The organism is Candidatus Eisenbacteria bacterium, assembly GCA_020847735.1.
Lineage (GTDB): Bacteria > Eisenbacteria > RBG-16-71-46 > RBG-16-71-46 > RBG-16-71-46 > CAIXRL01.
The window spans coordinates 346,028-461,370 of record JADLBL010000020.1; the positions used below are offsets into that span (position 1 = coordinate 346,028).

91 protein-coding genes (2 of these 91 running past the window's edge) are annotated in these 115,343 nt (G+C 71.7%); 58 read left to right on the forward strand and 33 right to left on the reverse strand.

The window, feature by feature from the left end:
- Window positions 1-2,105: the 5' portion of a hypothetical protein gene (locus IT347_10110; protein MCC6349926.1), read on the reverse strand. 34 nt of this gene lie to the left of the window's left edge; 2,105 of the gene's 2,139 nt are visible here — the first part of the coding sequence; it begins with the start codon at window positions 2,103-2,105; its stop codon lies off the left edge, out of view.
- 412 nt (window positions 2,106-2,517) lie between these two features.
- On the opposite strand from IT347_10110, the gene IT347_10115 reads away from it, so the two are divergent.
- The 14 genes from IT347_10115 (at window position 2,518) to IT347_10180 (ending at window position 17,774) form a co-directional block, all read left to right on the forward strand.
- Window positions 2,518-3,555 (forward strand): rod shape-determining protein, encoded by a 1,038-nt coding sequence (locus tag IT347_10115; GenBank protein MCC6349927.1) that lies wholly within the window; start codon window positions 2,518-2,520, stop codon window positions 3,553-3,555.
- A gap of 53 nt (window positions 3,556-3,608) precedes the next feature.
- On the forward strand, window positions 3,609-4,613 hold the full coding sequence (locus IT347_10120) for a rod shape-determining protein MreC (GenBank protein ID MCC6349928.1): 1,005 nt from the start codon (window positions 3,609-3,611) through the stop codon (window positions 4,611-4,613).
- A complete protein-coding gene (gene mreD / locus IT347_10125) occupies window positions 4,610-5,113 on the forward strand; it encodes a rod shape-determining protein MreD (protein ID MCC6349929.1) in 504 nt (167 codons plus the stop codon). Before IT347_10120 ends, mreD begins: the two co-directional genes overlap by 4 nt.
- Window positions 5,094-6,947 (forward strand): penicillin-binding protein 2, encoded by a 1,854-nt coding sequence (mrdA, locus tag IT347_10130; GenBank protein MCC6349930.1) that lies wholly within the window; start codon window positions 5,094-5,096, stop codon window positions 6,945-6,947. Before mreD ends, mrdA begins: the two co-directional genes overlap by 20 nt.
- Window positions 6,940-8,157: a rod shape-determining protein RodA gene (gene rodA / locus IT347_10135; protein ID MCC6349931.1), complete on the forward strand. Its 1,218-nt coding sequence runs from the start codon at window positions 6,940-6,942 to the stop codon at window positions 8,155-8,157. Before mrdA ends, rodA begins: the two co-directional genes overlap by 8 nt.
- Window positions 8,157-8,951 (forward strand): prolipoprotein diacylglyceryl transferase, encoded by a 795-nt coding sequence (gene lgt, locus IT347_10140; protein ID MCC6349932.1) that lies wholly within the window; start codon window positions 8,157-8,159, stop codon window positions 8,949-8,951. Before rodA ends, lgt begins: the two co-directional genes overlap by 1 nt.
- Complete coding sequence (locus IT347_10145; protein MCC6349933.1) at window positions 8,948-9,763, forward strand: shikimate dehydrogenase; 816 nt, start codon at window positions 8,948-8,950, stop codon at window positions 9,761-9,763. Before lgt ends, IT347_10145 begins: the two co-directional genes overlap by 4 nt.
- Entirely contained in the window at window positions 9,760-10,443 is a 684-nt protein-coding gene (locus tag IT347_10150) for a ComF family protein (protein MCC6349934.1), read from the forward strand. The genes IT347_10145 and IT347_10150 overlap by 4 nt, the downstream gene beginning before the upstream one ends.
- 35 nt (window positions 10,444-10,478) lie before the next feature.
- Window positions 10,479-11,183 (forward strand): energy-coupling factor ABC transporter permease, encoded by a 705-nt coding sequence (locus IT347_10155; GenBank protein ID MCC6349935.1) that lies wholly within the window; start codon window positions 10,479-10,481, stop codon window positions 11,181-11,183.
- Complete coding sequence (locus IT347_10160) at window positions 11,180-11,905, forward strand: hypothetical protein (protein ID MCC6349936.1); 726 nt, start codon at window positions 11,180-11,182, stop codon at window positions 11,903-11,905. The genes IT347_10155 and IT347_10160 overlap by 4 nt, the downstream gene beginning before the upstream one ends.
- Window positions 11,902-12,816 carry an ABC transporter ATP-binding protein gene (locus IT347_10165; protein ID MCC6349937.1) on the forward strand — a complete coding sequence of 305 codons (915 nt, stop codon included), beginning with the start codon at window positions 11,902-11,904 and terminating at the stop codon, window positions 12,814-12,816. The genes IT347_10160 and IT347_10165 overlap by 4 nt, the downstream gene beginning before the upstream one ends.
- 92 nt (window positions 12,817-12,908) lie before the next feature.
- Entirely contained in the window at window positions 12,909-14,111 is a 1,203-nt protein-coding gene (locus IT347_10170) for a replication-associated recombination protein A (GenBank protein MCC6349938.1), read from the forward strand.
- A 98-nt stretch (window positions 14,112-14,209) separates the two neighbouring features.
- Complete coding sequence (locus IT347_10175; protein ID MCC6349939.1) at window positions 14,210-17,515, forward strand: lamin tail domain-containing protein; 3,306 nt, start codon at window positions 14,210-14,212, stop codon at window positions 17,513-17,515.
- 97 nt (window positions 17,516-17,612) lie between these two features.
- Window positions 17,613-17,774 (forward strand): hypothetical protein, encoded by a 162-nt coding sequence (locus tag IT347_10180; protein ID MCC6349940.1) that lies wholly within the window; start codon window positions 17,613-17,615, stop codon window positions 17,772-17,774.
- Window positions 17,775-17,838: 64 nt separating this feature from the next.
- On the opposite strand, the gene IT347_10185 is transcribed toward IT347_10180, so the two are convergent.
- Window positions 17,839-21,240 carry a PD40 domain-containing protein gene (locus IT347_10185; protein MCC6349941.1) on the reverse strand — a complete coding sequence of 1,134 codons (3,402 nt, stop codon included), beginning with the start codon at window positions 21,238-21,240 and terminating at the stop codon, window positions 17,839-17,841.
- A gap of 208 nt (window positions 21,241-21,448) precedes the next feature.
- Here IT347_10185 and IT347_10190 point away from each other — a divergent pair, with 208 nt between their 5' ends.
- The gene (locus tag IT347_10190) at window positions 21,449-23,287 is read left to right on the forward strand and encodes a TRAP transporter large permease subunit (GenBank protein MCC6349942.1); all 1,839 of its coding nucleotides are present in this window, start codon (window positions 21,449-21,451) and stop codon (window positions 23,285-23,287) included.
- Between the two features lie 18 nt (window positions 23,288-23,305).
- Here IT347_10190 and IT347_10195 read toward each other — a convergent pair whose 3' ends face one another.
- From IT347_10195 to IT347_10210, 4 genes are read right to left on the reverse strand one after another with little or no spacing between them, the layout of a single operon-like run.
- Window positions 23,306-24,376: an ABC transporter ATP-binding protein gene (locus IT347_10195; GenBank protein ID MCC6349943.1), complete on the reverse strand. Its 1,071-nt coding sequence runs from the start codon at window positions 24,374-24,376 to the stop codon at window positions 23,306-23,308.
- Window positions 24,363-25,154: a molybdate ABC transporter permease subunit gene (gene modB, locus IT347_10200; GenBank protein MCC6349944.1), complete on the reverse strand. Its 792-nt coding sequence runs from the start codon at window positions 25,152-25,154 to the stop codon at window positions 24,363-24,365. The genes IT347_10195 and modB overlap by 14 nt, the downstream gene beginning before the upstream one ends.
- A gap of 44 nt (window positions 25,155-25,198) precedes the next feature.
- A complete protein-coding gene (gene modA, locus IT347_10205; protein ID MCC6349945.1) occupies window positions 25,199-25,966 on the reverse strand; it encodes a molybdate ABC transporter substrate-binding protein in 768 nt (255 codons plus the stop codon).
- 44 nt (window positions 25,967-26,010) lie between these two features.
- Entirely contained in the window at window positions 26,011-26,406 is a 396-nt protein-coding gene (locus tag IT347_10210) for a TOBE domain-containing protein (GenBank protein ID MCC6349946.1), read from the reverse strand.
- 230 nt (window positions 26,407-26,636) lie between these two features.
- Between IT347_10210 and IT347_10215 the strand changes: the two genes are divergently transcribed.
- The 18 genes from IT347_10215 (at window position 26,637) to IT347_10300 (ending at window position 44,189) form a co-directional block, all read left to right on the forward strand.
- Window positions 26,637-27,632, forward strand: a complete 996-nt coding sequence (locus IT347_10215; protein MCC6349947.1) for a hypothetical protein — start codon at window positions 26,637-26,639, stop codon at window positions 27,630-27,632.
- Between the two features lie 284 nt (window positions 27,633-27,916).
- Window positions 27,917-28,141 carry a NifU family protein gene (locus IT347_10220; protein ID MCC6349948.1) on the forward strand — a complete coding sequence of 75 codons (225 nt, stop codon included), beginning with the start codon at window positions 27,917-27,919 and terminating at the stop codon, window positions 28,139-28,141.
- A 155-nt stretch (window positions 28,142-28,296) separates the two neighbouring features.
- Entirely contained in the window at window positions 28,297-29,367 is a 1,071-nt protein-coding gene (locus tag IT347_10225; protein ID MCC6349949.1) for an Mrp/NBP35 family ATP-binding protein, read from the forward strand.
- Window positions 29,364-30,539: a cysteine desulfurase gene (locus IT347_10230; GenBank protein ID MCC6349950.1), complete on the forward strand. Its 1,176-nt coding sequence runs from the start codon at window positions 29,364-29,366 to the stop codon at window positions 30,537-30,539. Before IT347_10225 ends, IT347_10230 begins: the two co-directional genes overlap by 4 nt.
- 148 nt (window positions 30,540-30,687) lie before the next feature.
- A complete protein-coding gene (gene pdxS / locus IT347_10235; protein MCC6349951.1) occupies window positions 30,688-31,557 on the forward strand; it encodes a pyridoxal 5'-phosphate synthase lyase subunit PdxS in 870 nt (289 codons plus the stop codon).
- Between the two features lie 10 nt (window positions 31,558-31,567).
- The gene (pdxT, locus tag IT347_10240) at window positions 31,568-32,191 is read left to right on the forward strand and encodes a pyridoxal 5'-phosphate synthase glutaminase subunit PdxT (GenBank protein MCC6349952.1); all 624 of its coding nucleotides are present in this window, start codon (window positions 31,568-31,570) and stop codon (window positions 32,189-32,191) included.
- Complete coding sequence (locus IT347_10245) at window positions 32,188-33,219, forward strand: bifunctional oligoribonuclease/PAP phosphatase NrnA (protein MCC6349953.1); 1,032 nt, start codon at window positions 32,188-32,190, stop codon at window positions 33,217-33,219. The genes pdxT and IT347_10245 overlap by 4 nt, the downstream gene beginning before the upstream one ends.
- Window positions 33,216-33,893, forward strand: a complete 678-nt coding sequence (locus tag IT347_10250) for an ABC transporter ATP-binding protein (protein MCC6349954.1) — start codon at window positions 33,216-33,218, stop codon at window positions 33,891-33,893. Before IT347_10245 ends, IT347_10250 begins: the two co-directional genes overlap by 4 nt.
- Complete coding sequence (locus tag IT347_10255; protein MCC6349955.1) at window positions 33,841-34,515, forward strand: heme exporter protein CcmB; 675 nt, start codon at window positions 33,841-33,843, stop codon at window positions 34,513-34,515. Before IT347_10250 ends, IT347_10255 begins: the two co-directional genes overlap by 53 nt.
- Window positions 34,516-34,523: 8 nt before the next feature.
- Entirely contained in the window at window positions 34,524-35,216 is a 693-nt protein-coding gene (gene ccsA, locus IT347_10260; GenBank protein ID MCC6349956.1) for a cytochrome c biogenesis protein CcsA, read from the forward strand.
- Window positions 35,217-35,332: 116 nt separating this feature from the next.
- A complete protein-coding gene (locus IT347_10265) occupies window positions 35,333-35,725 on the forward strand; it encodes a cytochrome c maturation protein CcmE (protein ID MCC6349957.1) in 393 nt (130 codons plus the stop codon).
- Window positions 35,722-38,172, forward strand: a complete 2,451-nt coding sequence (ccsA, locus tag IT347_10270) for a cytochrome c biogenesis protein CcsA (GenBank protein ID MCC6349958.1) — start codon at window positions 35,722-35,724, stop codon at window positions 38,170-38,172. The genes IT347_10265 and ccsA (IT347_10270) overlap by 4 nt, the downstream gene beginning before the upstream one ends.
- A gap of 136 nt (window positions 38,173-38,308) precedes the next feature.
- A complete protein-coding gene (locus IT347_10275) occupies window positions 38,309-38,581 on the forward strand; it encodes a hypothetical protein (GenBank protein MCC6349959.1) in 273 nt (90 codons plus the stop codon).
- On the forward strand, window positions 38,578-39,906 hold the full coding sequence (gene dinB, locus IT347_10280) for a DNA polymerase IV (GenBank protein MCC6349960.1): 1,329 nt from the start codon (window positions 38,578-38,580) through the stop codon (window positions 39,904-39,906). The genes IT347_10275 and dinB overlap by 4 nt, the downstream gene beginning before the upstream one ends.
- Window positions 39,903-40,700, forward strand: coding sequence for a DUF72 domain-containing protein (locus IT347_10285; protein MCC6349961.1), 798 nt, complete (start codon window positions 39,903-39,905; stop codon window positions 40,698-40,700). Before dinB ends, IT347_10285 begins: the two co-directional genes overlap by 4 nt.
- 119 nt (window positions 40,701-40,819) lie before the next feature.
- Window positions 40,820-41,494: an aquaporin gene (locus tag IT347_10290; protein MCC6349962.1), complete on the forward strand. Its 675-nt coding sequence runs from the start codon at window positions 40,820-40,822 to the stop codon at window positions 41,492-41,494.
- 175 nt (window positions 41,495-41,669) lie between these two features.
- Complete coding sequence (locus IT347_10295) at window positions 41,670-42,350, forward strand: hypothetical protein (protein ID MCC6349963.1); 681 nt, start codon at window positions 41,670-41,672, stop codon at window positions 42,348-42,350.
- A 12-nt stretch (window positions 42,351-42,362) separates the two neighbouring features.
- Window positions 42,363-44,189 (forward strand): HAMP domain-containing protein, encoded by a 1,827-nt coding sequence (locus IT347_10300; GenBank protein MCC6349964.1) that lies wholly within the window; start codon window positions 42,363-42,365, stop codon window positions 44,187-44,189.
- Between the two features lie 59 nt (window positions 44,190-44,248).
- Here the strand turns inward: IT347_10300 and fbp are convergent, their stop codons facing one another.
- From fbp to IT347_10315, 3 genes are all read right to left on the reverse strand, one after another.
- Window positions 44,249-45,280, reverse strand: a complete 1,032-nt coding sequence (gene fbp / locus IT347_10305; protein MCC6349965.1) for a class 1 fructose-bisphosphatase — start codon at window positions 45,278-45,280, stop codon at window positions 44,249-44,251.
- Window positions 45,281-45,291: 11 nt separating this feature from the next.
- Window positions 45,292-46,692, reverse strand: coding sequence for a class II fructose-bisphosphate aldolase (locus IT347_10310; GenBank protein ID MCC6349966.1), 1,401 nt, complete (start codon window positions 46,690-46,692; stop codon window positions 45,292-45,294).
- Window positions 46,693-46,840: 148 nt separating this feature from the next.
- Window positions 46,841-48,133 (reverse strand): FAD-binding oxidoreductase, encoded by a 1,293-nt coding sequence (locus IT347_10315; protein MCC6349967.1) that lies wholly within the window; start codon window positions 48,131-48,133, stop codon window positions 46,841-46,843.
- Window positions 48,134-48,259: 126 nt separating this feature from the next.
- Between IT347_10315 and IT347_10320 the strand changes: the two genes are divergently transcribed.
- The 6 genes from IT347_10320 (at window position 48,260) to IT347_10345 (ending at window position 54,271) form a co-directional block, all read left to right on the forward strand.
- Window positions 48,260-48,718, forward strand: coding sequence for a (2Fe-2S)-binding protein (locus IT347_10320; GenBank protein MCC6349968.1), 459 nt, complete (start codon window positions 48,260-48,262; stop codon window positions 48,716-48,718).
- Window positions 48,715-51,198 (forward strand): molybdopterin-dependent oxidoreductase, encoded by a 2,484-nt coding sequence (locus IT347_10325; GenBank protein MCC6349969.1) that lies wholly within the window; start codon window positions 48,715-48,717, stop codon window positions 51,196-51,198. Before IT347_10320 ends, IT347_10325 begins: the two co-directional genes overlap by 4 nt.
- Window positions 51,192-52,184, forward strand: a complete 993-nt coding sequence (locus tag IT347_10330) for an FAD binding domain-containing protein (GenBank protein MCC6349970.1) — start codon at window positions 51,192-51,194, stop codon at window positions 52,182-52,184. Before IT347_10325 ends, IT347_10330 begins: the two co-directional genes overlap by 7 nt.
- 176 nt (window positions 52,185-52,360) lie before the next feature.
- Window positions 52,361-53,164 carry an XdhC family protein gene (locus tag IT347_10335; GenBank protein MCC6349971.1) on the forward strand — a complete coding sequence of 268 codons (804 nt, stop codon included), beginning with the start codon at window positions 52,361-52,363 and terminating at the stop codon, window positions 53,162-53,164.
- Window positions 53,161-53,829: an NTP transferase domain-containing protein gene (locus tag IT347_10340; GenBank protein ID MCC6349972.1), complete on the forward strand. Its 669-nt coding sequence runs from the start codon at window positions 53,161-53,163 to the stop codon at window positions 53,827-53,829. Before IT347_10335 ends, IT347_10340 begins: the two co-directional genes overlap by 4 nt.
- A 10-nt stretch (window positions 53,830-53,839) precedes the next feature.
- A complete protein-coding gene (locus IT347_10345; protein MCC6349973.1) occupies window positions 53,840-54,271 on the forward strand; it encodes a hypothetical protein in 432 nt (143 codons plus the stop codon).
- 21 nt (window positions 54,272-54,292) lie between these two features.
- Here IT347_10345 and IT347_10350 read toward each other — a convergent pair whose 3' ends face one another.
- Together IT347_10350 and IT347_10355 are read right to left on the reverse strand one after the other, a co-directional pair.
- Window positions 54,293-54,640, reverse strand: coding sequence for a Rieske 2Fe-2S domain-containing protein (locus tag IT347_10350; protein ID MCC6349974.1), 348 nt, complete (start codon window positions 54,638-54,640; stop codon window positions 54,293-54,295).
- The gene (locus IT347_10355) at window positions 54,637-56,169 is read right to left on the reverse strand and encodes a PLP-dependent aminotransferase family protein (protein MCC6349975.1); all 1,533 of its coding nucleotides are present in this window, start codon (window positions 56,167-56,169) and stop codon (window positions 54,637-54,639) included. The genes IT347_10350 and IT347_10355 overlap by 4 nt, the downstream gene beginning before the upstream one ends.
- Before the next feature lie 139 nt (window positions 56,170-56,308).
- Here IT347_10355 and IT347_10360 point away from each other — a divergent pair, with 139 nt between their 5' ends.
- From IT347_10360 to IT347_10375, 4 genes are all read left to right on the forward strand, one after another.
- Window positions 56,309-56,890 carry an LOG family protein gene (locus IT347_10360; protein MCC6349976.1) on the forward strand — a complete coding sequence of 194 codons (582 nt, stop codon included), beginning with the start codon at window positions 56,309-56,311 and terminating at the stop codon, window positions 56,888-56,890.
- Window positions 56,891-57,133: 243 nt separating this feature from the next.
- Complete coding sequence (gene thyX, locus IT347_10365; GenBank protein ID MCC6349977.1) at window positions 57,134-57,931, forward strand: FAD-dependent thymidylate synthase; 798 nt, start codon at window positions 57,134-57,136, stop codon at window positions 57,929-57,931.
- Between the two features lie 59 nt (window positions 57,932-57,990).
- A complete protein-coding gene (gene fdhD, locus IT347_10370) occupies window positions 57,991-58,788 on the forward strand; it encodes a formate dehydrogenase accessory sulfurtransferase FdhD (protein MCC6349978.1) in 798 nt (265 codons plus the stop codon).
- A gap of 188 nt (window positions 58,789-58,976) precedes the next feature.
- On the forward strand, window positions 58,977-59,618 hold the full coding sequence (locus IT347_10375; protein MCC6349979.1) for a hypothetical protein: 642 nt from the start codon (window positions 58,977-58,979) through the stop codon (window positions 59,616-59,618).
- 37 nt (window positions 59,619-59,655) lie between these two features.
- Here the strand turns inward: IT347_10375 and IT347_10380 are convergent, their stop codons facing one another.
- Both IT347_10380 and IT347_10385 read right to left on the reverse strand, forming a co-directional pair.
- The gene (locus IT347_10380; GenBank protein MCC6349980.1) at window positions 59,656-62,439 is read right to left on the reverse strand and encodes a pyruvate, phosphate dikinase; all 2,784 of its coding nucleotides are present in this window, start codon (window positions 62,437-62,439) and stop codon (window positions 59,656-59,658) included.
- 5 nt (window positions 62,440-62,444) lie between these two features.
- Complete coding sequence (locus IT347_10385; GenBank protein MCC6349981.1) at window positions 62,445-63,749, reverse strand: Glu/Leu/Phe/Val dehydrogenase; 1,305 nt, start codon at window positions 63,747-63,749, stop codon at window positions 62,445-62,447.
- 405 nt (window positions 63,750-64,154) lie between these two features.
- On the opposite strand from IT347_10385, the gene IT347_10390 reads away from it, so the two are divergent.
- Both IT347_10390 and IT347_10395 read left to right on the forward strand, forming a co-directional pair.
- The gene (locus IT347_10390; GenBank protein ID MCC6349982.1) at window positions 64,155-67,433 is read left to right on the forward strand and encodes a glycosyl hydrolase; all 3,279 of its coding nucleotides are present in this window, start codon (window positions 64,155-64,157) and stop codon (window positions 67,431-67,433) included.
- 127 nt (window positions 67,434-67,560) lie between these two features.
- Complete coding sequence (locus IT347_10395; GenBank protein ID MCC6349983.1) at window positions 67,561-68,526, forward strand: hypothetical protein; 966 nt, start codon at window positions 67,561-67,563, stop codon at window positions 68,524-68,526.
- 34 nt (window positions 68,527-68,560) lie between these two features.
- On the opposite strand, the gene IT347_10400 is transcribed toward IT347_10395, so the two are convergent.
- Window positions 68,561-70,207, reverse strand: a complete 1,647-nt coding sequence (locus IT347_10400) for an ABC-F family ATP-binding cassette domain-containing protein (GenBank protein ID MCC6349984.1) — start codon at window positions 70,205-70,207, stop codon at window positions 68,561-68,563.
- 86 nt (window positions 70,208-70,293) lie between these two features.
- Window positions 70,294-71,559: an MFS transporter gene (locus IT347_10405; protein ID MCC6349985.1), complete on the reverse strand. Its 1,266-nt coding sequence runs from the start codon at window positions 71,557-71,559 to the stop codon at window positions 70,294-70,296.
- 276 nt (window positions 71,560-71,835) lie between these two features.
- Here IT347_10405 and IT347_10410 point away from each other — a divergent pair, with 276 nt between their 5' ends.
- From IT347_10410 to IT347_10425, 4 genes are all read left to right on the forward strand, one after another.
- Entirely contained in the window at window positions 71,836-72,114 is a 279-nt protein-coding gene (locus IT347_10410) for a MoaD/ThiS family protein (GenBank protein MCC6349986.1), read from the forward strand.
- A 3-nt stretch (window positions 72,115-72,117) separates the two neighbouring features.
- Window positions 72,118-73,230: an exo-alpha-sialidase gene (locus tag IT347_10415; GenBank protein ID MCC6349987.1), complete on the forward strand. Its 1,113-nt coding sequence runs from the start codon at window positions 72,118-72,120 to the stop codon at window positions 73,228-73,230.
- Between the two features lie 131 nt (window positions 73,231-73,361).
- A complete protein-coding gene (locus IT347_10420) occupies window positions 73,362-74,021 on the forward strand; it encodes a HupE/UreJ family protein (GenBank protein ID MCC6349988.1) in 660 nt (219 codons plus the stop codon).
- A 36-nt stretch (window positions 74,022-74,057) separates the two neighbouring features.
- Complete coding sequence (locus IT347_10425) at window positions 74,058-74,387, forward strand: DUF4404 family protein (GenBank protein ID MCC6349989.1); 330 nt, start codon at window positions 74,058-74,060, stop codon at window positions 74,385-74,387.
- Between the two features lie 45 nt (window positions 74,388-74,432).
- Here IT347_10425 and IT347_10430 read toward each other — a convergent pair whose 3' ends face one another.
- The 8 genes from IT347_10430 to pdxH all read right to left on the reverse strand — a co-directional run bounded on the left by IT347_10430 (window position 74,433) and on the right by pdxH (window position 83,824).
- Window positions 74,433-75,368 carry a pirin family protein gene (locus tag IT347_10430; GenBank protein MCC6349990.1) on the reverse strand — a complete coding sequence of 312 codons (936 nt, stop codon included), beginning with the start codon at window positions 75,366-75,368 and terminating at the stop codon, window positions 74,433-74,435.
- 95 nt (window positions 75,369-75,463) lie between these two features.
- A complete protein-coding gene (locus IT347_10435) occupies window positions 75,464-76,771 on the reverse strand; it encodes an MFS transporter (protein ID MCC6349991.1) in 1,308 nt (435 codons plus the stop codon).
- Window positions 76,772-76,924: 153 nt separating this feature from the next.
- A complete protein-coding gene (locus IT347_10440) occupies window positions 76,925-77,698 on the reverse strand; it encodes a response regulator transcription factor (protein ID MCC6349992.1) in 774 nt (257 codons plus the stop codon).
- A 10-nt stretch (window positions 77,699-77,708) separates the two neighbouring features.
- The gene (locus tag IT347_10445) at window positions 77,709-79,928 is read right to left on the reverse strand and encodes a TonB-dependent receptor (GenBank protein MCC6349993.1); all 2,220 of its coding nucleotides are present in this window, start codon (window positions 79,926-79,928) and stop codon (window positions 77,709-77,711) included.
- Window positions 79,925-80,746, reverse strand: a complete 822-nt coding sequence (locus tag IT347_10450) for a hypothetical protein (GenBank protein MCC6349994.1) — start codon at window positions 80,744-80,746, stop codon at window positions 79,925-79,927. The genes IT347_10445 and IT347_10450 overlap by 4 nt, the downstream gene beginning before the upstream one ends.
- Window positions 80,737-81,876, reverse strand: a complete 1,140-nt coding sequence (locus IT347_10455) for a histidine kinase (GenBank protein MCC6349995.1) — start codon at window positions 81,874-81,876, stop codon at window positions 80,737-80,739. Before IT347_10455 ends, IT347_10450 begins: the two co-directional genes overlap by 10 nt.
- A gap of 91 nt (window positions 81,877-81,967) precedes the next feature.
- Window positions 81,968-83,176: a serine/threonine-protein phosphatase gene (locus IT347_10460; GenBank protein ID MCC6349996.1), complete on the reverse strand. Its 1,209-nt coding sequence runs from the start codon at window positions 83,174-83,176 to the stop codon at window positions 81,968-81,970.
- 12 nt (window positions 83,177-83,188) lie between these two features.
- Window positions 83,189-83,824, reverse strand: coding sequence for a pyridoxamine 5'-phosphate oxidase (gene pdxH / locus IT347_10465; protein MCC6349997.1), 636 nt, complete (start codon window positions 83,822-83,824; stop codon window positions 83,189-83,191).
- A 250-nt stretch (window positions 83,825-84,074) separates the two neighbouring features.
- On the opposite strand from pdxH, the gene IT347_10470 reads away from it, so the two are divergent.
- Window positions 84,075-85,148, forward strand: a complete 1,074-nt coding sequence (locus tag IT347_10470; GenBank protein MCC6349998.1) for a hypothetical protein — start codon at window positions 84,075-84,077, stop codon at window positions 85,146-85,148.
- Window positions 85,149-85,166: 18 nt separating this feature from the next.
- On the opposite strand, the gene IT347_10475 is transcribed toward IT347_10470, so the two are convergent.
- From IT347_10475 to IT347_10495, 5 genes are all read right to left on the reverse strand, one after another.
- The gene (locus IT347_10475) at window positions 85,167-86,348 is read right to left on the reverse strand and encodes a hypothetical protein (GenBank protein ID MCC6349999.1); all 1,182 of its coding nucleotides are present in this window, start codon (window positions 86,346-86,348) and stop codon (window positions 85,167-85,169) included.
- 15 nt (window positions 86,349-86,363) lie between these two features.
- Complete coding sequence (locus tag IT347_10480; GenBank protein MCC6350000.1) at window positions 86,364-88,178, reverse strand: HAMP domain-containing protein; 1,815 nt, start codon at window positions 88,176-88,178, stop codon at window positions 86,364-86,366.
- A 1-nt stretch (window position 88,179) separates the two neighbouring features.
- Window positions 88,180-88,854, reverse strand: a complete 675-nt coding sequence (locus IT347_10485; GenBank protein MCC6350001.1) for a hypothetical protein — start codon at window positions 88,852-88,854, stop codon at window positions 88,180-88,182.
- Window positions 88,855-89,071: 217 nt separating this feature from the next.
- Window positions 89,072-90,259, reverse strand: a complete 1,188-nt coding sequence (locus IT347_10490) for an acyl-CoA dehydrogenase family protein (GenBank protein ID MCC6350002.1) — start codon at window positions 90,257-90,259, stop codon at window positions 89,072-89,074.
- A 26-nt stretch (window positions 90,260-90,285) separates the two neighbouring features.
- Window positions 90,286-91,914 carry a glycosyltransferase family 39 protein gene (locus IT347_10495; GenBank protein ID MCC6350003.1) on the reverse strand — a complete coding sequence of 543 codons (1,629 nt, stop codon included), beginning with the start codon at window positions 91,912-91,914 and terminating at the stop codon, window positions 90,286-90,288.
- A gap of 121 nt (window positions 91,915-92,035) precedes the next feature.
- Here IT347_10495 and ggt point away from each other — a divergent pair, with 121 nt between their 5' ends.
- Window positions 92,036-93,697 carry a gamma-glutamyltransferase gene (gene ggt, locus IT347_10500; GenBank protein ID MCC6350004.1) on the forward strand — a complete coding sequence of 554 codons (1,662 nt, stop codon included), beginning with the start codon at window positions 92,036-92,038 and terminating at the stop codon, window positions 93,695-93,697.
- A gap of 54 nt (window positions 93,698-93,751) precedes the next feature.
- Here the strand turns inward: ggt and rnk are convergent, their stop codons facing one another.
- Together rnk and IT347_10510 are read right to left on the reverse strand one after the other, a co-directional pair.
- Complete coding sequence (gene rnk, locus IT347_10505) at window positions 93,752-94,213, reverse strand: nucleoside diphosphate kinase regulator (protein ID MCC6350005.1); 462 nt, start codon at window positions 94,211-94,213, stop codon at window positions 93,752-93,754.
- 463 nt (window positions 94,214-94,676) lie between these two features.
- Window positions 94,677-95,180, reverse strand: a complete 504-nt coding sequence (locus IT347_10510; protein ID MCC6350006.1) for a GreA/GreB family elongation factor — start codon at window positions 95,178-95,180, stop codon at window positions 94,677-94,679.
- Between the two features lie 261 nt (window positions 95,181-95,441).
- Here IT347_10510 and IT347_10515 point away from each other — a divergent pair, with 261 nt between their 5' ends.
- The 3 genes from IT347_10515 (at window position 95,442) to IT347_10525 (ending at window position 101,949) form a co-directional block, all read left to right on the forward strand.
- Window positions 95,442-96,377 (forward strand): LysR family transcriptional regulator, encoded by a 936-nt coding sequence (locus IT347_10515; GenBank protein ID MCC6350007.1) that lies wholly within the window; start codon window positions 95,442-95,444, stop codon window positions 96,375-96,377.
- Window positions 96,378-96,527: 150 nt separating this feature from the next.
- The gene (locus IT347_10520) at window positions 96,528-98,660 is read left to right on the forward strand and encodes a dehydrogenase E1 component subunit alpha/beta (protein ID MCC6350008.1); all 2,133 of its coding nucleotides are present in this window, start codon (window positions 96,528-96,530) and stop codon (window positions 98,658-98,660) included.
- Window positions 98,661-98,907: 247 nt separating this feature from the next.
- Window positions 98,908-101,949, forward strand: a complete 3,042-nt coding sequence (locus IT347_10525) for a S8 family serine peptidase (GenBank protein ID MCC6350009.1) — start codon at window positions 98,908-98,910, stop codon at window positions 101,947-101,949.
- A 151-nt stretch (window positions 101,950-102,100) separates the two neighbouring features.
- Here IT347_10525 and IT347_10530 read toward each other — a convergent pair whose 3' ends face one another.
- The gene (locus tag IT347_10530) at window positions 102,101-102,634 is read right to left on the reverse strand and encodes a hypothetical protein (GenBank protein MCC6350010.1); all 534 of its coding nucleotides are present in this window, start codon (window positions 102,632-102,634) and stop codon (window positions 102,101-102,103) included.
- A 284-nt stretch (window positions 102,635-102,918) separates the two neighbouring features.
- Window positions 102,919-105,336, reverse strand: coding sequence for a penicillin acylase family protein (locus IT347_10535; protein MCC6350011.1), 2,418 nt, complete (start codon window positions 105,334-105,336; stop codon window positions 102,919-102,921).
- Window positions 105,337-105,516: 180 nt separating this feature from the next.
- Here IT347_10535 and IT347_10540 point away from each other — a divergent pair, with 180 nt between their 5' ends.
- On the forward strand, window positions 105,517-106,443 hold the full coding sequence (locus tag IT347_10540; GenBank protein ID MCC6350012.1) for an ROK family protein: 927 nt from the start codon (window positions 105,517-105,519) through the stop codon (window positions 106,441-106,443).
- Between the two features lie 27 nt (window positions 106,444-106,470).
- Here the strand turns inward: IT347_10540 and miaB are convergent, their stop codons facing one another.
- Window positions 106,471-107,805 (reverse strand): tRNA (N6-isopentenyl adenosine(37)-C2)-methylthiotransferase MiaB, encoded by a 1,335-nt coding sequence (miaB, locus tag IT347_10545; GenBank protein MCC6350013.1) that lies wholly within the window; start codon window positions 107,803-107,805, stop codon window positions 106,471-106,473.
- 125 nt (window positions 107,806-107,930) lie between these two features.
- Between miaB and queF the strand changes: the two genes are divergently transcribed.
- The 3 genes in view from queF to IT347_10560 are tightly spaced (at most 43 nt apart) and all read left to right on the forward strand, a layout consistent with a single transcriptional unit that may run on beyond the window.
- Window positions 107,931-108,293, forward strand: a complete 363-nt coding sequence (queF, locus tag IT347_10550) for an NADPH-dependent 7-cyano-7-deazaguanine reductase QueF (protein ID MCC6350014.1) — start codon at window positions 107,931-107,933, stop codon at window positions 108,291-108,293.
- Window positions 108,294-108,336: 43 nt separating this feature from the next.
- Window positions 108,337-113,241, forward strand: coding sequence for a S8 family serine peptidase (locus IT347_10555; protein ID MCC6350015.1), 4,905 nt, complete (start codon window positions 108,337-108,339; stop codon window positions 113,239-113,241).
- A gap of 42 nt (window positions 113,242-113,283) precedes the next feature.
- A protein-coding gene (locus IT347_10560) for a PP2C family protein-serine/threonine phosphatase (GenBank protein MCC6350016.1) crosses the window boundary here: on the forward strand, window positions 113,284-115,343 show its 5' portion. Its footprint extends 214 nt past the window's final position; only the first 2,060 of its 2,274 coding nucleotides appear in the window; the start codon lies at window positions 113,284-113,286; its stop codon lies beyond the right edge, outside the window.

Sequence of the window (115,343 nt, forward strand, 5' to 3'; positions counted from 1 at the left end):
CAGTAGTCGGTGACCGCCCGGGGGGAGACCGTCGGGACGCCGTTGGTGAACGAGGTCGAGCGCGAGTCGTCGAACGAGCGCGAGATGTTGCCCGCCAGCGTGCCCTTGCGCCCCAGCTGGAGGTTCAGATCCACGTTGCCCCCCATGCTCAGGCGGCGGTCGTCGCGCTGCTTCGCCGAGATGCCGTTGTTCGTGCCCGAGCGCACGTCGGCGCGGTAATCCGGTTCGAGCGAGAACGAGATGGAGGGCGTCGGTGCGTAACGGATCGAGGCGTGCAGGCCGAGGTTCTCCGACTCGTCCGAAAGCTTGAGGTACTCGAGCCCGTCGGGGTCGCGTGTGTAGCTTCCACGGGGTTGCTGTTGCGCCGTGTGCATGACCATGACCGTCAGCCGGGGCGTCAGCACCGTGTTGAGGGTGGTGAGCGTCCGGTAGTTGAGCCCCAGGGTGTTGCGGTCGTCGGCGAACGGATAGAACCGGTAGTCGGCGGTGACCTGGTTGTTCTGCGACACGGTGAGGCCCGTCATCATCTGGTAGCTCCACGTCCACTCGGCCCGGTAGCTGCGCGTGTCGTTGTTCGACGAGGTCGAGGAGCGTGGCAGGTTGATCGTGCGGTTGAGTGTCACCTCCAGCGCGGTGCTGGAAGTCAACCGGACGTTAGGATTGTATCGCGCCTCGAACCGGTAGGACTGACGGTAGGTGTCCCGCGGCGTCGGCGGGGTGGTCGAGTCGTGCGTCGCCTCGTAACGATAGCGTGACAGGTTCACGGCGAGATTCAGCTTGGCCTGCACCCGGGGTCCCAGCCCGCGAACGAACTGCGCGTCCGCGGAGCGGTTGACCGACCGCTCGATGTAGCCGTACGCGCCGCGCAGACGCGGGTAGTCCGAGCTCGCGCGGGCGTCCGCGTAGTTGCCGTCCACCGCCCAGCCCATCAGCGACCAGCGTAACGTCGCCTTGCCGCCGTAATCGTGACGGCGCCCGTTCTGGTTCTTGCTGTTGCCCGCGTTGCCGATCAGGTTGAGCGTCCGGTCGTTGTCCCGCCGCAGCCGCAGGGTGCCGTTGACGCTCTCGTTCGCCTGCCGGATCGAGTTCACCAGGTTCTGGTCGGTGGGCGTGTCCACGCGCGTGCGCCGCAGGGCGTAGCTGAGGTTCAGCCCGACGGGCTTCGCCGCGAACATCGTCGTGGTTCCGGCCAGGTTCGTCGCCAGGTCGATCGCGCGCAGTTCCTCGACCGCCTCCGGACGGCGGGTGCGGGCGAGGTTGGTGCTCGTCGCGCCCGAGAGGTCGTTCGTGAACCAGTTTCCGATCTGGGTGCGGATGCGTCCGTCGGCGCGGCCCGAAAGTCCGCGCTTGATCTCGATGGACGGCTTATCGTCGTAGAGATATCCGCCCAGCAGGTTGAGATCCGTCGAGGAGCCCCGCTTCCCGCGCCGCTGGTTGCGGGCGGTCAGCTTGAATTCGTTCAGCGTCTCCTTCTGGTTCGAAGTCGAGTTGGGGTCGTAGCTGTCGTAAAGCATCGTGTGGGCCCACAGGCCGAAGGACTGCTGCTCGCTCAGGCGCGTTCCGGCCTCGCTGGTCATGTCGCGGGTCTGCCGCAGGGTCGTGGCCGCGACGCTCTTGTAGCGTTCGAGGTTCACGTCGGTGCGGTTGTTGGCGTACCACGGGCCCCGCCGGACGCGGTACTCGGAGTTGTTCGACCACGCGCTCGTCGTGCGCGTGGAGGTCCAGCCGCTGGTGAAACGGAAGACGTTCTCGTCGCGCAGGCGGTTGCGCCCGCCGGCGAGGGGATTGAACCGTTCGCGGTCCACCACGACGCCGACGCTGTCCACAGGCACGCCGAGACTGTCGGAGAGCACCAGGAGCCGGGCGAGCGGAAAGCGATAGCGGATCATCAGCGCCCGGAGCGTGTCGGGCGCGAGCCCGAGCGAATCGGCGGCGGGGAAGATCCCCGCGAACACGAGTCCGAGCGTGTCGCGCAGCAGCGTGGTGTCCGCGAACGCGTATCGCCCCGAGGCGGGCTGCTGCGCCCTGCCCGGGAGCGGGGTCGAGCCGAGCACGACCGCGAGCGGCACGGTGAGCAGCGTGAGGCGGCGTAGAAGACGGTCCATGCCGATGCGGTGACGAGTCTCCGGAGCGATCGGGGCGAGGAGCGCATTCCGGGCCGGAGCCCGGCGAAGGCGCCGCACTATGCCATACCCCGCGGGGGTGCGTTTGTGCCGGGGCATTTCCCCAAAACGGCGGTGGGTGAAGGAGGTATCGGCCGCCGGACCGGTCCACCCGCGGCCCGTCGGCCGCCGGTTCCGATGGAGGTTTCGGGCCACCCCGAGGTCGCATCCGTGCCGCTCGTCGCCGGCTTCCACGCGGCGCGTCCAATGGCTTGCCGCGCTGGGGCTTCGGATGCTAGCTTGCGGCGGTTTCCGTGGGGCAGGGAGGCCCGACCGGAGAACTGCACCCCGCGCTGCAGCCCGCCGCTTCCTGTCGGCCACCCGAAGCGACTCACCCCAGCACGATGAGGCAGGGATGTTTCTCGACAGCCTGATGGGGTTCTTCTCCACCGACGTCGCCATGGACCTCGGCACGGCCAACACACTGGTCTGGGTCAAGGGCCGCGGCATCGTGCTCAACGAGCCCTCCGTGGTCGCCATGGAGAAGGCCACGAACAAGGTCGCCGCGGTCGGGAACGAGGCCAAGCTCATGCTCGGCCGCACGCCCGACGAGATCAACGCGATCCGCCCCCTCAAGGACGGCGTGATCGCCGACTTCCAGGTGACCGAGCACCTGCTGCGCGTGTTCGTGCAGCGCGTGCAGAAGCACAAGTTCCTCGTGCGGCCCCGGATCATCATCTGCGTACCCTCGGGCATCACCGAGGTCGAGAAGCGCGCGGTGATCGACTCCGCGGTGCGTGCGGGATGCCGCGAGGTGCTGCTGGTGCCCGAGCCCATCGCGGCGGCGATCGGCGTCGAGCTGCCGGTGGACACGCCGACCGGCAACATGGTGGTGGACATCGGCGGCGGCACGACCGAGATCGCGGTCATCGCGCTGAACGGCATCGTCACCAAGAGCAGCATCCGCACCGGCGGCGACGAGCTCGACGAGGCCATCTCGAACTATTCCAAGAAGGCGTACAACATGCTCATCGGCGAGCAGACCGCCGAGCGCATCAAGATCGAGATCGGCTCGGCGTTCCCGCTGCCCGAGGAGATGGACATGGAGATCAAGGGGCGCGACCTGGTGCGCGGCATTCCGCGCACGTTGCGCGTCTCCTCGGTCGAGATCCGCGAGGCGCTGCAGGAGCCGGTCGGGCAGATCGTGAACGCCCTGCGCGAGTGCCTCGAGCGCACGCCACCCGAGCTGGCGGCCGACATCGTGGACCGCGGCATCTATCTGACGGGCGGCGGCGCGCTGCTGCGCGGGCTCGACCTGCTGATGCGGGAGGTCACGAACCTCAACATCCGCGTCGCCGAGGACCCGCTGACCTGCGTGGTGCGCGGCGCCGGCAAGATTCTCGAGAACCTCGAGATCTACGAGAAGGTCATCCTGAGCGGGCACCGGGACTAGCCCGGGACGGCCCGGGCAGGGGACTCGATGAACCGCGAATCGCGAGGCTGACGTTGGCTTCGATCCTGCCTCCGGCCGAGCGCCGCAGCGTCGTCCTCGTGGCGACGTACACGGCGCTCTCGCTGCTTCTGCTGGTGATCGGCGATCACCTGCCGGTGGCCTGGACGCGCGGGGTGGGGGCGTACCTGTTCGAACCGTTCGACCGCGTCGTGCTGACCGGCGACCGCCTGTTCGCCGCCTGGCGGGAAAGCAACGAGCTGCACCGGCGCATCACCCAGCTCGAGCTCGACAATCAGCGCCTGCGGTCCGAAGGCGCCGAGAACCGGCGCCTGCGGGCGCTGCTCGAACTGCCCGAGTGGCACGGTCTGCCGCTGCGACCGGTCGAGGTGCTGGCGCTGGGAGGCGACCCGATGCCGACCTCCGCGACCCTCAGCGCCGGCGCGCGGGCGGGAGTGCGGCCCGGAGACGCGCTGGTCACGGCCGACGGGCTGGTCGGAAGGGTCACCGAGGTGTGGCCCCGGCTGTCTCGCGCGGCGCTGCTCACCGATCCGAACCTCGCCATCGCCTGCGAGGTCGAGAGCACCGGAGTCAACGGAATCCTGCGCTTCACCCTCGCGCCCTCGCCGCGGCTGCTCATGACCGCGGTGCCGCTCTCGGACACGGTGACGATCGGCCAGCGGATCGTCACCAGCGAGCTGTCGCTGCGCTTTCCGCGCGGCATCCCGGTCGGGCGCGTCGTGCGCCTGCACCGTGACGCGAGCGGACTCGTGCAGGAGGTCGAGGTGGCGCCGTCGGCGCAGCTGTCCCGGCTGCGGCACGCGTTCGTCGCCCCCGGCCCCGAGCCGCTCGCGCCGGGCGAGCCGCTGCGCCCGCGCCTGGCGCCCGAGCCCGGCCGCATCACGCCGCTGCCCGCGGCCCGCGCGGCGGCGGCCGGCCGGCAGGCGCGGCTCGCCACCGAAGCGGCCGCCCGGCGGGTCGCGGCACGCGATTCCGCGCTCGCGGCACAACGCGCGGCGGCCGCGGCGCGTGCCGACAGCCTGCGGAGGGCGGGTCGTTGAGGCACGTCGGCGCCTTCCTGGTCGTGGCGCTCGCCGCGATGCTCCTGCGGTCCACCGCGCTCTCGAGCCTCGCCGCCCGGGGACTGGTCGTGGACGTGATCGCGTTCGCGACCGTCGCGTGGGCGCTCCGGCACGGCGACGCGTACGGTGCGACGATGGGCTTCGTGCTCGGCCTGATGGCCGACCTCGACGCCGCGCACTGGCTCGGCCGCCACGCGCTGCTGCTCACGCTGCTCGGCTACGCTTCCGGGCGGCTCGCCGGCACGCTGGTTCGCGACAGCGCCCGCACCCAGTTCGTGCTGATCGGCGCCGGCGTGCTGATCCACCAGCTGTGGAGCGCGGCCTTCGAGCTGGGTCGCGACACCGCGGGGTTGCCATTCCTGCTCGGACGTGCGTTCCTCGCCACGATCCTGACGGCGACGTTCGGGGTCGTGCTTCTCTGGTTCCTGCGCCGCGCCATCGGCCGATCGGTGTTCGCCCGTGCCCCCCGGACCTCCTAGACAGGTCAAGGACCAGCGTTTCGGCGCCTTCGTGGCCGCCGTGCTGGCCGGCTTCGGACTCGTCGTGCTCGGGCTGCTGCGTCTGCAGGTGGTGCAGCACGACGAGCTGACGCGCCTCGCCGAGCAGAACCGCGTCCGGCTCGACGTGCTGCGCGCCCCCCGCGGAGCGATCCGCGATCGCTTCGGCCGGCTGCTGGCCGACAACCGGCCGTCGTTCGACGTCGTCTTCCGGCCCATGCCGGCCGAGAGCGCCGCCCGGGCGCGCGCCGTGCTGGACGGGAACTGGTACGCCCAGGTCGCGGCGCTGATCGTGGACGACACGAGCGCCGTGCGGCGCCGCGTGGCCGAGGCGAATCGCACGGGGCAGACGGCGGTGCTGCGGCGCAACGCGCCCTTCGCGGTCATGGCGGGCGTCGAGGAACTGCGCGCCGACCTGCCCGGGCTCGACATCCAGGTCGTGCCGCTGCGCAGTTATCCCGAGGGTGCCGCCGCCGCGCAGATGCTCGGCTACGCCGGCCAGATCAACGATCAGGAGCTGCAGGCCCGCGAGGACGCCGGCTATCGGCTCGGCGATCTCATCGGCAAGACCGGCATCGAACGCCGCTACGAGGAAATGCTGCGCGGCGAGGACGGCGCCGAGTTCGTGGTCGTGAACGCGATGGGCAAGCGCGTCTCGGGACTCGAAGGCAGCCCGCCCCGGCCGCCGGTGCCGGGCCACGACGTCACGCTGACCGTGGACCTCGACGTGCAGCGGGCGATGGAGGAGGCGATGAGCGGCATCGCGCGCGGCGCCGCGGTCGCCATGGATCCGCGCGACGGCTCGATCCTCGGCATGGTGAGCCGGCCGCAGTTCGACCCCAACGAATTCTCGAGCGGCATCTCGTTCGCGCGCTGGCGTGAGCTGAGCGCCGATGGCGGGAATCCGCTGCTGAACCGCGCGATCCAGAGCGCCTACCCGCCGGGCTCCACGTTCAAGATCGTGACCATGCTCGCCGGCCTGCACGCCGGGCTCGCGGGCCGCAACACGCACGAACCCGCGGCCTGCAACGGCGGCTACACGTTCGGCGGCAGGCGGTTCAAGTGCTGGGACGCGCGTGGCCACGGCTCGCTCGACATCGTCGGGGCGCTGCAGTTCTCCTGCGACGTGTACTTCTATCAGCTGGGTCTGCAACTGGGTCTCGACCGCCTGGGCGAGATCGCGCGCGACCTCGGGCTCGGGGCGAGGACGGGCATCGACCTGCCCGCGGAGGCGCGCGGGCTCGTCCCCGACGACGCCTACTACAACCGCAACTTCAAGGCCGGGCACTGGCCGCGGGGCGTGCTGCTCAACCTGAGCATCGGACAGGGCGAGCTGCTCACCACCCCCCTGCAACTCGCGACCATGACCTCGGTGGTCGCCAACGGCGGCCGCGCCGTACGGCCGCACGTCGTCAAGGCGGTGGACGGCGTGCCGACGTTCCGCATCGACCGGCCGCTCGAGGCCGGGCTCGCCTCGACGCCCGAGCAGTGGGCGGTGGTGCACGACGCGATGAAGAAGGTGGTGGACGCGGGCACCGCCACGGCCGTGCGGATTCCGGGCATCGGCGTGGCGGGCAAGACGGGCACCGCGCAGAATCCCCACGGCAACGACCACGCGCTGTTCGTCTGCTACGCGCCGACGGATCATCCGACCATCGCGCTGGCGATCGTCGCCGAGAACAGCGGTCACGGCGGCTCGGTTTGCGCTCCCATCGCCGCCCACGTCCTGCGCCGCGTGCTGCTGCGCGATTCCCTCGCCACCGCGCCGCCGGCGCCGCGCGTGCCGGCGGACTCGACCGGAGCCGCCGGTGACTAGGGCGCGCCTGCCCGAGCTGGACTGGCCGCTGCTGCTGGCGGCGCTCGGCCTCGTGCTCATGGGGCTGCTCACCGTCTACAGCGCGACCTCGATTCCCGGCGCCCACCAGGGCCTGTGGATGAAGCAGCTGGTCTGGTTCGGCCTCGCGACCGCGATCGCGATGGTCGTCGCGGGCATCCATTTCCGGATCTACGACTCGCTGGCCTGGCCGCTGTACTCGATTTCACTCGTGCTGCTCGTCGCGGTTCTGCTGGTCGGCTCGAGCAAGATGGGAGCGAGGCGATGGCTGGACTTCGGTCCCGTGCAGTTCCAGCCGAGCGAACTCGCGAAGCTCGCCACGACGTTCGTGCTCGCGCGCTTCTTCGACCACTCGAAGATCGACCTGCGGCGCATGCGCTGGTGGCTGCCGCCGCTGTTCATCACCCTCGTCCCGTTCGCGCTGGTCGCCAAGGAGCCGGACCTCGGCACGGCGATGTCGTTTCCCGCGATGCTGGTGGCGATGTACTTCTGGGCCGGAATGTCGCCGGGCCGCCTGCTGCTCGGGCTCTCGCCGGTCTTCAACGTCGCGTTGTTCTTCCTGACCGGCTCGGTCGCCTGGTTCGCGGGCCTGTTCGCGACCCTGCTCGTGTTCGTGCGGCCGCGCCTGGCGGTCCTGCTGCTCTTCGTCGCGATCAACGGCGTCGTCGCCTACGAGACGCCGCACCTGTGGGGGCGGCTGCACGACTATCAGAAGCGCCGCATCGAGACGTTCGTGAACCCCGAGAACGACCCGTACGGGGCCGGCTACCAGATCATCCAGTCCAAGATCGCCATCGGCTCGGGAGGCCTCCTGGGCAAGGGTTACCTCAAGGGTTCGCAAAAAGCGCTCGCGTTCCTGCCCATGCGTCACACGGACTTCATCTATTCGGTGGTGGGCGAGGAGTTCGGGCTGCTCGGGGCGCTGACCGCGGTGCTACTGTACGCGGTCGTCATCATCCGCGGTTACCGCCTCGCGGTGGTGGCGCGGGACGGGTTCGCGAGCCTGCTCGCCGTCGGGATCGTCACCGCCCTGTTCTTCCACGTCATGGTCAACATCCTGATGACGGTCGGCTGGGCGCCCGTGACCGGCGTGCCGCTGCCGTTCCTCTCGTACGGCGGCACCGCGCTGATCGTGAACTGCGTCCAGATCGGCCTGTTGCAGAACGTGGCGCTGCGGCGCCGGGAGTCCTGATGCATCCCGAGTTGTTCCAGATCGGCCCCCTGCACCTGCGCTCGTTCGGGGCGCTGATGGCCGCCGCGTTCCTCGTCGGCACCTGGCTCGGCCTGCGCGAGGCGCGCCGTCTCGGGCTGGACGAGGACCGCTTCGTGAACGTGATCCTCGTCACGCTGGTCGCGGCGGTGATCGGGGCGCGCGGCCTGTACGTCATCGAGCACCTCGCGGAGTTTCGCAGCCAGTGGGGGAGCGTCCTGGCGCTGTGGCAGGGCGGACTGACCCTGTACGGCGGGATCGTCGCGGGCACGTTCGCGGGACTGGTGGCCGCGCGCCGACTGGGCCTGCCGCGCTGGCTCGTGGCCGACGCGCTGACGCCGTCGCTGGCGCTCGGGCTGATGTTCGGCCGTCTCGGCTGCTGGTTCAACGGCTGCTGCTACGGGCGCCCGACGTCCCTGCCCTGGGGGGTCCGCTTCCCGCACGATTCGTTCGCCTACCTCGAGTTCGGCGACACGCCCGTGCACCCTTCGCAGCTCTACAACGCCGGAGTCGGGCTGCTGCTGTTCGTGGTGGCGTGGGCGGTGCGCAAGCGCCTCCGCACCCCGGGAATGCTCTTCTGGGGCTTCCTGCTCGTCTTCTCGCTGGCGCGCATCCCGATCGACATGACCCGTGCGTACGAAGCCGACGCGGTGCTGCTGCGCACCGCCGCCTTCTCGATGACCGAGAGCCAGCTGACCAGCGCGGCGCTCGCGTTGTTCGCGATCCTCATGCTGGTGCGGTTGCGCCGCGAAGCCCCCGCCGCGACGCGGCCGTGAGCGCGCCGGTCCGCCTCGCGGTGCTGGGCGATCCGCTCCACTACACCCTGTCGCCCGTGCTGCACCGCGCGGGCTGCGCGGCCGTCGGCGTCGTCTGCGAGTCCGAAGCGCTGCGCACCCGCGTGGACGAGCTGCCCGGGCGACTCGCGGACCTCGCGGCCCGCGGCTGGCTCGGCTGCAATCTCACGCACCCGCTCAAGGAATCGGCGCTCGACTGCGCGGCCCGGGCCTCGGTGGCCGCCGAACGCGCCCGTTCCGCCAACACCCTTGTCTTCCGGGAGCCCGGCGGCTACGCCGACAGCACCGACGGTCCCGGATTCGTGGACCTGCTCAGGGAGCTGCGGCACGACCCGGTCCGCGAACGGGTGGTGCTGCTCGGCGCCGGCGGCGCCGCACGCAGCCTCGCGCTGGCCCTGCACTGGGCGGGTTGCCGCGAGGTCACGGTGAGCGCCCGTCGGCCCCGGGACGCGCGCTTCGCGTGGGGGGAAGGGCTCGATGAGCGCTTCCTGGGCTGGCGCTCGGACGAGGAGCGCGACGCGCTCGCCGAGAGCACGGTGATCGTCAACTGCACCCCGTTGTCGGCGGAGGAGCCGCCCGCCCCGCTCGAGCGGCTCGCGCGAACCGCGCTGGTCGTGGACCTGACCTACGGGCCGGAGCTGACGCCGTGGGTGAAGGCGGCGCGGGCCCAGCACCTGCGGGCGGTGGACGGGCTCGGGCTGCTCGTCCACCAGGCGCGCCGCTCGCTTTCGCTGTGGCTCGGCCGCGAGGTTCCGCTCGAACCGCTCTCCGCAGCGGTGGGCTGGCCGCGATGACCGGCGCGCTGTTGCGGGCCGTCGCGGACGCGGTCCTGCCGCAACGCTGTCCGGGATGCGGCGTCGCCGCCGACCCGGATCGGCTGCTGTGCGGCGCATGCCTCGCCCGCATTCCGCGCCTGCGCACGATCCTGTGCGTGCGCTGCCTGTCCGATGGGCGGGAAGGCGCCGGCTGTCGCCGTCATCGTGCCTTCGCGGTGCACGCGCCCTGGCTGTTCGACGAGCGTGCCGCCGCGCTCGTGCACGCGCTCAAGTATCACGGCCGACCGGCCCTTGCCGTCCCGCTCGGAGCGGAGATGGCGGCCGCCCTGCCGGCGGCGGGGCGCCCTGCCGACCTCGTGCTCGAGGTGCCCCTGCATCCCGCCCGCCTGCGCGAGCGCGGCTATAACCAGTCGGCGGCGCTGGCCGACGCGCTCGCCGAAGCGATCGGCGTGCCGCACCTGCCGGACGCGCTGCGCCGGGTGCGGGCGACCGCGCCCCAGGCCCGGCTCGGCCCGGCCGCACGGCGGGCGAACCTCGCGGGGGCGTTCGCCATCGAACGGCCGTCGTGGCTGCGGGGAAGGCGGGTGCTGCTGGTGGACGACGTCGTCACCACCGGCGCGACGCTCGACGCCGCGCTCTCGGCCCTGCATGATGCCGGCGCCATCGCCGCCGCCGTGGCGCTCGCCTGGGCCCAGTAGGTCCGGCGCGCGCACCTGATTCCCGAGGGCGTCCCTTGTCCCACCTGCACATTCCCGATGGCGTGTTGCCCGTTCCCGTCTGGCTCGGCGGCCTGCTCCTCGCCGCCTTCCTCCTGCTGCTCGGGGTCCGCGGCGGCCGTGGCGCGGGCGCCCGGCCGGTGGCGCTGCAGAGCACGCTCGCCGGCGTGATGCTCGTGATCATGGCGCTGCCGGTGCCGATCACCGCGTTCGACTACTGCATGACGCTCGCCGGACCCGTCGGCGTGCTGCTCGGCGCGGCGGGCGCGATGCAGGTGAGCTTCGTCGTCACGCTCATCCTGGCGCTGATGGGGCAGGGCGGCTTCACGGTCGTCGGACTGAACACCCTGGTCCTGGGGCTCGGAGCAGCGACCGCCCGCCCCGTCTACCTCGCGCTCGTACGGCCCCTGCGGCCCGCCGGGGCGATGGCGGCGGCGACCGCGGTCTCGCAACTCCTGTCGAGCGCGCTGTGGATCGCGCTGCTGTGGCTGAGCGTGCGCCTCTCGCCGGCGCTCGGGAGCGAACACGAGGTCGGCCACGCGCTCCGCTGGGTGCGGGGCGGAGTGCTGGCCGCGGTCCTCCTGCCGCTTCTCGCGGTCGCGGTCGGGGTCGAGTCGTTGCTGGGTTACGGGCTGGCGCGGTTCCTCGACCGCGTGCGCCCGGACCTGCTGCCGCGCCCCGCGGGAGCGCGGACGATCGCCCACGAGGCTCCGCGGTCGTGATCAACACCTTCGCACAGGTGGACTACCTGGCCAGCGCCGGCGGCACCGTCTGGCACCGGGCGAGCGCGGCCTCGAAGCTCGTGCTCGCGGCGGCGCTCGTGGCGGTCGCGGTGTTCTCGCCCTCGTGGCTGGTGCTGGCGCTGATGCTGGCGACGGCGCTCGCCCTGAGCGCGGCCGCCCGCCTGCCGGCGGGCCTCGTCGCCGCCGCGGCGGGCACGCCGCTGCTCTTCTCGTTCGTGTTCGTCGTCGCGCGGTTCCGCGGCGACCTGCCCGCGGCGCTGGTGCTCGGCATGCGGCCGATGGTCGCGAGCCTCGCGGCGCTCTGGCTCGTGGGCACGACGCCCTACCCGGACCTGTTCGCTCCGCTCGCCCGCGTCCTGCCGAAGACCCTCGGCGACGCGTTGTTCCTGACCTACCGCGCCGTCTTCATGCTGCTCGCGCGGGTCGAACGGTTGTGGCGGGCGCTGTACCTGCGGGGCGGCATGAGCGGGTCGCCGCGCAGGCGCCTGGACCTGCTGGGGGAGGCGCTCGGGACGGTCCTGCTGTCCGGCTTCGAGCGCAGCCAGCGGCTCCACCAGGTCATGTCGCTGCGCGGGCATTCGGGGCGCATCTGCGGCTGCCGGCACTGGCACGACTTCCGGGTCGAGGACGCGTGGGCGCTCGTGTGCCTGGCGTGGGTGCTCGCGGTTGCGATTCTCCTGCGCGGGACGGGGGGCGCATGAGCGGGCCCATCGTTCACGTTTCCTGCGTCCGGCACACCTACCCCGATCGCACGACCGTGCACCTGTGCGGGCTCGACTTTGTCGTCGAGAAGGGCGAGCGCGTCGTCATCCTCGGCCCCAACGGCTGCGGCAAGAGCACGCTGCTGTACCACCTGCTCGGCCTGCTGCAGTCGCAGGAGGGGGAAGTCCGCGTGTTCGGCGAGGACCCGGGCCGGAACTTCCGCTCGATTCGCGAGCGGATCGGAGTGCTGCTGCAGAACGCCGACGAGCAGATCATCGCGCCGACGGTCTTCGACGACGTCTCCTTCAGCCCGCGGAACTACGGTTACAGCGAAGCCGAGGTCGGGGAGAAGACGACCCGGGCGCTGCGCCGGATGGGGATCGAGCACCTGCGGCACAAGGTCTGCCACTACCTGTCGGGCGGCGAGAAGCGCAAGGTGGCGCTCGCGGGCGCGCTGGTGCTCGATCCCGAGTTGCTCGTGCTGGACGAACCGTTCGAGGGACTCGACCCGGCCTCGCGCAACGAAATGGTCGGCCTTCTGAACGCCCTGAACGCCGAACAGGGCGTCTCGCTGGTGGTGGCGACGCACGACGTGCAGCTCGTCGCGCCGCTCGCGGACCGGGTCTACGTGCTCAAGAAGGGCGGAGAAATCGTCGCTCAGGGACCCCCGGCGCGAATCTTCCGCGATCTCGACGTGCTCGCCGCCTCGAACATCGAGCCGCCGGTCCTGGCCGAGCTGTTCCAGAAGCTCGAGGCGCACGGCGGCCCGCAGGGCCGGCCCGCGACCGCGGACGAAGCCGTGCAGCTGCTGCTCGAGTGGGCGCGGCGCGCCGGCGGGCCCGGGCGCGCGCCGGCGGACGGCGGAGGGTTCGCCGGGTCGCGACCGGCCGAAGGGTCGGCGAAGCCGTGACGGGCGACCTGTTCGGCGATCCACCCGTCACGGGCGGCGGAGCCGGCGGTCCGCCCGCCGAGCCCGGGCCGGACGCGCCGCTCGCCGATCGCATGCGCCCGCGCGCGTTCGAGGAACTGGTCGGCCAGCGGCACCTGCTGGACCCCGGCAGCCCGCTCGCGCTGATGCGCGAGGGCCGGCACCTTTCGAGCATCGTTCTGTGGGGTCCGCCCGGCACGGGAAAGACGACCCTCGCGCGGCTGATCGCGCGCACCGCCGGTGTGCCGTTCGTGCAGCTCTCGGCCGTGCTCTCGGGCGTCAAGGAAGTGAAGGAGATCATGGAGCGCGCGGCTCGGCACCGCCGTCAGACCGGGCAGCCGACGATCCTGTTCGTGGACGAGATCCACCGCTTCAACAAGGCGCAGCAGGACGCGTTCCTCGCCCACGTCGAACGCGGCGACATCGTGTTCATCGGCGCGACCACCGAGAACCCGAGCTTCGAGGTGAACTCGGCGTTGCTGAGCCGAGCGCGGGTGCTCGTCCTGCGGCCGCTGGAGCCCGCCGACGTCCGCGAAGTGCTCTCGCGCGCGCTCGCCTCCGGGCACGGTTACGGTGGCCGCGTCGCGGCGAGCGGGGAGGCGCTCGAGCTGCTCGCCGCGGCGGCGGACGGCGACGCGCGCCGGGCGCTCACGACGCTCGAGATCGCCGCGGCGAGCGCCGCGGCGCGCGGCCGCGGAATCGAGGCCGACGACGTGCGCGCGGCGCTGGCCCGCCGGCACCTGCGCTACGACCGCGCGGGCGAGGAGCACTACAACCTGATCAGCGCGCTCCACAAGAGCCTGCCGGACTCGGACGTGGACGCCTCGCTCTACTGGTTCGGGCGCATGATCGCGGCCGGCGAGGACCCGCTCTACGTCGCGCGCCGGCTGGTCCGTTTCGCGAGCGAGGACGTCGGGGAGGCCGACCCGCAGTCCCTGGTGCTCGCGACCGCGGCCTTCCAGGCCTACCACCAGCTCGGAAGCCCCGAAGGCGAGCTGGCGCTGGCGCAGGTCGTCGTCCACCTCGCGCACGCGCCCAAGTCGAACGCGACCTACGTGGCCTACGGCGCGGTGATGCGCGAGATCGAGCAGAGCGGCTCCCTGCCGCCACCGCTGGTCATTCGCAACGCTCCGACCCGGCTCATGAAGGATCTGGGCTACGGCCGGGGCTACGCCTACGCGCACGACGATCCGCAGGCGGCGAAGGACCAGCAGCACCTGCCCGACGAACTCGTGGGCCGCAAGTTCTACCCGCGAAAGCCCGCGGAGGAGCGCTGACGAGCCCGGGCCCCGGCCCGCCATGGAGCCGTCCCGGGCGGCGGTGCTAGGCTTGCGGCACACCCACGGGCCCACCACCGTCCAGCCTCGGAGCGACCATGCCCTCGCGCAGCCGCCTCGCCCTCCGCGTCCTCCTGCTCGCGTTCTCCGCCCTTGCCGTCGGCTCCCCGCCGTCGTTCGCCGCCGCCACCCACGTGGTCATCAGCGAGTTCGCGACACGCGGTCCCGCTTCGGCCTTCGACGAGTTCTTCGAGCTCTACAATCCGACCGAAAACCCGATCTCGATCGGTGGCTGGCGCCTGCAGTACAAGTCCTCCGCCGGCTCGACGTGGGGAGACCGGGCGATCCTGCCGGGGGGCGCGCAGATCGCGGCGCACGGCTACTACCTGATCGCCAGCCAGGGCTACGTGGGCGCGGTCACGCCGGACTGGTCGTCGAGCCTGTGGCCCGGCAGTTCGGGCATCGCCGACAACGGCAACATGCAGCTCGTGGACGGCGCGCTGGCCACCGTGGACAAGGTGGGCTGGGGGGCCACGAACGACCCCGAGGGCGGCGTCGCGGCTCCGAACCACGGCACCTCGGCCAACAACAACAGCGTCGAGCGCAAGGCCAACGCGTCCTCGACCTCGACGTCGCTCGCCGGTGGCGGCACGGACCAGTTCGCCGGAAATGGCCAGGACACCGACGTCAACGGCAGCGACTTCGTGTTCCAGGGTAACGGCCGCAATCCGCAGAACGCGGCCAGCGCGCCCGAACCCGGCTTCGCGAGCGGCGGCAGCGGCACCGGCCACGCCGTGATCCTGCCCGCGACCGTCTTCACCGCCCGCAGCCTCGACTCTCTGTACGTTTCGTTCACCCAGGACTCGGCCTACACGCTCGCGAGTTTTTCGGTCGTGGTGCCGGCGAGCTGGACGTGGTCCCACTCCGCGGGTTCGGTGCTGCTCTCGGGAACGGGGTTCGCGGCCGCGACGGCTTCGGTCGTGGGTGACACCGTGTTCGTGAACGGCGCGGCGGTGACCGCGACCGACCCCGGGCTCCTGACGCTGCTCGGCGTGACGACGCCGGGAACGAAGGGCGTCTCTTCATTCGCGGTTCGCAGCGCGGTGGCCTCGGGCACGCGGCTTCCGGTGACGCCCCAGCCCGCGGTGCGCGTGCTCGAACTGGTGCCCATCGTGACGATCCACGTCAACGACGCCGGCGGCGTGGCGGCGGCGCCGTACGCCGTCGGGGCGGAGGCGACCGTTTCCGGCATCGTGACCGCGGACCTCAATCCGACGCGCACCGACGTGTACGTGCAGGACGGCACCGGCGGCGTGGACCTGTTCAGCGCCTCGCTGCCGCCCTTCGCGCTGTCGCCCGGCGACAGCATCACCGTGACCGGAACGGTCCTGCAGTTCCGCGGGCTCACCGAGCTGCAGCCGGATTTCGCGCTGCTCGTGCGGCACGCGACCGGCCGGCCGGTGCCCGACCCCAGGATCATGACCTGCTCGGAGGTCAACGCGACCTTTCAGCCGGACTTCAGCGAGCCCGACGAGGGCCGTCTCGTGCGCATCAACGGGGTGACCTACAACTCCACCCTGTCCACGATCTCGGACGCCACCGGAACGACCAACATCTTCATTCCGGCCAGCTGGCCGCCGGCGCCGACGGTGTTCGACGTCGTCGGCATCCTCAAGCAGTACAAGCCGGGCACGCCGGCTCCGGGGCCGCCCTACACGGCGGACTACGAGATTTCGCCGCGCACCTCGGACGACATCATCCCGCACCCGGGGCCGATCGTGCTGACCACCCCTTACGAGGACCAGATCCAGCCGGGCTCGGTGCGGATCAACTGGACCACCGACGTGTCCTCGAGCAGCATCGTCCGCTATGGCCTGACGCCCGCGCTGGGGGACAGTGTCCTGAACGCGGCCTCCGGGACGTCGCACGCGGTGACGCTTCCCGGGCTGCAGCCGGCGACGGCCTACTGGTACAGCGCCGGCTCGACCGACGCCAACGGCACCAACTTCGCCTCGCCGGCGATCTTCAGCACGGCTTCCCCGCCCGCCACGACCGGCGCCATTCACGCCTACTTCAACAAGAGCGTGAACGCGTCGCTCGCGTACCTGACGCCCGCCAACGGAAACGCCAACCTGCCGGCGTTGCTGTCGGCGCGCATCAACGCCGCGCAGCGCTCGGTGGACGCGGCGATCTACAGCCTGAGCGGCACGCCGGGAACGACCCTCGTGAACGCGCTCATCGCCGCCCGGAACCGCGGCGTGCGGGTCCGGGTCATCACCGAGTACGACAATCTCGGCACCGCCGCCCTCAACTCCCTCGTCTCGGCCGGCATCCCGCTCATCAACGACCGCTTCGACCCGGTCAACTTCGGAGCGGGCCTGATGCACAACAAGTTCTTCGTCATCGACGCGCGGGGTGGGGCCCCCGAGAGCGCGTGGGTGTGGACGGGCTCGTGGAACCCGACCGACCCGGGCACGAACAACGACTACCAGAACGCGATCGAGGTGCAGGACCTCGCGCTGGCGAACGCCTACACGCTCGAGTTCCAGGAGATGTGGGGGAGCACGACCGAGACGCCCAACGCCGCCGTCTCACGCTTCGGCGCGCACAAGCTGGACGACACGCCGCATCGGTTCGTGATCGGCGGCCGGGACGTGCGCTGCTATTTCAGCCCCTCCGACGGGACCAACTTCCAGATCCTGCAGACCCTTCAGGCGGCGCAGCACTCCCTCGGATTCGAGCTGCTGACCCTGACGCGCTCGGACCTCGCCTCCGCGCTGATCGCCCAGAAGAACGCCGGCCGCAAGGTGCGCGGGGATCTCGACAACAACACGGACTCCGGCTCCGAGTACGCGGAGCTCGTCGGGGCCGGGGTGGATGTGGGGCTCAACAACGGCGGCGGCCTGCTCCACCACAAATACCTGATCGTGGACGCCGACAATCCGCAGTGGGACGGCGTCGTGCTCACCGGCTCGCACAACTGGTCGGCGTCGGCGGAGAACTCGAACAACGAGAACACGCTCATCGTCCACGACGACGATCTCGCCAATCAGTACCTGCAGGAGTTCTCGGCCCGCTACTACCAGTTCGGCGGCACGGATTCGATCCGCGTGACCGACGCCGGGCCGGCGGGTCCGCCGGCGGCGGTGACGATGTCGCCGGGCTTTCCGAACCCGTTCCGCGGCGAGACCCGGTTGCTCTACACGCTGCCGGTCGCCTCGCCGGTGACGCTGCGCCTGTACGACGTGCAGGGGCGCGAGGTGAGGACCCTCGTGAACGAGCGCAAGGCGCCCGGCCGTTACAGCGTCGCGCTTCGCGGGCAGGGCCTGGCGGCGGGCGTCTATCTGGCGCGCCTGGAAGCGGGCGGGGTGTCCGTGCAGCGCAAGCTGCTGTTCCTGAAGTGAGCGGGCGGCGGCGCACGACGGCGCACCTTCGCGCGGAGAGCGCGGCCCCTGGCCGGAGGCGGGCCGGCCCGGACTCCCGGCACCCCGGAGTTCCGCGGTGAAGCGGCTCTTCATCATGGTCGGCATGACCGTGGGCGGGTGGGCCGGCTGGGCGGTCGCGGCGCGCTTCGGCCCGATGACGGCGTTCCTCGTCAGCTCGCTCGGCAGCCTCGCGGGCGTCCTCATCGCCTGGCGCATCGCGCGCGACTGGCTGGGCTGAGCGCCGGCGAACACACGCGTGGGGCGGCCGCCCGTGCCGCGGCCGCCCTGCGCGCGTTCCGACCCTACTTCCGCTGGCCCCAGGTGGGCGGGGGCGGTTCGCTCATGAGCCGCTTCGGCGGGTTCTTCGCGAGCTGCTCGAGCGCGATCTCGACCGCCTTCTCGAGCTGCGGGTCGCGGCCGGCGGCCACGTCCTTCGGCCAGTTCTCGACGTCCACGTCGGGCGGCGTGCCCTCGTTCTCGACGGCCCACTTCCCGTCGGCGGAGAAGAACCCGCCGCGCGGAGCGATCGCCGAACCACCGTCCACGAACGTCGGGGTGTCGGCGGTGTGCACGAGGCCGCCCCAGGTGCGTTTGCCGACCAGCGTGCCGATGCCGAAGGTGCGAAACATGTACGGAAGGTAGTCGCCGCCCGAGCCCGCCATTTCGTTGATGACCATGACCTTCGGACCCCAGATTCCGGCTTCGGGGCTCGTGAACGGCACGCGCGTTCCGGCGACGTTGTTGAAGTAGCCGTCGATCCGGCGCCGCATGACCTCGATCATGTAGTCCGCCGCGGAGCCGCCGCCGTTCCAGCGTTCGTCGATCACCACGCCCGGCCGGTCCTGCTGCGAGAAGTAGTAGCGGTTGAAGCTGGCGTAGCCCGGTTGGCCGGTGTTGGGCAGATAGACGTAGGCCAGCTTGCCGCCCGAGAGCCGGTCCACGAGGCGGCGGTTGGACTCGACCCAGGCGCGGGTGCGCAGGCCCTGGTCGCTGGTCACCGGCACGACCGTGACCTGTCGGGCCCCCTCCATCAGCGGACGCGAGTTCACGGTCAGCACGGTCTGCCGGTTCGCGGTCCCGTCCAGCAGGCGGTGCAGGTTGTCCGGCGCGCGCAGCTCCTCGCCGTTGACGGCCAGCAGGTAGTCGCCGACCGAGACGTTCACGCCCGGCACGGCCAACGGCGCCCTGAGCTCGGGGTTCCAGCTCTCGTTGTCGTAGATCCGCGCGATCCGGTAGCGCCCCTGCTCGAGCGAGAAATCGGCTCCGAGCAGCCCGCCGTACACGGGCGGAAGCTCCGGCATGTCGCCGCCGCGAACGTACGAGTGGCCGATCGCGATCTCGGCGCCCATCATGTCGAGCAGGTAATTGAGGTCGGCGCGGTGCACGACGTAGGGCAGGAACTGACCGTATTTCCCGCGCATCTTCGGCCAGTCGGCGCCGTGCAGGTTCGGCACGTAGAGGTAGTCGCGCTGGTTCCGCCAGGCCTCGGCGAAGATCTGCGCGAACTCGGCCCGCGGGTCCAGCCACATGCGCAGCGCGTACGGGAGCTTCGTGGCGTCCTTGCCCGCGGGCGCCTTGTCGGCGTCCGCGACGTACAGGGCCGGTGCGGCGGAGCGCGCGGGCGGGCCTCCCGCCGGTCCGCCGGGCGCGGCGGCGCGGTACACGAGCTTGCGGCCGTCGGCGCTCACCGCGAAATCGGCGACGTCGCCGGCGAACGTCTGCGCCTTGCGATCGGCGAGCTTGTAACGCATGAGCGTGCCGCGGCCGCCGCCGAAGGTGCCGCCGGCGGGCTCGCTTTCGAGCCAGAACACCGTTCCGGCGACTCCCGCGCGCAACTGGCTGGAGGGTTTCTCGACGACGCCGGGCACCGCCACGATCCTCGACTGCAGGCCCTCGAAGTCGATCGTGACCGGTGCGGCGCTCTTCGAGAGTCCGGACTCTCCCGGCCTGGCCGTGTCCCCGCCCGGAGCGGACCGCCGGCCGGAAACGCCGCCCGGGGCCTTCGCGCCGCCGGCCTCCTCCGGCGCGACGGAGGTGGCGCCGGCGTCCTCGTCGCTCTCGGGTAGGAACGGGCTCGCTCCGTCCCGCTTCAGCACGGCGAGGTAAAGGCCCGAGGTCTCCTCGTGGTCGTACGAGGTCATGTCGAGCCACTGGGAGGCGAGCCCGAGGTTCGTCGAAGCGAGGAACCACAGGTACTTGCCGCTGGCGTCGAACACCGGGTAGCTGGCGTCGGCGAGACCGTCGGTCACCTGCCTCGACTCGCCGGTCTCGGCGTCGGCGACGAACACGGCGCGGAACAGCGTCGACAGGTGCGCGGTGTAGGCGAGCCAGCGCGAGTCCGGGCTCCACGCCGGCTGCAGCGTGCGCCGCGGCCACATCCACGGGTCGTTGCCGACGACCTTCGCCTTCCCGCTCGCGACGTCGAGCACCCAGACCCGCAGGTTGGTGTCGTGGTAGGCGAGCTTCTTCGAATCCGGGGACCAGACGGGCGTGTAGAAATGGGCCGGGTGTTCGAGGGTGACGACGCGCACCGGCTTCACCCCGCCCTGGTCCTCGATCACGAGCTGGTACTCGCCGGAGCGGTCGCTGAAGTACGAGACGTATCGGCCGTCGGGCGACCAGGCCGGGTCGCGCTCCGCCGAACCGCCCGATCGCGTCAGGTTGCGCACGTCGCCCTTGTCCACGGGAATCGTGAAGATCTCGCCGCGCGCCTCGACGAGGACGCGCTTGCCCGTCGGCGAGATCTCGAGGTTCGAGATCCGCGCCGAGACGTCCTCCCAGTGCGGCTGCATCCACGGGAAGTCGGCGGCGACGGAGATGTCCAGGGCGTGCTCGCGGCCCGACTGCGGATCCAGCTCGTGGATCAGGCCAGCCTGCTCGAAGACCACCACGCCCGCGCCGGCATCGAGCGTCTTGACGTCGAAGTCCGTGAACCGGGTGAGTTGCGCGAGCGACTTCGACCGCGTGTCGAAGGACCAGACGTTGGCGACGCCGTCGCGGTCGGAGATGAAGTAGACGGTCGAGCCGAGCCACGCGGGGTCCATGTCCTTCGAGCCGTCCCACGGCGGGGTGACGGTTTCGAGCGTCTGCAGGTTCGTGATCCAGATGGGGCGGTTCTGTCCGCCGCGGTAGTTGCGGCGCTCCTCGTCCCACGAGTTGTTCAGGCGGAACGCCACCTGCGCGCCGTCGGGCGAGATTCGGCCCTGGTAGGCACGCGGCAGCACCATGGGCTCCTCGGGCCCGCCGGCGGCCGGCACCGTCCAGAACCTTGGCGAGGGCGAGGGCGCGTTGGTGGCGCGGCCGGAGGCGAACATCACGGCCCTGCCGTCCGGCGTCCAGCCCTGGACCAGGTCGGCGCCCGGGTGCCAGGTCAGCCGCCGCGGCTCGCCGCCGGCGGCGGGCACCACGTACACGTCCAGATTGCCGGCGTACTCGCCGCTGAAGGCGATCCACTGGCCATCGGGCGAGAATCTCGGGTTCGAAGCCTGTCCGGGAAAGCTCGTGAGCCGGCGGGCGACTCCGCCCGCGCGCTCGACCGTCCAGATATTCTGGCCGTATGCGAACGCGATCCGCGTGGCGCTGACCGCCGGCGATCGGAGCATCCGGGTGGGCCCGTCCTCGGCGGCCCGGACCGGAGCGCAGGGCAGGGCGAAACAGGCGAGCGCCGCGAGGGCGCCGGCCGCGAAACGACTCGGACAGGTCATGGGGGAGCTTCTCCTCTCGGCGGTCCTCGCGACGGCCGCCGGCGGACTCCGGCGCCGGTCGCGCGCGGGGCGCTGCGACGAGCGCAGCCTACTCCCGAACTTCGCGGCCCTCCCGTGAGGACGGCGGGCCGGAGCCGCCGGCGTGACGAACGCGAGACTCCGCTGCACGAGCGCGGGCGAAGCCGGCGTGGTAGCGTGCCCGCCGATCATGGATCACGACACGGCCGCGCAAGAACCGCCCGCCAACCGGTTCGTCGCGTTCCTCCACCGCCTGGAAGGAGGGGCGCTGGTTGTCGCGTTCCTGCTCACCATGGTGCTGCCGCTCATCGAGGCGGTCGGCCGCCCGATCAACGGGTTCTTCCTGCCCGGGGGCGAGGCGTATCGGGCCCAGCTGACGCTCTGGCTGGCGTTCCTCGGCGGCCTGCTCGCGACGCGCGAGGGCAAGCACCTGACCCTCTCCACCGCCGAAGCGCTCGGGCACGCCCGGCTGCGCGATGTCGCGCGGCTGATTTCGTCGGCGGTCGCGGCCGGCATCTGCGCGGTGCTCGCCTACTCGGCGTGGGGCGTGGTGATGGTGGATCGCGAGCAGGGCGTGAAGCTCGCCTTCGGCCTGCCCGTGTGGATCAGCGAAGCGATCATGCCCGCCGCGCTGGCGCTGATCTCGCTGCGCTTCGCGCTGGGCGCGTCGCGGCACGCGTGGGGCCGCGCGATCGCGTTCGCGGCCATCGGGCTCGCCTTCGGCCTCGGGCTCGTGCCCGCGGTCGCGCAGGCGGGCTGGCTGCCGATCCTCGCGCTCATCGTGCTCGCGACGCTGCTCGGATCGCCCGTCTTTCTCGCCATGGGCGGCATCGCGCTGCTGCTCTTCTTCCGCGACGGCGTGCCGGTTTCGGCGGTGACCGCCGACATCTACCGCCTCATGGTCTCGCCGACACTGCCGGCGATTCCGCTGCTCACCGCCTGCGGCTACGTGCTCGCCGAATCCGACGCGGCGAGCCGCCTCGTGCGCTTCTTCCGGGCGATGTTCGGCTGGATGCCGGGTGGCATCGCCATCCTGGTCGCGGCCGTCTGCGCGTTGTTCACGACCTTCACCGGCGGCTCGGGCGTGACGATCATCGCGCTCGGGGGCCTGCTCTACCCGATCCTGCGCGAGGAGAAGTACTCCGAAGGCTTCTCGCTCGGGCTGGTCACCGCCTCGGGCAGTCTCGGACTGCTGCTTCCTCCCAGTCTGCCGGTGATCCTGTACGCCGTCGTCGCCAACGTGCCGGCCGACTCGCTGTTCATCGCCGGCCTCGTGCCGGGCGTGCTGCTCATCCTGCTCGTCGCGCTCTGGGGAGTCCGGGTGGGCGGCCGGTCGAGGGCGCCCCGGTACCCCTTCTCGTCGAAGGAGGCGCTCGCCGCGCTGTGGGGTGCCCGCTGGGAGCTGTCGGTGCCGGTGCTGGTCGTGGCGCTGTTCGCGACCGGGCGCGCGACGATCGTCGAGGCGTCGGCGTTCGCCTTCGCGTACTCGATCCTGATCGAATGCTTCATCACGCGCGACATCCACCCGATCCGGGCGCTGCCCGGCGTGCTGGTCAAGGCGGCCGGCTTGTGCGGCGCGGTGCTGATCCTGCTCGCCAGCGCGCTGGGGCTGACCGGCTGGCTCGTGGACGCGCAGATCCCGCTCGCGCTGCTCGACCTCGTCCGCACGCACATTCATTCGCCGCACGTCTTCCTGCTCGTGCTGAACGTCGTGCTGCTCGTGCTCGGAAGCGTGCTCGAAATCTATTCCGCGATCGTCATCCTCGCCCCGCTCGTGGCGCCGATCGGCGCGGCGTTCGGCGTGGACCCGGTGCACCTCGGCGTCGTGTTCCTCGCCAACCTCGAGCTCGGCTTCCTGTTCCCGCCCGTCGGACTCAACCTGCTGCTCTCCTCGTCGCGATTCGACAAACCGCTGCCGGCGCTGTACCGGCACGTCGTGCCGTTCCTCGTCATCCTGGGCATCGGCGTGATCCTGATCACCTACCTGCCCCAGATGACGACCGGCGTGCTCCACCTGCTGCGGCGTTGAACCCGCCCGGAACGGCGCTCACGACACCAGCGTGACGCCGGCCGCCTTGAACGAGGCGTGGACGAGCAGGCCCGGTCGCAGGCCGAGCGCGTCGCTCGCCGCGCGGGTCACCTCGGCGATGAGCGGTGGCCGCGTCGCGAGCGAGACGCGCACCAGTTCGCCGTCGGGCGGCTCGGGGGCGAGTTCCTCGATGCGGCCGCTGAAGACGTTGCGGGCGCTGCCCTCGGGAGGGTTCAGGCCGAGCGTGATGTCGCGCGGGTGAACGACGGCGACGACGTCGCCGCCGTCGCCGAGCAGCAGCTCGCCGTGCGGCAGCGCGAGACGGACCGCGGACGTCGCGGCGCCCGCGGAGGCGAGGTGCGTGCCGCGGAAGAAGTTCACGCCGAGGAACGCGGCCACGTACGGCGAACGCGGGCGGCGCATGAGCTCCTGGCGCGTGCCGCTCTGGCTCACCCGCCCCGCTTCGAGCACGGTGATGCGATCGCCGAAGGCGAGCGCTTCCGCGGGGCTGTGCGTCACGTACACCGTGCTGCACGGCAGGTCGGCGAGCATCCGGCGCAGCTCGCCGCGCACCGACCGGCGTGTCCGCACGTCGAGCGCCGCCAGCGGCTCGTCGAGCAGCAGCAGGGACGGCTCGAGCACGATCGCCCGCGCCATGGCGACACGCTGCTGCTGGCCGCCCGAGAGCTCGTGCGGCCTGCGCTTCGCCAGCGCACCCACGCCGAGCCGTTCCAGCGCGGCGCCGACCCGCGGGGCGGCGTAGCGCGCCGACCAGCCCTGCGCGCGCAGGCCGAAGGCGACATTGTCGGCGGCGCTCAGGTGGGGAAAGAGCGCGTAATCCTGCGCGACGTGGCCGAGCGCGCGCTCCCTCGCGGGAAGGTCCACGCCGCGCGCGGCGTCGAACCACACCTCGCCGTTCACCTCGATTCTTCCCGCGTCGGGACGTTCGAGGCCGGCGAGCGAACGCAGCAGCGTGGTCTTGCCCGAGCCGCTCTCGCCGACGAGGACGGTGACGGAGCGCTCGCCGGCCTCGAGCGCCGCCGACAGCTCGAAAGCGGCGAAGCGCCGCCGGACTTCAGCGCGCAGCACGCGGGCGGCTCCACCATCCGCCGGCGGGCGCCGAATGAAGCCCGAGCAGCAGGCCGACGGCCATCGCCAGCAGCAGCACCGACAGGACCACCGCCGCGTCCAGGTCCGATTGCAGCGCCACGTAGACCGCGAGCGGCATGGTCTGGGTCGTGCCCGGGAAGTTTCCGGCGAACGTGATCGTGGCGCCGAACTCGCCGAGCGCGCGCGCGCCGGCCATGGACACCCCCGCGAGCAGCGAGGGCGCCGCGAGCGGCAGGACGACGCGGACGAACGTGAAGCTCTCGCGGGCGCGCAGCGTCGCGGCGGCATCGAGCAGCCGCCGGTCCACGCCCGCGAAGGCCGCGCGCGCCGGACCGATGAAGAAGGGCGCGGCCATGAACACCTGGGCGAGCACCACCCCGGCCGTCGTGAACGGCAGCGAGACGCCGAACGCCTTCAGCGCCGATCCGGCGAGCCCGGCGCGGCCGAAGGCCATGAGCATCGCGAACCCGGCGACCGTGGGGGGAAGGACCATCGGCAGGTCGATCAGCACCTCGACGATCCGCTTGCCCGGGAACCGGCGCGTCGCGAGCACCCAGGCGGCCGGCAGCCCGAGCAGCACCGCGATCGCGGTCGCGGACCCGCTCGCGAGCAGGCTCAGCCTGAGGGCGTCGAGCACCACCGGGTCACCGAGCCGGGAGAGGATCTGCTCCGGGCGCGCGCGCAGCAGCAACGCGACGAACGGCAGCGCCAGCAGGGCCACCAGGACGGCGGTCGCGAAGGCGGCGAGCGCGCGCACGAAGGAATCGGGGAGGCGCCGGCGGGCGGCGGTGGCGGGCACGCTCAGCGACCCGTCGCGGCCCGCATCAGGCCACGCTGCTCGAGCACCTGCTGGCCCCGGGGGGAGAGCGCGAGTTCCACGAACGCCCGGGCCACCGCGCCCCCGTGGCCGCCACGCAGCAGCGCGATCGGATAGAGGGCGACGACGTTGGCGTCCGGCGGGATCGGGATCCGGGTGACGACGCGCGCGACGGCGGGGCTCACGTCGGATCGGTAGACGATTCCGGCGTCCGCCTCGCCGAGTTGCACCTTGCCGACGACCGCCTTCACGTTCTCCTCCTCGGAGACCGCGTTGCGAAGCACGCGTGTCGCGAACTCGGGGCCGAGCGCCGGCTCGCGGGACAGCTTCGCGAGCGCGGCTCGCGCGTAACGTCCCGCGGGCACCGTCTCCGCGGCGAGGACGAGCTTGACCCCGCGACGCGCGAGATCGGCCAGGCTCGCGATCTGGCCCGGGTTCCTGCGCGGGACGATCACGACCAGCTCGTTGCGCGCGAAGATCACGGGTTCCGAAGCGAGCAGCCCCTGTTCGCGAACGGCCTCCATCCAGCGCTCGTCCGCCGAAGCGAAGACGTCCGCGGCGGCGCCTTCGCCGAGCTGCGTCGCGAGCTGCTGGGAGCCGGCGAAGTTGAAGCGGACTTCGAGGCCCGGATGGCCGGCCTCGAGAAGGCGGCCGAGCTCGGAGAACGCATCCGCGAGCGATGCGGCCGCGAACACCTGCAGGGTGTGTTGGGCGCGAGCCGCGGCGGCGGGGGGCGGCGGGGACGCCAGCATGGGCATCAACCACGCACAGGCGAGGACCCATCGGCCGGCGAGCTTCAATCCTCGACCCCTTCCTTGCCGACCATGACTTCCGTGGACTTGATGACGGCGAACACCTCGTCGCCGGCCCGAAGGCCCAGCCGTTCCGCGCTCGCGCGCGTGATGATCGAAACCAGGTGCTGATCGCCGATCGCGAGCACCACTTCGGCCATCAGCCCGTCCACCGTCAGGCGCGCGACCCGGCCCCGCAGGCGATTGCGGGCGCTGATCGAAAGGGTCCGTCCGGGCGCGTCCGCGCGCCGCCCGAGCAGCGCCTCGAGTTCGTCCCTGCGAAAGAGCCACTTCCTGCCGACGCGCGCCGCCGGCAGCCTGCCCTGACGCGCCAGGATCTGAACCCTTTTCACGTTCAGCTTCAGAAGCGTCGCCGCTTCGGTGGCGTTCAGCGTGTTCATGGCGTCCCCCTGTGTGCGTCGGAAAGCGCTGGGATGCATCGGGAGGTTCGTTTATGTTCCCTGTAGTCATCAATGGAAGGAATCTTGAGATAGTTAGACACCGTTGACAACCAAAATCATGGATGGAACCGACGATGATTCGTCCTCGACTGACGCGGGGCACCGCGTTCCGCGGCCCCGGCCCTTCCCGGCCCACGGAACCACGCGCCCTTCCGGCCTCCCGGACGATCGTGCGGCGCCGGTGGGGCGCCGCGCGATGGGCGCTGGCCATCGCGGCCGTCGCGGCCTGCGCGCCGCCGTCGCGGGCCTCGGCGCCCGACAGCGCGGCGAGCGCTCCGCCCGCGGCTCCGAAGCTTTCCGCGCCGCGGCTCGCGGGCTACCTGCAGGTGCGCGAGTCCTGGCAGGAACAGGCCGGGCTGACGCTGCTGCTCAATCGCGTCCGCCTTTCGGTGGACGGCCCGCTGCCCTCGCGCTTCTCGTACCGGATGCTCACCGAATGGCAGGCGCCCACCGGAGCGCGCAGTGCGGCCGCGGTCAGTCTCCGCGAGGCGTTCCTCCGCTGGTCACCCGCGTCCTTCACGCTCACGGCGGGCGAGTTCAAGACGCCCTTCACGCGCGAGTACCTGATCTCGACCCCCGATCTCGAACTGGCGGGCCTCGCGGTCGCGGTGGATTCGCTGGCGCCGAAGTACGACATGGGCGTGACGGCCGAGTGGGCCCCAGGCCCCGTGGCCACGTTCGCCGTCGGCGTGTTCAACGGCGAAGGCGCGAACACGACCGCCAACCGCGACTCCGCCGTGCTGCTCGTGGGCCGCGTGACGGCGAACCCGCTGCCGCGGCTCTCGCTGGGCGCGAGCGTGGCGCGCGATGGCCCGGACAGCCTGCGCTGGGGCGTGGACGCCAGCGTGGAGCACCGCGGCGCGCTCCTGCGCGCGGAGTACCTCACGCGACACCGGCGCGGTCGTGAGCAGGCGAAGGACGACTTCGGCTGGTACGTGCTCGAAGCCTTCCGGCTCACGCCCCGTGTGCAGGCCGTCGCGCGGCAGGAGGACTTCCGGCGGCCCGGGCTGGGCGACGCGCGGCGCGTGCGGGGCCTCGCGTGGGGCGCGAACGTGGACCTCGTGCCCGGTCGCGTGCGCCTGCTGCTCGAGTTTTCGAGACGCCTCTCGGGCGCGCCTCCGACCCGCGCCGACGTGCTGCTCGCGCAGCTCCAGGCGAGATTCTGACCCCCGGCTCACGGACGCCCCGGGCGGCGTGAAGCGAGGGCCACCCGCTCCACGGGCAATCCCTGCGAACAGCCTTCGGATCACGCGGCATCAAACGTCACGCGCAGGCCAAATCCGGCGCCGCGAGACGGAGCCGCGGCTTTGACGCGGCGGCGTGCGCTTCATAATGTAGCCCGTTCGGCAGCATGGGAGCGGAGTGCCGGCCTCGAATGTCGCGGTCCGGCCTCCTCGAGCCGGGGAACCCACGGCCCGGCATCCCTGCGCGCCGGATCCCGGAGGCGGCCATGCGGGAGCAGGTGGAAAAAGTCATCGAGCAGCTGCGGGTCCACGTCGTCCAGCCGGACGGCGGGGACCTCGAGCTGGTGGACGTCGGCGACGACGGCGTCGTCCGCATCCGGCTTCACGGGGCGTGCGCGGGCTGCGCCAGCTCGACCACGACGCTTCGCAACGGCATCGAGCGTTACCTGCGCGCCAAGCTGCCGCAGGTCACCCGGGTCGTGGCGGAGTAGCGGTGTACTTCTACGGGCTCATCAACGCCATCACGTTCATCGTGCTCGCGGTGCTGACGGCGATGGGCATCAATCGTCTGCGTGAATGGTGGGAGGCGCGCGAGCGCCGTCGCACCCGGAAATAGGCGCGGGAGCGCGCCCAAAGCAGGAGCGTCATGTCCTCGATCACGAAGGAACAGGTTCTCGCCGCGCTCGGCACCGTCCAGGATCCCGATCTGCACCGCGACCTGGTGTCGCTGGGCATGATCGAGGACGTCTCGATCGACGGCGGGAAGGTTTCGTTCACGCTGGTGCTGACCACTTCGGCCTGCCCGCTCAAGGGGCAGATCGAGGACGACTGCCGCCGGGCCGTCGGCGCGATCCCCGGCGTCGCCGACATCGTGCTGAACACGACCAGCCGCGTGCGCAAGCCCAGGGACCCGAGCGCCGACCGCAAGGCGCTCGCCGGCGTGGCGCACGTCATCGCCGTCGGCTCGGGCAAGGGCGGGGTCGGCAAGAGCACGGTCGCGGCCAACCTGGCGATCGCGCTGGCGCAGACGGGGGCGAAGGTCGGCCTGCTCGACGGCGACATCTACGGCCCCAACCTGCCGCGCATGATGGGCGTGAACCGCCAGCCGCAGCATCACGAGGGCCGCATCGTGCCGCTCGAAGCGCACGGCGTGCGCTTCATGTCCATGGGCCTGCTCGTGGACGCGGGCGAGGCGGTCGTGTGGCGCGGACCCATGCTGCACGGCGCGATCAAGACGTTCCTGCACGACGTGTCGTGGGACGGCTGCGACTACCTGCTCGTGGACCTGCCCCCGGGCACGGGCGACGTGCAGCTGTCGCTCATCCAGCAGACGGTCGTGACCGGCGCGGTCGTGGTGACGACGCCCTCCACGGTCGCGATCGAGGACGCCGTCAAGGCGATCGCGATGTTCGACAAGCTGCACGTGCCGGTGCTCGGCGTGATCGAGAACATGAGCTATTTCGTGTGCCCCGGGTGCCACGAGCGCCACGACATCTTCTCGAGCGGCGCGGGACAGGAGCGGGCGCTGGCGATGGGCCTGCCGTTCCTGGGCTCGATTCCGCTTCAGCCCGAGGTGCGCGAGGGCGGCGACACGGGGCGTCCGGTCGTGGCGTCGCGGCCCGACAGTCCCTACGCCCTCGAGCTGCGCAAGATCGCGGGGGTGCTCGCGCAGCGCGTCAGCATCCACACGCTGTCGGCGGAGGAGGTGCGCGCGTGACGCGCGTGTACGCCGACCACGCCGCGACCACGCGGCCCGCGCCCGAGGTGCTCGATGCGATGGCGCCGTGGAGCGGCGAGCGGTTCGGCAACGCCTCGAGCGTGCACGCGCGCGGCGAGGCGGCGCGCGAGGCGGTCGAGGGCGCGCGCGTCGAGGTGGCGCGCCTGCTCGGCGCCCAGCCCGAGGAGATCGTCTTCACCGCGAGCGGTTCCGAGGCCAACAACCTGGCGCTCAAGGGCGCGCTCGCGGCGCTGGCGGGCCCCGAACGCAGGCGCATCGTCACCGGCGCGACCGAACACAACTCCGTGCTCGAGACGGCCCGGTTTCTCGAAACGCGCGGGTTCGCCCTCACGGTCCTGCCGGTGCGCCCGAACGGCCAGGTGGATCCCGAGACCCTCGCCGCCGCGCTGGGCCCCGACGTGGCGCTGGTCTCGCTGATGGCGGTCAACAACGAGACGGGCGTCGTGCATCCCGTCGCCGAGCTCGGCCTGCACGCGAAGCAGGCCGGCGCGCTCTTCCACGTGGACGCGGTGCAGGCGGCCGGCAAGCTGCCGATCGCCGTGGACGCCTGGCAGGCGGACCTGCTCACGATCGCGGGCCACAAGTTCCACGGGCCCGTCGGTGCGGCGGCGTTGTTCGTGCGCCGGCGCACCCGGTTGGTGCCGCAGGTGCACGGCGGCCATCAGGAACGCGGTCGCCGGGCCGGAACCGAAAACGTCGCGGCGATCGCGGGTCTGGGCGCCGCGGCGCTCCGGGCCCGGGAGGCCCTGGCCGCGGGCGCGGCGCAGCGTGTGGCCGCGCTGGCGGAACGACTGCTCGCCGGACTGCTGGCGGCGATGCCCGAGACGCGGCTCAACGGCGACCTGAACCAGCGCGTCGGCGGAATCCTCAATGTCTGCTTCGCCGGCGTGGATGGCGAGGCGGTGCTGCACGAACTCGACCGCGCCGGCGTCGAGGTTTCGACCGGCTCGGCGTGCAGCGCGGCGGACCCGGGGCCGAGCCCCGTGCTGGTGGCGATGGGGTTGCGCCCGGAGGACGCGCACGCGAGCGTGCGCTTCTCGCTCGGGGAGTCGAACACGCAGGAAGAGATCGAACACGTCTGCAAGGTGACGCCGCCCATCGTCGAGCGCCTGCGCGCGCTCGGCGGCGCGGCGATGGAGCGGAGCGCCTGACGGCGCCCGGGGGAGGAGGACTTTCGTGAAGCGTCCGAACTCGCGCCACGGCGCAGGAGCGAAGCGCAACGGCCAGCGGGCCGCCACCCGCAACGGCAAGCCGACGTCGCAGGCCGATCTGTTCCGCCTCAAGGTCGGGCTCGCCGAGATGCTCAAGGGCGGCGTCATCATGGATGTCATGAACGCCGAGCAGGCCGGGATCGCGCAGGAGTCGGGCGCGGCGGCCGTCATGGCGCTCGAGCGCATCCCGTCGAGGATCCGCAAGGACGGCGGCGTCGCGCGCATGAGCGACCCGACGATGATCCAGAAGATCCAGTCGGTCGTGGACATCCCGGTGATGGCGAAGTGCCGCATCGGCCACATCGTCGAGGCGCAGATCCTGGAGGCGCTGGAAATCGACTTCATCGACGAGAGCGAAGTGCTGACGCCCGCCGACGAGGCGAACCACGTCTGGAAGCACGATTTCAAGGCGCCGTTCGTGTGCGGCTGCCGCGATCTCGGCGAAGCGCTGCGCCGGATCGGCGAGGGCGCGGCGATGATCCGCACCAAGGGCGAGGCCGGAACCGGCAACGTCGTCGAGGCGGTGCGCCACATGCGCGCGGTCGTCTCGCACCTGCGGAGGCTGACGACCCTGTCCGCCGACGAGCTGATGGCCGAGGCCAAGGGCCTCGCCGCGCCCTTCGAGCTGGTGCAGCAGGTCGCGAAGACCGGCCGCCTGCCGGTGCCCAACTTCGCCGCCGGCGGCGTCGCGACACCTGCCGACGCGGCGCTCATGATGAAGCTCGGCGCCGAGGCGGTGTTCGTCGGCTCGGGCATCTTCGAGGTCGGGGACGCGTCGAAGCCGCGCGAGGCGCGCCGGGACCAGCTGCGCACCGCGCGGGCCATCGTGCAGGCGGTCGCGAACTGGAATCGTCCCGACGTGCTGCTCGAGGTGAGCCGGGGCCTGCCGCAGCCGATGCGCGGAATCTCGCTCGAGACGCTCTCCGAGGACGAACGGCTTGCCCGGCGCGGCTGGTGAGCTCGCCGAAATGAGCGCGGCGCGCACGGCGCGCACCGGTGCGGCGCCCCGCGTCGGCCTGCTGTCGCTGCAGGGCGATTTCGAGCGCCACCGCGCGTCCCTGCTCGCGCTCGGCGCCGGGGCTGTCCGCGTTTCGCTGCCGGCGCACCTGGAGGGGCTCGATGCGCTGATCGTTCCGGGCGGAGAGTCCTCCACGATGCTGCGGCTGCTCGCGGCGACCGGACTGCGCCCCGGCATCGAGCGCTTCGTGCGGGAGAAGCCGGTGCTGGGCACCTGCGCGGGACTCATCCTGCTCGCGCGCTCCGCCGACCGGCTGCCGGCTCCGACGCTCGGTGCGATCGACGTGACCGTCGAGCGCAACGCCTGGGGGCGGCAGGTGCACTCCTTCCACGCTCCGGTGCGCGTCGCTCCGCTGGGGAGGGATTTCGACGGCGTGTTCATTCGCGCGCCGCGCATCACCCGCGTCGGGCGCGCGGTCGAGGTGGTGGCGACGCTCGCCGGCGAACCGGTGGGTGTTCGACAGGGCCGGGTCGCCGCGCTCACGTTTCATCCCGAGCTGACGGCGGACACGCGCCTGCACGCGTGGTTCCTGAAGGACGTCGCCGGGCTCGCCGTTCGCGGGAACCGCGAGTGACCACGGCCGCCTCGCCCGAACGCACGGCGCTGCACGCCTTCCTCGACCGCCACGGCTCGTTCCTGCTCACCACGCACGTCAACCCGGACGGCGACGCGATCGGCAGCGAGATCGCCATGGCGGGCTGGCTGCGCGGGCGCGGCAAGCAGGTGCGGATCCTGAACGATTCCCCCACGCCTCCGGCGTTCGCCTGGCTGGTCGCGGAGGAGCCGGTCGAGACCTACGACGAGGCGCTCTGCGAGCGGCGGTTCGGCGAGTCCGACGCGCTGATCGTGCTCGACACCGGCAACCGCCAGCGGATCGGACGGCTCGCGCAGCACCTCGACCGCCACGCGATCGCGATCGCGATCGTGGACCACCACGCGACGCACGACGGCTTCGGCCAGGTGAACGTCATCGAGCCGGAACTGGCCTCGACGGCGAGCCTGGTCTTCGAACTGATGCGCGAGGCTGGCGCCACGCCCGGCCTGCTGGCGGCGGAGGCGCTGTACGTGGGGCTGTTCACCGACACCGGGAACTTCCGCTACTCCAACACCGACGCCCGGGCGCATCGCATGGCCGCGGCGCTCGTCGAGGCGGGAGTGGATCCCTCCGACGTGACGAGCCGGGTGCACGCGACCGCCCCGGCGGGCCGCCTGCGATTCTTCGGTGAGGCGCTCGCGGCCCTGCAGATGCTCGAGGGCGGACGGCTGGCGGTGCTCGAAGTCTCGCCCGAGCAGTTCGTGCGGCACGGCCTCGCCGGCGCCGACACCGAGGGACTCGTGGACATGCCGCGCGCGATCGCGGGCGTCGAGGTGGTCGCGCTCTTTTCCGAAGTGGACGCCGGCAAGGTCAAGGTGTCGCTGCGCTCGACCGGCAACGTGACCATTGACCAGGTCTGCGCGCGCTGGGGCGGCGGCGGCCATCCGCACGCGGCCGGGGTGCAGATGCGGGGCTCGCGCGAGGACGCGAAGGCGAAGATCCTTCCCGACCTCGTCCGCCTGCTCGACCGGCACGCGGAGACGGCCGCGAGGGACCGCGCTTCGTGAGCGGATCCGCAGCGCCCGCGTCGGGCGGCGCTCGCGCCGTTCGCCTGTCGGTGTCTGCGGTCGCGCACCGCTTCGGCGCGCGAGTCGCCGTGCGGCCCGTCACGTTCGAGCAACCGGGGCCGGGCGTCGTCGCGGTCACGGGCGAGAACGGCTCGGGCAAGAGCACGCTGCTGCGCGTGCTGGCCGGAATGCTGCGTCCGAGCGAGGGCACGACGCGGCTCGAGGTGGAAGGCGCGGACGTGCCCCCGAGGGAGCGACGCCGCCACGTGGGGCTGGCGTGCCCCGACCTGGAGTTTTACGAGGAATTCACCGCGGCGGAGAACCTGACTTTCGCGACCGAGGCGCGCGGACTGCCCGACGCGCGCGCGAGTGTTCAGAACGCACTCTCGAAGACGGGCCTCGCGCCGCGGGGCGACGACCGCGTCGGGACGTTCTCCTCGGGGATGAAGCAGCGTCTGCGCCTTGCGTTTGCGATACTCCACCGACCCGCGTTGCTGCTGCTCGACGAGCCCGGCGCCCACCTCGACGAGGAGGGGAGGGCGCTCGTGGAACGGCTCGTGCTTGAGCACGCGCCATCGGGCCTCGTCGTCCTCGCCACCAACGATCCCCGGGAGGTGCAGCTTGCCGCAAACCGGATCCCGCTCAGCGGCCGCGGTCTGGACGCTCCTTCGTAAGGAATGCCGCAGCGAATGGCGGACCCGCTACGGGCTCAACGCCGCGCTGTTGTTCGCGGTCGCGAGCCTGACCGCGGTGAGCTTCGCGGCCGGCAGGATGGCGAACCGTCCCGACGTGCTCGCGGCGCTGTTCTGGATCGTGCTGCTGTTCGCGACGCTCGCCTCGCTGGGCCACGCGTTCGTGCGCGAGGTCGAGGGCCGCACGATGCTCCTGCTGCGCCTCGTCGCCTCGCCCACCGAGATCGCGACCGGCAAACTGCTGTTCAACCTGCTCTTCCTGCTGGTCGTCGAAGGGGTGACCGTGCCGCTGTTCCTGCTCCTGACGGGGGCGCCGCCGGTGCGCTGGGGACCGTTCGCCGCCGTGCTCGCGCTGGGCACGGTCTCGCTCGCCGCGTCCTCGACGCTGGTCGGAGCGGTGATCGCGCAGACGCGGGGTCGCGGGGCGCTGTTCGCCGGCGTGTCGCTGCCCTTGCTGCTGCCGGTGCTGGCCGCGGCGGTGGCCGGAACTCGTGACATGTGGGCGTCAAGCCCGACCGGCGGATCCGTGCGCCTGCTCGCGGCCTACGCCGTGGCGCTGATCGCGGCGGGCCTGTTACTGTACGAACATCTGTGGGAGGACTGAGCGATCTGATGATGCTGCGCGTCGTGCTGTTCCTGTGGATCTCCGTGGCGATGACCGCGTCGCTGCTGTTCGCGCCGCTGGTTCCCGTGCTGGAGGAGACGACGCGGGTGCTGTACTTCCACATTCCGGCCGCCTGGCTGACCGTGCTCGCGCTCGGCTGGTCCATGCTCAACAGCATCCGCTACCTGGTGAAGCGCGACCTGCGCGCCGACGATCACGCCGCCGCCGCCGCCGAGCTGGGGCTGCTGTTCTGCATCGGCGCCACCGTCAGCGGAGCGTTGTGGGCGAAGGCGATGTGGGGAGCCTACTGGAACTGGGATCCCCGCGAGACCTCGATCTTCTTCCTGCTGCTCATTTATACCGCCTACCTCGCGCTGCGCGGGAGCATCGAAGACGAGGAGAAGCGGGCGCGGCTCTCGGCCGTGTATTCGGCGGTCGCGTTCGTGGCCGTGCCGTTCCTGGTGTTCGTCGTGCCGCGCATGTACCAGACGCTGCACCCGGACCCGATCCTCAACACGCGGGGCAAGGTGGACATGGACCCGATGATCCGCTGGTGCTTCACGGCCATGCTGGTCGGATTCACCGGGTTGTTCGTGTGGATGCAGTCGCTTCGGGTGCGCGTCGCGCGTCTCGAACGTCGCAGGGACCGAGAAACGATCGCTCCGGCGCTCCGGGTTTCCACCGGCGGCGGCCGGGCGTAGGGTGGCTCACGGATGAATCACAACTACGTCGTGCTGGGAGTCTCGCTGCTGGTGTGGGGCCTGCTGTTCGTGTGGCTGCTGCGCGTCGAGCGGCGCGTGCGGGAACTGGAGAAGCGATGAACACGAAGGTGATGCTCGCGGTGGCGCTGCTGGTCGCGGCGATGGTGATCGGCGTGACGAGTTTCAAGCAGACCATGACGCCGTACATCGGCTTCGCCGAGGCCCGCACGGCGAGCGGTCAGGTGCAGGTGAACGGCAAGCTGGCTTCCCGGGACTACGTCCTGCGCAAGGAGGAGCAGTACCTGCGCTTTTCCCTCAAGGACGACAAGGGGGACGTCCTGCCGGTCGAGTACCGCGGCGTGATCCCCGGGAACTTCGACCAGGCCGTGAGCATCGTCGCGATCGGGCAGTACCAGGGCGATCACTTCGAGGCGAGCCAGCTGCTCGTCAAGTGCCCCTCGAAGTACCAGGCGATGGAGGGCAAGCACCCCGAAGGCGTGGCCTCGTGAGCGGCCGCCGCACCTCGCTGCTGACCGCGGCCGCGCTGCTGCTGCCGGCGCTCGCGGTCGGCGGCTCCCTGCTCCGCGCCGGCGTGCTGAACCTCGGACAGCTGTTCGCCTGGGTGGCGTTCCTCGCCTCGCTCGTCTCCGGCCTCTCCTGGCTGCTGGTGACCAGCGGACGCGCCGGCGCGGAACCGGCCGCGCGCACCTCGTACGTCGTCCAGTGGGTCGCGTTCCTGGCGGGCACCGTGTTCCTGTGGTGGATCCTGTTCAGCCACCAGTACCAGTACCAGTACGTCCACGATTACACGTCGCGCGCGATGCCGAGCCGCTTCGTGTACGCGGCGTTCTGGGGAGGACAGGAGGGCACGTTCCTGCTCTGGGCGTTCCTCAGCACGACGCTCGGCCTGTTCGTGCTGCGCTGGCGCCACCCGCTGCAGGCCCCGACCATGATGTTCCTGAACCTGCCGAACATCATGCTCGGACTGGTGACGGTGATGCGCGGTCCGTTCCTGCGCGCGACGCAGGCCTTCACCGACGGCGTGGGCCTCAACCCGCTGCTGCAGGACTACTGGATGACGATCCATCCGCCGGTGCTGTTCATCGGCTTCTCGTCGTTCGTCGTGCCCTTCGCGATCGCGTGCGCCGCGCTGGTGCGCCGCGACTTCGACGGCTGGCTCAAGCCGGTGATGCCGTGGGTGGTGTTCTCGACCGCCATCCAGGCGACCGGCTTCATCATGGGCGGCGTGTGGGCGTACAAGGTGCTCGGCTGGGGCGGCTACTGGGGTTGGGATCCGGTCGAGAACGGCTCGCTGATCCCATGGTTGAGCAACACGGCGCTGCTGCACGGGCTGCTCGTCCAGCGCGTGACCGGCTCGCTGCGGCGCACGAACTTCTTCCTCGCGATCACCTCGTACGTGCTGGTGCTGTACGCGTCGTTCCTCACGCGCAGCGGCGTTCTGGCCGACTTCTCGGTCCACTCGTTCGCCAACCTCGGCCTCTCGGGCTTCCTGCTGTCGTTCATCGGCGTCGTCGGGATCGGCGGATACGGCCTGCTGCTGAGCCGCCTGCGCGACATCCCGAAGGCGCCGACGCCCCTGGGTTCGTTCTCGCGCGAGTCGTTCCTGTGGCTCGGTCAGCTCGTCTTCATGCTCATGTGCCTGCTGGTGGCGCTCGGCATGAGCGCGCCGCTCATCACCCGGCTCTTCGGGCCGCCGGCGAACGTGCAGACGTCCTACTACAACCTCGTCAACGCCCCGCTGGCGATCGCCCTGGGGCTGCTCCTCGGGTTGTCGCCGCTCATGCGCTGGCGCAAGCAGGAACCTCCGCCCGGCGCGCACCGGCTCGGCCGCGTGCTGCAGATCTCGGTGCTGGTGATCGCGGTCGGCCTGATCGCCTGCTTCGTCAACGCGAACGGCCACCCGCTCGCGAAGACGCTGTTCCCGTGGTTCGGCTTCGCGCTGCTCGGCTGGCTCGTGACCGCGATGCTGATCTTCGCGCCGGTGACCGGCACGGCGGTCGCGCTCGCGGTCGTCTTCACCGCGGCGGCGGTCGCGTGGGGCGTCCGCGATCCGATGCCGGTGGCCATCGTCTTCGCGATGTCGTTCGCGCTGGCCGCGAACTGGGGCGTCACCGTGCGGGGATTCCGCTCGGGCTGGCGGCACGGCGTCGCGTACCTGGGCCACATGGGGGTCGCGATCCTGCTCATCGGCGTGATCGCCTCGTCCGGCTACGGCCGCTCGGCGCAGGTGCAGCTGCCCCGGGGTGAGGCGCGCAGCGCGCTCGGTTACCAGCTCACCTACGAGGGCATGAAGCGTGGCGGCGACGGCAAGGACGTGGCGGTCATCGCCGTGAACGCGCCGGAGGGCCGGTACACGGCCAACGCGCATTTCTACTGGAGCGACTACAACCAGAGCTACATGAAGAACCCGCACATCGAGCGGTTCCTCACCCACGACATCTACATCTCGCCGCTCGACATCGTCGGAGGCGGGGCGGGCGGACCGGGGGCGGGCGAGTTCTTCCGTGCCGGAGAATCGAAGAAGCTGGGAGAGGTCACCTACACGTTCGTCGGCTTCACCCCGATCCCGGGTCCGCAGTCCATGAAGCTGATCGCCAACGTCACGGCCGAGACCGGCGGGCGCACGGTGCCCCTCAAGCCGACCTTCGAGGTCAGCATGACCTCGGGCCAGCCGACGCGCACGCCGGACTACCTGCCGGGTGGCGGGCAGGTGAACATCCTGAACGCCCGGCCCGGCGCCGACGGTGGCGTCGAGCTGTCACTGCCCGGCATGCAGCAGGGCGCCGCCTCGAACGGCGAGGTGCTGGCCGTCGAGGTCAGCACCAAGCCGTTCATCAGCCTGGTGTGGGCGGGTGCGATCATCGCGCTGGTCGCGACCTTCCTGGTCGTGATCCGGCGCGCGCTCGACCTGCGCCGCGAGAAGCTGGCCGCCTGACGTCCGGCGCGCTCGCGGCGGCGGACCTCTCGTCCGTCGGCGAGCGGCGCGCGCGGGCGGCGACGCCGGAGGAGTCCCGCGCCGGAGCGCACGCCGCCCTTGCGGGCTGCCCATGCGTGCAGTAGCGTTGCCGCCGGTGCCCGCCTGCAAGACCATGTTCGAATCGCTCGACGATCCCGTGGACGTGCTGACCGCATTCCTGGACGGCGTCATGCGCCCGATCCGATTCCGCTGGCAGGGCCGTGTCGTGCGGGTCCGCAGGGTGACGGGGCAGTGGAACCGACGTGAGGGCCAGGCCGTGCTGCGCTACTTCGCCGTCCAGGGATCGCGCGACGAGAGCTACGAGCTCTGCTACGACGCGCGCGGCCCGCGCTGGACGCTGAAGCGCGCCTGGCGGGAGGGCGCGTGATCCTGCTCGTGGACATGGACGCGTTCTTCGCGTCGGTCGAGCAGGCCCATCACCCGCACCTGCGCGGCCGGGCGGTCATCGTCTGCGGCGATCCCGACCGGCGGGGCGTGGTGACCGCGGCGTCGTACGAGGCACGCCCGTTCGGCGTGCGCGCCGGCATGCCGCTCGCCGAAGCGAAGCGCCTGTGCCCGAACGCCGAGTACGTCGAGGGCAGCCCGCGCAAGTACGTCGAGAAGTCGCTCGAGCTGCTCGAGTGCTTCCTGTCCTACACGCCCGATGTCGAGCCGTTCAGCGTGGACGAGGCGTTTCTCGACCTCGGCCGGCTCGGCGCGCGGGGCGCGACGATGGACGCGGCGATCGCGCTCGGGCGCGAGATCCAGGAGCGCATCGCCCGCGAGCACTCGCTCGGCGCCTCGATCGGCATCGGACCGAACAAGTTGATCGCGAAGATGGCCTCCGGCGTACGCAAGCCACGCGGGCTGACGGCGTTCGACGAGGAGGGCTTCCGCCGGCACTTCTGGCCCCGGCCCGTGCAGGAACTGTGGGGGGTCGGGCCGAAGATGTCGGTGCACCTCGGAGCTCTGGGCATCCGCACGGTCGGCGATCTCGGCGAAACGAGCGCCGCGGCGCTCGAGCAGGCGTTCGGCGTGGTCGGGCCGCACCTGCGGGACGCGGCCTGGGGCATGGACCGCTCGCCGGTGATTCCCTACCACGAGGGCGTGGACCCCAAGTCCATGGGGCACGAGGTGACGCTGCCGGAGGATTCGCGCGATCCCGCGTTCCTCGAGGGCACGCTGCTGAGGCTCGCCGACCAGGTGGCGCGCCGCCTGCGCGGCGATGGTTTCGCCGCCCGCACGGTGACGCTCAAGCTGCGGGATTTCCGCTTTCGCACCGTGACGCGCCAGCGCGCGCTCGACGTGGCGGTGGACGACCACCTGAGCCTGTTCGAGGTCGCCCGGAACCTGTGGCGCACGAATTGGCGGGGCGAGCCGCTGCGGCTGCTGGGAGTGAGCGCCAGCGCGCTCGAGAAGCGCGGCGAAGCGGCGCAGACCGAGCTCTTCGAGCGCGACGAGAGGGCCAGGACGCTGCAGCAGGCGCTCGACCGTGTGCGCGACCGGCTCGGCGAGGCTTCGGTCGTGCCGGCGGGCTCGCTCACCCAGCGGGGCGAACCCGGCCACGTGCCCTTCGGCGCCGCCCAGCGTCAGAATCGCGGAACGCTGAGCCGCAGGAGCGCCGGAGCGGAGTTGAACCGGCGGATCCGCCGCGAAGCCGGGCGGGACGAGGGACCGGCAGGCGGCTCCTCTCCGCCGGGCGCTCAGCCATGAGCGCAGCGGGCCGAATCCACGTCGGAACTTCCGGCTATTCGTTCGCCGACTGGGTGGGCCCCTTCTATCCGCCGGGCACGCCGGGCGGCGAGTTCCTGCCCTACTACGCCCGTCACTTCGGCAGCGTCGAGGTGAACTCGACCTACTACCGGATCCCTTCGCCACGGGTGCTGGAGCGGATGGAACAGAAGACTCCCGAGGGCTTCCGCTTCGTGGTGAAGCTCAACCAGGCGATGACGCACGAGGGCTCGACCGAAGCCGGGCTCTACCGCGAGTTTCTCGCCGCGATCCAGCCGCTCAAGGACGCGGGCAAGTACCACGGCCTTCTGGCCCAGTTCCCGTGGGGCTTCAAGAAGAGCGAAGGCTCCAAGACCCACCTCGAGGCGCTGCGCGCCCTGCTGCCGGGGGAACCCCTGTGGATCGAGTTCCGCCACGACTCTTGGATGCACCCGCGCCTGCCGGACTGGCTGCGCGAACGCTCGCTCGGCTACTGCGCGGTGGACGAGCCGCGCCTGCCGGGGCTGGTTCCGCCGGCCCTGCACCTGACGACGGACACCGGCTACGTGCGCTTTCACGGCCGCAACGAGAAGACCTGGTGGGGCCGCTCGGGGGGCGATCGCTACGACTACGACTACGCCGAGCGCGAGCTGCAGGAGTGGGTGGAACGCATCCGCACCCTGGCCGCGCAGGCGAAACAGACCTACCTGTTCTTCAACAACTGCCACGCCGGCCAGGCCGCCCGAAACGCGAAGCTCATGGAGGAGCTGCTTCGCCGCCAGCAGCTGCCGGTCTGACCCGCGGGCGCGCGGCCGATCGGCCGCCGACGTCGCGGCGCGCGTTGACGCGCCGCCCCGCCCGCACCTAGTTTCCGCGGCGGTTCGCTCACGCGGCGCGTCCGGTTCGGGAGATCCCCATGGATCAGGGTCCCAAGTCCTACTGGGCCGAGTTCCTCGGCACGTTCACGCTGTGCTTCGTCGGCCAGGGCGCGATCGTCGTCCAGCACCTCGTCGGCGCCGGACCGACGGCGCTGCTGTCCATCGCGGTCGCGCATGGCCTGGCGCTGGCGCTGATGATCTCGGCGCTCGGGGCGACCTCCGGCGGGCACTTCAATCCGGCGGTGACTTTCGGCTTCGTGGTCACGGGCCGGCAGTCGTGGACGTCGGCCATCACCTACTGGTTCTCGCAGCTGATCGGGGCGATCGCGGCCAGCTTCCTGCTGCGCTCGGTGCTGCCCGGCGAATCCGGCCAGGCCACGCACTGGGGCGTGCCGATGCCCGGCGCGGGCGTCTCGGTCTCCATGGGCCTGATGCTGGAGTTCGTGCTCACCTTCCTGCTCGTGACCTCCGTGTGGGGCACGCTCGTGGACGAGCGCGCGCCGCGACTCGGCGGCTTCGGCGTGGGCCTCACCTGGCTCATGGCCATGCTGGTCGCCGGCCCTCTCACCGGCGCCGCCCTGAATCCGGCACGGGCCTTCGGCTCGGCCTGCGCCTCGGGCGTATGGACGGCGCACTGGATCTACTGGCTCGGCCCCCTGCTCGGCGGCGCGGCCGCCGCGCGCGTCTACAAGCAGGTCGTCCTGCGCCCCTGAGGGACCGTGCAGGCCGCCCGCTCCGCCCGCGGGCCGGCGCGAAGCGGGCGGAACCGCGCCGGGCGGGCTTTCCGTCCTCAACTCCCGGGACCTGCCGTCCGAAAACCTCCGTGGATCACGGCCGGTATCGCGGAGGATTGGCAGGATGTCCCGTGCGCTGAGGAACACACCCCGAATGCCGAAGCTCGCCGCAGCGCTCGCTCTCGCCGGCTGCCTGGCGGGCTCCTCCGCCTTCGGCGGCACCAACGTGAAGGGCACCCTGTGGCTGTCGGCGGGCGCCCGCGAGGCGTCCCGGCACGCGGAAGGGACCGCCGCGCGGCAGCAGAAAAGCGCCGGCGAAGGAGTCGTCTGGGTCGAGAAGATTCCCGCCGAACTCGAACGCGCGCTCGCCGATCCGCCGCGCGGCTGGTTCGTCTTCTGGAAGCCGAAGGCCGATCCGCCGTTGCCCCGGGTCGGGGAGCGCGACGACCGCTTCTCGCCGAGGGTGCTCGCGGTGCCCGCGGGCACGAGCGTCGAGTTCGCGAACCGTGACCGCCTCTATCACAGCGCCTTCAGCGTCTCGGGTGCGAAACGATTCGACCTCGGCAAGGCGCCGCCCGGACGGCGCGACACGCTCGAGTTCGGACGCGCCGGCGTCGTCAACCTGCACTGCGAGATCCACCCGAAGGCCGTCGGCTACGTCGTGGTGACACCGAACCGCGCCTACGCCACGCCGGACGCCTCCGGGCGCTTCCGCCTGCCGAGGCTGCCGGCGGGACGCTACGTACTGCATGCCTGGCACCCGCGCCTGGGCGAGCTCAGCCTGCCGTTCAACGTTCCCCGGCGCGGCACGGTCGAACTCAACCCCACCTTCTAGGACGAACCGCACGTGCGCCTCGGACTCCGCTGGAAGATCCTGCTGCTGACGGTGCTCACGCCGGTCTCGCTCGCCGTCGCGACGCTCGTGATGGTGGACCGCGACGTGGCCGAGCACGTGGATGCCTCGAGCCTGCACGAAAACCTCGGCCACTCGGCCGCGGTCTTCGAGGGCATGCTCGCCACCCGCATGCGGGCGCTCGAGGGTGGCGCGCTCGTGGTCGCGCAGGACCCGCGCTTCTTCTCGCTGCTCATGCTCGGCTTGGACCAGCGCGACGCGCGCTTCGACGCGACCGTGCGGGGCATGGCCCACGACTTCAACGGCATCACCCAGACCGACGTCTTCGAGGTCTTCGACCGCAGGGGCAGGCTCGTGACCTCGGTGGGCGAGTCGAAGTCCTCGCCCGACGCGCGCAAGGCGCTCGTGGCCCGCGCGCTCGGCGGCGAGGTCACGACCGGCGTGCTCGCCGAGGGCCGCACGCACTACCAGGCGGTGGCGGTGCCGGTGCGCGCCGATGGCCGGCAGGTCGGCGTGCTGATGCTGGGCGCGGAGATCGGCACGGCGCTCGCTTCCGACCTGCGGACGCAGATGCGCTGCGAGGTGTCGTTCCTCTCCGGTCGTGCCATCACCGGCACGACGCTGCCGGACGCCTCCGACCGCCAGAAGCTTCTCGACGCGCTCAACCAGATCCAGCTCGGACCCGACACGAACCCGGTCCGGCTCGGGCTGCTGCGCGTGCACGGGGCCCGCGAGTACCTGACCCTGGTGCGCCGCATCCCCGGAACTTCGGCGAGCGCGATGCAGTTCTACGTGCTGCAGCGCGCGTTCGATCCCGAGGCGGCGTTCCAGAAGGCGATCCGCAACGACCTCGTCGCCCTCGCCGCCGTCGCTCTCATGCTCGCCATCGCCACGAGCCTGATCTTCAGCGAGCAGATCGTGCGGCCGCTGCAGAAGCTCGTGCTCGGTGCGAAGGAGATGGAGGCCGGCAACTACGAGCACCCGATCGAAGTGCGCCGCGACGACGAGGTGGGCTACCTCGCCGACCAGTTCACGCGCATGCGCGCGCGCGAACAGGCCTACGTGAAGAGTCTCGAGCAGGCGACGAGGCTGAAGAGCGAGTTCATCAGCATCGCCTCGCACGAGCTGCGCACCCCGATCAGCGTGCTGTCCGGCTATCGCGACCTGCTCGCCGAGGGCAGCCTCGGACCGCTGAGCCCGAGGCAGTCGAGGGTCGTCGAGTCCATGCACGAATACCTGGAGCGGCTCGGGCGGGTCGCCGAGGACGCGGCGATGGTCGCGGAGATGCGCAACGAGCGCCTGTCGCTCGATCGCAAGTCGGTGCCGGTGCGCTCGATCGTGCAGGTGGCCGTCGAGGCCGCCCGGCAGTCGGCGGCCGGACGCGCGGTCGAGGTCGCGACCTCGATCTCGGCGCCCGAGGCGAAGGTGGAGGTGGACCACCAGGCGCTGGTTCAGGCCCTCACGCACCTGATCACCAACGGCGTGCGCTTCACGCCGGACGGCGGGCGCGTGGAGGTCCGCGCGGACATCGAGGAGGACCAGCTGCGGATCGTCGTGGCCGACACCGGGGTCGGCATGAGCGAGGGCAGCGTCGAATCGCTGCGCGCCCACGGCGCGGCCCAGCGCGACGCCGCGCATCACCGATCGTCGGTCGGCCTCGAGTTCGGCTCCGGCGGGCTGGGGCTCGGATTCTCGCTCGCCCGCGGCATCGTCGCCGCGCACGGCGGGCGCATCGAGATCGAGAGCCGCACGGGCCACGGCAGCACGTTCACCATTCTCGTGCCCGTGGGCGGCGAACAGGAGCTTCGGGCCGCGGCCTGAGGCGGCGGAACCCGCCCAGGTTCTATCTGTGAACGCCCCGCGGCGTTCCCAGACGGAGCCTAGCCGCGCCGCTCGATCGTCACGCCCTCGTGGCGGCCGGAGATGAACTCCTCGCACTCGCGCACGTCCACCGGGCTGCCCAGGAACAGCGGGCTGCGCTGATGGAGCGACGAAGGAGCGATGTCCATGATGCGCTGCGAACCATTGCTCGCCGCGCCGCCGGCCTGCTCGGCGATGAACGCCAGCGGCGCTCCCTCGTACAGCAGGCGCAGCTTGCCGTTCGGGTTCTTGGAGTCGCCGGGGTACAGGTAGATGCCGCCGTACAGCAGGTTGCGGTGGAAGTCGGCCACCAGCGAGCCCACGTAGCGGGCGCTGTAGGGGCGACCGGTGGCCTTGTCGTCGGCCTTGAGCCAGTCCACGTAGCGGCGCACGCCCACCGGCCATTTGGCGTAGTTGCCCTCGTTGGCGCTGTAGATGCGGCCGCGTTCCGGCGTGCGGATGTTCGGGTGGGAGAGCAGGAACTCGCCGATGCTCGGCTCGAACGTGAAGCCGTGCACGCCGTCGCCGGTCGTGTACACCAGCATGGTCGTCGTGCCGTAAAGGACGTAGCCCGCGCACAACTGGCGACGCCCCGCCTGCAGGCAGTCCTCGAGCGTGCCATGACCCTTGCGCGAAATGCGCGGCAGGATCGAGAAAATCGTCCCGATGTTGACGTTCGCGTCGATGTTCGAGGAGCCGTCGAGCGGATCGAAGTTGACGACGTACTTGCCGAGCGGCGCGCCGTCGGGCACCGGCACGATGCCCTCGTCCTCCTCGGAGGCGACGACCGCGAGCTGCCCGGTCACGCCGAGCACGTTCATGATCGTCTCGTGCGCGAAGACGTCGAGCTTCTGCACGCGCTCGCCCTGCACGTTGGTCGTGCCGGTCGCGCCGAGCACGTCCACCAGCCCGGCGCGGATGACCGCCTTGTTGATCATCTTGGCGGCCAGCGCGATGTCGAGCAGCACGCCGGTGAACTCGCCGCTCGCCTCGGGATGATCCCGCTCCGACTGCAGCACGAACTGCGACAGGGTCACGGCACGGTTTTCCATGCGGTCCTCGCTCAGTCCGAAAGGCCCGTCACGTCTTCGGGGCCCTTGCCCGCTCCGACCGCGTGCGCGGCGACGGGGAAGGAGCCGGGAACGAAGGGCGCGTGCTGCTCGGCGACCGCCCGGGTGCCGCCCGCCTGCAGCTGCCGGAGAAGGAACGAGAATCGTTCCTCGAGCGCCTGCCCGATCGCCTCGCGCGCGGCGGCGGGCATGGACCACATCTCCTTCTTCCACGGGCCCAGCGCCTTCTTGCGCGTCTTGTAGAAGAACTGCTCGTCGGTGTCGGTGCTCTTGCGGTCGCCGGCTTCCGTCTCGCGGAGTTTCGCGTAGATCGCCGCCTTGAGCTCGGCCGGGAAGGCCGGGTGGTCGAAGATCATGTTCTGGAACTCGGTCGCGAGGTGGATCTCGCAGGCCCCCCGCCGCGGGAACTCGCCGAACAGTTCGCTCGGCAGGGTCGAGGCGCCGTGCTGCACCGCGCCGGCGAAGCCGTACTTTTCACGCGACAGCTTCGAGAGCCGTTCGAGCGTGTCGAAGTCGAGCTTGACCGTGGCGATCGTGCCGTCGGGAAGCGGCACGCCGCCGTGGCTCGTGCCGGTCTGGATCGAGATCTTGCTCATGCCCGGCTTGCCGGGAGAGAGCTTCGCGAGCTCGGAGTGGAAGACCTCGACGAACGCCTCCAGCTCCTCGGCCGTCGAGTTCTTGCCGCCGACTTCGCCGATTTCACCCCCGATCGAGACGGTCACGCCGGCCGGCTCGTGCTGGCGGATGAACGCGGTGATCCGCGCGCACAGCGATCCGTTCAGTTTCTGCTGCTCGGCGTGCGTGGGCCGGTCGAGGTCCACGAGCGTGGAGGTGTCCACGTCGATGTTGTAGAAGCCGGCCTTCAGCGCCTCGTCCGCGAGATCCAGCACGTTCTTGAGCTCGGCGTCGGGCCCGGCCGCGTACTTCTTCGCGTTGATCTGGAAATGGTCGCCCTGCAGGAACACGGGCCCGCGCCAGCCTTCGCGCAGCGCGGCGGCGAGCACCACGAACGTGTACTCGGCGGGACGCTGGTCGGTGTAGCTGATCTCCGAACGGGCGATCTCGCACAACACCGCGCCGGCGTCGAGCGCCTTGCGGGCGCGAAACAGCGCCCGCGCCGTGTCGTAGGCGATGCCGCGAATGTTGATCGCCGGCACGGTGAACGTGGGTGCGACCTCGCCACGGCCGCGGGCCATGTACAGGCCGTGGATCGAGGCCGGGTAGATGCCGACGCTGCGGCACTGGTCGAACACCGCCTGGCGCGCGGCGTCGCGCACCTCGCCCGAGCCGAACACGCCGGTCCACACGAGGCGGTCGAGCGCGTCACCGTTGCCGGTGGCCAGCACCGCGGTGGCCTGCCGGACTTCATCGAGATGCTTGAGTTCGATGCTCATGAGGGATCCCCGATCATCCGAGGCGCGCGGGGGCCGGTGGGGCCCCGGGCGGCCCGGGCGCGAATGGAGCAGGTGAGGTGTGGCCGCGTAGGCGCGGGCAGTATAGACCGGCGATGGAACAGCCGTAAACGCCTTCCGCGCCGCCCTTTCAGGCCCTCGCGGCGCCCAGCGCCAGGATGCCTTCGCGCCCCTGGCGCACTTCGGGAAAACGCTGCGGGTCGAAGGTCGAGATGCCGGTCGCCCGCTTCCACGACAGCAGTTCGGCCAGGTCCTGCGTGCACGAGGCCGCCATGCCCAGTCCGTGCCCGGTGAAGCCGCCGACGATGGCCAGGTGGTGCGCCGCGTCGAGCCAGCCGACGAGCGGCCGGCCGTCGCGTGCATAACCCATGATCCCGGCCCAGCGGCGTTCGATCGGCGCGCCGCCCGGCACCAGTTGCTTCAGGCCTTCCTCGATCGCGGCCTGGATCCTCGCTGTCGTCTCGTTGACGTCCACCGACTCGGCCTCGAAGTCCGTGTCGCGCCAGCCGCCGATCACGAGCCGGCGATCCGCGGTCTGCCGCCAGTACTGGTAGCCCCAGTGCGCGTAGGCCGGCCGCGAGGTGACGACCTGATCGAGCGGCGCCGTGGCGATGACCTGCCCGCGGCGCGGCGCGATGATCGGCGCGAGGTGGGGCAGCAGCCGGGGCGTGAACGCGTTGGTCGCCAGCACCAGCGTGCGGGCGCGCGCGACGTGCGCGCCGCAGCGCGCTTCCCAGAGCCCCGCCTGCCACTTCGCGGAGTCGAGCCGCGAATGGGGAAAGATCCGCGCCCCCCGCGCGGCGGCGGCGACGGCCAGGCCGTTCAGGAAGCGCACCGGGTCCATCATGCCGTCCTCGGGCACTTCGAAGGCCGCGTCGAATCCGGCGGCGGCGTGCGCCGGCACCGCGTCGGTGACCGGGATCTCGCGCATCGGGAAGCCGTCGTGCCGCAGTTCGGGCAGCGAGCCGCGCAGGTCCTCGCTCTCCTCGGGCGTGCGCGTGATGCGCAGCGAGCCCGTCTGCTGGTAGTCGCAGTCGATCCCGAGCTCCTGCACGAGCTGGCGGATGCGCTGGTGGTTGCGCCGCCCGATGTGCAGCACCGCGCGCGCGCCCTCGCGGCCCCAGAGCGCGATGCGCTCCGAGTAGGGCTCGGCGGGAGCGGCGAGCAGGAAGCCGACGCTGCGTCCGCTGGCCTCGCCGGCGAGCCAGCCGGCCTCGAGCAGCCCGACCATCGCGCCCTGTTCGGCGAGCGTGTACGCGAGCGTCAGGCCGGCGATGCCGCCGCCGACGATGAGCACGTCGGCGTCGAGGTCCTGCGCGAGCGGCGGCAGTTGCGGGGCGGCCTCGGTCCACCAGATCGAGTCGGGGCGGGGCGTCGGATCCATCATGGCCGCGATGATGCACGCGCCGCGCGCGGGCGGCAAGACAGGCGCGTCCTTTGACACCTGCGGGCGAAAGCGGCTTCAATCTCCGGGTTCGCCGCAGCCGGAGCCGCCGTCCCCCAGCCGAGGACCCTCGCGTTGGAGATTCCCGAGACCACCGTCGGCCGCCTGCGCGTCAACGGCGACGAGCGCGAGTGCGCGGTCACGGCCGGAACGACGCTGCTCGAGGCGCTGCGCTACGGCCTGGGGCTGACGGGCAGCAAGCAGGGCTGCGACAAGGGTGACTGCGGCGCGTGCACGGTGCTGCTGGACGGCCGCCCGGTGCTCGCGTGCATCACGCTCGCGCTGGCGGCGCAGGGCCACGAGGTCCTGACCGTCGAGGGCCTCGCGGAGCGCGGCCGCCCGCACGCGCTGCAGGACGCCTTCGACCGCACCGGCGGGGCGCAGTGCGGGTTCTGCACGCCGGGCATGCTGATGAGCGCCTGCGCGCTGCTGCGGGACAACCCGAACCCGACGCGCGACGAGATCTCGCAGGCGCTGTCGGGCAACCTGTGCCGGTGCACCGGTTACACGAAGATCCTCGAAGCGGTCGAACTGGCCGCGCGCGAACTGCGGGAGTCGCGGTGAGCGCCCGGCGCAGGTCGGCCGGTCCGGCGAAGGCCGGGATGGCGGTTCCGGCAGGGCGGATGATGCCGCGCGAGGACCGCCTGACGCCGCCGCGCTGGGAGGCCGGACGCACGGACCCGCCCAACGGCGGGACGTTCTCGACCGTCGGGCGGCGCAACCGCAAGGTCGAAGGCCTCGCCAAGGTGACCGGCCGGGCCGTCTACGCCGACGACCTCGTGCTGCCGCGCATGCTGCACGCCAAGCTGCTGCGTTCGATCCACGCGCACGCGCGCATCGTCTCGCTGGATGCCGGCGCGGCGCTGGCGATGCCGGGCGTGCACGCGGTGATCACCGGCAAGGACCTGCCGGGCTGGTTCGGGATCATCCCGTGGACCGAGGACGAGCAGGCGCTGGCGGCCGAGAAGGCGCGCTACGTGGGCGACGCGATCGCCGCCGTCGCGGCCGACACCGAACTGCTGGCGGAAGAGGCGCTGCGCGCGATCCGGGTCGAGTACGAGGTTCTGCCGGCGGTCACCGGCATGGACGAAGCGCTCGCGCACCCGGAGTGGCAGGTCAACGAGAAGGCCTCGGAAGGCAACGTCAGCAAGCAGGTGCGGCTCGAGTTCGGGCCCGTGGACGCGGCGCTCGAGAACAGCGACGCGGTGGTCGAGGCCGAGTACTGGTACGAGGGCTCGACGCACGCGCCGATCGAGCCGCACTGCTGCGTCGCCGAGTTCGACGCCACGGGATTCCTGACCGTCTGGTCGAGCACCCAGGTGGCGCACTACCTCCACCGGGACCTCGCGAAGATCCTCGAGCTGCCGACGCAGCGCGTGCGCGTCGTCCAGCCGGTCGTGGGCGGCGCCTTCGGCGGCAAGTCGGAGCCGTTCTCGCTCGAGTTCTGCGCCGCGAAGCTGGCGATGGTGACCGGCCGGCCGGTCAAGATTCTCTACACGCGCGAGGAGGTCTTCTACGCCCACCGCGGGCGCCATCCGATGCGCCTGCGCTACCGGACCGGCATGAAGCGTGACGGCACGCTGACCGGAACGGACGCGCTCGTCCACCTCGACGGCGGCGCCTACAGTTCGTTCGGGCTGGTGACGACCTACTACTCCGGCCAGCTGCTCACCGCGCCGTACGCGATGCCCGCGTACCGCTTCGATTCGACGCGCCTGTTCACGAACAAGCCCGCCTGCGGGCCGAAGCGCGGCCACGGCTCGGTGCAGCCGCGCTTCGCGTTCGAGTGCCAGCTCGACAAGCTCGCCGAAGCGCTCGGCCTCGACCCGATCGCGGTCCGGCGGAAGAACTTCATGGGTGAGAACGTCCGGACCGTGAACGGCCTGCGCGTCACCTCGAACGGCTTCCTGCAGTGCCTGGACGGCGTCGAGCGCGCCTCGGGCTGGAAGGACAAGTTCCGCCGCCTGCCCTACGGACGCGGCGTCGGCGTCGCCGGCAGCATGTACATCAGCGGCACCAACTACTGCATCTACCCGAACGAGATGCCCCAGGCGGCCGTGCAGCTCAAACTCGATCGCAGCGGGCGCGCGACCGTGTTCAGCGGCTGTTCCGACATCGGCCAGGGCGTGGACTCGGTCCTGGCCTACATCGTCTGCGAGGAACTCGGCCTCGAGCTGCGCGACGTGCGCGTGGTCGCCGCCGACACCGATCTCACGCCCGTGGACCTCGGCTCGTATTCCAGCCGCGAGACGTTCATGGTCGGCAACGCCTGCCTCGACGCGGCGCGCGCGCTGCGCGAGCGGATCGCCGCGACGCTCGCCGAACGCTGGGACGTGCCGAAGGGCGAGATCGTGCTGGCGGGCGGCGTCGCGTGCGCGAGCAGCGACCCGCGTGGCAAGGCCATGAGCGTGAAGGACGCGTTCCAGGCGGCCGAGGCGAGGCACGGCACGCTCGGCTCGGTCGGCTGGTACCAGTCGCCGCGGCTCGGCGGCGACTACCGCGGCGGCACGATCGGCGCCTCGCCCGCCTATTCGTTCACGGCGCACGTCGCCGAGGTGGACTGCGATCCCGAGACCGGCTTCGTGACGGTCACCGATCTGTGGGTGGCGCACGACTGCGGACGGGCGCTGAACCCGGTGAACGTCGAGGGCCAGATGGAGGGCGGCGCCTACATGGGTTTCGGCGAGGCGCTGATGGAGTCACAGAGCTACAAGCCGGCGGCGCCCGGGCACGGATTCGGCCTGCACCACGGACCGAGCCTGCTCGACTACCGCATGCCGACGTCGCTCGACACGCCACGGCTGCACTCGATCATCGTCGAGTCGGTGGATCCCGAGGGACCCTACGGCGCCAAGGAGGCGGGCGAGGGCCCGCTGCACCCGAGCGTCCCGGCCATCGCCAACGCCATCCACGACGCGCTCGGCGTGCGCTGCGACCGGTTGCCGTTCGACCCTCCCCGGGTGCTCTCGCTGCTGCGCGCCGGCGGCGCCCGCGAACGCTGGGAAAAGGCGCGCTCGCTCGCGGGAGGACCGCGTCCGTGCTGACCCTGCCGGTGTTCCGCTGGATGCGGCCGGAATCGGTGGACGAGGTGCTCGGCCTGCTCGCGGAGCATGCCGGAGCGTGCCTGCTCGTCGCCGGCGGCACCGACGCGGTGCCGAATCTCAAGCACCGGCTGCACGAGCCGCGCGTGGTCGTGAGCCTCGCCGGCGTGAAGGAGCTGCGCCACGCGCGCGCGACGGCCGACGGCCTTGAGCTGGGGGCGCTGCTCACGCTGAGCGAACTGGCGGCGCGGGAGGAGGTCCGGCGCGACTACCCGGCGCTCGCCACGGCCGCCTCGAAGGTGGCCTCGCCGCAGATCCGCAACATGGGCACGCTGGGCGGCAACCTGTGCCTCGACACGCGCTGCACGTACTACAACCAGACCTATTTCTGGCGCGAGGCGCTCGGCTTCTGCCTGAAGAAGGACGGCGTCCGCTGCCACGTCGTGCCGGCGGGCAGGCGTTGCGTCGCCGCCCATTCCTCGGACGTCGCGCCGGTCCTGATCGCGCTCCGCGCGCAGGTCGAAATCGCCGGCCCGACGGGCCGCCGCACGATCGCGGTCGAGGACTTCTTCGTCGGCGACGGCATCCACAACAACGTGCTCGCGCCCGGCGAACTGGTGACGCGCGTCGTCGTGCCCGGCGCCTCGCGCGGCATGCGCCAGGCCTACGGCAAGCTGCGTCCGCGCGGCGCGATCGATTTCCCGATGCTGTCGGTCGCGGTCGCCGGCCGTGCCGAGGCCGGCAGGGTGACGGCGCTGCGCATCGTCGTGAGCGCGCTGGGCGCGAAGCCGCGCACGCTCGGCGGCCTCGACGCGCTCGCGGTCGGCCAGCCGCCGGGCGAAGCGCTGTTCGAGACGATCGCCGCCGCCGCCTACAAGCAGTGCAAGCCGCTCACCAACGTGCCCTACGACGACGTCTGGCGGCACGAGATGGTGCCGGTGTTCGTCAAGCGCGCGCTGCGCGAGGCGTTCGCGGGAGACGCCGCGTGAGCCGGCGCTCCGGCGAAGCGCCCGGCGAAGCGCGGAACGAGCCGGTCCGCCGCGCGCCGGAGGCCGTCCCGGGTCCGGAGCCGGCGCACGCTTCGCTCGCCGCCTTCGGCGAGGCGCGCGAGCCCGACGTGTGGCGCACGCTGGCGCGCTGGCGCGCCGCCGGCCGCTCGTTCGCGATGCTCACCGTCATCGAGTCGCGGGGCTTCACGCCGCGCAAGGCCGCGACCCACATGCTGCTCGCGGCGGACGGCGAGACCGCGGGCAGCATCGGCGGCGGAGCGATCGAGCACGAGCTGCTGCGCGAAGCCGGCGCGATGCTCGCCTCGGGCGGGCCCGCGCGCACGGTGAGGCGGCACCTGACACAGGACCTCGGCATGTGCTGCGGCGGCGAAATGGTCGTGTTCCTCGAGCCGGTGGACGCCGCTCCACGGCTGTTCGTCTTCGGCGCCGGTTACGTGGCGCGCCCCATCGCCGCGCTGGCCGACGCCTGCGGCTTCGCCGTGACCGTCATTGACGGCCGCCCCGAGTGGGCGAGCGCCGGTCGCTTCCCCGGCGTGGCGGTCCGCTGCGAGGACCCCGAGTCGGCCGCCCGGACGCTCGAGACGACGCCGGAGGACTACGCCGTCGTCGTCACGCACGATCACGCGCTCGACCAGCGCGTGGTGAAGCGGCTGCTGGCGCGTCCGCTGCGCTTCACCGGCATGATCGGCAGCCTCGCCAAGCAGCGGAAGTTCGCGCTGCGGCTGTCGGCCGCCGGCTTCACGGCCGAGCAGATCGCGCGACTGCGCACCCCGCTCGGCGTTTCGATCGGCGCGCAGACGCCCGAGGAGATCGCCGTCAGCGTGCTCGGCGAGCTGATCGCGGTGCGCCGCGGCGCGACGCCGGAGAAGGGCTGGACGCCCCGGCCGCGCGAGGCGGCGGCTCGCGCCGAAACCCCCACCCCGGCGCTCGCGGCGGGCGCGAAGGGAGATCCGGCATGAACGTCGGCGTGCTGCTGGCGGCCGGCGCCTCGGTCCGAATGGGGGCGCCCAAGGCCAACGTGAAGTGGAAGGGAAGGAGCTTTCTCACCAGCGGCACGCTGGCCCTGTGGGCGAGCTGCGATCACGTCGTGATCGTACTGGGCGCGAAGGCGCGCGAAGTGCGGGAGGCCGCCGAGGCGGAGTTCGGCGCGCTGGTCGCCCGTGGCGCGCTGAGCCCGCTGGTGCACGCCGCGCGCGACAAGGGTTCCCGCGGGCTCGAGGCGTCGTTCGTGGTCAACACGCGCTGGGCGCGCGGCATGCTGTCGAGCGCGCAGTTCGGCATCGCCGAAGCGCTGCGCCTGAAGCCCGGCGCGGTCCTGGTCCTGCCCGTGGATCACCCGGAAGTGAAGCCGGCGACGGTCGCGCAGCTGGGCGCGATGATGTCCGAGGCGCTCGGCGCCTTCGGCGGCCGCTCGCGGGAGGGCTTCGCCTACGCGCTCGTGCCCCGCTGCCGCGGCCGGCGCGGACACCCGCTGGCGCTCTCGCCCGCGCTCGCCCGCGCCGTCGCGCGCGACCGGCAGGCGCGCGATCTCGCGGACGCCGCGCGCCGCCATGCGCGCCTCATCGGCTACCTCGACGTGGCGGACCCCGGCGTGGTCCGCAATCGCAACACGCCGCGAGGCTGAGGCCCGCCGGATGCGCCGCGAGAAGAGGATTCGGCGGACCGTCCTCGGGCTGCTGTCGGGATCACTCTGGGGCGGTCTCGCCTGGCTCATCGGCCACCGGGCGATGGGGCCGCCGGTAACGTACGGCGTCTGGGCCTCGCCGGTGATCGGCGCGCTGGTCGCGCTGGCGTTCGGGAACTGGCCGCGCTTTTCGCTCGCGTGGCGCGTCGGCCTCGCACTCGCGAGTCTTTACTTCGGCGCCGCGCTTTTCGGGCTCGCCGTCGGGGCCGCCGACGCGCTGCGCGTCCTGAGCGGCCCGCATGCCATGCGGGCGCCCTTCGCCGTCGTGGCCCAGGACGTGTACGGCACACTCTGGGGTCTCACGCTCCTGGGCTGGTTCGTCCCCCTGTGGCCGCTGGCCTACCTGAACCACGCGGTGATCGCCCGGCTCACCGAAGAGTAGGAACGAGGCGGCTCCGGGCGCTCAGCCGCCCGCGCGCCCGGTGCACCACAGCTCGCCGCCGCGCTCCTCGACCGCGAGCGCGGTGAGCGTGCCGCCGGCGCACGGGCCGCCCTGGCAGCGGCCCGTGTCCGGCGCGTAGCGGGCGCCGTGGTGGCAGCAGACGAGCGCGTCGAACGCCTCGTCGAAGAAGCGCCCGTCGCCGAAATCGAGCGGCAGCGATTCGTGCCGGCAGACGTTGAGGTAGGCGTGCACGGCGCCGCGCCAGCGGACGGCGAAGGCGTCGTACGCAAGGCCGTCGAGCGTCACGCGAAAGCGCAGTCCGTCGCCCTCGTGCAGGGAAGCGGACCTCGCGATCCGGACGCCGCTCACGCGCGCACGAACGTGCGGGCCTGCACCGCGCGCACGCAGGCCGCGACGGTCTGGATCCCGTGTTCGATGGCGGCCTCGTCGCTGCCGGTGAAGCCGAGGATGAGCCCGCCGCGCTCGCCGTTCTGCATCGCGTACTCCGAGAGCGGCAGGCACTGGATGCCGGCGCGGGCGACCTCGGCGCCCGCCTCGAGGTCGTCCACCCCGGGCGGCAGCCACGCCACGCGGCTCATGCCGCCCTCGCCCTCGTCCACCTCGAGCACGTCCCCGGCGTGCACGCGCACCGCCCGCAGCAGCGCCGCGAGCCGCGCGCCGTACAGCGTGCGCATGCGCCGGATGTGCCGGGCGAAATGGCCCTCGTTCATGAAGTCGGCGAGCACCGCCTGCGAAAGCCCGGGAGACTGCCGGTCCACGAGCACGCGGGCGCGGACGAGCACGGACACGAGGTCGGAGGGCGCGACGACGTAACCGATCCGCAACGAGGAGAACAGCACCTTGCTGAACGTTCCGACGTAGATCACGCGGTCCGAAGGGTCGATGCCCTGCAGCGAGGCGAGCGGCCGGCCGCGGTAGCGGTACTCGCTGGCGTTGTCGTCCTCGAGGATCCAGGCGCCGGTGCGCTCCGCCCACTGCGTCAGCGCCATTCGGCGTCCGAGCGTCATCGTCACCCCGAGCGGGTTCTGGTGCGAGGGCGTGCAGTAGACGAGCCGCGCGTTCGGGGCGCGTTCGATGCCCGCCGAGACCACCAGGCCGTCGGAGTCCACCGGCACCGGCACGGGGACGGCGGCGTGCGCCTGCAGCGTGGCGCGGGCGCCGAAGTAGCCGGGGTCCTCGAACCACACCTCGTCGCCGCGATCCAGCAGCATGCGGACCGTCAGGTCCACGCCGTGCTGCGAACCGTTGACGATGATGACGTGCTCGGGGCCGCAGCGGGCGCCCCGGCTCGCGGACAGGTGCGCGGCGATGGCCTCGCGCAGCGGCAGGTAGCCCTGCGGGTCGTCGTACGACAACTGGCGCACCGAGGCGCGGCGAAGGCGCCGGTCGTAGAGCCGCCGCCAGATCTTCATCGGGAAGTGGTCGAGCGCCGGCAGGCCGGGTCGGAAGGCGTTGGCGACCGTGCGCAGTGGATGGCGCAGGATGGGAGCGTCGGCGATGCGGCGGCCGCGCGCCGACAACGAGCGCGGCGTGCCCGGGAGACCCGCGTCCCCGGGGCGGGCCACGCTCGCCTCGGGCGCCGGCGACTCCGGCGTCATCGCCTCCGGAATCGAACGCGCGACGAAAGTGCCGGAGCCGGCACGGCTCTCGATGTATCCTTCGGCGAGCAGCTGGCCGTAGGCGCTGAGCACCGTGTTGCGCGAGATGCGCGAGACGCTCGCGAACTCGCGGCTCGCGGGCAATCGCGAGCCGGCCCCGAGCCGGCCGCTCAGGATGGCGCGGCGGAGCTCCTCGTACAGCTGGCGGTGGAGCGCCTCGGGCGCCTCGGGGTCGAGCGAGACGGCGCGGAAGCTCGAAATGGATGGTCTTCGCGGCATGTTCGATTCCGGGGGAGTCGTTGGGACCGGTTGGATCTCGGCCCGGCACTCTAGCCATTTCGCCGGCCGCTATCCACCCGTGAATGCGGTCTGTCAGAAAGCCGGGCGTCATAGCGTCCCGCGCGAGGGAGAGTGATAGATGGCACCATTCCCGCGGCAGCCGGTGGTGGCGGTCTTCGGCAGCAGCACGATCGGCGAGGGCGACCCGGCCTATGCCGGGGTCGTCGCGCTCGGATCGGAGCTGGCGAGAGCCGGGTTTGCGGTGATGAGCGGCGGCTACGGCGGCGCCATGGCGGCGGTCTCGCGCGGCGCCCACGAGGCCGGCGGCCACGTGATCGGGGTGACCGTCGAGCTCTTCGAGCGGCGCGGGCCGGTGAATCCATGGGTTCGCGAGCGGGTCCACACCCCGGACCTCCACGAACGCCTGCGGCACCTGGTGCGCACGGCCGACGCGTTCATCGCCGTGAATGGCAGCATCGGCACGCTCTCCGAACTGTTCCTGACCTGGACGCTGCTCAGCGTGAGCGCCCGCCCGCCCGCGCCGCTCGTGCTGATGGGCGAGCACTGGCACGGCTGGCTCGCGGCGCAACGCGCGCCCGGGCTGGTGCCGGGTCACCTGTTCGGATTCGTCGAGGTCGCCGACACGCCGCGGGCGGCCGCGCAGTCGGTCGCCGCCGCGCTCGCCCGCTCGCGCGCGGCAAGTCCGGAGTCCTCACGCTGAGGAGCGGCGCCGGATCCCGCGCCTCCGCCGCCGGACGCCCGCGGCCTGCCCTCCTCCCGCGGCCGGCGGGCCGCGCGCTTCTCGCCCCCGCGCGCCTGCGGTACATTGCGCGCCACCGGACCGCGGCGCGACGTCACAACGACGCTTGCGCCGTCCCGGCAGGTCCGTGTGTACCGCCCGCCGGAGCGGGACGGCCGAGCCACGCGAGGCGCACCGCGCCCCGCAGCCTGCGAAGGAGTCGCCATGGGCACCGCGCCCGCCGAGACCCGTGAACTGAAGATCGTCCGCGAGCCGAAGGTCTACCTCGTCGGGCGGCAGGTGGTGAGCGACGCCGACGTGGATCGCTTTCTCGCCGACGAGGAACTCAGCTGGCAGACCGACACCGAGGTCGGGGCCGAGCGGCTCGCCGAACTCGCGGGCCGCGTCTGCTACATGTCGTACGGCAAGGGCCGCAAGACCAACGCCGAGTTCGTCGGACACATCATCGACGTCGGGCACGGCTCGGTGCTCGAGCACGGCGTGTGGAGCTTCCTGTTCACCGGCGTCTCGCGCTCGTTCACGCACGAGCTCATCCGGCACCGGCACTTTTCCTACTCGCAGCTCTCGCAGCGCTACGTGGACGAGTCGGACTCCGACTACGTCGAGCCGGACGTGATCGCCGCCGATCCGGCGCTGCACGCCGCCTGGTGCGAGGCCGTGAACGCCGCGCGCGCGGGTTACGACCGACTGGTCTCGGGGCTCGAGGCGAAGTTCACCGACGTGGCCGACCGCACGCTGCGCCGCAAGATGGCGCGGCAGGCGGCGCGTTCGGTGCTGCCGAACGCCACCGAGACGAAGATCTTCGTGACCGCCAACGCCCGTGCGCTGCGGCACTTCATCGAGCTGCGCGGCAGCGAGCACGCCGAGGTGGAGATCCGCAAGGTCGCGGTCGAGCTGCTGCGCATCATGCAAAAGGAGGCGCCCAGCATCTTCCGGGACTACACCCTGGTCACCCTGCCCGACGGCACGCTCGCGACGCATACCGAGCACGTGAAGGTCTGAATCCGGGCCGCGCGCCCGGTGCCGGTTCCATGAGCGACGACGCGCGGACGACGCCGGCGATGGTCGAGCGGCGGCCCGTCCATCGCATGAGCGGGGGCGGGTGGGAGCGCGCCGACGATGCCGTGGCCCGCGAGCGCGCGCTCGAGATTCGCGTGGACGGTCGCGCGCTTTCGGTGACGCTCTGCACGCCGGGCCACGACGAGGATCTCGCCCTCGGGTTCCTCGCGGGCGAGGGACTGCTCGAGCGCGCGACCGACGTGGTCTCGCTGACCCTCGCACCCGCGGAGCACACCGACCAGCCGGACCTGCTCGAGGTGCGTCTTGCGCCCGGAGTGGCGCTCGACTGGTCGAAGCTGGAGCGCAACTTCGTCTCCACCTCCGCGTGCGGACTCTGCGGCCGCGCCCATCTGGAATCGCTGCGCTCGGGTCTGGCCGCCGCGGCCGGCTCGGCCCGCTTCTCCGCGGGTTCGATCCTCGCGTTGCCCGAGCGCCTGCGCACCGGGCAGGCCGCGTTCGCCCAGACGGGCGGTCTGCATGCCGCCGCCTGGTGCGACGCGGCGCTCGTGCCGGGCGTGCTGCGCGAGGATGTCGGACGCCACAACGCGGTGGACAAGGTCTGCGGATGGCTGCTGCGCACGGGCCGCCACGGCGCCGGCGAGGGCCTGCTGTGGGTGAGCGGTCGCGCCGGCGCCGAACTCGTCCTGAAGGCCGCGCGCGCCCGCCTTCCCGCGCTCGCCGCCGTCGGCGCGCCCACGACGCTGGCCGTGGACCTCGCGGAAGCGGCGGGGCTGACGCTCATCGGCTTCCTGCGCGACGGCCGCATGAACGTTTACTCGGGCGTGGACCGGATCGTGTAGCGAGCGCTGCCGGCTCGGGCGGCACCCGGCCACGGGGGCCTCCGCGGCCGCGCCGACAGCCCGATGCGCCGATCCCGCGAGGTAAATGTCCGCGCCGGCGCGGCCGATAACCTCCCGGATGCGGGGGCCGCCCGAAGGCCCGCGAGGCTCCCGCGCGCAACGACCCGACGCGAGGTGCTCCGATGCCCATGCCCGCGACCCTGACCTCCGACCTCATCTGGCTGGCGGTGCTCGTCCTGTTGCTCGTCTCCTGGACCGTGATCCGGCCGGTGGTCGGCTTCCTCTTCGGGCGCGGAATTTCGCGGCGCGCTCTCGCGGCCCAGCCCGACACGATCCACCTCGAACCCTGCACGGATTCCGAGTGGGCCGACCTCGCCCGGCGCGACCGGGTCACGGCCGAGCTCGAAGGACTCGGATTCGGCGACGCGGGCTGCTTCGCCGTGCGTGAGCTGCCGGGGGTGAGGCTGCGGCTCTTCGCCCGCGAGGCCGATGCGACGTACGCCGCCTACTACGAGCACCCCCGCGCCCGCGCATGGTTCGAGTACGTTTGCCGCTTCACCGACGGCTCGAGCTGCACCTGGACGACGCTGCGTCCGACCGGGGTGGCCGAGCGTCCCGGCCACCCGGTGCGTCATCTGCCGAACGCGAGCGCCGCCTCGCTGTGGAAGTGCGTGACGCGCGAGCGTCCGGCCCGGCCCGCGCAGCACGCCTCGGTGGATGAGGCGGCCGCCGACTTCGAACACGCGTGGGCGGACGGCATCGCCTGGCGCAAGGGCAGGGGAGCGTCCCGCACCGAGGTCGCGCAGGTCGCGATGCGCAAGGCGGCGTAGCCGACGGGCCCGGCGTGCCGGCGGCTTCGCGGGCCGGTCAGTCCTCCGAGGTGACGTCTCCCGCGGCGCGTGCGGCGGCGAACATCCCCACGGCCTGTTCGAGCTCGGCGTTGAGCAGGACGCGCAGCACCTGCCCTTCGCGCGCGCGGCCCACGTCAATGACGCGCACCACCTCCACGAACTCGGCCGCGTCCGGCAGCAATTGCGGGAGCTCGTTTTCGGCGTCGAGCAGGAAGCGCTCGTCGAAGCGCACCCCGGGATCGTCTGGGTAGAGCGGCAGGTAGCGGATCGAAGCCTCGACCAGATCCTGGAAGAAGTGCGTGCCGAAGGACAGATCGGGCAGGTAGTTGCCCTTCTGGCGCGCGATCTCGACGAGCAGCGCCGCGTTGCTGATGTCGGAGTAGGTCACGCTCACGCCGAGCTTCGCGTCCCCCCGGCTGCCCCAGCGCCCCGGACCCAGCAGGGCGAACCGGCGCCGGGGGAGCACCTTGTTGAGGCGTCCGACGACGCGGCCGACCGCGCGCAGCCGCTCCTCGTCTCCGAGCGCGCCGTAGGCGCCGGGCTCCACGTAGACGAGGTGCGTCAGGTCGGGCACGCGGCCGTTGGAGACGAACCGGTTGGCGGTGAACAGCACGCGCTCGCGCGGCAGGTCGCGCGGGATGCTCGCCGGCCGCGCGTCGCCGAAGGAACTTTGCGGCCGGCACTGGAGCAGATAGAGCGACTGCCCGTCGGAGGCGAACTCGAGGTCCACGGGGGTGCCCATCTCGCGCTCGAGCACCTCGAGCACGTCCTTCATCAGGCGCAGGAACTCTCCCTCGGCGGCGAGCCCCTCGAACGTCACCAGCAGCTTCTCGGACTCCCAGTCCACGTGCCGGCCGGTCGGCCGCCGCAGGTGGTCGCCCTCGAGGATGGAGACGAGCTGGGCGGCGCGCGGCAGCTCGTGGCCGTGCGCGGCGAGCAACTCCGCGACCGGGACCGTTTCGAACTCGCCGGTCTCGAGATTGATCACGTCGGCCATGCGAGGCGCGTAGCGCAGAACCTCCTGCGGCGTGACGTTGACGCGCAGACCCGGCTGGCCGGGAGCGAGCAGCACCGGGTAGTCGTCCTTGAGCCGGTCCACGGCCCGCGTGCCGAGCCCGGGCACCAGGCGCAGCAGGCCGTCCTCGCGGCGAATGCGGGCCGACCAGCGGAACTCGTTCCGGCTGAACGCCACGCCCGCGAAGGACGGCAGGTACCACCGGCCGACGCGCGTGCCGACGACCTCCTGGATCATGATGCCCATTTCCTCGTAGGCGTCGATCAGGCCGCGCTCGGCACGGTATTCGATCGGGTCGGGTCCGAACGTGGACGCGTAGACTTCCGCCACCGCGTCGAGCAGTGCGGCCAGACGCTCCTGCTTGCCGCCCTCGTTGGCGAGAAACAGGCTCTTGTACTTGCCGGCGAACACCGAACCCAGACGGTCCTCGAGCAGGCTCGAACTGCGCACGATGATCGGCCGGTCCGGGAAGTCGTCGAGCACCTGCGAGAGTCCGCGCACCAGTTCGGGCGGGAAAGCCGAATTCTTGAAGACGCGCACGATGTGCGGGTAGTCCTGCCGGATTTGCTCGAGGTCGGCGTACTTGTGGTTGTGGATGTCCTCGAGGTTGTTGTACTGGATGAAGCTCGCGAGGCTGTCGGACGTCACGTACCAGGTGCGGGGCATCGTGACGCCGTCGAGCCGCGGGCGCTCCGCGGCGGCGCGCCGCAGGATGCGCGAGGCGAGGAACAGCCCCGCGCTCTTGCCGCCCAGCTTGCCGCGCGTGCGCGGCGTGCTCACGACCCGCTGCACCAGCTCGTGGAAGTCGTCAATGTCGAGGTGCCGTTTCGCGATGTTGATGAACTCGGGTTCGTCGGTGAAGAAGCGCTCGATCAGGGTGACGCGGATGCCCTTGTGCGCCGCCACGGACAATTCGGTGCCGCCCGGTCCGAGACGGTGGTAGCGGCGGATCGCCTCGGCGACCTCGTCGAGCCCCGCGTCCGGGTCGCCGAGCGTGGTGACGAGGAACCGCGACTTGTCCTCGCGGATCCACTTCTGCACGAGGTCCACCAGCCCCTGATCGCCCAGCTTCCCGGCGGCGATCCGGAACGTCTCCTCGATGCGCGCCCGCGCCGGGTCGCGTCCGATGCGCGACAGCGGGCGGTTATCCGCCGCGACGTCCTCGCCCGAAGCGGTCTCCTCGACGTTCATCTCGTGCAGCATGGCCACCGCCTCGCCGACTCCCAGCCAGCCGAGGTGGTTGATCAGCTTGCGCGTGATGCGCACGAGCAGTGTTTCGTCGGTTCCGCGCAGGAAGTCGAGGACGACGCGCCACGAGCCGCCCGCCGGCTGGCCGGTGCGCCCGGTCGCCTCCATCTCCCGGAAGGCCTGCCGCAGCCGGGCGTGATCGAGGTAGCGGCCGAGCCGGTCCGCCACCATCTCGAGCAACTGGCGTTCCTCCGCGAGGAACGGACCCTCGTCGGCGCTCGGCCGCTCCTCGGCGTAGACGACCTCGAGGACGCCCTCGGTTTCGCCCGGCACTCGGATCGGAGCGCGCAGGGTCCACGGTGAGGGCCGGAAGTCCGGGTCCCCGACGGTCGTGTCGCCGGCCACCAGGCGTACGCGACAGACCTCCGGAAATCGCAGCGCCGTCCGCAGCGTTCGCGCCACCTCGGCCAGGGTGTCCACGGACGGCGGCCCCGCGCGGCGCAGCAGCGCGTCCACGCGGTAGAGGCACTCCAGCTCCTTGGTCCGCTCCGCCAGGTCGCGGCGCGTGTCGTCGTCGGGCCCGCGCGAAGCGGTCATTCCGCTCAGATCCAGCCGCGCTGCTTGCAGGCCTGCACGACGCGGTTGATGGCGATGACGTAGGCCGCGTCGCGCATGTACAGCTTGCGCTTGCGCGCCAGCTCGCTCACCGCGCCGTAGGCCGCCGTCATCTTGACGTCGAGCCGGCCGAGCACCTCGTCGCGTTCCCAGTAGTAGTTCATGTTGCTCTGGACCTGTTCGAAGTAGCTGCAGGTCACGCCGCCGGCGTTGGCGAGGAAGTCGGGGATGTCGAAGATGCCGCGCTGCTTGAGGACCGCGTCGGCCTCGGGCGTCGTCGGGCCGTTCGCGCCCTCGGCGATGAGCTTCACGCGCGCGTGGATGCGCTCGACGTTGTCGCCGCGAATCTGGTTCTCGAGCGCCGCGGGAATCAGCAGGTCGGCCTCCTGCGCGATCCACGCGTCTCCGTCCAGCACCTCGTAGCCCTTCGCCTTCGCCTTCGCCTTGTCAATGCCGCCGAACTTGTCGGTGATGGCGAGCAGTTCGTCGAGGTCCACGCCCGAGGTCTTGCGGAACGAGTACGAGGTCTGGTCGGCCTGGTCCCACGACGACACGCACACCGTCCTGCCGCCGAGCTGGTGGTAATGCTGGATCGCGTGCCGCGCCACGTTGCCGAAGCCCTGCACGCTCGCGGTGGTCGCCTCGGGGCGAATCCCCAGCTCCTTGAGCGCCTCGCGAATCGTGTAGACCACGCCGAAGCCCGTGGCCTCGGTGCGGCCCAGCGAGCCGCCCATGCCCACCGGCTTGCCGGTGATGAAGCCGGGGAAATGGCCGCGGTGGATCTGCTCGAACTCGTCGAGCATCCACAGCATGTGCTGCGGGGTGGTCATGACGTCGGGAGCCGGCACGTCGAGCAGTGGGCCCACGTCGCGCGAGATCTGCCGGACCCAGCCGCGGCACACCTGCTCCTGTTCGCGGGCGCTCAGGTTGTGCGGGTCGCACACCACGCCGCCCTTGCTGCCGCCGAGGGGAATGTCCACGACCGCGCACTTCCAGGTCATCCACATGGACAGCGCGCGCACCGTGTCCACCGTCTCCTGCGGATGGAAGCGGATGCCGCCCTTGCCCGGCCCACGGGCGTCGTTGTGCTGCACGCGGAAGCCGCGGAAGACCCGGGTCGAGCCATCGTCCATGCGGATCGGAATGCCGAAGTGGTATTCGCGCAGCGGATTTCGGAGCAACTCGCGCGTCGAGGCGTCGAGTCCGAGGTATTCCGCGACGCCGTCGAACTGCGCCTGCGCCATCGCGAACGCGTTGTGGCCATGGGTCGGCTTATCCACGGTGACCGCCATGATGTCCTCCAGAGCGGAGCAACGAAAAAGGCCGCCCGCGCCCTTCGCGGTGGCCTCGAGTCATGAACGTATCGAAGGATTTCGCCATGTCGGCGACAGGCCGCGGCCGTGCCCGGAGTCCGCCCGCGGTTCTCCTGAACTGGGTGCTGGCAAGGGCGCCAGCGGCGCGACGCGACTCTCGCTGGGCAGCTGACGGCCCTGAAGATAGCCCGCGACCCGGCGAAGTCAACCGGACCGCGTCCTGCCGGCGCCGGTCCCCGGCCTCGCGCTCGGTGCGAGGATGGCCGCGCCCGTCCGATGCCCGCGAGCGCGGCCGCACGCACGACCTACGGTCACGAACTCGCGATCCCACCGCATGAGTCCTTCCGGCAGCCCCACCCGAGGTGCTCCATGTCGCGCTCCCCGATGACGATCGTCCTGCCCCTTGTCGCCGCGCTGCTGATGCTGGCTCCGCCTCCGAGTTCCGCCGCGCCGGCGAAGAGCGCCGCGATCAGCCCCGACGCCTACGGCTCGCGACAGCTCGCGGCGCTGCAGTGGCGCAACATCGGACCGTTCCGCGGCGGGCGCGTGACCGCGGTCGCCGGAGTCGTCGGGCAGCGGAACGTCTACTACTTCGGCGGCACCGGCGGCGGCGTCTGGAAGAGCACCGACAGCGGCAACGACTGGAGCAACGTCTCCGACGGACAGCTCGGCACGGGCTCGGTCGGCGCGGTCTCCGTCGCCCCCTCGGACCCCAACGTCGTCTGGGTCGGAATGGGCGAAGGCTGCATCCGCGGCAATGTCTCGCACGGCGACGGTGTGTACCGCTCGACCGACGCCGGCCGCACGTGGACGCACCTCGGACTCGCCGACACGCGCCAGATCGGGCGCATCGCCGTGGACCCTCGCGACCCGGACGTCGCGTACGTCGCCGCCCTCGGCCACACGTTCGGTCCCAATCGCGAGCGCGGAGTCTTCCGCACGCGCGATGGCGGCGTGACGTGGAAGAACGTGCTGTTCGTGAACGACAGCACCGGAGCGATCGACGTGAGCCTCGATCCGCTCAACCCGCGAATCCTCTACGCGGCGACCTGGCAGGTCTATCGCACGCCGTGGAGCCTCTCGAGCGGAGGGGCCGGCAGCGGCCTGTGGAAGTCCACCGACGCGGGCGAGTCGTGGACACGCCTCGCGGCCGAAGGCCTGCCGAAGGGGGTCTGGGGCCGGGTGGGCGTCAGCGCCTCCGGCGCGCAGGCCGGCCGCGTCTTCGCGGTCATCGAAGCCGACGCCGGCGGCGTGTTCCGCTCCGACGACTGGGGTCGCACCTGGCGGCGTACGAACGAGTCGCGCGACCTGCGCCAGCGCGCCTGGTACTACACGCACGTCTTCGCCGATCCGAAGAACGCCGACGTCGTGTGGGTGCTGAACGTGGGCTGCATGCGCTCGCGCGATGGCGGCGTGACCTTCCAGCGCGTCGGCACGCCGCACGGGGACAACCACGACCTGTGGCTGGACCCCGCCGACCCGCAGCGCCTGATCGAGGGCAACGACGGCGGAGCCTGCGTCTCGAACGACGGCGGGTTGTCGTGGACTTCGCTCGAGAACCAGCCGACCGCGCAGTTCTACCGCGTGACCACCGACGACGCGTTCCCGTACCGCGTCTACGGCGCGCAGCAGGACAACTCGACGGTCGGCATCGCCAGCCGCACGGCCGGCTTCGGCATCGGCCGCACCGACTGGTACGACGTGGGCGGCGGAGAGAGCGGCTGGATCGCGCCCAAGCCCGGCGAGCCCGGGATCGTCTACGCCGGTTCGTACAACGGTCTGCTCACGCGCGTGGATCGCCGCAGCGAACAGGAGCGCGACGTCAACCCGTACCCCGACAACCCGATGGGCTGGGGCGCCGAGGGCGCGAAGTACCGCTTCCAGTGGTCGTTTCCGATCGTCATCTCGCCGCACGACCCGAACACCGTCTATGCCGCCTCCAACGTGTTGCACCGCTCGACTAACGAAGGCCAGAGCTGGGAGGTCATCAGCCCCGACCTGACGCGCAATGATCCCGCGAAGCTCGTCTCCTCGGGCGGGCCCGTCACGCAGGACAACACCAGCGTCGAGTACTTCTGCACGATCTTCGCGTTCGCCGAATCGAAGCTCGAAAAGGGCGTGCTGTGGGCCGGATCGGACGACGGCCTCGTGCACGTCTCGCGTGACGCGGGCCGGAACTGGCGGAAGGTGACGCCGCCGGGGCTTCCCGAGTGGGCGACCATCAACAGCATCGACGTCGGCACGCACGCTTCCGGCACCGCCTACGTCGCGGCGCACCGCTACCGCCTGGACGACTTCAAACCCTACGCGTACGTGACGCACGACTACGGCCGCACCTGGCGTTCCGTCGCCGGCGACCTGCCCGCGGACGGCGGCTTCGTGCGCGTCGTGCGCGAGGACCCGGTGCGCGAGGGGCTGCTCTACGCCGGAACCGAGACGGGCCTGTGGTTCTCGGTGGACGAGGGCGCCCACTGGCGGCCACTGCGCGTCAACCGTCCGGGCCTGATCGCGGACCTCGCGAAGCCGGACGGCGAGGCACGCGGCGCGCTGCCGCTGGTGCCGATCACCGACCTGGTGGTCAAGGACGACGCGCTGGTCGTCGCCACGCAGGGCCGATCGTTCTGGATTCTCGACGACCTCGGACCACTGCGTCAGGCGAGCGTGAAGTCGGCGGCCGCGGGGGCATGGCTGTTCACGCCCACGCCCGCGTACCTGTACGGCGGGGGCGGCGGCTTCGGCGCCCGGGGCAACCTGGGGGGGAACCCGCCGGCCGGCGCCACCTTCTACTACCGGCTCGCCGCCGAGCCGAGGGAGAAGCAGGAAATCACGCTCGAGGTTCTCGACTCCGACCGGAAGCTCGTGCGGAAGTACTCGAACCTCGACGATCCCGACGCCGACCCCTCCGGGTCGCCGGGCGGCGGCGAAGGCATGCCCTTCGCGTTCGGCGGCGCCCGCAAGCTGCCGGCGAAGGCCGGGCTCAACCGGTTCACCTGGGATCTGCGCGGCGCCGAGGCCTCGCGTTTCAAGGGACTGATCCTGTGGGGCGGCGGCCTGCAGGGTCCACGCGTCGCGCCCGGCGCGTATCAGGCCAGGTTCACCGCCAATGGTCAGGCCCAGGTCGTGAACTTCGAAGTCCGCAAAGACCCGCGCGTCGCCGCGACGCAGGCCGACTACCAGAGCCGCTACGACTTGCACGCGCGCATCCGCGACAAGCTCACCGAGACGCACGACGCCATCACGCGCCTGCGCGAGGTGCGCGAACAGATCAGGGCCGTCGCCGACCGCGCGAAGGCCGCCGGCAGGGACACGACCGTCGCCGCCGCCGCCAACGCGCTGACGAAAAAGCTGACCGCCGCCGAAGAAGCGTTGTATCAGACCAGGAACAAGAGCAGCCAGGATCCGCTCAACTACCCGGTCCGGCTCAACAACAAGCTGAGCCAGCTGACGGACACCGTGGACGGCGCCGACGCGCCGCCCACCGACCAGGCTGCCGCCGTCTACGCCGACGTCGCCGCGCGCATTGACGAGCAGCTCGCCGTGATCCGCGAGGCGCTCGGCCCCGGACTCGACGCCTTCAACAAGCTGGTCCGGGACCGCGAGCTGCCCGCCGTGTTCGTCAGGGAGAAGCAGGGCGGGAAGCCGGCGCCGCCGCCGATTCCGTAGCGCGAGGGAGGGGCCGCGGCGTCGCATGCATGTCGCGCCGGCAGCGGCGTGAGCCGTGCGCCTTCGGCGAGCGGACGCTCTCGCCGGGTCCCTTCAGTGCGCCGCAATCCACGCCGATAACCGCCGCATGCGGACCGGCCCCGGCCTCGTGCGTCTGATCGGCGTCGCCGCCGTGGCGGCCGTCGTCTGCGGCTCCGGCGCGCGGGCGGCCGCGCGGCCGGATCCGCTTCGCGGGCTCGCCGCGAGAATCGAGGCCGGTGCGCATCCGGAGAGCAGCGCCGTGATCGTGGTCTCCGACGAGGATCTTGGCCGGGCGCTGCGCGCGCTCCTGCCGCGGTCCATCGCGGTCGTTCCCTTCTGGCCGGCCGGCGTCCGTCGCGCAGGACCTGTCGAGCCCGCGTTGGCGGGGCGGCTGTTCCGAGCGGCGTCGGCCGCCACGGCGAACGCCACCGACCTCTGGGTGGTCGGCTACTCGAGGCCATCCGACCCGCCCGCGACGAGACGCACGGACGCGTTCGCCGACCGCGCGGCCGCACCGGGGCGTCGCCGTGTGGCCCGCGACAGCCTCGGAACGCCGCGGGGTCTGGTCACGATCAGCCGATGGCTGGACCTGCCGGGAGGGCTCGCGCAGCGCGATCGGATCCGCCGGGGGATGGCCTATGCCGAAAGCGTGCTGGCGCACGGCGGGTCGACGCGGACCGTAATCACGCAACCGTTCACCCGCGGCGATCTCGCGTTCGACGCCGACTCCGCCGCCTGGTACCTCGCGCACCTCGCGGACACGACCCTCTACTCGATCGGCGGCTGCTCTGACGTGCAGACCTTGTCGTGGGACTCCTCCGAGAAGTTGGGGCGGATGGGGCCCGGGATCGTGCCGCTGCTCCTGAAGCGGATGGGAGACCCGGATCACTTCGTCCGTGAACGCGTTCAGGACGCGCTGCTGTTCGTGACGCAAGACGAGCGCATCCTGGCGAGAACGGGCGGGGAGTACGTGAAGTTCTACGATCAGCCCGACCGTGCTCCGCGCGATGTCGCGGCGGCCTGGTGGGCCAAATTCGGCCGCTTCTGGACGCCCGCGGACAGCACGCGATGAGGAGGACCGCGCTCCGCGGCGCCGGTGCCCCGCGCTACCGATGCACCCCCGCCGCCTCGCTGCCCGTGCGCTCGACGTACTCCGCGTACGAGCCGGGGTAGGGGAACGGCGGCTGCGCGGGGACGTCGGCGCCGTCGCCCGGGCGCAGCTCGAGCACCCGGTTCGACAGTCCGCGCAGGAACGTGCGGTCGTGGCTCACGAACAGCATCGTGCCTTCGAAGTCCGAGAGCGCGGCGACCAGCATCTCTTTGGTCTCGAGGTCCAGGTGGTTCGTCGGCTCGTCGAGAATCAGGAAGTTGGGCGGGTCGAACAGCATGCGCGCGAGCACGAGCCGGGACTTCTCGCCGCCCGAGAGCACGCGGACGGGTTTGTCCACGTCGCTGCCCGAGAACTGGAACGCGCCGAGCAGGTTGCGCAGCGCGCCCTGGCTCTCGAGCGGAAAGTCCCGCTGGATCTGTTCGAAGACGCTGAGCGAAGGGTCGAGCAGGTCGAGCGCCTGCTGCGCGAAGTAGCCGACCCTGAGGTTGGCGCCGAGCCGGATGGTGCCGGCGTCGGGCTCGGTCCGGCCGGCGACCAGCTTGAGCAGCGTGGACTTGCCAGCGCCGTTCCGGCCCATCACGCACCAGCGCTCGGTGCGCCGCACGGTGAACTCGAAGTCGTCGTACACGACGCGCTCGCCGTAGGCCTTGCGCACGCCCTTCATCTGCAGCACGTCCTCGCCCGAGCGCGGCGGCGTGCGGAAGCGGAACTCCACGACCTTGCGCGTGCGCGGCAACTCGACGACCTCGATCTTCTCCAGCTTCTTCACGCGGCTCTGCACCTGCGCGGCCTTGGCGGCGTGCGCCTGGAAGCGCTCGATGAAGCGCCTCTCCCTGGCGAGCATGGCCTGCTGGCGCGCGTAGGCGGCCTCGCGGTTGGCGGTGGCGATCTCGCGCTGTCGGACGTAGAAGTCGTAGTCGCCGGTGTAGCTCGTGAACTCGCCGCCGTCGATCTCGAGGATGCGGTCCACGATCCGGTTCATGAAATCCTTGTCGTGGCAGGTCATGACGACGGTGCCGGGGTAGTCGCGCACGAACGACTCGAGCCACAGGATGGATTCGATGTCGAGGTGGTTCGTGGGCTCGTCGAGCAGCAGCACGTCGGGCCGCCCGAGCAGGATGCGGGCGAGTCCGACGCGCATCTTCCAGCCGCCCGAGAGAGCGCCGACCTCGCCGTCCACCTGCGCGTCCTCGAACCCGAGGGCGTGCAGGATCACGCGTGCTCGCGACTCCAGATCGTAGCCGCCGCCGCGCTCGTACTCGTCTTGAACGTGGCCGAAGCGTTCGAGCAGCTTCTCCATCTCGTCCGCGCGCTCGGGGTCGGCGAGCGCGTCCTGCAGGGCTTCGAGCTCGTGATGGAGTTCACCGAGCCGGCCGCTGCCGGCGATGGCTTCGTCGAGCACCGAGCGGCCGGACATCTCGCCCATGTCCTGCCGGTAGTAGCCGAGCGACAGGCGCTTCGGCACCGTGACGTCGCCCTCGTCGGGCGACTCCTCGCCTAGGATCAGGCGGAACACGGTGGTCTTGCCGGCGCCGTTGGGGCCGACCAGTCCGACCTTCTGGCCGGGGTCGATCTGGAAGGTGCCTTCGACGAACAGGACCTGCCTGCCGTACTGCTTGGAGACGCCGTTGAACGCGATCATGGGCCGGGCACTCTAGCAGGCACGGCGCCGGTGCGCGCCCGGTGAGGGCGCTCGAGGCCGCGCGCGGGTGGGGGCGACCGGCGCCGTCAGCGCCCGGTCGGCGGCGCCCCTCCCGCGTGCGCGGCGTGCGCCCGGCGGATGGCGGGGCCGATCGCGGTGTAGCAGGCGGCGCCGGCGAGCGCCACGGCGAACGAGCCGGTCCACAGCGCACCGGCGCCGTAACGTTCGAGTACGAGGCCGCCGATCGGCGAGCCGATCATCAGCGCGCTCGCGTACGCCAGCGTCACCATGCCCATGTAGGTCCCTCGCAGATCGGGTGGCGCGAGGTCGGCGACCACGGCCGAGAGATAGGCGGACTGCAGCATCTCGCCGGCGGTCCACACGACCACGCTCCCCGCGAGCGCCCGGAGCGTTGTCGCGAAGCCCGTGAGCCCGAATCCGACCGCGGTCAGCAGGGCGCCGCACACCAGCAGAGCTTCGCGCGGGAAGCGGGCGATCCAGCCGGTGAAGGGAAGCTGGAAGGCGACGATGAGCGCGGCGTTGACCGCCGTGATCATTCCGTACTGCTGCGGGCCGAACCCGAGCCCCTTCATGTAGAGCGGCAGCGTGGTGTGCGACTGCATGTAGGCGAGGCTCACGAAGTGCGTCGCGAGGCAAAAGACGAGGAACACGCCATGCCCGAGGACCCGCCGCGCGATCGCGGCGAGCGGCGGGTGGGGCCCGTCGGGGGCGGGCGCGGCGACGTCCGCGACGGCGCCATCGGCCGCCGTGCGAACCGCGCGAGCGGGCAGCGTCTCGCGCACCGCCAGCAGCAGGATCAGCGCGTACGCCGTGCTCGTCGCCGCGTCGCCCCAGAAGAGCCACTGGTACGAATGTCCGGCGATGAACCCGCCGACGATGGGAGAGACGGTCATGCCGAGGTTGATCGTCAGGTACATGAGCGCGTACGCGCGCGGGCGCTCCTCGGGCGGGCTGAGGTCGGCGATCATCGCCGACGCGGCGGGCCGGTACATCTCGCCGAGGAAGGAGACGGCGAGCACCGCGGCCAGGATCGCCGCCGGCGAGCCGAGCCGGCCGAACACCAGCAGCACCGCCGAGGCGCCGAGCAGGCTCGCCAGCATGACGGTGCGACGGCCGATCCGGTCGGCGAGGTGGCCCCCCGTCAGCGCCGCGAGGATGCCGCCCAGTCCGTAGAGCCCCATCGCCTGCGTCGCGAACGCGTCGCCCAGTCCGAGTTGCGTCGTGAGGTAAAGGGTCAGGAACGGAACGAGGAAGGTTCCGGCGCGATTGACGAGCGTGCCCAGGCAGAGCACGTGGATCGCGCGGGGAAGCTGGAAATACGGCTTGAGCATGGGCGGCTCGCGGCGAGGGAAGGGCAAAGGGAGGCGCCGCAGTCTAGCCGAGCGGAGCAACGGCCCACCCGCCGGAATCGCCCGCCCCCGAGGAGCGTCGCGCGAATCGGCTCGCAGGAGCGGTGAGCTTCGCCCTGCGTTGCGGGGCGCGGGAGGAGACCGGCACCCGCCGGAGGTCCGGAGGAGCCACTCGCCGGACATCGGCCGGACGCGGACGGAACGCACCGTCATTTCCCGCTGGCGGGGCGCCCGGTGAATCGGCGACGATGCGCCCTCATGTCCATCACCGTCCAGCTTCCGGGAATGCTGCGCCAGTGTTGCGGCGGCGTCACGCGACTGACGCTCACGGCCGACACCGTTCGGGCGACGCTCGTGCTGCTCGAAAGAACGCAGCCCGAACTGCACCGCAACCTCTGCGACGAAACCGGCGCGGTGCGCCGGCACATCAACGTGTTCGTCAACTCGGCCAACACGCGGGACCTGGCGACAGGTCTCGACACCGAACTCTCCCCGGGGGACGTCGTCACCATCCTTCCCGCGGTCTCAGGAGGCTAGAAGATGCCGGAGCGCGTCGTCGTCACCGTCGGCACCAAGAAGGGCGTGTTCGTCGCGGAGGCGGCGAAGAGCCGCGGCCGGTTCGAGCTGCGGGGTCCGTTCGGGCCCGGGGTCAGCGTCTACTCGACGCTGATCGACGATCGCGGCTCCACCCGGCTTTTCGCCTCGAGCTGCAATCCGTTCTTCGGAATGAAGGTCCTGGTCTCGACGAACCTCGGCAAATCGTTCAAGGAGACGAAATCCGCGCCGGCGTTCCCCAAGGACGACGGCCGCGCGCTCGCCAACATCTGGGCGCTCGAACCGGGCGAGGACAGGAAGGAGCTGCTCGCCGGCGTCGAACCCGCGTCGCTCTTCCGCAGCGGGGACGGCGGCGATTCGTGGGAGATGGTCGAGGGCATCAGCAACCACGAGCATGCGCGCCAGTGGCATCCGGGCAATGGCGGCCTGTGCATGCACACGATCGTGCGCGACGGCAACCGCCTGCACCTCGGCATCTCGACCGGCGGGCACTACCTGAGCGAGGACGGCGGCGGCACCTTCCGCGCGGCGAACGACGGCGTCGGCGCCGGCTTCGTGCCCGATCCTTACCCCGAGTTCGGACAGTGCGTGCACAAGATCGTCGTCGCGAAAGGCGCGCCCGGGCGCATGTACATGCAGAACCACGGCGGCTGGAGCGAGTGGAACGGGCCCGGCGGACCTCGGCCCGACATCGGCGTGCTGCGCAGCGACGACCACGGCCACACCTGGCACTCGATCTCGAAGGGCCTTCCGACCGACTTCGGCTTCCCCGTCTCGGTGCACCCGCACGACCCCGACACGGTCTACGTCCTGCCGCTCGAGCCCATGACCCGCACCTGCCCCGGCGGCAGCCCGGGCGTGTGGCGAAGCGAGAACGGCGGCGGTTCGTGGAAGAAGTGCGCGAAGGGACTGCCCAGGAAGCAGAGCTACTTCACGGTCCTGCGCGACGGCATGGACATGGACGAGCACAAGAACCCCGCCCTCTACTTCGGCACGACCACCGGCCAGCTGTGGATCGGCCGCGACGGCGGGGACGAGTTCGAGTGCCTGTTCGACTCGCTGCCGCCGATCAACTGCGTCAAGGTCGGCATCGTCTGAACGCCGCCTGAGGCTCACGGCCCGGCGTCCGGGCGCGGCGAGGGCTCCTCGGAGCGCGCCGCGCCCGCTGGCGCCCCGCGGATGGCCCGGCCGCCTCGACCGCACGGCGGGCGCGTGAGAGCCTGCCGGCCATGAACCTGTTCGCGATCCTCGGCCTGGGCCTGCTGCTCGGGCTGCGCCACGCCGCCGACGCCGATCACGTCGTCGCCGTCACCACGATCGCCGCGCGCGAGCGGCGCGTGCTGCCGGCGCTGTGGCTGGGCGTCGTGTGGGGCGCCGGCCACACGCTGACGCTGTTCGCCGTGGGCGCCGGCATCATCCTGTTCAACTGGGTCGTGCCGCCTCGCCTGGGATTGGCGCTCGAGTTCTGCGTCGCGCTCGCGCTCATCACCGTGGGGCTTCTGAACCTGGGCCGGCGCCGACGCGCCGATCCGGGTCTCGGCGATGCGGCCTCGCGTCCGCCGGCGCGGCGCGCGTTCGTGGTCGGACTGGTGCACGGACTGGCCGGCAGCGCGGCGGTGGCGCTGCTCGTGCTGGCCACGGTCCGCGATCCGCTGTGGGCGTGCGGCTACCTGCTGGTGTTCGGCGCCGGCACGCTGCTCGGCATGTCGCTCATCACGACCGGTTTCGCGCTCCCCGTCGCGACCGTCGCCCGGCGCTGGGGTGGAGCGGCGCGGCTCATCCACGTGGCGACGGGCGTCCTGTCGCTCGCGTTCGGGCTGTGGATGGCCTGGCAGATCGGTTTCGGCGACGGGCTGTTCCTCGCCACCCCGAAGTGGACGGCGCACTGAGACTCGTCTTCGCGTGCGCGGACGGGTAGTCTCCGCGTGCCGGACAGCCCCCCCAACCCCGCGGTGGATGCCTCCCGCACGAACAACGGTTCGGAGCCCGAGATGACCGACAGCCCGGTTCGAGAGCTGCTCACCCAGCTGCATTCGACCCTCGAAAGCGGAAAGCCCGTCTCCGCCGCGGACCGCGAGCTGCTTCGGCAGCTCGCCGCCGACATCCAGACGGCGCTCGAGCGCACGGCGGACGGCCGGCGTGAGTCGCTGGCGGACCGCCTGCGTTCCGCGATCACGCGCTTCGAGGTCTCGCATCCCGATCTGACCGCGACCATGGCGCGCGCCGCCAGGACGCTCGGCGACATGGGCATCTGAGACGGCGGGAAAAACGATGCGGACGCGTCGCGCCCGCACCGCGATTCAGTTGCCGGCCGGTTCCCCGCCCGGCGGGTTCCCGTCCTTGATGAACGTGCCGCTGCGCAGTTCGGCCTGCGCCGTGCGGATTTCCTGCGCGGTGTTCATCACGATCGGTCCCCACCAGGCCACCGGCTCCTCGAGCGGCCGGCCCGAGCAGAGCAGGAAGCGGATGCCGTGCTCGCCGGCGCGCACCACGACCTCGTCGCCGGGGCCGAACATCACGAGCGAACGATTGCCGGCCTTGTGCCGGACCAGCGTCTCCACCGGTCCGCCGGCGTCGGTCAGGACACCCATCGGCTCCGAAGCGTCCCGGAACTCGCCGTCGCCTTCGAAGACGTACGCGAACGCGTTCCGCCGCGTGTCGATGGGCAGAGTCTTGCGCCGGCCCGGCGGCACCCAGACGTCCAGGTACTGCGGATCGGCCGCGATGCCCTCGACCGGGCCCCGCTTGCCCCAGAAATCGCCGATGATGACGCGCACCCGCGTGCCGTCGTCGTCCGTCACCTCGGCGACGTCCTTCGACGGCACGTCCTGGTAGCGCGGCGCGGTCATCTTGAGGTTCGAGGGCAGATTCGCCCACAACTGGAAGCCGTGCATGCGCCCGTTCGTGTCGCCCTGCGGCATCTCCTGGTGCAGGATGCCGCGCCCGGCGGTCATCCACTGGACATCGCCGGCTCCGAGGGCGCCCGCGTTGCCGAGGCTGTCCGCGTGCGTGACGGTCCCCGACAGCACGTAGGTGATCGTCTCGATGCCCCGGTGCGGGTGCCACGGGAAGCCGGCGATGTAGTCCACCGGGCGCTCGTTGCGGAAATCGTCGAAGAGCAGGAACGGGTCCGTCTGGTCGGTATCGCCGAAGCCGAACGCACGGCGCAGCTTCACGCCGGCGCCTTCCAGGGTCGGCTGGGACTCCAGGATCCTGCGGACGGGACGAATGGACATGACCGCTCCTGACGTTCGGGGTGCGCTTCCGCTCCTGCCTGACGCCGGCTCAGATGCCGCGAGGCCCCGGCAGGAGCGCAAGGATTCGTCAGGGGCTAGTGCGCCGCGGCTTTCGGGTTCGGCCGCGCGTTCCACAGGAACAGCATGAGCACCCCGCCCAGGGCGGCGAAGCCGATCATGCTCGAGCCCCACGCGTGCCAGCCGAAGCGGTCGAGCAGCGTCCCCATGCCCCAGCCGACGAACGACTGCCCGACGTACTGCATGCCGTCGAACATGCCGGCCGCGGTGGCGGCGGCCCGCTTGCCGCCGAAGTCCATCGAAGCGGTGCCCGAGAGCATCGAGTGCACCATCGAGATGGCCATCGAGTTGACCATGAACGCGGCGATGACGGCGCCCATGCTCGGCGCCTTCCAGACGACGAACAGGCAGACGACCTGGAGCAGGTAGCCGATGAACGCGACCGGCGGGCGGCGGTGCTGGAACAGCTTGTCGGACGCGAAGCCGGCGACGAACGCGCCGAGGATTCCGCACGCGACGATGGCGAGCGCGTTCTTCTGGAAGATCGGGTCGCTCAGCTTGAGGTGCTGGACCTCCTGCATGTAGCGCGGGAACCACTGCTCGAAGCCGCCGCGCACGAGACCCGTGCAGAACTCGGCGACCGCGATCGTGATGGCGATGGGGTTCGTGAACACCTTGCGGGCCACGTAGGCGAAGGTGATCTTCTCGGTGTCGCCGCTGGTCGCGTCCTGCGGATCGAACGGCCCAAGGCCGGCGTCCGCGGGCGTGTCCCGCACGACCAGGAACGTCAGGATCACCATGACGAGGACGATCGCGGCGGGGATGAAGAACATCCACTGCCAGGGCAGCGCGGCCACGAACGGCGCGGCCAGCAGCAGGAAGACGAGGAAGCGCCCGCTCTGGATCATCGAGCCGAAGATGGCGCTGAAGACCCCGCGCTCGCTGACGTGGAACCAGCCGCTGTTGACCTTGATGAGCGCGAGCGCGCTGTACGACTGGAAGTACATGTTCAGCGTCCACACCGTGGCGAGGAAGCCGAGCAGCAGCGGGCCCGTGCCGAGCACGCCGAGGTACGCGCCGAGACCGAAGATGGTGTTGAAGACGAACGCGCCGCTCGCGCCGATCAGCATCGCCCTGCGGCCGCCGAAGCGATCGGCGATCGGGCCGTTGAAGAGCGCCGAGATGCCGTACAGGAGGGTCGCGGTCGAGATGATCAGGCCGACCTGCGACTTGTCCCAGCCGTAGGCGTCCGACAGCGCCTTGTTCGCGAGCGGAAAGTTGTACCGGGCCATGTACATGGCCGCGTAGGTGAGGCCCAGCACCAGCCAGTTCTGGGTGCGGCGCTGCAGGAAGGGGCGCGAGTGATTCAGGGGCGTTTCCGGCATGCGACGGTCCTCTCCTTGGGCGGGGTGCGGACGGCTGCGCGAAGGACGCATGTAAGCCGCGCACGGCGGACCGGTCAAGCCGCGCCCTTGCCGTGGCCGCCCTGTGTCCCCGCGGGCCGGCGCCGGACGGACGGCCCGCCCGGGCGCGCCGCCTCACGCCCCGAGGCGGGCCTTGAGCTGGCGCGCCCGCGCCCGGGAGACGGGGACCTCGGTGCGCGCCTCGTCGTTCAGTTGCAGCCGCCAGGTGCCGGCGAACCCCGGCCGCAGCGCGGCCGCGCGGTCGAGGTTGGCGATGGCGCCCCGGTGCACGCGCACGAAACGCGCCGGGTCGAGCCGGCGCTCGAGCTCGTCGAGCGTGAAGTTCACGTAGTGCCTCGCGCCCGCGGTCGCCGCGAAGACGAGCTTGTCCTCGGCGCCGAACCACAGGACGTCCTCGGCCCTGACGATCAGCTGCCGGGTGCCGAGCCGCACGGTGAAACGGTCGAGCCAGCGGTCGGCGCGACCGCCCGGGCCCACGGCGGCGAGCAGTTCCTCGAGCCGGCGCGAGAGCTCGGCGGGCTGCGCCAGCCCGCGGCGCGCGCGCGCGAGCGCCGCGGCGAGCCGCTCGGCGCGGAACGGCTTGAGCAGGTAGTCCACCGCGTTCTCCTCGAACGCGCGCACCGCGTACTGATCGTAGGCGGTGACGAACACGATCGCGGGACGCGCCTCGAGCCGGGCGAGCAGGGCGAAGCCGTCCTCGCCAGGCATCTGCACGTCCAGCAGCACGAGGTCGGGACGCACCGCCTCGATCACGCGTTCGGCTTCGGGCACCGAACCGGCCTCGCCGACCACGACCGTGCCGCCGATCTCGCCGAGCATGCGGCGGGCGCGGGCGCGGGCGAGGGGCTCGTCGTCCACGAGCACGACCTTCAGCGGGGCATCGCTCATGCGGCGCGTTCTACCACGTCAGCGAGACGCCCGCCACGATCAGCCGGCGCGAGAAGTAGGACTCGGTGGCGACGCGGTGCGAGTAGTCGGCGTCGTAGGTCCACTCGAGCACGTTCTTCGTGTCGAGAACGTTCATGCATTCCGCGTAGAAAACGCACACGCCGCTCGGCGGCAGGCCGCCGGCGCGCGGCAGCGAGAACAGCCGCGTCAGGCGCAGGTCGAGCCGGTTGTAGGCCGGCATCTCGCCCGAGCCATGCTCGCCGTAGACGGGATGCCAGATCGCGCGGCCCGGGTCCCAGGTCGCGCCGACGACCGGCGTGTAGGGCCGGCCGCTCGAGTACGACCAGCGCGCGCCGTACATCCAGCGAATGGACTGCTGCCACTGCCCGACCAGCGTGAGCGAGTGGCGCACCGAACTCGCCGAGCGCACCTCGTACGGGTCGTCGTCCACGCGCCGGCGCGCGTCGAGCAGGCCGTACGACACCCAGCCGTTCAGCGACTGCCAGTTGCCCTGCGCGAACACGTCCAGCCCGCGGGCGAAGCCGGTGCCGGCGGCGCGGAACCAGGTGAGGGAGTCGGTGATCGGCAGCCCGCGGTATCGCTTGTGATAGGCCTCGAGCCGCACGTTGCCGAAATCCGACTTCCACTCGTAACCGGCGATGGCGTGGTCGGCGTAGGCGTCGCTCAGGTCCGGGTTGCCGTGTCGCGGGTCGAGCCTCGTCGGGTCGGGCAGCTGGTGGTAGCGGCCGCCCGCGAAGCGCACCGTCTGGTGTTCGTCCACGCGCCAGGCGAGCGCGCCGCGCGGGTCCACGACCCACTCGCCGGTCCGGGCCGCGCCGTCCACGCGTGCGCCCAGCGTCGCGTACAGCGGGCCCCACAGGCGCAGCTTGTCCTCGGCGTAGATTCCCGGCTGGCGTCGGCGCGTGCCGTAGGCGTATTCGCGCGTCGGCGCGCCCGCGCCGAGATCGGTGCTGTCGGCGGCCTGGTGACCCGAGAGCTCCGCGCCACGATCGCGCCACGCCGCGCCGAAGGACAGCTCGTGTCGGGACGAGACGGGCCACACGAAGTCGGCCTGCGCCTGCGTCGAGCGCTCGCTGCGCCGGCCGCCGAACGCCGAGTAGCCCCAATCGTCCGCGTAGCGCTGCGTCGTCACGTTCGCGCGCACCGCGACCTTGCCGCGGATCGCGTCGTGCAGGGTCAAAGCCGCGAAATGGTTCGCGGCGTCCGAGGAGTACAGGCCGCGGACGTTGAGCGCCGACGAATAGACGCCGATGCGGTCGGTCGAGACGATGTCGAAGAGCGACAGCTTGCCGCTTCCCGAATAGCGCCACAGGAGCTTGGCGACGCCGTTGAAGCTGTTCGGGACCGACTCGTAGTCCTCCGGCGAGCCGTAGAGGCGGAAGAGCACCGGCAGCAGGCTCTGGTTGACGCTGACGAGCGCCGAGACCTTGTCCGGCACGAGCGCCCACGTCGCCGAGCCGCCCGCGCCCGCGAAATTGCCGCCGACGCTCACGGTGCGCAGGTTCATCGGGTCCTGCGTCTCGATGTCGAGCACGCCGCTCATGGCGCCGCCGTACTTCGCGGTGAATCCGCCGCTCGAGAAGAACGCGCTCTTGAGCATGTAGGCGTCGAGAATCCCGAACAGCCCGCCCGAGGCGCCTTCGTAGTGGTACGGGTGCCCGATCTCGGCGCCGTCCACGCGGATCACGGTCTCGGAGGGGTCGCCGCCGCGCACGTACAGCGCCGCGCCTTCGGTCGGAGCGTTGATGCCCGGAAGCGCGCGCAGCGACTGGAAGATGTCGGCCGCGCCGCCCGGGGTCATGTACACGTCCATGCGGCGGACGACGGCGCCCTCGCTCCTGCCGGCCTTGCCGAACGACGACGCCGAGACGTTGACCTCGGCGACGGGCACCGGCTCGAGGTCCAGCGTGACCCGCAGCGGCGCGTTCACGGCCCCGACGGTGACCGACAGCCGTGCCGCCGAATAGCCGATCTGGGCGATGACCAGCGCGGCGGGTCCCTCGGGCAGCTCCAGGGTGAAGCGTCCCCCGGCGTCGGTCACGGCACCACGCTTGAGCGCCGGGACGGTGACGTTCGCGAACTCGACCGGCTGACCCTTGTGGTCCAGGACCGTGCCGCTGATCGTCGCCGCGAGCGCGCCCGGCGCCGCAAGGACGAGCGCGAGCAGGACGGGCGCGAATCGCGCGAGTGCCGGCAGGCGACCGTTCACTTCGCGTCTCGGGCGGGAGCGCCCTTCGCGGCCAGCTCCTTTTCGGCTCCGGGCAGCAGCACGTACCTGGTCCAGGCGTGGCCGGGATTCCGCGCGAGCACCTCGCGGAAGCGCGCGCGCGCCGCCGACCAGTCGCCGAGCCGCGACGCGCAGATGCCGCTCCACACGAGCACGTCGTCCCGCCCCCAGTCGATCGAAGTGCTGTCGCCTTCCGCGGGCGGTGCCGCGGCGGCCGCCGCCACGGCGCGCTCGAGGATCGGCCGGGCGGCCTGCGGCCCGCCGCCGACTTCCTTCGGCTTGTACAGCGTGCCCAGGCCCTTGAGCAGCAGCACGCGCGGGTTGTCGGGTTCGAGTCCCATGGCCCGTCCGTACCCTTCCTCCATCTCGGCGCCCAGCGCCATTCCGGCCTGCGGGCTCAGGAAGCGGAACGCCAGGCCCTGCAGGCCGGCGCGCAGCGCGACCGCGTCGGCGAACCTCGGGCGCGCCGCGATCGCGCGATCGCACGCCGCGATGCCCTCCTTGCAGAGCTGCCTTGCCGCCGCGCTCTCGCTGTCGGGCAGTACCGGGACGAGCCGCCAGTCGGCGAGCGCCAGCCAGTAGGCGAGCTCAGGTGAAGCGGGGTCGCCGGCGCGCAGCAGCGCGAACGCGTCCCTCGCCTGGCGCAGCCCGGGAGCGCTGCCTTCCGAGACGGCGGCCGCGAGCTGACGGCGGGCCGCGGCGAGCCCGGCCGCGTCGGCGTGCGCCTTCGCGTCGGCGAAAGCGGGCAAGGGCGCGAGCAGCGCGGCGGTCACGAGCATCGGCAGCAGGTTCATGCGCATGGGTCGAACTCCGGGTCGAGGGTGGAGGGGTGGGTCGGAGGAACGGTGGGTTCGAGCGGCAGACGCACGGTGATGCGCGTGCCCTCGCCCGGAGCCGAGGCGACGGTCAGCGCGTGGCCTTCGCCCGCGAGGCGCAGTCGCTCGCGGACGCTCTCGAGGCCGACGCCGTGCCCGCTCGGCTGCGCGCCCGGCGTGATGCCGGGGCCGTCGTCGGCGATCGTCACGAGCAGCGAGTCCCCGTCCCGACGCGCCTCCAGCCTCACCGTGCCGCCCTCGGCGCGCTCGGCGGCCGCGTAGCGCACGGCGTTCTCGAGCAGCGGCTGGAGGAGCAGCCCGGGCACGGGAACGGCCTCGAGCCCGGGCTCGATGGCTTCCTCGTAGCGGAGCCGCGGGCCCAGACGTGCCTGTTCGATCGACAGATAGGCGCGCAGGAACTCCAGTTCGTCGCCGAAGCGGGTCGGCTGGCCGTTCGCGGAGGCGAGCGAGTGCCGGAAGACGTCGGCGAGGCGCGTGACGACGTCCTCCGCGGCGCGCGGGTCCTCGCCGATCAGGGCGGCGATCGTGTTGAGCGTGTTGAAGAGGAAGTGAGGGTGGACCTGGGCGCGCAGCGCCCGGTACTCGGCCTGAGCCAGTTCGGCGCGCATGCGCTCGACCTGCAGCGCCCGCTGGACCGAAACGCGGTAGAAGACGCGCGCGTACACGATCCCGCCGACCAGCAGCGAGAAAAGCGCCGAATAGAGCGCCGTGATGCGCCACGCCGCGGGGCCGTCGAGAAAGCCGTGCCAGACGAAGCGGTCCACGAGGACCGCGGAGAGCAGCGCGGCCGACATGCTGGTTCCCATGAACAGCGCGCCCTCGCGCAGCCACGGGTAGCGGCCCGCGCCCGCGCGGGCCCGCAGGCCGGGCGCGACCAGCCGCTGGATGACGAGGACGCTGAGCCGGATCACGTACGAGAAGACCAGCGCGATGAGGTACGAGATCCGGTAGGCGGGCCACGTCCCACCCCAGAGCGTGCCGAAGAACAGCGCGAACGGCACCGCCCACAGGATCGGCGTCCACAGGACTTCCCACGGAAACGGCCGGCGGCCGTGCGCGGGCGGGACGGAGGGGAACGAGCTCATGCGCGCCATTGGACGACCGATTTCCCGGACCGCAAACGCCCGGCCCGACGAACCGTCGTTCGGGCGGGACGAACGGTAGCGGCCCGTCGCGAACGGGCGCTCAGCCCCGCGAAACAGGTCGCTCGAGCACGCGCAACACCATCACGGTGATGTCGTCCCCGGGTTCGACCCCGTCGAGCCAGGCGCGCACGCCGGCGAGCACGTGCTCGACGAGCTGCTCCGCGGACAGCTCCCGGGGCGCCGCGTCGAGCAGGGCGTAGAGTCGTTCCTCGCCCAGCATCTCGCCGTCTTCACGCTCGGCCTCGGTCACGCCGTCGGTGTAGAAGACGATCCGGTCGCCGGGCGCGAGCGTGAGCGCCTCCTCTTCGTAGACCGGGCCGTCGAGCATGCCGACGACGCAGCCGCCCCGCTCGAGCAGCTCGCGCTCGCCGCGGGCGCGCTGCAGCACGGGAAAGTTGTGCCCGGCGTTCGTGAACCGGAACCCCAGCGTCGGCTCGTCCACCACGGCGAGGAAGAAGGTCGCGAACTGCCCGGTGCTGACGCGCTGGCAGGCCAGTTCATTGAGCCGTCGCATCATCGCCGCCGGGGACTCCACCACGCCCGCCTGCGTGCGCACCGAAGCCTGCAGCATGCTGGAGAGCAGCGCCGCGGGCACGCCCTTGCCCGACACGTCGGCGATCGCGAGCACCACGTGTTCCTCGCCGACCGGGACGACGTCGTAGAAGTCTCCGCTCACCTGCTTCGAGGAGACGTTGACGGCATGGACCTCGATGCGCGAGCGCTGCGGAAACTCCGAGAGCAGGAACGAACGCTGGATGCGGCGCGCGAGCAGCAGTTCACGGTCGGCTCCCGACTTCTCCATGGCTTCGCGGTGGAACATGACCGCGAGCGAGACGCCGAGCATGAGGGTTCCGAACAGCAGGCAGTAGACCAGCACCGTGATCAGCGAGCGAATCCCCGAGAGGAATCCCGGCACGAACGTGTAGTTGAGAATCAGGGCCGCGGCGATGGCGGCGAGGATCGCGAGGCCCATGTACGTGGCCGAAAGCGTGATCGTGCCCCGTGTCGCGCTCCGCGCGTTCGCGAGGATCCCCGGCTGGAGGAAGTGCTTCGTCGTCCACGACGCGAGCATCTCGAGGATGGTGAACACGAACGAGACGGCGTAGAAGCCGCCGAACGCGGCGAACGGCGAGCCTGAGACGATCACGAAGAAGCCGGCGAACGGCAGCGAGACGAGCGGCACCATCAGCACCATCCGCAGCAGGTCCGCCAGCGGTCCGCGGGTCCGGGCGGGCTTCTTCCTGGCCACGTTCAGGCCTCCTCAGGGGGCGAGCCGCTCGCGCGTCCAGCGCGAGCCGCGGCGGCGGTAGAGGATGCGGTCGTGCAGCCGGTCGGCGCGGCCCTGCCAGAACTCGATGCGCGATGGCCGAAGGCGCCAGCCGCCCCAGTGCGCGGGACGCGGCACCGGTTCGCCGGCGCAGTCCTCGGCGGCGAGCGCGAAGCGGCGCTCGAGCACCCCGCGGCCGCGGATCGCGCGGCTCTGGTCCGAGGCCAGCGCCCCGAGCTGCGCGCCCCGCGGGCGTTCCTGCCACAGAACCTCGCTCTCGCGCCCCGGAAGTCTCGCGAGCCGGCCCTCGACGCGGACCTGCTTCTGAAGCGCGGGCCAGTAAAAGAGCAGCGCGCCGGCCGGATTGGCGGCGAGTTCCCGCCCCTTGCGACTGGAGTAGTTGCCCGCCAGGACGAACCCTCGCGGACCCCACGACTTGAGCAACATCATCCGGCAGGAGGGGTGCCCGCGGCGATCGGCGGTCGCGAGCGCGACGGCCTGCGGGTCGGCGCCGCCCAGCGCCAGGACCGCCCGGAACCAGCGGCCGAAGAGCGGGAAGGGTTCGCCCGGGGCGTTGCGCTCGGAAAGGCGGGCGAGCCGGTACTCGGTGCGTGGGGTGCGGACGCGCATCGCCGCACGCTACACGCGCCCTCGCGGGCCGTCCAAGCGGCGAACGTTCCGCTTGACAGCTTCGCGCCAGGGAGCTATTCACTCCCGGGTGTGAACCAAGCTTCACTGTGTTGAAGCCACTTTACTGATGCGCATGCTTGCGCCCGCCCTCGCCGAATCCGAGTGGCTTTCGTTCGGACCGAGGGTTGCCGTTCGCGCCATCCCACCATCCCACCGCCGACGCCTGAGCGGGTGAGAAAGCGAGTCCCCGATGCCCAAGCGAATGTCGCTGCCGACGCTCCTGTTGCTCGCCCTGCTGCCGGCGTTCGTGCCCGCGACGACCGGCGCCGCGCCCTCCGATTCGATCGGCGTGCTCGTCATGGCCCACGGCGGCGAGCCCGAATGGAACGCCGCCGTCGAGAAGACCGCCGAAGCCCTGCGCGCGAAGTGGCCCACCGAGGTCGCGTTCGGAATGGCGGACCCGGCGACACTGCAGTCGGGCGTGAACGCGCTCGAGGCGAAGGGCGTCCGCCGCATCGTGGTCGCGCGGCTGTTCCTCTCGGACGGCTCGTTCCTGCACCAGACCGAATACCTGCTCGGTCTGCGCCCGGACGCCCCGGAGAAGTTCCTCCTGCACTCGCATGGCGGTGCGCACGCGGCGGGTGGCGGAGCGATGGCCGGCGCCGGTCAGGATGCGCACGCCGGGCACGGGATGCCCATGGCGCACGGCGCGCACGCGGGCCACGACGGTCACCCGGAGGCGGACAAGGCGCAAGCGCCGGCGGCGCCCTCGCCGATCACGCACACGGCGAGCCTCGCGATCACGCGTGGCGGCCTCGACGAGTACGCCGGCACGGGCGAAATCCTGGCGGAACGCGCCCGGGCCCTGTCGAAGGACCCCCGCACGGAGGTCGTCGTCCTGCTGGCGCACGGCGCGGGCGACGAGGCCGAGAACGACGCCATCCTCTCCCGACTGTCCGGGTACGCCGGCGCGATCCGGACCGCGGCGGGATTCGCGGACGTGCGCGGCTTCACCCTGCGCGAGGACTGGCCGGCTTCCCGGGCGCCCTCCGAGCGGGCGATCCGGGACTACGTCGCGGCCCACGCGCGCTCGGGGCAGCGCGTGCTGGTCGTGCCCTTCCGGCTGTTCGGATTCGGTCCCTATCGCGACGTGCTGAAGGGCCTCGAGTACCGCTCGGATGGAACCGGCCTGCTGCCGCACGCCGCGGTGGCGGAATGGCTCGCCTCGCGCGTGCGCGCGACGCTCGATCAGCAGGGCTGGGCGAAGGCCGCGGACGCCGGCGAAGTCATCGGCGGCGCTTCGGCGGCGCGTTCGGAGCGCTGAGGCCGAAGTTCCGGGAGATCAGAACTCGAGCGACAGCTGCGACAGGAACAGGTCGAAGGACTGCTGGCCGTCCGCCTGGTCCAGCCGCGTGCGCTGCCAGGAGGCCTTGAGCGCGGCTTTCCGCGAGAGCCGGTAGCCGAGTCCGCAGTCGAGCCGGTCCACGTCGTCGTCCCACGGGCGCGTGACCGCGCCGGCGGTGAGGTCGGAGTGGCGCATGAGCCCGGCGCGCGCGGCCAGCCACACACCCGAGTCGAAGCCGTAGCGCGCTTCCGCGTAGCCGCCGGTCGAACGAAGCGTGCCGCAGTAGGCGGTCTCGAACGCGTTCGAGAAGGCCTCGGCGCGCAATTCCACCCGGCCGCGCTCGAAGGCGAAATCGGCCATGCCGAGCGTCTGGAGATAGTCGGCCTCGGTCCGGTTTGTGGGCAGCGAGTAGCGGACCCACTTGCCGAGATACGACCCCTGCGCCCCCGAGAGCCCGAAGCGGAAGCCCGCGGTGGGCACGAAGCCGAGGCGCCCCTGCACGGCCTTGCCGTGGTTCACGTCCTCTCCAGGGGAGCCCCAGCCGGGCGCGCTGTTCGTCATCCCGAGCGAGAACTCGAAGGGCGCGACGCTGCCGAGCGCGACGAGGCCGAAGTCCCAGCCGTAGTCGTCCACGACCGGCATGCCCGGCGCGCCGGGTCCGCCGCCGTAGTCGGCGCCTTCCCAGCCGGTGCCGGCGGCCGCCAGCAAGGCCGCCGGGGACAGCGGCACCTCGTCCCAGCGCAGCGAACCGTGATGCTGGTACATGAGCGGCGCGGTGATGAGCGGATTGCGGTTCGAGTAGGTGCGCGGAGCCCACACACCGATCGGCGCGGGGATCTTGCCCGCCATGAGGTGCAGGTCGCGCTGCGGCCACGGCGTGACGAGCGCGTAGGCTCCATCCAGGGCGAAATCGTCCTGCGAGAAGATGACCTGCGTGAAGACGTCGATGTTCGGCGAGGCGCTGCCCTCGACGAACAGCCGTACTCGCTGCGATTCGAGCGGAGAGCTCTCGTCGTCGAAGCGGGCGATCTCGGCCGCATGCGTGTCGTTGTGCAGGACCAGGTCCAGCAGGCCGCGCACGCGCAGGCGCGGAGTCTCCTCGGCGCGCAGCGGCGCGGTGGCGAGCAGCGCGCCGGCCGCCAGCAGGGTCAGGGAAGTGAGCCTCGTCCGGGTTCGCATGGTCGGTCTCCTTGCTCAGGCGGCGGCCGCGCCGGGACTCTGGACCGCGGGCAGCACGAGGGTGAACGTGCTGCCCTGGTTCTCACGGCTTTCGGCCCGCAGCCAGCCGTCGTGCGCGCGGGCGATGCCGCGCGCGATGGACAGGCCGAGGCCGAGCCCGGCCGAATTGAACTCGAGGGTGTTGGACGAGTGGTGGTTCGCCGAGTCGCGAACCGGTGACTGGCGTTCGAGCAGCTGTTCCAGCCGGCGGGGGGGGATGCCGACGCCGGTGTCGCGCACCTCGATGTACAGTTGCCGCTCGTCGGAGCGCGCCCAGACCAGCACCTGTCCGCCGTCGGGCGTGAAGCGGATGCCGTTGCGGACGAGATGTCCGACTGCGTCGCGCAGCCGCGCGCCATCCACGTCGGCGAACACCGCGCCGGCGCTGATCGCGCACTCGACCCGCACGGCGCGCCCGCGCGCCTCGGCCAGGGCGTCCGCGACGGCGCCGCGCAGGATCGGCTCGAGGTCCTGGCGCTCGCGCTCGAGGACGAGGCGGTCCTCGCTGATCTGCGCCATGCGCGTGGCGTCCTCGGCGATGCGGGAGAGCGTCGAGACGCTCCGGCCGATGGCCTCGAGCGCGCGCCGCTGGGCGTCGCTCACCGGGCCGAGCGCGCCGCCGCCGAACAACTCCTGGAAGCCCTGGATGACCGTGATCGGGGTGCGCAGCTCGTGCGAGGCGACGGACAGGAACTCACGCTTGACCCGCATGCTCTCCTGCAGGCTTTCGACGACCTTGCGTTGCTGTGCCCGCATGTCCACGAACCGTTCGGCGAGGTAGCTCACCTCGTCGCTGCCCCGGGCTTCGAGGGGAAAATCGTAGTCCCCGCGTTCCATCGCCTCGGCGGCGCGCACGATCCGGTCGATGGGCGAAGTGATCCGCTGCGCGATCACCAGCCCGGCCGCCAGGGCGAGGGCGACGGCGACCAGACCCAGAGCCAGCAGGCCGGTGTGAATGCGGCGCAACACCGCGGTCTCGTCACGCAGCGAGCGCTGCATGACGTAGCCGTGCCGGACCGCGACGGGGGAATCCGGCAGCGGACGCGCCACCGCGAGCCAGGTGTCGCCGCCGGCCGCGTGCTCGTGAACTCCCGGCGGGGGTTCCCCCCTGCGGGCGCTGCGCTCGGAGGCGAGCGCCGCGGCGTGCGCGGCCGCGAGGTCGGCGGGCTCCTGCAGCGTCGTGCCCGTGGCGCGGCCGTCAACCAGGAACGTCACCTCGCTGCGCGACAGTTCGCGCAGGTCGCGCGCGAGCGCGCCGTCCACGGCGGTCCCGAGCACCAGCAGTCCGACGACACGCCCGTCAGCGAGCACCGGGGTGCCCACGACCTGCAGCTGGATGCCGCCCTCGCCGACCGCCCACGACTCGGTGTGGCCGTTCGCCGCGGTGGACGCGAGCCACTCGGGGGAGAGCGCATAGCGCCCGACGCTGGCGAGCACGTGTCCGCGCGCATCGAGCACCGCGAAGACGTCCGCGCGCGTGATGCGCTCGAAGTCGGCCGCCACGCCCGCGACGGTCGCGCGGAACTGCTCGTCCTTCCAGGACGCCGGCAGCGACACGACCGAGAAGAACTTCGGGTCGCGCACGATCACCCCGCCTTCGACGGCGAGGGCCCCGGCGCGCGCGCGCAGCATGTTCTCGAACGAGGCCGAGGCGCGCTGAAGGTCGTCGCGCACCTGGCGGTGCACCTGCTCCGAGACGTCCTGATCCACGCGCCACAGCGAGGCCAGCGTCAGGGAGAGCAGCGGCGGCACCGTGAACAGCAGGATCTTGCCGCGAAGGCCGAGGCGCATGTCAGAAGGACAGCGCGAGAGTCCGGTCTTCCGCGAGATCCACCTCGCGTTCGAACTCGCCGAAGTCGGGGTGCCAGACGTGCAGCGTATAGCGGCCGGCGGGCACGTCCGGCAACGCGAAGGATCCGTCGTCCCGCGGCTGCGTGTAGGCCCGGTTGGGCGCGACGAGCACGAACGCGGCCATGTCGGAGTGGATGTCGCAGTAGACGTTCACGAGACCCGACTTCGGAAACGTGACGCTGCGCGAGTGCCCCTTCGGGTACTTGCCCAGGTCGAAACGCCGAATGGTCGAGACGCTGAAGACGTTGTGGTAGATCGGGTCCTGGTTCGGGAAGTCCACCGTGCCGCCGGCGAACACCGCCACCACGCGCGGGACGAAGCACTGGTCCTTCTGCGCGAGCCGCGGCCGCGCCGGCGGGGTGATGAGCGAGTCGGCCGCGATGTCCACGTGCTCGAACCACAGCACCGCGTCGCTCACCGCGCCGCGCGGCGCCATGCGGTGGGCCGCCATCGAACCGGCCTGTCCCGGATAGGCGTTCAGGTGGCGGGCGGGCGGCGGAGCCGCGGGCACGGCCAGCGTCCCGCGCAACACCGATCCCTGCGCGGGAGGGGTGACGAGCGGGAGCAGCGCGAGCGCCAGCGGGACGATCGCAGTCAGCCAGGATGACGACTTCATGCACGGGTTCCCGGGCCGGGGGCCTGGTCCGGGCGGTGGTGCCCGGGCCGGAAGCGACCTGCGCCCGTCATCGGCACCCCGGCCGTCGCTCTGAAGGAGCCGCGGGGAGGGCGGCGGACGCGCGGGCAGGGCGGCTTCGCGCCACGCGCGAAGGCCCGGCGCGTCGACGCCCCGGGCCGTGGTTTCGCGGTCTTCCGCGGCCGCGCCGCCTTCGGGGTCAGCGGTAGGCCGCGATCCCCGTGACCTGCTCGCCGAGCACGAGCGTGTGGATGTTGTGGGTACCCTCGTAGGTCTTGACCGATTCGAGGTTGCACATGTGCCGCATGACCGGGTACTCGGAGGTGATGCCGTTGGCGCCGAGGATGTCCCGGGCCCGGCGGGCGATCTCGAGCGCGATCTCGCAATTGTTGCGCTTCGCCATCGAGACGTGCTCCGGGCGGCACACGCCGCGCTCCTTCATGCGCCCGCACTGGAGGGCGAGCAGCTGCGCCTTGACGATCTCGGTGAGCATCTTCGCCAGTTCGGCCTGCACGAGCTGGTAGGAGCCGATCGGCTTGCCGAACATGACGCGCGCCTTGCTGTACCGCGCCGCCTCCTCGAAGCAGGCCATGGCTGCCCCCACCACGCCGAAGGCGATGCCGAAGCGCGCCTGGGTGAGGCAGCCGAGCGGGGCCTTGAGACCGTTGCCCTCGGGCAGCCGGTGCGACTCGGGCACGAACACGTCCTGCAGCACCAGTTCGCTGGTCACCGAGGCGCGCAGCGAATGCTTGCGCTTCTGCTCGGGCGCCGTGAATCCCCGGGAGCCCTTCTCGACGAGAAATCCGGCGATGGCCTCGCGGCCCTTTTCCGGATCGTGGAGCTTGGCCCACACGATCGCGAGGTCCGCCACGGTACCGTTGGTGATCCACATCTTCGCGCCGTTCAGGACGTATCCGCCGTCCACCCGCTTCGCGCGCGTGATCATGCCTCCCGGGTCGGACCCGAAGTCGGGTTCGGTCAGGCCGAAGCAGCCGATGACCTCGCCCTTCGCCATCCGCGGCAGCCACTTTTCGCGCTGCTCCTCGGAGCCGTACGCGAAGATCGGGTACATGCAGAGCGAGCCCTGCACCGACGCGAAGCTGCGCAGGCCCGAGTCGCCCCGTTCGAGCTCCTGCATCGTCAGGCCGTAGGCGACCGGACCGATGCCGGCGCAGCCGTACTTCTCGGGAAGCGTCGCGCCGAACAGCCCCATCCCGGCCAGCTCGGGAATCACGTCCTTCGGGAAGTAGGCCTCGTCGTAGGCGTCCTCGACGATGGGGAGGAAGCGCTCGTCCACCCAGTCCCCGACCGCGTCGCGGATCTGGATCTCTTCCTCGGTGAGCAGCGAGTCAACGTCGTAGAAGTCCATGCGCGTGGCGCGGGGCATGGTCGGCTCCTCGGGCTGGCGGATCGTCAGCGCCCGGCGGGCGCGGAACGCACGGGACGTGCGGGGTCGGCAGGGGCTGCGGAAAACGCCGGGGCAGCATAGCAGATGATGTCGAGAGCCCGGACGCTTCGCGAGCGCGTGAGTCCCTGCGGCGAGACGAGCCATTCACGATGAGCCGCCGTGTCGCGCCCGGCCGCGAGCGCCGCGGGCAGCAGTCCCCCGGGGTCGTCCGTCCGGGCCCGCACGAGCCACACGCGCGGGCGCCGAGCGAGTGCCGGCGCGAGCGCACCGATGTCGGCGCGGGTGATCGCGCCTTCGTGCGCCGGAACGCCTCGCGCATCGAGGTCGTGGCGCTTCGCGTAGTACGCGAAGACGCCGTCGCGGTACCAGGGCGCCGTGACCAGCACGAGGTCGCCGGGCCGCGCCCCGCGTTCGAGCCAGGCGACCGCATCGCGCCACGGCTCCTTGTGAAGGTCGCGGTGAAGGGCGAGCAGCGGTGGCACGCTCGCGGCCACGACCAGCAGCGCGACCAGCGCGCGGCCCACACGCGAAGGCACCCCGGCCCAGCCGGCGGCGGCGAGGATGGCGAGCGCGAGCGAAGAAGCGATCGCCGCGCGCGTCAGGTAGATCGCCGGTCCGGCGAGCGAGATCACGTACGGCGCGAACAGTGGAACGAGCGCGAGCAGGAGGACCAGCGCCCGGGCGGCGGTCGCGTTCGGAGGGGCCGTGGCGCCGGAGTCGTCGGCGGGACGGGCGGCGGCCGCCGACGGGCGCCGCAGCGCCGCCAGCAGGACGAGCGACGCGAGCAGGACCAGCAAGGTTCCGCTGCCCGCGAACTCGTGGAGGGTCCGGACCATCTCGAACGGAACCGGCCGCGCGATCCAGAACGACTGCTGCACGCGCCGGGCCTGCGCGACCAGGACCGAAGCCCACGGCAGGAAGCCCGCGAACACGACCGCGGCCGGAACCAGCAGCCGCCGCGCGGCCCCGCGCCCCGCCGGCGTGCGCGCCACTCCCGCGAGCACCAGCGCTTCGGCGAACACGACGAACAGGCCGTGCGCGTGCGTGTAAAGGAGCGTCAGGGTTGCCGCCGCCCAGCCGATGCGCGCGCGCGGGCGTCCGTCCGCCAGCACCGCGAGCAGGCCGTCGGCCGAGGCGAGCGAGAGCGCCCCGAGCAGTGCGTAGGGCCGCGCCTCCTGCGCGTACCGGACCTGGAAGGCCGAAAGTGCGACGAGCGCAGCGGCGCCCCAGGCGGCGGTCTCGCCGAACGCCCGGCGGGCGAGTCGCCAGGTGAAGTAGACGGCCGCGCAGGATGCGGCGACCGACACGGCGCGCAGCGTGGTTTCGCAGTCGCCGAAGAAGCGCACCAGCAGCTTCACGAGCAGCGGGTGGAGCGGTGGGTGCACGTCGGCGCGGCTCGCCTCGATCAAACCGCGAAGCGGAAGCCGCGTCAGCCGCCAGGTGAAACCCTCGTCGAGCCACAGGCTCTCGCGCCCCAGCCCCCAGACGCGCAGCGCGATGGCGACGGCCGCGATCGCGAGAGCCGCGAGCCACGACATGTGCGAGCCGCGCCGTGCCTCGACGCCGGCATCCTGGGACGAGCGACCGTGGAAATCCACGGCGGTGAGTCTGCCCGAGCGCGCGGTCGGGCGCACGGAGGATTGCTGGCCCCCGCGCGGTGAGCCGCGCTACCCTGCCCCGCATGTCCCGCACCCACGCCCATCCGGAGGTGAACCCGTGCGTTCCCGACTCCTCGTCCTCGCGGCGGCCGCGCTGATGATGTCCGCCGGTGTGCAGACCACGTTCGCGGCGCGCGGCGCGGCGACCCGCTCTCCCGTCTATGCCCGCCACGGCATGGTCTGCGCGGCCCAGCCGCTCGCCGTGCAGGCCGGGCTGCGCGTGCTCGAGGAGGGCGGCAGCGCCGTGGACGCGGCCATCGCGGTCAACGCCTGCCTCGGCCTCATGGAGCCGACGTCGAACGGCATCGGCGGCGACCTGTTCGCGATCGTCTGGGATCCGAAGGACCAGCGCCTGCACGGGCTGAACGCCTGCGGGCGCTCGCCGCTGGCGCTGACCGCGGCGAAGGTGAAGCCCGAGGCCGACGGCACCATTCCGCTTTACTCGCCCTACTCCTGGAGCGTTCCGGGGACGGTGGACGGCTGGGCGGAACTGCACGCGAAGTACGGCAAGCTGCCGCTCGCGCGCGACTTGGCGCCGGCGATCCGCTACGCCGAGGAAGGGTTCCCGCTCTCGCCGGTCATCGCGTCCGACTGGGCGCGGGGCGCGGCGCGCATGAAGGACATGCCCGGCTTCGCCGAAGTGTTCATGCCCGGAGGTCACGCGCCGCGCGAAGGCGAGATCTTCAAGAACCCGGCGCTCGCGAAATCGCTGCGCCTGATCGCCGAGAAGGGCCGCGACGCCTACTACCGGGGGCCGATCGCCGACGAGCTGGTGCGCTACTCGCAGGCGCAGGGCGGTTTCTTCTCGAAGGAGGACTTCGCGCGGCACACGTCGGAGTGGGTGGATCCGGTCTCGGTCAGCTACCGCGGCTACGACGTCTGGGAACTTCCGCCGCCGGGGCAGGGGATCGCCGCGCTGCAACTGCTGAACATCATGGAGAACTACGACCTGCGCGCCATGGGCCGGAACTCGGCCGACTTCTGGCACCTGTTCACCGAGGCGAAGAAACTCGTGTTCGCCGATCGCGCGCGCTACTACGCCGACCCAGACTTCGCCAGGGTGCCGGTCCGTGAACTGCTGTCGAAGGCCTACGCGAAGGAGCGCGCGAAGCTCATCGATCCGAAGGTCGCGGCGACGAAGGACGTGCCCGGTGACCCGGCGGCGCTCAATCGTCCGGAGACCACCTACTTCTGCACCGCCGACGGCAGCGGAATGATGGTCTCGATGATCCAGAGCAACTACACCGGTTTCGGCTCGGGCTACGTGGTTCCGGCGCTCGGCTTCGGACTGCAGGACCGGGGGAATCTTTTCGACCTGCGGCCCGGCCGCCCCAACTCGCTGGAGCCGGGAAAGCGGCCGTTCCACACCATCATCCCGGCGTTCATGACGAGGAACGGCCAGCCGCTCATGGCCTTCGGCCTGATGGGTGGCGACATGCAGCCGCAGGGCCACGCGCAGGTGATCGTCAACCTCGTGGACTTCGGCATGAACCTGCAGGAGGCCGGCGACGCCATTCGCTTTCATCACACCGGCTCGTCGGAACCGACCGGCACGGTGATGGTGGACGGCGGCGTCCTGCACATCGAGGACGGCCTGCCCGACTCGCTGCTCGCCGAGCTGCGCCGCCGCGGGCACCGGATCGAGCCCGAGCCCGTCGGCGCCTACGGCGGCTACCAGGCCATCTGGCGCGACCCGGCGACCGGTGTGCTGAGCGGTGCGACGGAGAAGCGCAAGGACGGCTGCGCGGCCGGGTACTGACGCGGCGGATCCTCGCGCGGCGCCCGCCGCACGAGGGTCCGCCACAGCCCGGCCCTACTCGCCGGGCTGCCCTGCTTCGTCCACGGACGCCGCAGCGAGTTTGAGCTGTTCCTGCCCCGCCGCCTCGGGCTGAAACAGCACCTGCACGATCCGAAAGCGCCGCGTGCCGGCCGGGACGTTCCATTGGACAACGTCGCCTTCGCGGCCGCCGAAGATGGCGGTGCCGATCGGTGCGAGCACCGACAGCTGGCCCGATTCGAGATCGGCGAAATCGGGATAGACCAGCGTGTAGTCGAGCTCCTCGCCGGAGTCCTCGTCGCGCAGTCGCACGCGGCTCTGCATGGTAACGACGCGGGGGTCCACCTCGGTCGGCTTCACGATGTCGGCCCGGTCCAGTTCCCCCCGCAGGGGTTCGAGCGCACGCCGATCAGCGCCGCGGCGCGCGGCCAGCGTGCCGATCAGGTTGCGCAGCCTCAGGGCGTCGTGCTCCGTGACGGTGATTCGCTTCTCCTTCATGGCTTCGAATCCTCCATTTCGTCGGGTTCGTCAACGGCGGTTCGTGAGAGCGGGCGGCCCGCCCATCGGGCTCGTGGCAGCGCGTGAACATGGACCGTTTTCGGGCCGGCGTGAATCGCGTCGTCCGGGTGCATCCTGCGCGTCTCCACGCCCGGGCGTCCATCGGGTGCATTGCTCGGGAAGCGCGCCGGGGGCGGCCATGGCGGCGATGGCACCGCAACGACGGGAGCCGCGTGTCCCCGGCAAGCGAGCGCCGCGCCGCCAGATCTCGGCCGCGCGGGCCCCGGGACAACGTGGCAGGCCGCCGGGTCAGCCCGGCGGCGGGTGCGGCCTGCCGGGCGAACCCGAGGGTCGTTCGAGCGGGCGGCGCACGAACGGGTGCGCGGCGGGCGATGCGCCCGCCGCGCGCGAGGCGCTGCCCGGCGACGGCGCCGCCGGGCTCAGGGGAATCACGCCTCCCCGCCTATCCGGTGGCCGGATGCGGCCGGCCGGCCAGAGGGAACGGCCGGCGGGCAGGGGACTCCCGGACGTCGGACCGGGTCAGGAAGGTCTTGACGTGATCCTGGCCGGCGGCTTCCGGCTGGTGGAGCACCTTTTCGATTCGGAACCGACGCGTGCCTGCGGGAACATCCCAGGCGACGAGGTCGCCCTCCCGGTAACCGAGGATCGCGGTCCCGATCGGAGCGAGCACCGAGAGCCGTCCCGAGGCGAGGTCCGCGTGCTGCGGATAGACCAGCAGGTACTCAAGCGCCCCGCCCGTGACCTCGTCGCGCAGCCGCACCCGGCTGTGCATCGTCACCACGCGCGGGTCCACGTGCAGCGACGGCACGACGTTCGCCCGGTCGAGTTCGCGGCGAAGCTCCTCGGCCGCGCGCCGGTCGGGCCCGAACCGGGCCAGCACCCCGGCGACCATCGTCCGCAGACGCACGGCGTCGAGATCGGTCACTTCGATGCGGTTGTCGTACATGCTCGCGTCTCCTTGCAGGAGGTCGTCGTCGCCATGCCGGCCCCCCGATCCGTGGGCTGCCGCCGCGGGACGGCGGGTGGGGCGCTCCGTGGGGGTTCTCCCGCGGCGTCCCGCCGGGTTCCTCGCCCGGGCGCTCACCGCGTCCCGCCGTCCCTTGTCCCTGTCGGGGGTGTGGTCCACCGCCGACGCCGGCAGGTTCGACGATTCCCCGTGCCCGCTCCAATAGATAGTTTGAGCGGAAGCAATCGGTTATTTCGATGTATGGTGCCGGTCATGGAGCGACTGAACTACCACCACCTGCTGTACTTCTGGATGACCGCGCGGGAGGGCAGTGTTTCGCGCGCCGCGGCGCGGCTGCGTCTGGCTCAACCGACGCTGAGCGGGCAGATCCGCTCGCTCGAAGGCGCGCTCGGCGAGCGATTGTTCGAGAAGGCGGGGCGCCGCCTGCAGCTCACCGACGCCGGCCGGCTCGTGCTCGGCTACGCCGACGAAATCTTCGAGACGGGCGAGGAGCTGATGGACGCCGTGCGCATGCGGCCGACGCGCCGGCCGGGACGACTGACGTTCGGCCTCTCGGACGTCGTCGCCAAGCCGGTCGCGCACCGCCTGATCCTGCCGCTGCTCGACTCGCCCGACCCGCCGCGGCTGGTGGTGCGCGAGGACAGTCCCGAGAAGCTGCTCGCCGGGCTGGTGGCGGGGGACCTCGACGTGCTGCTGCTCGACGCGCCGCCGGGGCCCGACGCGGGCGTGCGGGTCTTCAGCCGGCTGGTCGGGGAATCGGGCGTCACGCTGCTGGCGGTTCCGCGCCTCGCGGGGCGCTACCGTCGGCGATTTCCAAAGTCGCTCGACGGCGCGCCGTTCCTGATGCCGGGCCGCACGACCGGGCTGCGCCGTTCGCTCGAAGCGTGGTTCGACCGGCACGGCGTCCGTCCGCACGTGGTCGGGGAGTTCGACGACAGCGCGCTCGTCATGGTTTTCGGGCAGGGCGGAAGCGGCATCTTCGCCGTGCCGTCCGTCGTCGAGCGGGACCTGCGGCGCCGGCAGGGATTCGCGCGCGTCGGCAACGTCGAGGGCGTGCGCGAGCAGCTGTTCGCGGTCTCGCTGCAGCGGCGCTTCAACCATCCGGCCATCGAGGCTCTGAGCGAGCGGGCGCGCAGCGAACTCCACGGCCGCCGCCGGCCCCGGAAGCGGGACTGATCCGGCCCGGGCCCGCGCCGCCGGCGTCGCGGACGCGGACCCTGGAGCGGCGCGCGATGGCGCACGATCCGGGTTTGCCCCGGCTCGTGAGCGTCCGTTACATTCGTGTTCCTCCGCGTCGCTCTGGCGTCTTCCAACGGGGACTCCTCCATGGCTTCCGCCAAGACCTCGACCGCCGCCGTCCGCCATGCCGGATTGACGGCCGAAGACCTGATCGGCCTCTACCGGACGATGGTCACCTCGCGCCGCACCGACGACGAGGAGATCCGGCTCAAGAAGTTGAACCTGACCTTCTTCCAGATTTCGGGCGCCGGGCACGAGGCGGTTCTGGCGGCGGCGGGGAAGGCGCTCCGGCCCGGCCACGACTACTTCTATCCCTACTACCGCGACCGCGCGCTCTGCCTGCAGCTCGGCATGACGGTGAAAGAGATGCTGCTCTCGTCGGTCGGGGCCGCCGAGGATCCCAACTCGGGCGGCCGGCAGATGCCGAGCCACTGGGGCCATCGCCGGCTCAACATCGTGTCGCAGTCCAGCCCGACCGGAACGCAGTTCCTGCAGGCCGTCGGCGCGGCCGAGGCGCTGGTGAAGTACCGCGACCTCGAGGCACGGCATCCCGAGTTGAAGGGCGTCGCGCACGGGGACGAGGTCGTCTACGTCTCGACGGGTGACGGCGCGACCAGCCAGGGCGAGTTCTGGGAGGCGCTCAACAGCGCGTGCAACCTGAAGCTCCCGGTCCTGTTCCTCGTCGAGGACAACGGCTATGCGATCTCGGTGCCGGTGGACGTGCAGACCGCGGGCGCCAACATCGCCGAGCTGGTGAAGGGCTTTCCCAACCTGCACTGGGTCGGCGAGGTGGACGGCAACGATCCGGTGGAGTCCTTCCGCGCGCTCACCGAGGCGGTCGCCTACTGCCGGGCCCGCCGGGGTCCGGCGTTCGTGCGCGCGAAGGTGACCCGGCCCTATTCGCACTCGATGTCGGACGACGAGACCAAGTACAAGCCGCAGGCGCAGCGGGACGCCGAGGCCGAGCAGGACTGCCTGCGGACGTTCAGCCGCTGGCTCGTCGAGGAGCGCCTCCAGACGGCGGAGCAGATCGAGAAGCTGCACGCCGAGGTCGCGGCCTCTGTGCGCAGGGCCTCCGAGGAGGCCCAGCTCTCGCCGCAACCCGCGGTGCACACCGCGACCGCGTACGTGTTCTCTCCCAACGTGGACCCGGCTTCGGACCGTTTCGTCGCGAAGGCGGCGCCCGAGCACCCGGACCAGGCCGAGACCATCCTGCAGAGCATCAACTTCACGTTGCGCGACGAGATGCAACGCAACTCGCGCATCGTGGTCTTCGGCGAGGACGTCGCCGACGCTTCACACGAGCACGTCCTGAGCGAGGTCAAGGGCAAGGGCGGCGTGTTCGGCGTCACGCTCGGACTGCAGAAGCAGTTCGGCGGCAAGCGCGTCTACAACTCGCCGCTGGCCGAGGCCAACATCGTCGGCCGCGCCATCGGCATGGCCACGCTCGGCTTCAAGCCGGTCGTCGAGATCCAGTTCTTCGACTACATCTGGCCGGCGATGATGCAGATTCGCGACGAGCTGGGTTACATGCGCTATCGCTCGAACAACGCCTGGAGCTGTCCGGTCGTGATCCGCACCGCGTACGGCGGCTACCTGGGCGGCGGCGCGCCGTACCACAGCCAGTGCGGCGAGAGCATCTTCGCGCACTGCCCGGGGCTGCGCGTCGTGCTGCCGAGCTGCGCGAGCGACGCGGCCGGGCTGCTGCGCACGGCGCTGCGCTGCGAGGATCCGGTGCTGTTCCTCGAGCACAAGCACCTCTACCGCCAGCCCTACGCCAAGGAGCCCTACCCCGGGGCGGAGTACACGGTGCCGTTCGGACGCGCGCGCGTCGTGCGACCGGGCTCCGACGTCACGATCGTGACCTACGGCGCGCTCGTGCAGCGCAGCTATCTCGCCGCGCAGGAGCTGGCCGAGGAAGGGCTGGACGTCGAGGTGCTCGACCTGCGGACGATGCAGCCGCTGGACTTCGCCAGCGTGGCGGCATCCGTCGCCCGCACCGGACGAGTCGTCGTCGCGCACGAGGACACGTTGTTCTGCGGCTTCGGCGCCGAGGTCGCGGCGCGCATCGCCAGCGAGTGCTTCATGGACCTCGACGCTCCCGTGCGGCGGATCGGGGCGCTCGATACGCCGATCGCCTACGCGCCGAAGCTCGAGGAGGAGATCCTTCCCCACAAGAACGACCTCGTGAGGGCCGTTCGGGAGATCGCCGCCTTCTAAGCCGTACGAAATTTCCCATTCGCGGCAGGTAAACGTTTTCAGTTTCGACCGGGCCGCGGCCACGATTCTTAATGTGGTCGCGGCCCGGCGATTTGTCATGACAACGCCTTGACCGCCGTGCTATTCAACGCCCGCGCGGGGCTGGTGCGTCCGGGAACGCACCGACCCCTTCGCATGCAGTTCACTGGCCGGTCTTCAGGAGGTCCACGAAGCGTTCGTTCGTCCCACGGCAGATTGGAGGCGGTACATGATGCGATCCCCCAGTCGTTTCATTGCCCTGATCTCGTTCACCATCCTCTTCGCAACCCCCGGGTTCCCGGCCCGGGCCGCAGCGCCGCCCGCGCGCGTCTATTCCGCGCCGGTCCAGTTCGGCTTTCAGCCCAACGCCCCGCTCGTTCCGGCGCACGTGCCCGGTCGGGTGCTGGTGCAACTGCGCGCCGACGCGCAGGAACAGTCGGTCTCCGCGATGGGCATGCGCTTCGGCCAGCCGGCCCGCGGGGTCACGCTCGGCCTCGCGGAGGTGGACCAGGCCCTGGCGGTGAGCGGCGCCACCGCGCTCTCGCGCGCCTTCATCGAACCCGCGAACGCCGAGATGGCCGAGCACCTGGGCGTCGGCCGCTGGCTGCGCGTGGATCTCGACGGCACGCAGGACGCGGCCGCGGTCGCCGAACGGCTGGCGAAGCTCCCGCAGGTCGAGGCGGTCTCGCTCGACTGGATCGCGTTCCCGGCCGTGGTCCCGGCCGACCCGCTCCACGGCATGCACTGGGGACACAACAACACCGGCCAGCTCCTCAGCTACAACTGGGCCAACAACAACCACGAGACCGGCTCGCCGGTCGGCACACCCGGGTTCGACGCGAACGCCCAGGCCGCGTGGGACGGCACGCAGGGTTACGGCTCCTCGTCGGTGATCATCGCGATCATCGACAGCGGCGTGCAGACCGCGCACCCCGACCTCACGCAGGTCACGGGCTACGACTACGGCGACAACGACGCCAACCCCGACGACAACTCGTCGCAGGCCGGACACGGAACCGCCTGTGCCGGCGTCGCCGCCGGCCGCGCGAACGGTCTCGGCGCCGCGGGCGCCGCTCCCGGCTGCAGCATCATGCCGCTCAAGGTCGCCAACAGCGCCGGCACGATGACGTTCACCTCCATCCAGAACGCCCTCTACTACGCCGCCGACAACGGCGCCAACATCATCAGCATGAGCCTCGGGGCCGCGATCTCGAGCGACCCGGCGACCGACACGGCGATCCAGTACGCCTACAACGCCGGTTGCGTCATCCTGGCCGCGACCGGCAACGAGAACGCCTCGACCATCAGCTACCCGGCCGTCAACGCCAACGTCATCGGCGTGGGCGCCGCCTCGCCGTGCGGCGATCGCAAGCGCTCGAGCAACCTGTCGTCGGAGGTGAACCCCGGCGTCAACACCGACCCGAACGGCTACACCTGCGACGGCGAGCGCTGGTGGGGTTCGAACTACGGCACCAACAGCCAGAACGCCGCCGGCGCCGTGGACGTGATCGCGCCGACGATCCTGCCGACCACCGACCGGCTGGGCGCCGCCGGCTACGACCCCTCGGACTACTCCAAGTGGTTCAACGGCACCTCGTGCGCGACGCCCTACGCGGCCGGCGTGTGCGCGCTCATCAAGTCGAAGAACCCCTCGTGGACGAACGCGCAGATCCGCACGCAGCTCCTGACCACGGCGCAGGACGTGACCAGCGTCGAGTCCGGAGCCGGCTGGGACCGCTATGCCGGCTTCGGCATGGTGGACGCGGCCGCGGCCGTGGGCGGCGGTGGCGGTTCGACCGACGTCGTGACGGTGACCGCGCCCAACGGCGGCGAGTCGCTCACGGCGGGCGCGTCGGTCAACATCACCTGGACGTGGACCGGCAGCTTCCCGACCGTCAACCTCGACTACTCGACGAACGGCGGCTCGACGTGGACGAACATCGCGACCGGAACGCCGAACGACGGCACGCAGGCCTGGACCGTGCCCTCGACCGCGACGACGCAGGGCCGCGTGCGCGTGAGCGGCGGCACCGCCACCGACATGAGCAACGCGAACTTCACGATCAGCGTGCCTTCGGGCGGCGGCTACGCGACGCTTCCGTACACGACGGGCTTCGAAGGCTCGGGCTTCGATTCGTACTGGACGACGGCCGTCACCTCCAACGGCCGCGTGCGCCGGCTCACGACGAACACGCCGCACTCCGGCTCGTACCATGTGGTCATGGACGACGCCGTGAGCGGCGGCTACAGCCAGACCGAGGCGCGCCTCGGCCTGAACCTGTCGGGCCAGACGCAGGTCAACCTGTCGTTCTGGACCAAGGATTTCGGCGACGAGACGCAGGCCCAGGACGGCGTCTACTTCTCGAGCAACGGCGGCACGAGCTGGGTGAAGGTCTACAGCCTGAATCCGGGGAGCTACGCGAACAACACCTGGCGGCAGGTGACGCTCGACCTCGACGCGCTCGCGGCGTCGAACGGGCTCTCGCTCACCTCGACCTTCATGGTCAAGTTCCAGCAGTACGACGACTACCCGATCACCACCGACGGCATGGCGTTCGACGACGTCAGCGTGACGGTGGCGGGCGGGGGCGGGGGCGGGGGCGCGATCAGCGCGGAGTCCGAGCCCAACGACGCCTCGGGCACGGCGGACGGGCCCGTCGGCACGGGCACGGCGGTCTCCGGCAGCATCGCGAGCACGACCGACAACGACTACTACTACTTCGACGTTTCGACCGCGGGCACCGTGAACGTCTCGCTCGCGATCGGGACTTCGGCCGACCTCGACTGGTACCTGTACAACTCGGCCCTCACACAGGTCGCCCGTGGCTACACGACCGCCAACCCCGAGGCCGGAAGCTACAGCGCCGCGACCGGACGCTATTACCTGCGGGTGAACGGCTACTCGGGAGCGACCAGCAGCTACACGCTGACCGTGACGGGTGGGCTGGCGAACTCGATCGAACGGGCGGACGAAACGCCCGTGCTGCACCCGATCGCCACGGAGCTGCTGCAGAACGCCCCGAACCCGTTCCGCGGCTCGACGGCGATGCTGTTCGCGCTCGCCGAACGCGGCCGCGTGAGGCTCGAGGTCTACGACGCGAGCGGGCGGCTCGTCGCCACCCCGGCCGACGGCGAGTTCGACGCCGGCCTGCACTCGGTGGCCTGGAAGGGGCGTGACGCGCAGGGGCGCGCCGTGCCGAACGGCGTCTACTTCTCGCGCTTCTCGGCCAACGGCGTGCACCAGACGCGCAAGCTGATCCTGTTGCAGTAGCCTTCACGTCCCGCGGAAACCGGACGGCCCGCCCCTGGCCAGTGGGCGGGCCGTCCGCTTTTTCAGGCGACGACCGGCGTCTGCCTTCGAGGCGGGAGGAGGAAGAAGGGCCGGGCGACCCCGGGGGAAAACTGGTCGACCGCGCTCGGCCTCAGGCCTCGCGCGCCGCACGATGGCGGCCGGCCCTGCTCGCAGGCCCCGGGGACGCGGGGCCGGTTTCGGACAACAGAAGCGTGAGCACATGCGGCGTCCGTCCGGCACGCGGCCGGCGGGCGCGAATGCGGTACACCATCTGCAGCAGCGCCTCCTGCAGGGCCTCGCGCTCGGCGGACGTCAGCCACAGGCACGAGCGCTGGTAGCGCGGAGTCGGTCCCTCGCCGGCCACGGCCCGGCGCAGCGCCCGCCGGTAGTCGCGCAGCCCGGAGCGCGCGACCACGCCCGCCACCCGTTCGGCGTGCGGGACGTGCCGGGCGGCGAGGTTCCGCGTGGCGACCCGCACCGACTTGACGCGCAACCGCCAGACCGCGGCCGGACGGCCGCCCGTGGAGCGGCCCCGCTCGGGTTGCGCCAGCCCGGCGCGCTGCAGGGTGCGCAGGTGGTGGTAAAGGGAATCGGGGCGCTTGCCTAATCGCCTGGCGAGATCCGCGACCGAAATCGTCGGCGTGCTCTCGAGGATGACCACCATGTCCAGACGAGTGGGGGATGCAAGCGCCCCCAGTACGGTCGGGCTGGGCGTGATTGCCTTTGCCGCCATGGGCAGAGTCTTCCACTTATTGAACTCCGAGGCAAGGATTCAATAACTCGGAAGCCCGCGGCGGCCCCGCGGATCGGGACCGGTCTCCGGCCGCGGCGTTCCAACCGCGCCATGGCCGGCGGATCTTCGGAACGTTTCGGGCCCGCGGCCGGTCGAGGGTCGGGGCGGCAGGCGGCCGCGGTCGCCCGCCGGTCCCCGGAGGGTGGATTCGCGAGTCAGCGCGTGGCGATCTTCGCGCCCAGCGTGACGCGGTCAATCACGCGCGCCTCGATGCGGCCCCAATCGCGCAGCAGCGGGATGTAACGGTGTTCCGCCCATCGCGGACGCTGGTCGATCCGGAAGGCGTCGCTGTTCCAGGGCGGAACCACGGCGAGCGAGGACTCGGCGATCGCGAGATCCACGACGTGGCGGAAGCCGGGCCCGTGCGTCACCCGGAAGTCCCAGGGCGCGCGCGTCCCGCCCACCGCGATGGTGCCGCCGTCGCCGTCCTCCTCGATCGGCTCGGGCGACCACTCGCGACCGGCGCGTGTCCCCAGCGCGTGCGCGAAGTACGCCCGGTGCGCGCGGCCCCACGTCCAGGTGAACAGATCGGGCCCGAGCCTCGCCTGCAGCGTGTCCAGCGCGCTCGTGAGCGCGGCGATGGCCACGGACGACGGGCGGCGGGCAGTCCCGCCGCCGCCGGCCAGCACCTCCGGGGCTTCGCCACGCAGCGCCGCCAGCGTCAGCCCGGGCAGGCCCTCGGTGCCGGTGCTGCGGGCGAACACGTTCCACCACGAACGATTGAGCGTCGGGGCCACCCGGTCGCGCTGGGAAAGCAGGTTCCAGGCCCGCATCAGCGCCACGGCCTCGCGCGCCCGGCTGCCGAGCGAATCGGCGAGCGAATCGGCGGCGGCGAGCAGCACCGGGTTCGAACGGGCGCCGGCGCGGGAGAAGACGTCGTTCTGGATCGCCGCGGCGCCTTCGAGCGTGAGCGCCTTCGACTCGCCGATCAGCTCCGACATGCGCGCGGCGCGGTCCTGGATCCAGTCGAATCGGTCCCAGCCGGGAAGGTCGCGCGGCCGGTTGTTGCCGTTGACGACCCAGCCGTCTCGCGGCACGCGCCAGGCGGGCATCGAGTCGGCCGGCAGGAACCCGGCCCATTCGTGGCGTCCGTCGGAGGGCAGCGGGCCGTAGGCGAACGGAAACGGGCGCAGCGGCATGAGCCCGGCCGCCTGATAGACGACGTGGCCCTCGTCGTCCGCGGCGACGCAGTTGAACGCGGGCGTCACGAGGCTGCGAAAGCGCCGCGCGATTTCGTGGGCCGATCGCGAACGCTCGAGGCCGACCATGTCGCGAACGGTGATGCGCGCGTCCTCCATCGCGCTCCAGCGCGCAGAGAGCGCGATGCCGCTCCCACGGTCCCAGCCCACGACCGGACCGTGCGGCGTCCAGCGCCGCTCGCGCACGAAGGCGGGAACGGGCAGGGGGATGCCGAAGCGGTGGATTCGAAGGTCGTAGGGCGCGGTCCGGACCGGCGCCCAACCACCCTGCCAGCGGACGCGGCGGCCGTCGGCCGACAGCGTGTCGGCGTACAGGTCGATGACGTCCGCGCCGAGCGAGGTGACGCCCCAGGCGCACGTCTCGTTCCGGCCCGAGACGATGCACGGAAGTCCCACGGCGGCCGCGCCGCTCGCGTCGAGGACTCCGGGGACGTACAGGTGCACGACATGGAACGGCCCCGGCGTGGTCAGCCGCAGGTGCGGGTCGTTCGCGAGGATCGGCATGCCGCCCGCGGTGCGTCGCGGCCCGACGGCGAAGGCGTTGCTGGCGCGGTCGGAGCCATCCGCGGAACGGGCGGGAAACGCGCGCGCGGCGCCGGCGGCCGCCGCCAGCAGCGACGCGGGCAGCGGCGCGGTGCGGACGGCGGCGGCCTTCGCCGGCGCCGGTGAAGCGCGGCGAAGCGAAGGCACGGCGTCGCCGGCCGAGTCCGGAATCGTGTCGAAGATCCACTGGCTTTCGAATCGCCGCCGGTGCTCGATCCAGCCCGGACCGTGCTCGCGGATGAGCGCGGCCTCGCCCAGCTCGGGCAGCGCCAGATCGAGCGTCACGCCGTAGCCGAGCAGCAGCGCGTAGGTGTCCTCGGGCCTCCAGGGTTCGGGCCGGAGTCCGAGCGCCGCGAACTCCCCGCGCGGCGTGGCCGCCTCGCCGCGGCTGCCGAGCCAGGCGTTGATGCCGTCGGTGTAGCGCTGGACGAGCTCGCGAAGCGCGGGGTCCTGGCGGTCGCGCTGCCAGATCGCCGCGGCACGCTCGCGCAGCCGGAAGAGCTGCGCGCCCGCGTCGGCCGCGAGGGCCTCGTCGCCGAGAAAGCGGTGCGAGAGCCCCTGCGCCTGCGCGCGCGTCAGGACGAGCTGCCAGCTGCGGTCGCGCGCGGTGACCCAGCCCCACGCGAAGTAGAGGTCGGGCAGATTCGCCGCGCGGACGTGCGGCACGCCGTAGACGTCCGTCTCGATCGTGACGGTGGCGGCCGGCGGCGGCGCGGACGGCCAGCGGGCGCGCGGCGCGCACGTACACGCGCACAGCAGCGCGGCGGGCAGCAGGAGAGCAAGGGTGCTGGCGGCGTGCGGAACCGGCTCGGGGGAAAGTCGGGGTCGCATGGACGGCGACGATACGCAGCCCGGGTCGCGCGCGTCCATGCCCGAATGCATCCGCTGGGGCGGGAGCCGGACCGCGATCGCCCCTCGGGCGCCCACGGTCCGCCTTTCGGCCGGCCGGACCCGATTCGGCCGCGGCGGGCGGGCGGCCGCGCCGCGACGCCCGTGCTAGCGTGGCGCGCCATGAACGCCGCGAAGCACGCCGCCACGCACGCGGTCGCCCTCGATCTGGGCGGCACGGACCTCAAGTTCGCTCGCATCTCCCGCGACGGCTCGGTGCTGGAGGCGGGGCGGACACCCTCTCGGGCCATGGCGGGCGCCGACGCGCTGCTCGGCGTGCTGTCCGCCGCCGCGCGGCGCTTCGCCGCCGGGGCGTGCGGGGTCGGGCTCGGCTGCCCGGGCGTCCTCGATCCGCTGACGGGCGCGCTCGTGGACGAGACACCGCACCTTTCGCTGCCGCGCGACTTCCCGCTCGCGGAGCGTCTCGCGCGCGAGTCGGGCCTCGCGGTCCATGCCGACAACGACGCCAACCTCGCGGCGCTGGGCGAATCGCTCGCCGGCGCGGCGAAGGGCGCGCGCGTCTCGGTCACGATCACGGTCGGCACCGGCGTCGGATGCGGCATCGTCGCCGAAGGCCGCGTGCTGCGCGGTGCGTGGGGAGGCGCGGGCGAGATCTCGCACGCGGCGCTCGGCGGCACGGGGCCGGCGTGCGCGTGCGGCGTCCCGGGCTGCCTCGAGCCGCTCTCGGGGGGCGAGGGGCTCGTGCTGCGCGCGCGCGAAGCCGGGCTCGCGGCCGCGGGCGCCCGCGACGTCTTCGATGCGGCGGCGAAGGGTGACTCGCGCGCCGCCGCGCTCGTCGAGGCCATGACCGGGGCGCTCGGCCGCCAGATCGCGCTCGTCGTGCAGGTCGTGAACCCCGACGTCGTCGTGATCGGCGGAGGCGTCGCGAACGCGGGTGAGGCGTGGCTCGAAGCGGTCCGTGCGGCGGTGCGCCGCTGCGCCCAGCCCTCGCACCTGCGCGGGCTGCGCATCGTGCCCGCACTGCTCGGCAATCGCGCGGGCGTCGTCGGCGCGGGGCTCTTCGCCTGGCGGCGTCTGGAGGGTCGCTGACGGCGCAGGGCCTTCGCGCCGTGCGGATCAGCCGCCGATCGTCACCAGCGGCTCGCTCCTCGGAGCGTCGGCCGACTCGCCGATCAGCGTGACCGGGGTCGCGCCGACGACGCGGACGCGGCGCAGCGTTCCGGGGGGGGAGCCGTCGTCACCGAAAACCACGGTGCGGAAGGTGCGGCTCTTGCCGAAGAGCTGCCCGCCGTCCCGCCGGCCCCTGCCCTCGACCAGCACTTCCTCGATCCGGCCGATCCGGCCGTCGTGGATCTCGCCCGAGATGCCGTGCTGCAGCTCGATCAGCTCGGCGAGCCGCCTGCCCTTTTCCGCCTCGCTCACGGTCTCGGGCCAGCGGTGCGCCTTGGTGTCGGGGCGCGCCGAGTACTTGAACAGGAAGGCGCCGTCCCAGCGGACCTCGCGCATGTATTCGAGCGTCGCGCGATGGTCGGCTTCGTCCTCGCCAGGGAAGCCCGCGATCAGGTCGGTGGTGAGCGCGATCTCCGGCACCGCCGCCCGCAGCTTCGCGACCACCCCGCGGTAGCGCTCGAGCGTGTAGGTGCGGTTCATCGCGGCCAGCACGCGGTCCGACGCCGACTGCAGCGGCAGGTGGACGTGCGGCATGACCCTTTCGCACTCCGCCATCGCCGCGATCAGGCGGTCGCTCACGTCCGCCGGGTGCGGCGAGGTGTAACGGATGCGCAGCACGCCCTCGATGTCGTTCGCGGCGCGCAGCAGGTCCGCGAAGTCGTGGCCGTCGTGCTTCCACGAGTTGACCGTCTGGCCGAGGAACACGATCTCGCGGCAGCCGGCGGCGGCGGCCCGCTCCACCTGCCGCACGAGGTCCGCCAGCGGCAGGCTGCGCTCGCGGCCGCGCGTGTACGGCACGACGCAGTACGAGCAGAACTTGTCGCAACCGCGCTGCACGGTCACCCAGGCCCGCACCGAGTCGCCGCGTCTCGGCTCGAGGTCACCGTAGGTTTCGTCGCGGTCGAGCCGGACTTCGGCGACCGGGCCGTGGGCGGCGCGCCGCAGCAGCTCCGGCAGGTCGCGGTAGCCGTCGGGTCCGACGACCAGGTCGAGGACGCGCTTCTTCTCGAGCAGCCGCGCGCGCAGGTGCTGGGCCATGCAGCCTGCGACGCCCACCACCAGCTCCGGATTGCGCTGCTTGAGGTGCGCGAACTCGCCGAGCCGGCCCAGCACGCGCTGTTCGGCGTGCTCGCGGATGGCGCAGGTGTTGAGGATGACCGCGTCGGCCTCCTCGGGCCGCTCGACGAGCGACATGCCGGCGCGTTCGAGCACGCCGATCATGAGCTCGCTGTCCGCCACGTTCATCTGGCAGCCGTAGGTTTCGAGAAAGACGCGTTTCATGCGGGCGAGAACGCTACCACGCTCCTCGGCGCGGCGGCCAGCGGACCGGGGCGGGGCGGGCTTGACCCGGCCCCGCGCGCTCGCCGAGACTTCGTCACCCGCACGCGTGAACCGAGGAGAAACCCATGCCGTCCAGGCCGTCGCGCAAGCTCGAGACCTTCCCGAATCCGCAGCCGAAGCGCGACTACTGGATCCGTCACGAGTGCCCCGAGTACACGGCCGTCTGCCCGGTCACGGGGCAGCCCGATTTCGGCACCATCATCGTGCTCTACGTGCCCGACCGCACCTGCGTCGAGCTCAAGTCGCTCAAGCTGTACCTGTGGTCCTTCCGCGACGAGGGGCATTTTTTCGAGGACGTGACCAACCGGATTCTCGACGACCTGGTGCGCGCGACGAAGCCGCGCCGCATGACGGTGGTCGGGCGCTTCAACGTCCGGGGAGGAATCTCCACGCAGGTGGTGGCGCGCTACGAGGCCCGCCGCCGCTGAAGGCTCGCCGCGGCCGGTCCACCGCTTTCCGCAAGGACGGCGCATGAAACACCTCTCGACTCTCGCAACGGCCGCCGCGTTGCTGATCGCGTGCTCCGGCCCCGCGGCCGGCGCCCGCTCGGTGGAGCCGCCGGCGGAGCGGCTGCCGGTGGTCGAGCCCCTGCCCGCGGGCGCGCCGAACGGGCCGCGCTGGGCGAGCGACGGCGTGCTCGTGCGCTTCCGGGCGGGCCTGCGCCCCGCGGCGCGCGCCGCGGCGCTCGCCGTCGCGAACGCGAGCGTGGCCGAGGAGTACCCGCGCTCCGGCGTCACGCGGCTGCACCTCGCGGGTACGAGCGTCGAGCAGGCGGTCGCTGCGCTGTCGGCGGATCCGCGGATCGCGTGGGCCGAACCCGACTGGGTGCTGTGGGCCGACCGCGTGCCCGACGACACGCGCTATCCCGACCAGTGGTCGCTCGCCAACCGCGGCCAGGGCGGCGGCATCCCCGGCGCCGACATTCGCGCCGAATTCGCGTGGGATTTCACGACGGGCGACTCGAGCGTGGTGGTCGGCGTGATCGACACCGGGGTGGATCTCGCCCACCCGGACCTCGCCGGGAACCTTTGGACCAATCCCGGCGAGATCCCCGGAAACGGCGTGGATGACGAGGGCGACGGCTACGTGGACGACGTGCACGGCTGGGACTTCGCGAACCAGGACGCCGATCCGCAGGACGACAACGGCCACGGCACGCACGTCGCCGGCACCATCGCGGCCGTCGGCGACAACGCGCTCGGCATCGCGGGCGTGTGCTGGCGCACGAAAGTCATGGCGCTCAAGTTCCTGTCGGCCGGCGGCAGCGGGCTCACCTCGAACGCGGTCGCCGCGCTCGAGTACGCGATGGCGCACGGCGTGCGCATCACCAACAACTCGTGGGGCGGCGGGCCCCGCTCGCAGGCTCTGGCCGACGCGCTCGCCGCCGCCGGCGCGGGCGGAATGCTGATCGTGGTCGCGGCGGGCAACTCGGCGGTGGACGTGGACGCGACGGCGGTCTATCCGCCCTCCTACGACGTTCCGGAGATGATCACGGTCGCGGCCACCGACAAGAACGACTCGCTGGCCGGCTTCTCGAACTGGGGCGCGACGACCGTGGACCTGGCGGCGCCGGGCGACCGCATCCTCTCGCTGTGGCCGGCCCGGCGGCTCGCGATTCTCTCGGGCACTTCGATGGCGGCGCCGCACGTCTCGGGCGCCGCCGCGCTGCTGCTGGCGCGCGAGCCGGGGCTCCCGGCCGCCGCGATGAAGGCGCGCCTCATGCGGGGCGCCGTGCCGCTCGCTTCGCTGGCCGGGCGCTGCGTCAGCGGCGCGCGTCTCGACCTGCTGCGCGCCGTCGCCGATCCGGACACGGTCGCGCCCGGCGCCCCCGAGCAGCTGCGGGTGACGGGGGCCGGCTCGGACTGGCTGGACCTCGCGTGGACGGCGACGGGTGACGACGGCGACGGCGGCACGGCCTATCGTTACGACCTGCGAACGGCGGCGCGGCCCTTCGGCCCCGCGGGCTTCGACTCGGCGCTTCGCGTGTTCGTGGGTGCGCCGCGGGCGGCGGGCAGCCCCGAATCCGTGCGGCTCCACGGCCTCGCGCCACTCACCACCTACTGGCTGGCGGTGCGGGCCGAGGACGAGTTCGGAAACGCCGGCCCGCTTTCGGAGGTGGTGAGCGGCACGACGCTCGAACCGCCGCGCCTCGCGCTCGCCGCTCCGCCGCTCACGGCGGCGCTGCGCACGGGCGAGCGGCTCGATCGGGACCTGATCCTCACGAACGCCTCGCAGGGCACGCTCGATTGGCGCGTGCGACAGCCCGCGCTCGGGCCGATGACGGGAGCGCCCCCGTCGGCAGGAGGCGTCGCGGACGCCGCGGGGCCGGTGACGCCGGCCGCCAAGGGAGCGCGAAGCCTGCCGCGCCCGGCCCGGACGGACTCCGCCGGCGGTCCCGACGCGTTCGGCTACCGATGGCTCGACTCGCGTGAGCCCGGAGGACCCGGCTTCGCGTGGCTGGACATCGCCCGGCCCGCGAATCAGCTCGACCTGACCGGGGACGACGCGGTGCGCGACGGGATTCCGATCGGTTTCGCATTCCCGTTCTACGGCGACACCTTCACGACCGTGAGCGTGTGCACCAACGGCTTCCTGTCGTTCGAGCCGGCCGAGGCGGCGTACGCGAACACCGGCCTGCCCTCGGTGCTCGCGCCCGGGCGGCTGGTGGCGCCGCTGTGGGACGACCTGAGTTTCGGCTTCGGCGCGCGCCGGACGTACGCGTGGTCCGACGGAGCGCGCTTCGTGGTCTCGTGGGTCGCGGCGCCGCGCTACGCCGACCCGCTCACGAGCCTGACGTTCCAGGTGATTCTCGAGCCGGGCGGGGAGATCCGCTGCCAGTACCTCCGGCTCACCGGCGACGTCACCTCGTGCACGGTCGGCATCCAGGACGCCTCGCGTTCGACCGGCCTGCAGGTGGCGGCCAACCAGCCGTACCTGCGCGACAGCCTCGCGCTGCGCATCGTGCCGCTGCCCCGCTGGGTCGCCGCCGGGCCCGACTCGGGGACGCTCGGGCCCGGAGGCAGCACGGTGGTGCGGGTGAGTTTCGACGCGACGCGCCTCGGCGACGCGGCGCTGCTCTCGGCGCTGCACGTGCTCACGAACGATCCCCTCGCTCCCGACACGCTGCTGCCGGTGTCGCTGCAGGTGACGGGCGTGCCGCTGGCCCGCCTGCACACGTCCGCGCTCGATTTCGGCGCGGTCCAGGCCGGGCGCGAGGACACGCTCGCGCTGCTGCTCGAAAACGCCGGCGGCGTGCCGCTGCCGCTCGCGGCCTTCGAGGCCCCGGCGCCGTTCGCCGCGCTGGCGACGCCGCACTCGCTCGAGCCGGGAGCCTACGAGGCGCTGCCGGTGCGCTTCGCGCCGCCGGCGCCGGGCGCGAGCGCCGGCATTCTGGTGCTGACCACCGGCGATCCGCAGCGGCCGCGCATCGAAGTTCCGCTCGCAGGGCTCGCGATCCCGCCACCGGCCATCGCGGTGCCGGCCGATGAGCTCCGGTTCCTCGCGGCGAACGACGCGGGCGCCCTCGCGCGTGAACGTCGGGCCGCGGTGCTGGTGCGGAACACCGGGCTTTCGCCGCTTCACTGGAGCGCCACCGCCTCGCAGGCGGCCGCTCCGCCACCGGCGTCGCGCGCCGTCCGTGGTCCGGCGATCAAGGGCGCGGCGGAGCCGGCGGGCGCGCTCGGCGGCGGCGGCCCTGACGCGGCCGGCTACCGGTGGAGCGACAGCGACTCACCCGGGGGATTGCCCTTCGAGTGGGAGGAGATCTCCGAGTCCGGCTCGCGGCTGTTCGGCGGAGCCGACGATTCGACGCGCACCGGTGTGCCGCTGCCGTTCGCGTTCCCGTTCTACGGCGACACCTTCACGACCGTCAACGTGTGCACCAACGGCTGGCTGTCGTTCACCGGCGAGGGCACCGCGTTCCTGAACGGCGACCTGCCCGACACCTCGGCGGCGACCCCGCGCGCTCTCATCGCGCCCTGGTGGGACGACCTGGACCTGCGCCCGGTCGGCGGCCTGCCGGCCGCGTTCGCCTGGTACGACGGCGAAAAATTCGTGATCGAGTGGCGCGACGTCGCGCACTTCGCGATCGGCGGGCCCTACACGTTCGAGGTGATGCTGTGGCCCGACGGGGCGATGGATCTGCAGTACCTGTCGATGTCCGGCGCGACCGACCAGGCGACCATCGGTCTCCAGGACGGCACGGGTGCGGCGGGACTGCGCATCGCCTGGAACACGCCGTACGTCCACGACCGGCTGCGGGTGAGGATCGCCCGCCGGGCGCCGTGGCTGGCGCTCGAGCGCGCCACCGGGGTGACGGTCCCGGGTGGGACCGACACGCTGTGGGTGCTGGCCCGCGCCGAGGGATGGCAGAACGGGGAACTGGCCGGGCAGGTGCGCATCGCCAGCGACGATCCGGGCACGCCGCTGGCCATCCTGCCGGTCTCGCTGCACATCGGCGCCGTGCGCGCGGCGGCCACGATGACGCCGGCTCGGCTGGGTCCCGTCTCGCTCGCGCCCCGGGTGAGGCTCGAGGTGGCGCTGCCCGCCGGACACTCCGGGCTGCTCGCGCCGACCGTGACGCTGGCGGGCGTCCCGGCGCGCACGGACAGCGGGGGCGGGCCGCCGGCAGGGACCGGGGTGGCGTGGTTCGACGCCATCGCGCTGCGCGCGGCCCTTCCCGCGGGCGGCGATTCGGTCGCGCTGCCCTTCGCGGGAGAGACCCGCGAAGGCTGGGTCGTGGATACGGTTCATGCCGCGGTCGAGCGCGCGACCCTCGCGGCGACCGGGCTCGCTCCCTTCGGGACTCCGGCCGCGGTCGAACCGGTGCGGACCGGAACGCCCGTCCTTCTCGAGTGGCAGGCCCCGGAAGCGGCCGAGCGCGTGGACGTCCTGCACTCGGCCGACGGCGGCCGCGCCTGGAAGCGTCTGGCCAGCGTACGTGAGCCTTCGTGGACGCTGGTGCCGGCCGAGTCTTCGCAGGCGAACCTGATCGAGCTCGTGGCGATGCGGGCCGACACGGCGATCGCGTCCTGGCTGTCGGCGCCCTTCGCCGTGACCGGCCCGGAGGCCCCGCGCCTGCTGCCGGCCCTGCCTCCCCGGGCCTTCGCGCTGCGCCTGCTCGGGTCGCGGCCCGGCCGGCTGCCGGCGCGCCTGCTGCTTTCGCTTCCGGAGACGGGGCAGGCGCGCGTGACCGTGCACGACCTGCGCGGCGCCCGCGTGCGCACGCTGGTCAGCGGCCGGCTCGAGGCGGGCGAGCACCTGCTCGAATGGGATGGCCGCGCGGGCGGGGCCGGAGCCGTTCCGCCGGGCGTCTACTTCCTGCGCGCCGAGGCCGGCGGGCACGGGATCACGGCGCGGGTCGTGCTGCTGCGATAGCGCCTTGACGCTGCGCGGCCGGGCCGGAACACTGGCCGCCCGATGACCAACAGTTCGAATCTGCTGGCCTCCATCAATCTCGTGCTCGGCGGGCTCGTCTTCCTGCTCGGGCTCGTCATCCTGCGCGAGAATCCGAAGCAGCGCCTGAACCGGGTCGTCTCGCTGCTGCTGTTCCTCGGCGGCTTCGGCGCGGTCTCCTCGGCGCTCGCGCTGATGCTGCCCGCCCGCGGCCCTTCGAGCGTCTCGCAGAACGCGTCCATGCTCTGGGAGTTCTTCTTCCCGACCGCGTTCGTGCTCGCCGCCATTTTTCCCGAGGAGCGGCCGTTCACGCGGCTGCTGCGCATTCCGGGCCCGTTTCGCGACCGCAGCTTCCTGCCGCTCGTCTTCGGTCCGCACGTCTTCCACATCCTGGTGATCCTGGTCGTCGGCGACGGCCGCTCGCAGCCCGGCGCGCTCGCGCACGTGCCGGCGCTGGTGCAGCCGCTGCTCGCGCTGGGCGCGCTGTTCGGGCGGCTCTTCCTGAGCGTTCACCGCTCGCTGTTCTCGCTCGTGGATCTCGCCTTCGGCGCGGCGGCGATCGCGCTGCTCGTCGGCAGCTGGCGCTCGACCCGCGCGCCACGCCTGCGCCGGCAGCTCGGGGCGATCGCCGTCGGACTCGCCGCCTGCCTCGCGCTCTACGCCTCGGCGACCTCGATCCCGACGCTGCTCGGGCGGCCGCTCGCGGACCATCACCGGACGCTGCTCACCACCGCGGCACTGCTGGTGGGCTCGGGTGCGATCGCGTTCGCGATGGTGCGCTACAAGTTCCTCGACACGAAGCTCATCGCCCGGCGCGGCATTCTCTACGCGATCGCCTCCGCGGTGCTCATCGGCTTCTACCTGATGTTCGTGGGCCGCATCAACGCCTGGGTCGCGCACGCCTTCGGCATCGAGGCGCGGATCGTCGAGCCGGTGTTCCTGATCATGGCGCTGACGCTGTTCCAGCCGGCGATCAGCCGGCTCGAGGACCTGCTCGACCAGATGTTCCTGCGCGACCCGGGGGACTATCGCAACGTCCTGCGCCAGCTCGGTCGCGATCTGCAGACCACGATCGATCTCGACGACCTGCTCACGCGCTCGGCGCGCACCGTGGCCGACACGCTGCTGCTGCGCTCGGCGCACGTCGTCGCGTTCACGCCGGAGGGGCCGGTCGCGCGCACCGGCTCCGGCGCGCCGCTCGAGAGCGAGGCGCTCGAGCGCCTCGCGTCGCTCGCCGGCCGGTTGCCCGCGAACGAGACCAGCTTCCGCCTCTCGGAGCCGATCGACGGGCTCAAGCGGCTCGATCGCGAACTGCTCGAGAAGGCGCTGCGCATCGAGCTGCTGCTGCCGCTCCGCTGGCGGGGCGAGGCGGTCGGCCTGCTGCTGCTGGGCGAGAAGCTGACGGCGACGCAGTTCACGTCCGAGGACGTGTCGCTGCTCGGGGCCCTCGGCGGGCAGATGGCGGTCTCGCTGCAGAACTCGCTGCTGCTGCGCGACCGCCTGCGTGTCGCCCGCCTCGAGGAGGAGTTGAGTCTTGCGCAGCAGATCCAGCGCACGTTCCTGCGCGCCGATTTCCCGCCGCTGCCGCGCTGCGAGGTGCACGCCGTGAACCTGCCCTCACGGCAGGTCGGCGGCGATTACTACGACATCGTCCCGCGGGGCGACGGCTCCTTCTTCGTGGCCATCGCCGACGTCGCGGGCAAGGGCGTCCCGGCCGCGCTCATGTCCTCGATGCTGCAGGCGTCGCTGCGCACGCAGGCGCGCACGACGGCGTCGGTGAGCGACATCCTGCGCAACATCAACGCGCTCATCTACCGCAGCACGGCGGTGCACCAGTTCGCGACGTTCTTTCTCGCGCACGTGGACTCGACGGGCTGCCGGATGTCGTTCGCCAACGCGGGGCACAACTACCCGGTGCTGGTTCGCGCCAGCGGCGAGCGGCGCTACCTCGAGCGCGGCGGCCTGATCATCGGCATCATGGAGGACATCGCGATGGAGGAGGACGTGGTCGCGCTGCAGGACGGGGACGTGATCGTCTTCTACACCGACGGCATCAGCGAGGCGACCAACGCGAGCGGTGAGCT

Excerpts from the sequence above, each read along its gene's own strand:
- IT347_10525 (MCC6350009.1), top strand. The coding sequence starts at position 98,908 with ATGATGCGATCCCCCAGTCGTTTCATTGCCCTGATCTCGTTCACCATC.
- IT347_10520 (MCC6350008.1), top strand. The coding sequence starts at position 96,528 with ATGGCTTCCGCCAAGACCTCGACCGCCGCCGTCCGCCATGCCGGATTG.
- queF (MCC6350014.1), top strand. The coding sequence starts at position 107,931 with ATGCCGTCCAGGCCGTCGCGCAAGCTCGAGACCTTCCCGAATCCGCAG.
- lgt (MCC6349932.1), top strand. The coding sequence starts at position 8,157 with ATGCATCCCGAGTTGTTCCAGATCGGCCCCCTGCACCTGCGCTCGTTC.
- fdhD (MCC6349978.1), top strand. The coding sequence starts at position 57,991 with ATGGTCGAGCGGCGGCCCGTCCATCGCATGAGCGGGGGCGGGTGGGAG.
- IT347_10515 (MCC6350007.1), top strand. The coding sequence starts at position 95,442 with ATGGTGCCGGTCATGGAGCGACTGAACTACCACCACCTGCTGTACTTC.
- pdxT (MCC6349952.1), top strand. The coding sequence starts at position 31,568 with ATGAGCGCGGCGCGCACGGCGCGCACCGGTGCGGCGCCCCGCGTCGGC.
- IT347_10295 (MCC6349963.1), top strand. The coding sequence starts at position 41,670 with ATGCCGAAGCTCGCCGCAGCGCTCGCTCTCGCCGGCTGCCTGGCGGGC.
- IT347_10290 (MCC6349962.1), top strand. The coding sequence starts at position 40,820 with ATGGATCAGGGTCCCAAGTCCTACTGGGCCGAGTTCCTCGGCACGTTC.
- IT347_10475 (MCC6349999.1), bottom strand. The coding sequence starts at position 86,348 with ATGCGAACCCGGACGAGGCTCACTTCCCTGACCCTGCTGGCGGCCGGC.
- thyX (MCC6349977.1), top strand. The coding sequence starts at position 57,134 with ATGGGCACCGCGCCCGCCGAGACCCGTGAACTGAAGATCGTCCGCGAG.
- IT347_10170 (MCC6349938.1), top strand. The coding sequence starts at position 12,909 with ATGCGCCCGCGCGCGTTCGAGGAACTGGTCGGCCAGCGGCACCTGCTG.
- IT347_10480 (MCC6350000.1), bottom strand. The coding sequence starts at position 88,178 with ATGCGCCTCGGCCTTCGCGGCAAGATCCTGCTGTTCACGGTGCCGCCG.
- IT347_10165 (MCC6349937.1), top strand. The coding sequence starts at position 11,902 with ATGAGCGGGCCCATCGTTCACGTTTCCTGCGTCCGGCACACCTACCCC.
- IT347_10220 (MCC6349948.1), top strand. The coding sequence starts at position 27,917 with ATGCGGGAGCAGGTGGAAAAAGTCATCGAGCAGCTGCGGGTCCACGTC.
- IT347_10440 (MCC6349992.1), bottom strand. The coding sequence starts at position 77,698 with ATGAGCGATGCCCCGCTGAAGGTCGTGCTCGTGGACGACGAGCCCCTC.
- IT347_10285 (MCC6349961.1), top strand. The coding sequence starts at position 39,903 with ATGAGCGCAGCGGGCCGAATCCACGTCGGAACTTCCGGCTATTCGTTC.
- IT347_10175 (MCC6349939.1), top strand. The coding sequence starts at position 14,210 with ATGCCCTCGCGCAGCCGCCTCGCCCTCCGCGTCCTCCTGCTCGCGTTC.
- IT347_10385 (MCC6349981.1), bottom strand. The coding sequence starts at position 63,749 with ATGGCGGTCACCGTGGATAAGCCGACCCATGGCCACAACGCGTTCGCG.
- IT347_10400 (MCC6349984.1), bottom strand. The coding sequence starts at position 70,207 with ATGATCGCGTTCAACGGCGTCTCCAAGCAGTACGGCAGGCAGGTCCTG.
- IT347_10310 (MCC6349966.1), bottom strand. The coding sequence starts at position 46,692 with ATGAGCATCGAACTCAAGCATCTCGATGAAGTCCGGCAGGCCACCGCG.
- modA (MCC6349945.1), bottom strand. The coding sequence starts at position 25,966 with ATGCTGGCGTCCCCGCCGCCCCCCGCCGCCGCGGCTCGCGCCCAACAC.
- IT347_10185 (MCC6349941.1), bottom strand. The coding sequence starts at position 21,240 with ATGACCTGTCCGAGTCGTTTCGCGGCCGGCGCCCTCGCGGCGCTCGCC.
- IT347_10485 (MCC6350001.1), bottom strand. The coding sequence starts at position 88,854 with ATGAAGTCGTCATCCTGGCTGACTGCGATCGTCCCGCTGGCGCTCGCG.
- rnk (MCC6350005.1), bottom strand. The coding sequence starts at position 94,213 with ATGAAGGAGAAGCGAATCACCGTCACGGAGCACGACGCCCTGAGGCTG.
- IT347_10395 (MCC6349983.1), top strand. The coding sequence starts at position 67,561 with ATGCGGACCGGCCCCGGCCTCGTGCGTCTGATCGGCGTCGCCGCCGTG.
- IT347_10340 (MCC6349972.1), top strand. The coding sequence starts at position 53,161 with ATGAACGTCGGCGTGCTGCTGGCGGCCGGCGCCTCGGTCCGAATGGGG.
- IT347_10555 (MCC6350015.1), top strand. The coding sequence starts at position 108,337 with ATGAAACACCTCTCGACTCTCGCAACGGCCGCCGCGTTGCTGATCGCG.
- IT347_10390 (MCC6349982.1), top strand. The coding sequence starts at position 64,155 with ATGACGATCGTCCTGCCCCTTGTCGCCGCGCTGCTGATGCTGGCTCCG.
- IT347_10455 (MCC6349995.1), bottom strand. The coding sequence starts at position 81,876 with ATGGCGCGCATGAGCTCGTTCCCCTCCGTCCCGCCCGCGCACGGCCGC.
- IT347_10530 (MCC6350010.1), bottom strand. The coding sequence starts at position 102,634 with ATGGTGGTCATCCTCGAGAGCACGCCGACGATTTCGGTCGCGGATCTC.
- IT347_10380 (MCC6349980.1), bottom strand. The coding sequence starts at position 62,439 with ATGACCGCTTCGCGCGGGCCCGACGACGACACGCGCCGCGACCTGGCG.
- ggt (MCC6350004.1), top strand. The coding sequence starts at position 92,036 with ATGATGTCCGCCGGTGTGCAGACCACGTTCGCGGCGCGCGGCGCGGCG.
- ccsA (MCC6349956.1), top strand. The coding sequence starts at position 34,524 with ATGATGCTGCGCGTCGTGCTGTTCCTGTGGATCTCCGTGGCGATGACC.
- IT347_10435 (MCC6349991.1), bottom strand. The coding sequence starts at position 76,771 with ATGCCGGAAACGCCCCTGAATCACTCGCGCCCCTTCCTGCAGCGCCGC.
- IT347_10345 (MCC6349973.1), top strand. The coding sequence starts at position 53,840 with ATGCGCCGCGAGAAGAGGATTCGGCGGACCGTCCTCGGGCTGCTGTCG.
- IT347_10430 (MCC6349990.1), bottom strand. The coding sequence starts at position 75,368 with ATGTCCATTCGTCCCGTCCGCAGGATCCTGGAGTCCCAGCCGACCCTG.
- IT347_10415 (MCC6349987.1), top strand. The coding sequence starts at position 72,118 with ATGCCGGAGCGCGTCGTCGTCACCGTCGGCACCAAGAAGGGCGTGTTC.
- IT347_10450 (MCC6349994.1), bottom strand. The coding sequence starts at position 80,746 with ATGCGCATGAACCTGCTGCCGATGCTCGTGACCGCCGCGCTGCTCGCG.
- IT347_10510 (MCC6350006.1), bottom strand. The coding sequence starts at position 95,180 with ATGTACGACAACCGCATCGAAGTGACCGATCTCGACGCCGTGCGTCTG.
- IT347_10265 (MCC6349957.1), top strand. The coding sequence starts at position 35,333 with ATGAACACGAAGGTGATGCTCGCGGTGGCGCTGCTGGTCGCGGCGATG.
- IT347_10470 (MCC6349998.1), top strand. The coding sequence starts at position 84,075 with ATGCCCAAGCGAATGTCGCTGCCGACGCTCCTGTTGCTCGCCCTGCTG.
- IT347_10150 (MCC6349934.1), top strand. The coding sequence starts at position 9,760 with ATGACCGGCGCGCTGTTGCGGGCCGTCGCGGACGCGGTCCTGCCGCAA.
- IT347_10225 (MCC6349949.1), top strand. The coding sequence starts at position 28,297 with ATGTCCTCGATCACGAAGGAACAGGTTCTCGCCGCGCTCGGCACCGTC.
- IT347_10540 (MCC6350012.1), top strand. The coding sequence starts at position 105,517 with ATGAACGCCGCGAAGCACGCCGCCACGCACGCGGTCGCCCTCGATCTG.
- IT347_10360 (MCC6349976.1), top strand. The coding sequence starts at position 56,309 with ATGGCACCATTCCCGCGGCAGCCGGTGGTGGCGGTCTTCGGCAGCAGC.
- IT347_10210 (MCC6349946.1), bottom strand. The coding sequence starts at position 26,406 with ATGAACACGCTGAACGCCACCGAAGCGGCGACGCTTCTGAAGCTGAAC.
- IT347_10355 (MCC6349975.1), bottom strand. The coding sequence starts at position 56,169 with ATGCCGCGAAGACCATCCATTTCGAGCTTCCGCGCCGTCTCGCTCGAC.
- IT347_10410 (MCC6349986.1), top strand. The coding sequence starts at position 71,836 with ATGTCCATCACCGTCCAGCTTCCGGGAATGCTGCGCCAGTGTTGCGGC.
- fbp (MCC6349965.1), bottom strand. The coding sequence starts at position 45,280 with ATGGAAAACCGTGCCGTGACCCTGTCGCAGTTCGTGCTGCAGTCGGAG.
- pdxH (MCC6349997.1), bottom strand. The coding sequence starts at position 83,824 with ATGCGCGTCCGCACCCCACGCACCGAGTACCGGCTCGCCCGCCTTTCC.
- IT347_10405 (MCC6349985.1), bottom strand. The coding sequence starts at position 71,559 with ATGCTCAAGCCGTATTTCCAGCTTCCCCGCGCGATCCACGTGCTCTGC.
- miaB (MCC6350013.1), bottom strand. The coding sequence starts at position 107,805 with ATGAAACGCGTCTTTCTCGAAACCTACGGCTGCCAGATGAACGTGGCG.
- IT347_10335 (MCC6349971.1), top strand. The coding sequence starts at position 52,361 with ATGCTCACCGTCATCGAGTCGCGGGGCTTCACGCCGCGCAAGGCCGCG.
- pdxS (MCC6349951.1), top strand. The coding sequence starts at position 30,688 with ATGCTCAAGGGCGGCGTCATCATGGATGTCATGAACGCCGAGCAGGCC.
- IT347_10190 (MCC6349942.1), top strand. The coding sequence starts at position 21,449 with ATGGATCACGACACGGCCGCGCAAGAACCGCCCGCCAACCGGTTCGTC.
- IT347_10535 (MCC6350011.1), bottom strand. The coding sequence starts at position 105,336 with ATGCGACCCCGACTTTCCCCCGAGCCGGTTCCGCACGCCGCCAGCACC.
- IT347_10375 (MCC6349979.1), top strand. The coding sequence starts at position 58,977 with ATGCCCGCGACCCTGACCTCCGACCTCATCTGGCTGGCGGTGCTCGTC.
- IT347_10490 (MCC6350002.1), bottom strand. The coding sequence starts at position 90,259 with ATGCCCCGCGCCACGCGCATGGACTTCTACGACGTTGACTCGCTGCTC.
- IT347_10420 (MCC6349988.1), top strand. The coding sequence starts at position 73,362 with ATGAACCTGTTCGCGATCCTCGGCCTGGGCCTGCTGCTCGGGCTGCGC.
- IT347_10115 (MCC6349927.1), top strand. The coding sequence starts at position 2,518 with ATGTTTCTCGACAGCCTGATGGGGTTCTTCTCCACCGACGTCGCCATG.